107 protein-coding genes, 1 tRNA gene, 1 pseudogene and 2 riboswitches (1 of these 111 cut by a window edge) are annotated in these 110,482 nt (G+C 70.3%); of the genes and pseudogenes, 58 read left to right on the top strand and 51 right to left on the bottom strand.

The features are described from left to right. From rlmB to CFN78_RS22525, 6 genes are all read right to left on the bottom strand, one after another. Positions 1-208 carry the beginning of a 23S rRNA (guanosine(2251)-2'-O)-methyltransferase RlmB gene (gene rlmB, locus CFN78_RS22500; RefSeq protein ID WP_094864864.1) on the bottom strand. Its footprint begins 749 nt before the window's first position, so 208 of the gene's 957 nt are visible here — the first part of the coding sequence; the start codon lies at positions 206-208; the stop codon falls past the left edge of the window. Further along, positions 209-1,603, bottom strand: a complete 1,395-nt coding sequence (gene cysS / locus CFN78_RS22505) for a cysteine--tRNA ligase (RefSeq protein ID WP_094864865.1) — start codon at positions 1,601-1,603, stop codon at positions 209-211. Positions 1,604-1,710: 107 nt separating this feature from the next. Continuing rightward, entirely contained in the window at positions 1,711-2,397 is a 687-nt protein-coding gene (locus CFN78_RS22510) for an HAD family hydrolase (RefSeq protein ID WP_094864866.1), read from the bottom strand. A 52-nt stretch (positions 2,398-2,449) separates the two neighbouring features. Next, a complete protein-coding gene (ispF, locus tag CFN78_RS22515) occupies positions 2,450-2,953 on the bottom strand; it encodes a 2-C-methyl-D-erythritol 2,4-cyclodiphosphate synthase (protein ID WP_094864867.1) in 504 nt (167 codons plus the stop codon). After that, a complete protein-coding gene (locus CFN78_RS22520) occupies positions 2,950-3,639 on the bottom strand; it encodes an IspD/TarI family cytidylyltransferase (RefSeq protein WP_276307350.1) in 690 nt (229 codons plus the stop codon). The genes ispF and CFN78_RS22520 overlap by 4 nt, the downstream gene beginning before the upstream one ends. 26 nt (positions 3,640-3,665) lie before the next feature. Beyond that, positions 3,666-4,157: a CarD family transcriptional regulator gene (locus tag CFN78_RS22525; RefSeq protein ID WP_094864869.1), complete on the bottom strand. Its 492-nt coding sequence runs from the start codon at positions 4,155-4,157 to the stop codon at positions 3,666-3,668. 396 nt (positions 4,158-4,553) lie between these two features. On the opposite strand from CFN78_RS22525, the gene CFN78_RS22530 reads away from it, so the two are divergent. The 6 genes from CFN78_RS22530 (at position 4,554) to CFN78_RS22555 (ending at position 9,831) form a co-directional block, all read left to right on the top strand. Continuing rightward, a complete protein-coding gene (locus CFN78_RS22530) occupies positions 4,554-5,348 on the top strand; it encodes a copper chaperone PCu(A)C domain-containing protein (RefSeq protein ID WP_205660616.1) in 795 nt (264 codons plus the stop codon). Between the two features lie 35 nt (positions 5,349-5,383). Beyond that, on the top strand, positions 5,384-6,754 hold the full coding sequence (gene radA, locus CFN78_RS22535; protein ID WP_094864870.1) for a DNA repair protein RadA: 1,371 nt from the start codon (positions 5,384-5,386) through the stop codon (positions 6,752-6,754). A gap of 145 nt (positions 6,755-6,899) precedes the next feature. Then, positions 6,900-7,538 carry a C39 family peptidase gene (locus tag CFN78_RS22540; protein ID WP_094864966.1) on the top strand — a complete coding sequence of 213 codons (639 nt, stop codon included), beginning with the start codon at positions 6,900-6,902 and terminating at the stop codon, positions 7,536-7,538. 97 nt (positions 7,539-7,635) lie between these two features. After that, positions 7,636-8,718 (top strand): WD40/YVTN/BNR-like repeat-containing protein, encoded by a 1,083-nt coding sequence (locus tag CFN78_RS22545; protein WP_094864871.1) that lies wholly within the window; start codon positions 7,636-7,638, stop codon positions 8,716-8,718. Next, a complete protein-coding gene (locus CFN78_RS22550; protein ID WP_094864872.1) occupies positions 8,719-9,003 on the top strand; it encodes a ubiquitin-like small modifier protein 1 in 285 nt (94 codons plus the stop codon). Between the two features lie 393 nt (positions 9,004-9,396). Further along, positions 9,397-9,831 (top strand): hypothetical protein, encoded by a 435-nt coding sequence (locus CFN78_RS22555; RefSeq protein WP_133116424.1) that lies wholly within the window; start codon positions 9,397-9,399, stop codon positions 9,829-9,831. A 388-nt stretch (positions 9,832-10,219) separates the two neighbouring features. On the opposite strand, the gene otsB is transcribed toward CFN78_RS22555, so the two are convergent. The 3 genes from otsB to CFN78_RS22570 form a co-directional block, all read right to left on the bottom strand. Continuing rightward, positions 10,220-12,748: a trehalose-phosphatase gene (gene otsB / locus CFN78_RS22560; RefSeq protein ID WP_205660617.1), complete on the bottom strand. Its 2,529-nt coding sequence runs from the start codon at positions 12,746-12,748 to the stop codon at positions 10,220-10,222. 95 nt (positions 12,749-12,843) lie between these two features. Next, complete coding sequence (locus CFN78_RS22565) at positions 12,844-14,295, bottom strand: alpha,alpha-trehalose-phosphate synthase (UDP-forming) (protein WP_094864875.1); 1,452 nt, start codon at positions 14,293-14,295, stop codon at positions 12,844-12,846. A gap of 65 nt (positions 14,296-14,360) precedes the next feature. Further along, positions 14,361-15,887, bottom strand: a complete 1,527-nt coding sequence (locus CFN78_RS22570; protein ID WP_094864876.1) for a threonine/serine exporter family protein — start codon at positions 15,885-15,887, stop codon at positions 14,361-14,363. A gap of 173 nt (positions 15,888-16,060) precedes the next feature. Between CFN78_RS22570 and CFN78_RS22575 the strand changes: the two genes are divergently transcribed. Further along, a tRNA-Thr gene (locus tag CFN78_RS22575) sits at positions 16,061-16,133 on the top strand. A gap of 60 nt (positions 16,134-16,193) precedes the next feature. Here CFN78_RS22575 and CFN78_RS22580 read toward each other — a convergent pair. After that, positions 16,194-16,958, bottom strand: a complete 765-nt coding sequence (locus CFN78_RS22580) for a TetR/AcrR family transcriptional regulator (RefSeq protein WP_205660618.1) — start codon at positions 16,956-16,958, stop codon at positions 16,194-16,196. 124 nt (positions 16,959-17,082) lie between these two features. Here CFN78_RS22580 and CFN78_RS22585 point away from each other — a divergent pair, with 124 nt between their 5' ends. Continuing rightward, on the top strand, positions 17,083-18,306 hold the full coding sequence (locus CFN78_RS22585; protein ID WP_094864877.1) for a DUF418 domain-containing protein: 1,224 nt from the start codon (positions 17,083-17,085) through the stop codon (positions 18,304-18,306). Positions 18,307-18,410: 104 nt separating this feature from the next. On the opposite strand, the gene CFN78_RS22590 is transcribed toward CFN78_RS22585, so the two are convergent. Next, positions 18,411-19,184 carry an AAA family ATPase gene (locus CFN78_RS22590; protein WP_094864968.1) on the bottom strand — a complete coding sequence of 258 codons (774 nt, stop codon included), beginning with the start codon at positions 19,182-19,184 and terminating at the stop codon, positions 18,411-18,413. Positions 19,185-19,307: 123 nt separating this feature from the next. Between CFN78_RS22590 and CFN78_RS22595 the strand changes: the two genes are divergently transcribed. Then, the gene (locus CFN78_RS22595; protein ID WP_205660619.1) at positions 19,308-20,045 is read left to right on the top strand and encodes a M14 family zinc carboxypeptidase; all 738 of its coding nucleotides are present in this window, start codon (positions 19,308-19,310) and stop codon (positions 20,043-20,045) included. A gap of 54 nt (positions 20,046-20,099) precedes the next feature. Continuing rightward, positions 20,100-20,717, top strand: coding sequence for a hypothetical protein (locus CFN78_RS22600; protein ID WP_094864878.1), 618 nt, complete (start codon positions 20,100-20,102; stop codon positions 20,715-20,717). 214 nt (positions 20,718-20,931) lie between these two features. Here CFN78_RS22600 and CFN78_RS22605 read toward each other — a convergent pair whose 3' ends face one another. The 6 genes from CFN78_RS22605 to CFN78_RS22630 all read right to left on the bottom strand — a co-directional run bounded on the left by CFN78_RS22605 (position 20,932) and on the right by CFN78_RS22630 (position 24,781). Then, positions 20,932-21,462, bottom strand: a complete 531-nt coding sequence (locus CFN78_RS22605) for a hypothetical protein (protein ID WP_094864879.1) — start codon at positions 21,460-21,462, stop codon at positions 20,932-20,934. A gap of 164 nt (positions 21,463-21,626) precedes the next feature. After that, positions 21,627-22,538 (bottom strand): non-homologous end-joining DNA ligase, encoded by a 912-nt coding sequence (gene ligD / locus CFN78_RS22610; RefSeq protein ID WP_094864880.1) that lies wholly within the window; start codon positions 22,536-22,538, stop codon positions 21,627-21,629. A 16-nt stretch (positions 22,539-22,554) separates the two neighbouring features. Then, on the bottom strand, positions 22,555-22,758 hold the full coding sequence (locus tag CFN78_RS22615; protein WP_094864881.1) for a hypothetical protein: 204 nt from the start codon (positions 22,756-22,758) through the stop codon (positions 22,555-22,557). Between the two features lie 155 nt (positions 22,759-22,913). After that, positions 22,914-23,885 carry a non-homologous end joining protein Ku gene (gene ku, locus CFN78_RS22620; protein WP_094864882.1) on the bottom strand — a complete coding sequence of 324 codons (972 nt, stop codon included), beginning with the start codon at positions 23,883-23,885 and terminating at the stop codon, positions 22,914-22,916. 143 nt (positions 23,886-24,028) lie between these two features. Continuing rightward, the gene (locus CFN78_RS29300; RefSeq protein WP_165777673.1) at positions 24,029-24,175 is read right to left on the bottom strand and encodes a hypothetical protein; all 147 of its coding nucleotides are present in this window, start codon (positions 24,173-24,175) and stop codon (positions 24,029-24,031) included. 51 nt (positions 24,176-24,226) lie between these two features. Further along, complete coding sequence (locus CFN78_RS22630; RefSeq protein ID WP_094864884.1) at positions 24,227-24,781, bottom strand: hypothetical protein; 555 nt, start codon at positions 24,779-24,781, stop codon at positions 24,227-24,229. A gap of 251 nt (positions 24,782-25,032) precedes the next feature. Here CFN78_RS22630 and CFN78_RS22635 point away from each other — a divergent pair, with 251 nt between their 5' ends. The 4 genes from CFN78_RS22635 (at position 25,033) to CFN78_RS22650 (ending at position 28,749) form a co-directional block, all read left to right on the top strand. Further along, on the top strand, positions 25,033-25,914 hold the full coding sequence (locus CFN78_RS22635; RefSeq protein ID WP_094864885.1) for an SIS domain-containing protein: 882 nt from the start codon (positions 25,033-25,035) through the stop codon (positions 25,912-25,914). 63 nt (positions 25,915-25,977) lie between these two features. Continuing rightward, the gene (locus CFN78_RS22640) at positions 25,978-26,982 is read left to right on the top strand and encodes an ROK family protein (RefSeq protein WP_094864886.1); all 1,005 of its coding nucleotides are present in this window, start codon (positions 25,978-25,980) and stop codon (positions 26,980-26,982) included. Continuing rightward, on the top strand, positions 26,979-27,929 hold the full coding sequence (locus CFN78_RS22645) for a 1-phosphofructokinase family hexose kinase (protein ID WP_094864887.1): 951 nt from the start codon (positions 26,979-26,981) through the stop codon (positions 27,927-27,929). The genes CFN78_RS22640 and CFN78_RS22645 overlap by 4 nt, the downstream gene beginning before the upstream one ends. Then, positions 27,907-28,749 (top strand): class II fructose-bisphosphate aldolase, encoded by an 843-nt coding sequence (locus tag CFN78_RS22650; protein WP_094864888.1) that lies wholly within the window; start codon positions 27,907-27,909, stop codon positions 28,747-28,749. The genes CFN78_RS22645 and CFN78_RS22650 overlap by 23 nt, the downstream gene beginning before the upstream one ends. Positions 28,750-28,770: 21 nt before the next feature. Here CFN78_RS22650 and CFN78_RS22655 read toward each other — a convergent pair whose 3' ends face one another. Further along, complete coding sequence (locus CFN78_RS22655; protein WP_094864889.1) at positions 28,771-29,556, bottom strand: DeoR/GlpR family DNA-binding transcription regulator; 786 nt, start codon at positions 29,554-29,556, stop codon at positions 28,771-28,773. Between the two features lie 420 nt (positions 29,557-29,976). Between CFN78_RS22655 and CFN78_RS22660 the strand changes: the two genes are divergently transcribed. The 9 genes from CFN78_RS22660 (at position 29,977) to CFN78_RS22700 (ending at position 44,198) form a co-directional block, all read left to right on the top strand. After that, complete coding sequence (locus CFN78_RS22660; RefSeq protein ID WP_094864890.1) at positions 29,977-31,398, top strand: ABC transporter substrate-binding protein; 1,422 nt, start codon at positions 29,977-29,979, stop codon at positions 31,396-31,398. Continuing rightward, positions 31,398-32,360, top strand: a complete 963-nt coding sequence (locus CFN78_RS22665; protein ID WP_094864891.1) for a carbohydrate ABC transporter permease — start codon at positions 31,398-31,400, stop codon at positions 32,358-32,360. Before CFN78_RS22660 ends, CFN78_RS22665 begins: the two co-directional genes overlap by 1 nt. Before the next feature lie 176 nt (positions 32,361-32,536). Continuing rightward, positions 32,537-33,472, top strand: a complete 936-nt coding sequence (locus CFN78_RS22670) for a carbohydrate ABC transporter permease (RefSeq protein ID WP_094864892.1) — start codon at positions 32,537-32,539, stop codon at positions 33,470-33,472. 22 nt (positions 33,473-33,494) lie between these two features. Further along, positions 33,495-34,622 (top strand): ABC transporter ATP-binding protein, encoded by a 1,128-nt coding sequence (locus CFN78_RS22675; RefSeq protein ID WP_094864893.1) that lies wholly within the window; start codon positions 33,495-33,497, stop codon positions 34,620-34,622. Beyond that, positions 34,622-36,571: a DUF5107 domain-containing protein gene (locus tag CFN78_RS22680; RefSeq protein WP_094864894.1), complete on the top strand. Its 1,950-nt coding sequence runs from the start codon at positions 34,622-34,624 to the stop codon at positions 36,569-36,571. The genes CFN78_RS22675 and CFN78_RS22680 overlap by 1 nt, the downstream gene beginning before the upstream one ends. After that, a complete protein-coding gene (locus CFN78_RS22685) occupies positions 36,568-37,353 on the top strand; it encodes a DeoR/GlpR family DNA-binding transcription regulator (protein WP_094864895.1) in 786 nt (261 codons plus the stop codon). Before CFN78_RS22680 ends, CFN78_RS22685 begins: the two co-directional genes overlap by 4 nt. 401 nt (positions 37,354-37,754) lie before the next feature. Beyond that, on the top strand, positions 37,755-40,817 hold the full coding sequence (locus tag CFN78_RS22690; protein ID WP_094864896.1) for an endo-alpha-N-acetylgalactosaminidase family protein: 3,063 nt from the start codon (positions 37,755-37,757) through the stop codon (positions 40,815-40,817). Positions 40,818-40,844: 27 nt separating this feature from the next. Then, complete coding sequence (locus CFN78_RS22695) at positions 40,845-42,272, top strand: Gfo/Idh/MocA family protein (protein ID WP_094864897.1); 1,428 nt, start codon at positions 40,845-40,847, stop codon at positions 42,270-42,272. Positions 42,273-42,980: 708 nt separating this feature from the next. Further along, entirely contained in the window at positions 42,981-44,198 is a 1,218-nt protein-coding gene (locus CFN78_RS22700) for an HNH endonuclease signature motif containing protein (protein ID WP_240519629.1), read from the top strand. A gap of 632 nt (positions 44,199-44,830) precedes the next feature. Here the strand turns inward: CFN78_RS22700 and CFN78_RS22705 are convergent. From CFN78_RS22705 to CFN78_RS22720, 4 genes are all read right to left on the bottom strand, one after another. Beyond that, positions 44,831-45,433 (bottom strand): TetR/AcrR family transcriptional regulator, encoded by a 603-nt coding sequence (locus tag CFN78_RS22705; protein WP_094864899.1) that lies wholly within the window; start codon positions 45,431-45,433, stop codon positions 44,831-44,833. Continuing rightward, positions 45,430-46,713, bottom strand: coding sequence for a phenylacetate--CoA ligase PaaK (gene paaK / locus CFN78_RS22710; protein ID WP_420807917.1), 1,284 nt, complete (start codon positions 46,711-46,713; stop codon positions 45,430-45,432). The genes CFN78_RS22705 and paaK overlap by 4 nt, the downstream gene beginning before the upstream one ends. A 38-nt stretch (positions 46,714-46,751) precedes the next feature. Then, complete coding sequence (paaI, locus tag CFN78_RS22715) at positions 46,752-47,147, bottom strand: hydroxyphenylacetyl-CoA thioesterase PaaI (protein ID WP_094864900.1); 396 nt, start codon at positions 47,145-47,147, stop codon at positions 46,752-46,754. Between the two features lie 88 nt (positions 47,148-47,235). Beyond that, entirely contained in the window at positions 47,236-47,637 is a 402-nt protein-coding gene (locus CFN78_RS22720; protein WP_094864901.1) for a hypothetical protein, read from the bottom strand. Between the two features lie 162 nt (positions 47,638-47,799). Here CFN78_RS22720 and paaZ point away from each other — a divergent pair, with 162 nt between their 5' ends. From paaZ to CFN78_RS22755, 7 genes are all read left to right on the top strand, one after another. Further along, entirely contained in the window at positions 47,800-49,845 is a 2,046-nt protein-coding gene (gene paaZ / locus CFN78_RS22725) for a phenylacetic acid degradation bifunctional protein PaaZ (RefSeq protein ID WP_094864902.1), read from the top strand. Continuing rightward, the gene (gene paaA, locus CFN78_RS22730; protein ID WP_094864903.1) at positions 49,842-50,804 is read left to right on the top strand and encodes a 1,2-phenylacetyl-CoA epoxidase subunit PaaA; all 963 of its coding nucleotides are present in this window, start codon (positions 49,842-49,844) and stop codon (positions 50,802-50,804) included. The genes paaZ and paaA overlap by 4 nt, the downstream gene beginning before the upstream one ends. A gap of 80 nt (positions 50,805-50,884) precedes the next feature. Next, positions 50,885-51,172: a 1,2-phenylacetyl-CoA epoxidase subunit PaaB gene (gene paaB / locus CFN78_RS22735; RefSeq protein ID WP_165777675.1), complete on the top strand. Its 288-nt coding sequence runs from the start codon at positions 50,885-50,887 to the stop codon at positions 51,170-51,172. A gap of 14 nt (positions 51,173-51,186) precedes the next feature. Then, complete coding sequence (gene paaC, locus CFN78_RS22740) at positions 51,187-52,068, top strand: 1,2-phenylacetyl-CoA epoxidase subunit PaaC (RefSeq protein WP_094864971.1); 882 nt, start codon at positions 51,187-51,189, stop codon at positions 52,066-52,068. Between the two features lie 5 nt (positions 52,069-52,073). Then, positions 52,074-52,574, top strand: coding sequence for a 1,2-phenylacetyl-CoA epoxidase subunit PaaD (paaD, locus tag CFN78_RS22745; protein ID WP_276307351.1), 501 nt, complete (start codon positions 52,074-52,076; stop codon positions 52,572-52,574). Positions 52,575-52,578: 4 nt separating this feature from the next. Then, complete coding sequence (gene paaE / locus CFN78_RS22750; protein WP_094864906.1) at positions 52,579-53,658, top strand: 1,2-phenylacetyl-CoA epoxidase subunit PaaE; 1,080 nt, start codon at positions 52,579-52,581, stop codon at positions 53,656-53,658. Positions 53,659-53,844: 186 nt separating this feature from the next. Next, the gene (locus CFN78_RS22755; protein ID WP_240519630.1) at positions 53,845-54,330 is read left to right on the top strand and encodes a hypothetical protein; all 486 of its coding nucleotides are present in this window, start codon (positions 53,845-53,847) and stop codon (positions 54,328-54,330) included. Here the strand turns inward: CFN78_RS22755 and CFN78_RS22760 are convergent. After that, entirely contained in the window at positions 54,314-54,781 is a 468-nt protein-coding gene (locus CFN78_RS22760; protein ID WP_240519631.1) for a MarR family winged helix-turn-helix transcriptional regulator, read from the bottom strand. The two genes, CFN78_RS22755 and CFN78_RS22760, sit on opposite strands and share 17 nt — an antisense overlap. 94 nt (positions 54,782-54,875) lie before the next feature. Here CFN78_RS22760 and CFN78_RS22765 point away from each other — a divergent pair, with 94 nt between their 5' ends. Both CFN78_RS22765 and CFN78_RS22770 read left to right on the top strand, forming a co-directional pair. After that, positions 54,876-55,847 (top strand): ring-cleaving dioxygenase, encoded by a 972-nt coding sequence (locus CFN78_RS22765; RefSeq protein ID WP_094864908.1) that lies wholly within the window; start codon positions 54,876-54,878, stop codon positions 55,845-55,847. 33 nt (positions 55,848-55,880) lie between these two features. After that, the gene (locus CFN78_RS22770; protein ID WP_094864909.1) at positions 55,881-56,492 is read left to right on the top strand and encodes an alpha/beta hydrolase; all 612 of its coding nucleotides are present in this window, start codon (positions 55,881-55,883) and stop codon (positions 56,490-56,492) included. On the opposite strand, the gene CFN78_RS28810 is transcribed toward CFN78_RS22770, so the two are convergent. Both CFN78_RS28810 and CFN78_RS28815 read right to left on the bottom strand, forming a co-directional pair. Further along, on the bottom strand, positions 56,481-56,663 hold the full coding sequence (locus CFN78_RS28810; protein ID WP_133116425.1) for a hypothetical protein: 183 nt from the start codon (positions 56,661-56,663) through the stop codon (positions 56,481-56,483). The genes CFN78_RS22770 and CFN78_RS28810 overlap by 12 nt on opposite strands. Continuing rightward, on the bottom strand, positions 56,603-57,229 hold the full coding sequence (locus tag CFN78_RS28815) for a hypothetical protein (RefSeq protein WP_133116426.1): 627 nt from the start codon (positions 57,227-57,229) through the stop codon (positions 56,603-56,605). Before CFN78_RS28815 ends, CFN78_RS28810 begins: the two co-directional genes overlap by 61 nt. A gap of 91 nt (positions 57,230-57,320) precedes the next feature. Between CFN78_RS28815 and CFN78_RS22780 the strand changes: the two genes are divergently transcribed. After that, on the top strand, positions 57,321-57,926 hold the full coding sequence (locus CFN78_RS22780; protein WP_094864911.1) for a cysteine hydrolase family protein: 606 nt from the start codon (positions 57,321-57,323) through the stop codon (positions 57,924-57,926). Beyond that, positions 57,923-58,819 (top strand): GlxA family transcriptional regulator, encoded by an 897-nt coding sequence (locus tag CFN78_RS22785; RefSeq protein WP_094864912.1) that lies wholly within the window; start codon positions 57,923-57,925, stop codon positions 58,817-58,819. Before CFN78_RS22780 ends, CFN78_RS22785 begins: the two co-directional genes overlap by 4 nt. Before the next feature lie 9 nt (positions 58,820-58,828). Here the strand turns inward: CFN78_RS22785 and CFN78_RS22790 are convergent, their stop codons facing one another. Together CFN78_RS22790 and CFN78_RS22795 are read right to left on the bottom strand one after the other, a co-directional pair. Beyond that, positions 58,829-59,986 carry an amidohydrolase family protein gene (locus CFN78_RS22790; protein WP_165777674.1) on the bottom strand — a complete coding sequence of 386 codons (1,158 nt, stop codon included), beginning with the start codon at positions 59,984-59,986 and terminating at the stop codon, positions 58,829-58,831. Further along, positions 59,983-60,828 (bottom strand): maleylpyruvate isomerase family mycothiol-dependent enzyme, encoded by an 846-nt coding sequence (locus CFN78_RS22795; RefSeq protein ID WP_094864914.1) that lies wholly within the window; start codon positions 60,826-60,828, stop codon positions 59,983-59,985. The genes CFN78_RS22790 and CFN78_RS22795 overlap by 4 nt, the downstream gene beginning before the upstream one ends. A 179-nt stretch (positions 60,829-61,007) precedes the next feature. Here CFN78_RS22795 and CFN78_RS22800 point away from each other — a divergent pair, with 179 nt between their 5' ends. The 6 genes from CFN78_RS22800 (at position 61,008) to CFN78_RS22825 (ending at position 68,662) form a co-directional block, all read left to right on the top strand. Next, positions 61,008-61,760, top strand: a complete 753-nt coding sequence (locus tag CFN78_RS22800) for an Abi-alpha family protein (RefSeq protein WP_094864973.1) — start codon at positions 61,008-61,010, stop codon at positions 61,758-61,760. Between the two features lie 271 nt (positions 61,761-62,031). Then, positions 62,032-62,574: a diaminobutyrate acetyltransferase gene (gene ectA, locus CFN78_RS22805; protein ID WP_094864915.1), complete on the top strand. Its 543-nt coding sequence runs from the start codon at positions 62,032-62,034 to the stop codon at positions 62,572-62,574. A 112-nt stretch (positions 62,575-62,686) separates the two neighbouring features. Then, on the top strand, positions 62,687-63,940 hold the full coding sequence (ectB, locus tag CFN78_RS22810) for a diaminobutyrate--2-oxoglutarate transaminase (protein WP_094864916.1): 1,254 nt from the start codon (positions 62,687-62,689) through the stop codon (positions 63,938-63,940). Between the two features lie 84 nt (positions 63,941-64,024). Then, positions 64,025-64,417: an ectoine synthase gene (locus CFN78_RS22815; RefSeq protein WP_094864917.1), complete on the top strand. Its 393-nt coding sequence runs from the start codon at positions 64,025-64,027 to the stop codon at positions 64,415-64,417. Between the two features lie 159 nt (positions 64,418-64,576). Next, the gene (gene thpD, locus CFN78_RS22820) at positions 64,577-65,479 is read left to right on the top strand and encodes an ectoine hydroxylase (protein ID WP_094864918.1); all 903 of its coding nucleotides are present in this window, start codon (positions 64,577-64,579) and stop codon (positions 65,477-65,479) included. Between the two features lie 444 nt (positions 65,480-65,923). Further along, positions 65,924-68,662, top strand: coding sequence for an AfsR/SARP family transcriptional regulator (locus CFN78_RS22825; protein WP_240519632.1), 2,739 nt, complete (start codon positions 65,924-65,926; stop codon positions 68,660-68,662). Between the two features lie 255 nt (positions 68,663-68,917). On the opposite strand, the gene CFN78_RS22830 is transcribed toward CFN78_RS22825, so the two are convergent. The 4 genes from CFN78_RS22830 to CFN78_RS22845 form a co-directional block, all read right to left on the bottom strand. Further along, positions 68,918-69,682, bottom strand: coding sequence for a polysaccharide lyase family 7 protein (locus CFN78_RS22830; protein ID WP_094864920.1), 765 nt, complete (start codon positions 69,680-69,682; stop codon positions 68,918-68,920). Positions 69,683-69,807: 125 nt separating this feature from the next. Further along, the gene (locus CFN78_RS22835; RefSeq protein WP_094864921.1) at positions 69,808-70,686 is read right to left on the bottom strand and encodes a hypothetical protein; all 879 of its coding nucleotides are present in this window, start codon (positions 70,684-70,686) and stop codon (positions 69,808-69,810) included. Beyond that, on the bottom strand, positions 70,680-71,186 hold the full coding sequence (locus CFN78_RS22840; protein ID WP_094864922.1) for a DUF6932 family protein: 507 nt from the start codon (positions 71,184-71,186) through the stop codon (positions 70,680-70,682). The genes CFN78_RS22835 and CFN78_RS22840 overlap by 7 nt, the downstream gene beginning before the upstream one ends. A gap of 158 nt (positions 71,187-71,344) precedes the next feature. Then, the gene (locus CFN78_RS22845; protein WP_094864923.1) at positions 71,345-72,190 is read right to left on the bottom strand and encodes an SGNH/GDSL hydrolase family protein; all 846 of its coding nucleotides are present in this window, start codon (positions 72,188-72,190) and stop codon (positions 71,345-71,347) included. Between the two features lie 283 nt (positions 72,191-72,473). Here CFN78_RS22845 and CFN78_RS22850 point away from each other — a divergent pair, with 283 nt between their 5' ends. Next, positions 72,474-73,148 carry a DUF3159 domain-containing protein gene (locus CFN78_RS22850; RefSeq protein ID WP_094864924.1) on the top strand — a complete coding sequence of 225 codons (675 nt, stop codon included), beginning with the start codon at positions 72,474-72,476 and terminating at the stop codon, positions 73,146-73,148. 132 nt (positions 73,149-73,280) lie between these two features. On the opposite strand, the gene CFN78_RS22855 is transcribed toward CFN78_RS22850, so the two are convergent. Both CFN78_RS22855 and CFN78_RS22860 read right to left on the bottom strand, forming a co-directional pair. Beyond that, positions 73,281-74,249, bottom strand: a complete 969-nt coding sequence (locus CFN78_RS22855; RefSeq protein WP_240519633.1) for an N-acetylglucosamine kinase — start codon at positions 74,247-74,249, stop codon at positions 73,281-73,283. A gap of 20 nt (positions 74,250-74,269) precedes the next feature. After that, positions 74,270-75,313, bottom strand: a complete 1,044-nt coding sequence (locus CFN78_RS22860) for an SIS domain-containing protein (protein ID WP_240519634.1) — start codon at positions 75,311-75,313, stop codon at positions 74,270-74,272. Positions 75,314-75,481: 168 nt separating this feature from the next. Between CFN78_RS22860 and CFN78_RS22865 the strand changes: the two genes are divergently transcribed. The 3 genes and pseudogenes from CFN78_RS22865 to CFN78_RS30370 all read left to right on the top strand — a co-directional run. Further along, complete coding sequence (locus CFN78_RS22865) at positions 75,482-76,240, top strand: GntR family transcriptional regulator (protein ID WP_094864926.1); 759 nt, start codon at positions 75,482-75,484, stop codon at positions 76,238-76,240. Positions 76,241-76,242: 2 nt separating this feature from the next. Beyond that, the gene (locus CFN78_RS22870) at positions 76,243-77,754 is read left to right on the top strand and encodes an MFS transporter (RefSeq protein WP_276307352.1); all 1,512 of its coding nucleotides are present in this window, start codon (positions 76,243-76,245) and stop codon (positions 77,752-77,754) included. A 151-nt stretch (positions 77,755-77,905) separates the two neighbouring features. Continuing rightward, a pseudogene (locus tag CFN78_RS30370) lies at positions 77,906-78,136 on the top strand (hypothetical protein); the annotation flags it as partial. A gap of 890 nt (positions 78,137-79,026) precedes the next feature. On the opposite strand, the gene thiE reads toward CFN78_RS30370, so the two are convergent. Next, a complete protein-coding gene (gene thiE, locus CFN78_RS22880; RefSeq protein ID WP_094864976.1) occupies positions 79,027-79,695 on the bottom strand; it encodes a thiamine phosphate synthase in 669 nt (222 codons plus the stop codon). 32 nt (positions 79,696-79,727) lie between these two features. Then, a riboswitch (TPP riboswitch) is annotated at positions 79,728-79,833 on the top strand. On the opposite strand from thiE, the gene thiO reads away from it, so the two are divergent. The 5 genes from thiO to CFN78_RS22905 all read left to right on the top strand — a co-directional run bounded on the left by thiO (position 79,828) and on the right by CFN78_RS22905 (position 83,251). After that, positions 79,828-80,937 carry a glycine oxidase ThiO gene (gene thiO / locus CFN78_RS22885; protein WP_094864977.1) on the top strand — a complete coding sequence of 370 codons (1,110 nt, stop codon included), beginning with the start codon at positions 79,828-79,830 and terminating at the stop codon, positions 80,935-80,937. Its footprint overlaps the riboswitch before it by 6 nt. Next, a complete protein-coding gene (gene thiS / locus CFN78_RS22890) occupies positions 80,934-81,143 on the top strand; it encodes a sulfur carrier protein ThiS (protein WP_094864927.1) in 210 nt (69 codons plus the stop codon). The genes thiO and thiS overlap by 4 nt, the downstream gene beginning before the upstream one ends. Positions 81,144-81,210: 67 nt before the next feature. Then, positions 81,211-81,987: a thiazole synthase gene (gene thiG, locus CFN78_RS22895; RefSeq protein ID WP_094864928.1), complete on the top strand. Its 777-nt coding sequence runs from the start codon at positions 81,211-81,213 to the stop codon at positions 81,985-81,987. A 65-nt stretch (positions 81,988-82,052) separates the two neighbouring features. Then, positions 82,053-82,493, top strand: coding sequence for a MarR family winged helix-turn-helix transcriptional regulator (locus tag CFN78_RS29595; RefSeq protein WP_240519636.1), 441 nt, complete (start codon positions 82,053-82,055; stop codon positions 82,491-82,493). Positions 82,494-82,543: 50 nt separating this feature from the next. Further along, entirely contained in the window at positions 82,544-83,251 is a 708-nt protein-coding gene (locus CFN78_RS22905) for a hypothetical protein (RefSeq protein WP_094864930.1), read from the top strand. A 75-nt stretch (positions 83,252-83,326) separates the two neighbouring features. Here the strand turns inward: CFN78_RS22905 and thiD (CFN78_RS22910) are convergent, their stop codons facing one another. The 7 genes from thiD (CFN78_RS22910) to thiC form a co-directional block, all read right to left on the bottom strand. Then, positions 83,327-84,157, bottom strand: a complete 831-nt coding sequence (thiD, locus tag CFN78_RS22910; RefSeq protein WP_094864931.1) for a bifunctional hydroxymethylpyrimidine kinase/phosphomethylpyrimidine kinase — start codon at positions 84,155-84,157, stop codon at positions 83,327-83,329. Between the two features lie 53 nt (positions 84,158-84,210). Next, the gene (locus CFN78_RS22915; protein ID WP_094864978.1) at positions 84,211-85,140 is read right to left on the bottom strand and encodes an NADP-dependent oxidoreductase; all 930 of its coding nucleotides are present in this window, start codon (positions 85,138-85,140) and stop codon (positions 84,211-84,213) included. Between the two features lie 70 nt (positions 85,141-85,210). Continuing rightward, entirely contained in the window at positions 85,211-86,971 is a 1,761-nt protein-coding gene (locus CFN78_RS22920) for a thiamine pyrophosphate-binding protein (RefSeq protein ID WP_094864932.1), read from the bottom strand. Positions 86,972-87,346: 375 nt separating this feature from the next. Beyond that, complete coding sequence (locus CFN78_RS22925) at positions 87,347-88,366, bottom strand: 3-oxoacyl-ACP synthase III family protein (protein ID WP_094864933.1); 1,020 nt, start codon at positions 88,364-88,366, stop codon at positions 87,347-87,349. A 238-nt stretch (positions 88,367-88,604) separates the two neighbouring features. Next, positions 88,605-88,889: a putative quinol monooxygenase gene (locus CFN78_RS22930; RefSeq protein WP_094864934.1), complete on the bottom strand. Its 285-nt coding sequence runs from the start codon at positions 88,887-88,889 to the stop codon at positions 88,605-88,607. A gap of 45 nt (positions 88,890-88,934) precedes the next feature. Further along, positions 88,935-89,765: a bifunctional hydroxymethylpyrimidine kinase/phosphomethylpyrimidine kinase gene (thiD, locus tag CFN78_RS22935; RefSeq protein ID WP_094864935.1), complete on the bottom strand. Its 831-nt coding sequence runs from the start codon at positions 89,763-89,765 to the stop codon at positions 88,935-88,937. Then, a complete protein-coding gene (gene thiC / locus CFN78_RS22940; protein WP_276307353.1) occupies positions 89,762-91,426 on the bottom strand; it encodes a phosphomethylpyrimidine synthase ThiC in 1,665 nt (554 codons plus the stop codon). The genes thiD (CFN78_RS22935) and thiC overlap by 4 nt, the downstream gene beginning before the upstream one ends. Then, positions 91,419-91,542, bottom strand: a riboswitch (TPP riboswitch). (Overlaps the previous gene by 8 nt.) Before the next feature lie 165 nt (positions 91,543-91,707). On the opposite strand from thiC, the gene CFN78_RS22945 reads away from it, so the two are divergent. After that, a complete protein-coding gene (locus tag CFN78_RS22945; RefSeq protein ID WP_094864937.1) occupies positions 91,708-92,637 on the top strand; it encodes an extracellular catalytic domain type 1 short-chain-length polyhydroxyalkanoate depolymerase in 930 nt (309 codons plus the stop codon). Between the two features lie 209 nt (positions 92,638-92,846). On the opposite strand, the gene CFN78_RS22950 is transcribed toward CFN78_RS22945, so the two are convergent. Continuing rightward, the gene (locus CFN78_RS22950) at positions 92,847-93,413 is read right to left on the bottom strand and encodes a peptide deformylase (RefSeq protein WP_094864938.1); all 567 of its coding nucleotides are present in this window, start codon (positions 93,411-93,413) and stop codon (positions 92,847-92,849) included. 146 nt (positions 93,414-93,559) lie between these two features. On the opposite strand from CFN78_RS22950, the gene CFN78_RS22955 reads away from it, so the two are divergent. Both CFN78_RS22955 and CFN78_RS22960 read left to right on the top strand, forming a co-directional pair. Further along, the gene (locus CFN78_RS22955) at positions 93,560-93,892 is read left to right on the top strand and encodes a DUF3263 domain-containing protein (protein ID WP_094864939.1); all 333 of its coding nucleotides are present in this window, start codon (positions 93,560-93,562) and stop codon (positions 93,890-93,892) included. Further along, a complete protein-coding gene (locus CFN78_RS22960; protein ID WP_094864940.1) occupies positions 93,889-94,593 on the top strand; it encodes a LytR C-terminal domain-containing protein in 705 nt (234 codons plus the stop codon). The genes CFN78_RS22955 and CFN78_RS22960 overlap by 4 nt, the downstream gene beginning before the upstream one ends. A 63-nt stretch (positions 94,594-94,656) precedes the next feature. Here CFN78_RS22960 and CFN78_RS22965 read toward each other — a convergent pair whose 3' ends face one another. The 4 genes from CFN78_RS22965 to moeA form a co-directional block, all read right to left on the bottom strand. Beyond that, a complete protein-coding gene (locus tag CFN78_RS22965) occupies positions 94,657-96,927 on the bottom strand; it encodes an AAA family ATPase (protein WP_094864941.1) in 2,271 nt (756 codons plus the stop codon). 46 nt (positions 96,928-96,973) lie between these two features. Then, positions 96,974-97,969, bottom strand: coding sequence for a CDP-diacylglycerol--serine O-phosphatidyltransferase (gene pssA, locus CFN78_RS22970; protein ID WP_094864942.1), 996 nt, complete (start codon positions 97,967-97,969; stop codon positions 96,974-96,976). Between the two features lie 4 nt (positions 97,970-97,973). Beyond that, positions 97,974-98,738, bottom strand: a complete 765-nt coding sequence (locus CFN78_RS22975) for a phosphatidylserine decarboxylase (RefSeq protein WP_094864943.1) — start codon at positions 98,736-98,738, stop codon at positions 97,974-97,976. Between the two features lie 272 nt (positions 98,739-99,010). Beyond that, positions 99,011-100,231 carry a molybdopterin molybdotransferase MoeA gene (gene moeA, locus CFN78_RS22980; protein WP_094864944.1) on the bottom strand — a complete coding sequence of 407 codons (1,221 nt, stop codon included), beginning with the start codon at positions 100,229-100,231 and terminating at the stop codon, positions 99,011-99,013. Positions 100,232-100,325: 94 nt separating this feature from the next. Between moeA and CFN78_RS22985 the strand changes: the two genes are divergently transcribed. The 5 genes from CFN78_RS22985 (at position 100,326) to groL (ending at position 105,558) form a co-directional block, all read left to right on the top strand. Next, a complete protein-coding gene (locus CFN78_RS22985) occupies positions 100,326-101,003 on the top strand; it encodes a TIGR00266 family protein (protein ID WP_094864945.1) in 678 nt (225 codons plus the stop codon). A 71-nt stretch (positions 101,004-101,074) separates the two neighbouring features. Beyond that, a complete protein-coding gene (locus CFN78_RS22990) occupies positions 101,075-101,701 on the top strand; it encodes an AIM24 family protein (protein WP_094864946.1) in 627 nt (208 codons plus the stop codon). Positions 101,702-101,824: 123 nt separating this feature from the next. After that, positions 101,825-102,028: a cold-shock protein gene (locus CFN78_RS22995; RefSeq protein ID WP_094864947.1), complete on the top strand. Its 204-nt coding sequence runs from the start codon at positions 101,825-101,827 to the stop codon at positions 102,026-102,028. Positions 102,029-102,101: 73 nt separating this feature from the next. After that, the gene (locus CFN78_RS23000; protein WP_205660621.1) at positions 102,102-103,673 is read left to right on the top strand and encodes a serine/threonine-protein kinase; all 1,572 of its coding nucleotides are present in this window, start codon (positions 102,102-102,104) and stop codon (positions 103,671-103,673) included. Positions 103,674-103,926: 253 nt separating this feature from the next. Next, on the top strand, positions 103,927-105,558 hold the full coding sequence (gene groL / locus CFN78_RS23005) for a chaperonin GroEL (protein ID WP_094864949.1): 1,632 nt from the start codon (positions 103,927-103,929) through the stop codon (positions 105,556-105,558). Positions 105,559-105,767: 209 nt separating this feature from the next. On the opposite strand, the gene CFN78_RS23010 is transcribed toward groL, so the two are convergent. The 3 genes from CFN78_RS23010 to CFN78_RS23020 all read right to left on the bottom strand — a co-directional run bounded on the left by CFN78_RS23010 (position 105,768) and on the right by CFN78_RS23020 (position 107,627). Then, a complete protein-coding gene (locus CFN78_RS23010) occupies positions 105,768-105,989 on the bottom strand; it encodes a PspC domain-containing protein (protein WP_094864950.1) in 222 nt (73 codons plus the stop codon). Positions 105,990-106,104: 115 nt separating this feature from the next. After that, positions 106,105-107,046: an o-succinylbenzoate synthase gene (locus CFN78_RS23015; protein WP_094864951.1), complete on the bottom strand. Its 942-nt coding sequence runs from the start codon at positions 107,044-107,046 to the stop codon at positions 106,105-106,107. Next, positions 107,046-107,627, bottom strand: coding sequence for a suppressor of fused domain protein (locus CFN78_RS23020; RefSeq protein WP_094864952.1), 582 nt, complete (start codon positions 107,625-107,627; stop codon positions 107,046-107,048). Before CFN78_RS23020 ends, CFN78_RS23015 begins: the two co-directional genes overlap by 1 nt. A 114-nt stretch (positions 107,628-107,741) precedes the next feature. On the opposite strand from CFN78_RS23020, the gene CFN78_RS23025 reads away from it, so the two are divergent. After that, complete coding sequence (locus tag CFN78_RS23025) at positions 107,742-108,314, top strand: type 1 glutamine amidotransferase domain-containing protein (RefSeq protein WP_240519637.1); 573 nt, start codon at positions 107,742-107,744, stop codon at positions 108,312-108,314. 31 nt (positions 108,315-108,345) lie between these two features. Here the strand turns inward: CFN78_RS23025 and CFN78_RS23030 are convergent, their stop codons facing one another. Both CFN78_RS23030 and CFN78_RS23035 read right to left on the bottom strand, forming a co-directional pair. Further along, the gene (locus tag CFN78_RS23030; protein ID WP_240519638.1) at positions 108,346-109,227 is read right to left on the bottom strand and encodes a DUF72 domain-containing protein; all 882 of its coding nucleotides are present in this window, start codon (positions 109,225-109,227) and stop codon (positions 108,346-108,348) included. A 72-nt stretch (positions 109,228-109,299) separates the two neighbouring features. Beyond that, complete coding sequence (locus CFN78_RS23035) at positions 109,300-110,073, bottom strand: DUF4253 domain-containing protein (RefSeq protein ID WP_094864953.1); 774 nt, start codon at positions 110,071-110,073, stop codon at positions 109,300-109,302. Positions 110,074-110,482: the final 409 nt, after the last annotated feature.

Below are 110,482 nucleotides of genomic sequence, written 5' to 3' on the forward strand. Positions count from 1 at the left end.
GTCCCTCGGAACGCTTCTCCCGCGACTTCTGCGCACGGTCCCGTGCGGCCGCCGCCCGCTGCTTCGGGTGGCCGGGACGCTGGTCGGCGCGCGGCGTCGGCCCCTTGCCCTCAAGGCTCTTGCGACGCTCACCGCCGGAACCCTTGACCTGGCCCTTCTTCGTGCCGTCCTTGCGAACGGCGCCACGTCGCTGCGAATTGCCTGCCATCTAAGCGTCCTTGACTGTCCACTTGGGACCGTTGGGGGTGTCTTCGACCACGATTCCCGCGTGCAGCAAGCGATCGCGGACCGCGTCGGCCCGGGAGAAGTCCTTCTCTGCACGGGCGCGCTGGCGCTCGTCCAGCATGCCCGCGATGAGCTCGCCCAGCGCGTGGTGCTCGGGCTCGGCCGAGGAGCCCGCCGTGGACCAGCGCCCGTCGAGCGGGTCGATGCCGAGCACGCCCGTCATGGCGCGCACGGCGGAGGCGAGTTCCAGCGCCCTCGCGGTGTCGCCCTCGGCCAGCGCGCTGTTACCTGCGCGCACGGTGTCGTAGACCACGCCGAACGCCTGCGGGGTGCCCAGGTCGTCGTCCAGCGCGGCGGCGAAAGCGGGAACGACCGAGCCGACCGGCAGTTCGCCGCCGTCGGCCTCGGCCACCCTGGCCAGGAAGGTCTCGATGCGCTGATACCCCTGCGCGGACTCGGCCAGCGCCTCGGGGGAGTACTCGATCGTGGAGCGGTAGTGCGGCTGGATCAGGTACGCCCGCAGTTCCACCGCGCGGTAGGTACGCAGCATCTCCGGGATGGCCACCACGTTGCCCAGCGACTTCGACATCTTCTCGCCGGACATGGTGACCCAGCCGTTGTGCAGCCAGAACCGCGCGAACGGATCACCGGCGGCGTTCGACTGGGCCCGCTCGTTCTCGTGGTGCGGGAACACCAGGTCGACGCCGCCACCGTGGATGTCGAACTCGGGGCCGAGATAGGCGCTCGCCATCGCCGAGCATTCGAGGTGCCAGCCGGGGCGGCCGTCGCCCCACGGGGTCGGCCAGGACGGCTCGCCCGGCTTCGCCGTCTTCCACAGCGTGAAATCGCGCGGGTCCCGCTTGCCCTGACCCTGACTCTCGCCCTGTTGCACGTCGTCCGGCTTCTGCCCGGACAGCTCGCCGTAACCGGGGAACGAGGCGACGGAGAAGTACACGTCGCCGCCCTCGGCATAGGCGTGCCCGGACTCGATCAGCCGCTCCATCAGCCGCACCATCTGCGTCACGTGGCCGGTGGCCCGTGGCGCGATCGACGGCGGCAGGCAGCCCAGCGCGGTGTAGGCGTCCTCGAACTCGCGCTCGTGCGTCGCCGCCCACTCCCACCACGGCCTGTCCGCGTCGGCGGCCTTGGTGAGGATCTTGTCGTCGATGTCGGTGACGTTCCGCACGAAAAGCACGTCGAGTCCACTGTGGACCAGCCAGCGGCGGAGGACGTCGTAGTTCAGGACGCTGCGCACGTGCCCGATGTGCGGGGTGCCCTGCACGGTGGCCCCACACACGTACATGGACGCAGTTCCACTACGGGCGGGATGGAACTCCCGCACGCCCCTGGTCGCCGTGTCGTATAGGTGTAGTGCCACGCGGGAATGGTACGGGGCGCCGCACGGCCGCGTCGCGTCGCCGGGTACTTCGCCCGCCGTGGGCACCCGGCCGGGCCCCGCGGTGCTGACCAGCCGCTGGACGCGCCCTACAGTGCCCCGTGCTCCCGCAACGCCGCGAGCAGGCCGTCCGTGCGCTCGGCGGTGGGCAACGGCTCGACCAGTGCGAAGTCGCAGCCCAGCGCCCGGGCGCCGCCGTCGGCCTCCTCGGCGTCCCCGACCATCAACGCGTCCGGCCCGTCAACGCCGAGCGCCTCCAGCGCCACCCGGAAGATCCCCGGCTCCGGCTTGATGACGCCCTCCTCGAACGAGAGCACGAACTTCTCCACGTACGCGTCCAGGCCCCTCGCGCTGAAGGCCGGTCGGATGTCGAACGCGATGTTGCTGACCACGGCGACCCGGATTCCCTTGTCCGACAAGGCTTTCAATACCGGCTCGGCGTCCGGGTACGGCGTCCACCGCGCGGGGTCGACGAGCCGCGAGTACAACGCCTTCGCCTGCTCCACGCGCGGCACGCCGGACTGCCGCAGCACCTCCGCGTACACCTTCGCGTGCAGGGCGGGGTCGAGGTCCCGGTTCTCCCAGGCGTGCCGGTGCTCCTCGTCAAGCTCCACGACCTGGCCGACCGGTGCAGTCATCTTGCGCATCAGCTCCGCCTGCGCCTCGATGTCGAGCGGGTCGCCGCCGGTGTCGGTCAGCTCGGTCAGCCAGCTCTCGTCCTGCTCGAGCCGGAAAAGCGTCCCGGAGAAGTCGAACAACACTGCTTTCGGCGCCATGCCGCGGACACTACCGGCCCGCGACCCCCCGGCCCGGCGATGTTGACCGGGGTCACTCGACGCTCACCCGGCCGGACGCACCGGGTGTGTTCACCGGCAGCAGGAGCAGCGCGGTCGCGATCGCCGCGATGCCCTCGCCGCGGCCGGTCAGCCCGAGGCCGTCCGTGGTGGTCCCGGCGACCGACACCGGGCCGCCCGCGGCCTCACCCAGCACGCGCTGGGCCTCCCGGCGGCGGGTGCCGATGCGCGGCCGGTTGCCGATCACCTGCACGCTCGCGTTCCCGAGGCGGTAACCGGCCTGCTCGACACGTCCGCGCACCTCGGTGAGCAACTCGATGCCGTGCGCACCAGACCAGCGGGGGTCCCCGGTGCCGAAGACCGCGCCGAGATCGCCCAGCGCGGCGGCGGAGAGCATGGCATCGCACAGGGCGTGCGCGGCGACGTCGCCGTCCGAATGCCCGGAACAACCGTCGACGCCCTCCCAGAGGAGCCCGGCGATCCAGCACTCCCGTCCCGCCTCGACGGGATGGACGTCGACACCCTGGCCGATTCTCACGGACTTCCCTCCACAGTGGATCTTCCCGGCGACCTTTCCGGGGACTTCTCCGTGTCCGCGGCGAACGCCGCCGCGACCGTGACGTCGAACTCGGTCACCACCCGCATCCCGTGCGGATGCCCGTCGACGGTGTGCGTCCGTCCCCCCAGCCAGGCGAGCGGGTCAGCCGGCGCGTCGCCGGCGAGCAGCGTCGCGGCACGGAAACCCCGCGGCGACTGGACGCAGCGCAGTCCCGCGCGATCCCGGGTGCCGGTGACCACGCCGTCGGCGTCGATCACCTTGATGGTGTCGGTCACCGGCTCGACGGGCACCGCGGCCGGCGCCCCCGCGCGGATCGCCGCGACGACCTCACGCACCGGGCCGGGGGGTGTGAACGCCCGGGCCGGATCGTGCACCAGCACCACGTCGTCCTCTGCGAGGTCGCCCGAACGCAGAAAGAGCCGCACCGAGTCGGTGCGGCTCGTGCCACCGGCGATCACCCGGACACGGGTGCGCGCAGGAGGTTCCGCGTACTTCACGTCGTGCAGTGCCGCCACACAGGCGGCACGCGCATGAGCAGGGACGAGCACGAGGATCAGGTCTGGACAACCTGATTCGAGCAGGCCACGTACCGCATGCACCAGTAACGGCTCACCATGAACCGCGGACAGAACTCCTGGGACAGCACCGTCTTCCCGGCATTCCACCGGGACGAGTGCGATGACGCTCAGGGCTAGACCGTCGCGGTTTCCAGAACCTCGTCGAGAAGCAACTCCGCCTTGCCCTCGTCGGTACCCTCGGCGAGCGCGAGCTCACTGACCAGAATCTGCCGTGCCTTGGCCAGCATCCGCTTCTCGCCGGCTGACAGGCCACGGTCCTTCTCACGCCGCCAGAGGTCTCGCACCACTTCGGCCACCTTGTTCACATCGCCGGAGGCGAGCTTCTCGAGGTTGGCCTTGTACCGACGAGACCAGTTCGTGGGCTCTTCGGTGTGCGGAGCACGCAGTACATCGAAAACGCGGTTCAGTCCATCCTGGCCAACGACATCACGCACACCGACGATCTCGGCGTTGTCCGCTGGCACCCGAACAGTGAGATCCCCTTGCGCGACCTTGAGGACGAGGTACTTCTTTTCCTCGCCCTTGATCACACGGGTCTCGATTGCTTCGATGAGTGCGGCACCGTGGTGCGGGTAGACGACGGTCTCTCCGACCTTGAAAACCATGTGTCCTCTGCCCCTTTCGCTATTACCACTTTAGCACGCCTCGAGTGGGCTCACCTAGCGCCCCGTGTTCCGTCCTCGCAGGTCAGGGGCCATGTATGGGCCGGTCGTGGGGTTGACAAACGCCCATTTCCCGTGCTCATGCAGGTGGCGGCAACGCGGTTAACCGATGTGTAACCAATCCACTGTGGACGATTGATCTACGCATTCGCCTCCCGATCATGACGGCAGGGGGCACCGGCCTCTCGCGCGCGAGGCACGCCCGGCTACCCTTCGCGGTGAATGGACCGGCCCGCGATCGGCGGTGCCGGGGGCTCGTTGCCCGCGCGTCCGGCGTGCCGATCTGCCGGCCGCCGAGAGGCCCCGCGAGCCCGTCGCAGCGAGGAAGGATCTCGGACCGTGAGGCAGCAGAAACGTCGCGTGCTCGGCTCGGCCGCGCTCGGTCTCGGTGCAGCCCTGGCGATCGCCGGTTGCGGCGCGGGCCAGATCACCCAGACCGACACGCAGGAGCCCGCCGTCAACGGCGCGCTCGCCCAGGGCGGGACGCTGCTCATCCGCGACGCCTCGTTCAACTTCCCCGAGGGCGAGAGCAAGGCCTACGCCGCCGGTTCCGAGGTTCCGCTGACCCTGCGCGTGGTGAACACCGGCGGCGCTGACGACGAGCTGCTCGAGGTCAAGGCCGAGGGCGCCGCGAGCGCGACCGTGGAGGGCCAGAAGCGCGTCATCGCGGGCAGCGTGCTCGTCATCGGTGAGCCCACCCCGCCCGGTGGTCACGCCGAGAAGCCCTCCGTCACGGCCACCGCCCTGCCGACCTCGTCCGCCGAGCCGGGTGCCTCCGAGTCCGGCAGCCCCGAGTCCGGCAGTGCCGAGAGCGGAGCTTCCGAGACGGGCGCCTCGGCGACCTCCGAGCCTGGCGCCTCGCCCTCCTCCGACGCGGGCGAGCCGCCGGCCACCACCGGATCGCCCGCCCCGGGCGTCACCGGTGCGCCCGGTGCCGAGGACCCCAGGGTGGGCGAGGCGGAGGTGACCCTGCAGGGCCTGCAGCGTGAGCTGCGCCCCGGGCAGACCGTCAAGGTCACCTTCGTCTTCCGCGACGCGGGCCCGATCACGGTCGACATGCCGATCGGTTCCTCCGAGGTGCCGCGCTCCGACCACCACGGCGCGGAGGGCGAGCACGCCGAGGGCGGCCACTGATCATCGCTGTCGGACCCCGCGGCTAACGTCGGCGCGTGGTCAAGAAGGGCATCAGCTACCGCTGCGCGGAGTGTGGCAACGAGGTCGCCAAATGGGTCGGCCGCTGCCCGGAATGTCACGCCTGGGGCACCGTCGAGGAGCGTGGTTCGGCCCGCCCGGCCATCGCGCGGGTCGCCGCCGGGGCGCCCAGCGCGCCCGCCCGGCCGATCGGCCAGGTGGACATCGAGGCCGCCAGGGCGAAGCCCACCGGAGTGTCCGAGCTCGACCGGGTACTCGGTGGCGGCCTCGTTCCCGGGGCCGTCATCCTGCTCGCGGGGGAACCCGGCGTCGGCAAGTCGACCCTGTTGCTGGAGGTCGCGTACCAGTGGGCGGCCCGCGAGGGTGGCAGCGCCTCGCTGTACGTCACCGGCGAGGAGTCGGCCGGGCAGGTCCGGCTACGGGCCGAGCGCACCGGCAACGTGGACGACGGGATGTACCTGGCGGCGGAGAGCGACCTGTCCGCGATCCTCGGGCACGTCGACGCCGTGAACCCGGGTGTGCTGATCGTCGACTCGGTCCAGACCATGGCCTCGCCGCAGGTGGAGGGTTCGCCCGGCGGCGTCACCCAGGTCCGGGCGGTCACCTCCGGCCTGGTCGCGCTGGCCAAGGAGCGTGGCCTGCCCGTCGTGCTGGTCGGCCACGTCACCAAGGACGGTTCGGTGGCCGGGCCGCGGGTGCTGGAGCACCTGGTCGACGTCGTGCTGCACTTCGAGGGTGACCGGCACTCCACGCTGCGCATGGTCCGCGGGGTGAAGAACCGGTTCGGCGCCGCGGACGAGATCGGCTGCTTCGAACTCCGCGAGGACGGCATCGCCGGCGTTCCCGATCCGTCCGGACTGTTCATCAACCGCGACCAGCCGCAAGTACCGGGCACGGCGATAACCGTTGCCATGGAGGGAAAACGGCCATTGCTGGGCGAAGTGCAGGCACTGGTCGCCTCGTCCAGTCTGGCCCAGCCGAGACGAGCGGTCAGCGGTCTCGACTCGTCCCGCGTCAGCATGGTGCTGGCCGTGCTGGAGAAGCGTGGCGGCGTCCGGCTCGGCGACAAGGACGTCTACGTCGCGACGGTCGGCGGCATGAAGGTCACCGAACCGGCTGCGGATCTGGCGATGGTGCTTGCGCTGGCGTCCTCGGTGGAGGACGTGGCGCTGTCCTCGCGGCTCGTCGCCATCGGCGAGGTCGGCCTGGCGGGTGAGGTACGCCGGGTGGCGGGCGTCGGCAGGCGGATCGCCGAGGCCGCCCGGCTCGGCTTCACCCACGCGCTGGTGCCCCCGGACGCGGGCAAGTTGCCGGACGGCATTCGCGTACTGGAGGTCACCAACGTCGCCGACGCGCTGCAGGCCGCCCAGCACGTCCGCGTGGGGTAGCGGATCCCGTCCGTCCTTTGTGGTCGGTGCCTGCCATGCGGACGTACCGCCTTGGTGCTTACGGCCGCAGACGCGGTGTTCGATTTTCGACATGATGCTCCTGTTTGGTCAGAAAGTCACCGAAATCGACCCACGGGAGACGATCATGCGACGACTTCTCGTCCCGGCCGCGGCGGCAGCGATCGCCGGCGTGCTCGGACTCGCCGGCGCGGCCGCCGCCGAACCGCTGCGGCCCGCCGAAGCGGCGGCGGCTCCGGCCGCCGCACCGGCGGCCGCCAAGGAACTGGCCGTCGACTATCAGGTGCAGGAGACCGGTTACTGGTGCGGTCCGGCCGCCGCCCGGATCGCCATGTCGGCGCGTACCGGTCAGTTGCCGAGTCAGGCGGATCTGGCCGCGCAACTGGGCACCACCGAGAACGGCACCGACCACATCAGCCAGATCAGCAGCGCCCTCGCGGCGAACCTCGGTGCCTCGTACACCTTCCGCGAGATGCCTGCCGATCCGCCGAGCCAGGCGCAGAAGGACCAGCTCTGGACCGACATCGTCGCCGATATCGACGCCGGATTCGCCGTGGTGGCCAACATCGTCGCGCCGCCCGGCAACCAGCCACCCGGCTACCCCGCGGACCGGACGATCTACCACTACTTCACCGTCATCGGCTACGACAGCTCGAACATGACGGTGAAGATCGCCGATTCCGCCTCGTTCAGCGGAAACCAGATCTACTGGCTGACCTTCGACCAGCTCGCCACGCTGATCCCGCCGAAGGGTTACGCCTACTAGGCCCGTCCTGCGTCGCTCCCCTGCGCGGTGACCGCGTTCTATCGGACCCGCGGCGTAACGTGCGCTGTGACCGGAAACACTCAAGGGGAGCGGCGTGATGGGCGTATTACTGGGAATCGGCACGCGCAAGGGCCTGTGGCTGGCCACCAGTGAGGACAGGCGTGAATGGGATGTGCGGCCACCGCTGTTCCCGGTCGCCGACGTCAGGGCGTTCGCCATCGACACTCGTGGTAACGCCCCGCGTCTGCTCGCCGCCGCGTACAACGAGCACTTCGGCCTGAGCGTCTTCACCAGCGACGACCTGGGGGAGAACTGGTCCGAGCCGGAGCACGCCCCGGTCGCGTTCCCCGCCGACACCGAGGAGGCGCTGGAGGGCGTCTGGCAGCTCGTGCCGGGCAACGCCGACGAGCCGGGCGTCGTCTACGCCGGGGTGGAGCCGTCCGCGCTATTCCGCTCCGAGGACGGTGGCCGGAGTTTCGAGCTGGTCCGCGGGCTCTGGGATCACCCCCATCGCAAGGAATGGACTCCGGGCGGTGGCGGGAAGGCCATCCACACCGTCATCCCGCACCCGACCGATCACAGGCGGATGACAGTCGCCATGTCCACCGGCGGCGTCTACCGCACGGCGGACGGCGGAGCGAGCTGGCAGGCGCGCAACAAGGGCATCGGCGCCGGATTCCTGCCCGACGAGGAGCCGGAGTTCGGCCAGTGTGTGCACAAGGTCGCGATGAACCCGGCGCAGCCCGAGCGGTACTTCCTGCAGAACCACGGCGGCGTCTATCGCAGCGACGACGATGCGGACACCTGGACCTCGATCGCCGACGGGCTGCCCGCCGACTTCGGCTTCCCGGTGGTCGTCCATCCGCACAAGCCCGAGGTCGTCTACAACTTCCCGCTCCAAGCGGACGTCCACCGCTTCACCCCGGACGCCCGTTGCCGGGTGTACCGCAGCGAGGACGCGGGCAAGAGCTGGAACGCACTCGGCAGGGGGCTACCCGAGGACGGCTTCTACTCCGTCGTCCTGCGCGACGCCATGTGTACCGACGACGCCGAGACGGCCGGGGTCTACTTCGGTACCCGCTCGGGCGAGGTGTGGGCCAGCGCCGACGAGGGGGAGAACTGGGCGAGCGTCGCGCGGAACCTGCCGGACGTGCTGTGTGTGCGGGCGGCGGTGGTGTAGATGCGCGTCGACGTCCGGCTGCCCAGCATGCTGCGTCCCATCGTCGGCGGGGAGTCCAGCCTGCCCGTTGACCTCGACGGTCCGGCGACCCTCGGTGGAGTGCTCGACCGGCTTCGCGAGCGGTACCCGGCCCTGGAACGACGGCTACGCGACGAGCGGGGAACGCTCCGCCGGTACGTGAACTTCTACGTCGACGGGGAGGAGTGCCGCCGCCTGGACGGCGCCGGGACCGCCCTGCGCGACGGTGCCGAGGTCGTCGTCATCCCCTCCGTAGCCGGCGGCTGACCCCACCCCCACCGTGTCGCGCGCTTCGGCACTCCGTGTCGTGCGTTCAGGCATGCCGTGTCGCGCGCCTGGGCACTCCGTGTCGTGCGTTCTGGCACCGAGCCATCTGCGGTGAAGTCGAGTCGGCGGCAAGGGTGAAATCCCTGGAAGATCGCCGTATCCGGCACCGAATCTTCGGCGGCTGGTTTCGGAACGGTCGGCGCTTTGCCGGAGCGTTCGCGGAAGGTCGCGATATCGGTCGACCAGGTCGTGGTCGTCGCACCGGAAAGCGGGGCGCGGATATAAGGAAAAAGTAAGCACATGGCTGGCGGTCATCAAACATCGTTTCCGGCACGCTGAGCACACCTCGGGAAAACCACCCGGGCCCGGAAACACTTACTTTTGGAGACCGCGATGAAGAAGACTCGATCTGCTAAGTCAGTTGCCGCGAAGGCCGCCAAGCGTGTTGCCGCGACCGTGACGGCCACTGCCGCCATCGCCTCGGGCGCCGCACTGGCATTCGCTGGAACGGCCTCTGCCACAACGGAAGGCCCGCAGGAGCCGCTCACGATCTGCGCGAAGGGTGACTACGACACCTTTGCCGTGTTCCCCGACCGTGGCGGCCTCGCGACTGCCAACGTCGAGGCCGGCACCTGCCTGCCCTTCGAGTTCGGTGACAGTGGCGCGGTAGAGGAGATCGAGGTCTACGGTTACGTCGAGCCGAAGGGCTCCGCGGGCGCTCCCACGACCTTCCACGTCGCGACGGGGCACTGGCGGGCAAGCAAGGGTGGAACGGTCAACGCTTTCGGTACGATCGAGCAGAATGACGCAACCTTCCCGCTCCTCTGATTGTTTTGGCGGCGGCACTGCGTAATGGTGTCGAGCGAATTCACCGATCCCGGTTGGATTCTGTCGTGCCGTGCCCGGCTCTGACACCATTTACCCCCGTGGGCGTACGTCCACGGGGGTAAATGGCGTGGCGCGGTGCCTCGGGGCAAACGGCCAGGAGGCACCGTTCGGCAATTTCGCACGCGACTCCCCACAACTCACGACGTAGTGCGCAACGAGCGCCCGACACGGGGTGCCCAGGCGCGCGACACGGGATGCTGCAGCGCCCGACACGAGGTGCCCAGGCGCGCGACACGGGGTGCCGTAGCGCCCGACACGGGGTGCCGGGGCGACCGACACGGCGGTGCCCCCTGCGTGGGGGCAGGGGGCACCGATGTCCGGGGGTGGGTTACCGGGAGAGCAGGGTCGCGCAGCGGATCAACCCGATGTGCGAGTACGCCTGCGGGTGGTTGCCCAGAGAACGTTCCGCCACCGGGTCGTACTGCTCGGGAAGCAGGCCGGTCGGCCCGGCGGCCGCAACCATCTGCTCGAACAGTTCCTGTGCCTCGGTGCGGCGGCCGGTGAGCAGGTACGCCTCGATCATCCACGCCGCGCAGAGATGGAAACCCCCCTCGTCGCCGGGCAGACCGTCGTCGCGGCGGTACCGGTACACGGTCGAGCCGCTGCGCAGTTCCGCCTCGATGGCAGTGACCGTCGACTGGAACCGCTCGTCCTGCGGATCGAGCAGGCCGGACAGGCCGACGAACAGCGAGGCCGCGTCCAGATCCGTGCCGTCGTAGGCGGTCGTGTACGCCTGCGCCTCGGCGTTCCAGCCGTGCTCCAGGACGTCGCTGGCGATCGCGTCGCGCAGCTCGTGCCAGCCCGCCGGGATCTCCCGCTCGTAGAGGTCGCCGAGCTTGATCGCCCGGTCGATCGTCACCCAGCACATGACCCGCGAGTAGACGCGGTGCCGCGGAACGTGCCGTTCCTCCCAGATCCCGTGGTCGGGCTCCGACCAGCGGCGGGTGACGGCCTCGGCCATCGCGCGCACGAGCTGCCAGTCGTCGTCGCGCAGTTCGCTCCGGGCTGCGGCCAGGTCCACGACCAGCTCGACCACCGGGCCGAACACGTCGAGCTGCACCTGGTGGTTCGCCAGGTTGCCGACCCGGACCGGACGCGACCCCGCGTACCCGGGCAGCGAGTCGATGACCGCCTCGGCACCGATCTGACCACCGGCGAGCGTGTAGAGCGGGTGCAGGCGTTCCGGCCCGGCGAGTGTCGCCAGTACGCCGTGCAGCCAGCGCAGGTAACCCTCCGCCTCGTCCAGTGAGCCGAGCGCGACGAGCTCGCGCACCGTCATGGCGGCATCGCGGATCCAGCAGTAGCGGTAGTCCCAGTTGCGCACGCCGCCGATGTCCTCGGGCAGCGAGGTGGTGGCCGCGGCCATCACGCCACCGCTGTCGGTGTGCACCAGTCCGCGCAGGGTCAGCGCCGAGCGGGAGACCAGGTCCGGCTCGACGGCGGGCAGCTTCAGCGTGGTCGCCCAGTCGCTCCAGTAACGGCCCGCCCGCGAGCGGCGGTCGATCTCGGTCAGATCGTGCACGCCGAGATCCGTTGTGCCGCAACGAAGTTCGAGTACCACCGGCTGCTCGGCCGTGGGGTGGACGAGCGCGCGGGCGGTGTCGTGCATGCCGTCTGTGTGGATCTCCCACCGCACGCCCGGCGCGCGCAGCACGATCGGCTCGGAGGTGCCGAGCACGCGCAGGCCGTTCTCCTCGGGCAGCAGCCGGACAGGGACGCCGCCGAACTCCGGCCTCGGCGCGAACACGATCTGCGCCTCGGTCTCGCCGGAGATGACCCGCACCAGGTCGGTGCGGTGCGAGGGGCTCTCCTGCTCGAGGTAGTCCGTGACGAGTAGCCGTGACCAGCGCGTCTCCACGGTCATGGTGCCCGGCAGGTAGCGCTGGCCGAGGGGCAGGCCGTTGCGGTGCGGCTTGATGGAGAAGTGGCCGGCCCCGGTGCCGCCGAGCAGGTCGGCGAACACGGCGGGGGCGTCCGGGCCGGGGTGGCAGAGCCAGGTGAGTCGCGCGTCCGGGGTGACCAGTGCGACGGAACGTTCGTTGGCCAGCATGGACAGCCGCTCGATCGGCGTCGCCTGCTCGCCGTAGAGCCAGTTGCGCCGCTCCTCGTACATCAGCGCGAGGACGGTCGCGACCTCGGCGGTGTCCGGAATGCTGTACTGCGCAAGGCTTTCCTCGCCGCCGACCTTCACGCCGAGGTCGGGACCGGACAGCCTGGCGAACGCCTTCTCGTCGGTGACGTCGTCGCCGAGGAAGATCGCCGCGCTGGCGCCGACCTGGTGGCGCAGCGTGTCGAGCGCGCGCCCCTTGTCGGTCTGCACCACGGCGAGTTCCACGACCTCCTTGCCGTCGGTGGTGGAGATGCCGTCCCAAGTAGACGGTCCACTGTGGACGGATTCGAGGACGCGGCGGCCCGCCTCGTGTTCGGCGAGCCGGACGTGCACGGCGATGCTGGCGGGCTTGACCTCCAGTGCCGCGCCCGGGACGTCCGCGATGATCTGCTCGAGTTCCTTCTCGACGTTGCGCAGCAGCATGCGTGCCGCGTCGTCCAGTGCGTGGACGAAGCCGATGTCGAACTCGGAACCGTGACTGCCGACGAGGTGCACCTCCGCGGGCAGCCTGGAGAGCGTCGCGAGGTCGCGCAGCGCGCGGCCGGAGATCACCGCGGTGGTGGTCTCGTGCAGGCCGGCGAGCGAACGCAGCGCGCCGACCGCCTCGGGTCTGGGGAGCGCCTGCTCGGGTGTTGCGGTGATGGGCGCAAGCGTCCCGTCATAGTCACAGGCGACCAGCAAGCGCGGCGTGCGGGCGATCTGGACGATCGCGCGCCGCAGCTCAACGGGTAGGGCCTCGGCGGTCAACACTCCTCCTCAGGAGCCGTGCGTGAAGTTCCGGCTTGACGTCCCGGCACGGTCCTGCCGGGCTGCATCGATGCAGCCCGAGTTGCCGAGACGCCTCAGGCGGTCGGCTCGGTTCCGAGTGCTTCGAGGAACGAGCGTGCCCACCTGTCCACGTCGTGCGTGAGGACCTGACGACGCAAGGCGCGCATCCTACGTCGGCCCTCAGCGGGGTCGAGCGTAATGGCCGCGTGCAGAGCGTTCTTCACCCCGTCGAGATCGTGCGGGTTGACGAGGAACGCGCTACTCAGTTCGGCGGCCGCGCCGGCGAACTCGGAGAGCACGAGCGCACCGCCGAGATCGTGCCTGCACGCGACGTATTCCTTGCACACCAGGTTCATTCCGTCGCGCAGCGGGGTCACCACCATGACGTCGGCCGCGGAGAAGAAGGCCGCCAGCTCCGCCCTGTTCACCGACTGGTGGAGGTAGTGGACGACCGGGTGGCCGACGCGGGCGAACTCGCCGTTGATCCGGCCGACCATCTGCTCGATGTCGCCGCGCATCCGCTGGTAGTGCTCGACGCGCTCCCGGCTCGGCGTGGCGAGCTGGACGAAGGTGACGTCCTCCGGTTTGACCCGGCCCTCCCGCAACATCTCGTGGAACGCTTCGAGCCGCAGATCGATGCCCTTGGTGTAGTCGAGGCGGTCGACGCCCAGCAGCACGGTCTTCGGGTTGCCGAGGTCGGCGCGGACCTGCGCCGTCCGCTTCAGCGTCTCCTCGCTGCGGGACAGCTCGTCCAGCCCGCTCGCGTCGATCGAGATCGGGAACGCCCCGACCCGCACCGTCCGATCGCCGACCTGCACGACGCCGGGCCGGGAACGGACGCCGACCGCGCCCCGGCTGGGTTCCAGTCCGATGAGCTGGCGGGCCAGCCAGAGGAAGTTCTGCGCGCCGCCCGGCCGGTGGAAGCCGACCAGATCGGCACCGATCAGCCCGCGGACGATCTCCGCGCGCCACGGCATCTGCATGAACAGCTCGACCGGCGGGAACGGGATGTGCAGGAAGAAGCCGATCCGCAGGTCGGGACGCAGCTCGCGGAGCATGCTCGGTACGAGCTGGAGCTGGTAGTCCTGCACCCACACGGTCGCGCCCTTGCCCGCCACCTTGGCGCTCGCCTCGGCGAAGCGCCGGTTGACCGTGACGTAGCTGTCGTACCAGCCGCGGTCGAAGACGGGGCGGGCGACGACGTCGTGGTACAGCGGCCACAGGGTGGCGTTGGAGAAGCCCTCGTAGTAGTCGCGCACCTCGTCCGAGCTGAGCGTGACGGGGTGCAGCACCAGGCCCTCGTCGGTGAACTCGTCGACCTCGACGTCCGGCACCCCGGGCCAGCCGACCCAGGCGCCCTTGCGGGAACGGAGGAACGGCTCCAGCGCGGACACCAGCCCGCCGGGACTCTGGGTCCAGCGCTGGCTGCCGTCGGCGGAACGTTCGAGGTCGACCGGCAGTCGGTTGGCGACGACGACGAACTCCGCGCCTGAGCCCTTCCCGGTCGAATCGGTGGCACTCGGCATGCTTGGCAGACTATCGCGGAACGCGATCCTGAGCCGGTCACGCGGCACGGGTCACCCCGCGCCGGTCACTCCAGCCTGCGCTCCTGCGTCATCGGGCCTGCCATCCGCGGGCCCGCCATCCGGCGCTCCAGCCTGCCCAGCCCGGTACGCACCGGCTGCGCCAGGTACTCGCCCAGCACCACGCCCGCGGCCAGGGCCAGACCGACCGCGACGGCCGTGATCAGGGTGCCGATCTCGCCGCCGGGGTCCACGGCGAGCTGGTACAGGCCGCGGTAGGTGGAAAGGCCCGGCAGCAGCGGCGTGATGCCGGAGACCGCGACGACCAGTGGCGTCACCTTCAGCCTGCGGGCCAGCACGCCTCCCGCGAAGCCGACCAGCGTCGCCGCGGCCGCGGAGGCCGGGATCTGCTGGATGTCGGCCAGTGTCAGCGCGCCGTACGCGACGGCGCCCAGCCCGCCCGCGGCCGCCGAGACCAGCAGCGCACGTGTCCGCGAGTACGAGGCCAGCGCGAAGGCACCGGCCGCGGCGGCACCGGCCGCGGTGACGACGAGCAGGCTGAGCGGACTCTGTTGCGGCACCTCGGGCAACGGCGTGGTCTCCGCGTCGAACAGCACCGACACCTTCAGCGCGAGGACGACGCCGGTGATCAGCCCGGCACTCATCATCGCGACCTCCGTGGTGCGGCCGGCGGCGGTCACGTTGTAGCCGGTGATCGCGTCCTGCACCGCCGAGACGGTGGAGAGCCCGGACAACAGCACGGTGATGGCGGCGGCGACGACGAGCGTGGGTCTCTCCACCGCGAACCAGTCGACGTTCACCGTCCACTGGGCGAGACCGGTGGCGATGAAGCCGCCGACGACCTGCTGGAAGAAGAACGGCAGCGCGTACTTGTTCAGGATCCTGCCGACCCGGTCCACGATCGCACTGATCACGAACGCGATCACCGGCGTCCAGCCGGTGCCGCCGATGATCAGGGTGATGAAACCGGCCATGGCGCCCCAGGCGAGCGTGGAGACGTAGCGCGGGTAGGGGTGCTTGGCGGTGGTGATCACCTGCAGCTCGGAGTAGGCCTCCTCGGCGCTGACCCGGCCGCGGACGATCTTGCGGACCAGCAGCTCGGTGTCGGAGAGCCGGGTGTAGTCCAGACTGCGGGAACGGACCACACGCAGGGCCGTCACCGGCGCCATCTCGGTGCCGCGGTGGCAGCTCACGGTGATGGACGTGAAGATCACGTCCACCTCGCAGTAGGGCAGCCCGAGCGCGGAGGTGAGGGCGAGGATGGTGGCCGTGACGTCCGCGGCACCGGCACCGCTGGACATCTGCACCTCGCCGATGCGCAGGGCGAGGTCCAGGGCGAAGTGGACCGAGGTGTCGTCCGGCAGCGCCGGCCCCATCGCGGTGTCGCTCTCCACCGCGGGGAGATCACCGGTCGTCGGTGCTTCGAGGATCTGCCACGCGCGCCTGCGCGGCTCGTTGCCGCGCGGCTTCCTCTTGTGCGTCCGGTCGACGCTCTGGTCCTCGGGGGGTGCCTCCAGGATCCGCCACGCCGCTCTGCGGTTGGCCGGACCCTTTCCCCGCTGGCCGATCTTCATTGAAACGTCCACTTCCTCACTCGACTCCCTGTGGACAATCGACACACGCGCTTCGACCGTTGCACGTTGCCGACAGTGGCGTCCACCACGTCCGCCAAGATCAACGCCGAGGGGGATATGCGCCGCTCCCGCACCCCCGCCTACCATGTACGACGAGCCGTCCGGCGGCTCGCGCCGGTATAGCTCAGTTGGTAGAGCACTTGCCTTGTAAGCATGAGGTCAGGGGTTCGAGCCCCCTTGCCGGCTCCGTGCCCGAAAGCCCGGTCGTGGGCGTTTCGGGTTGTGACGGTCCTGCGGGACCGTGGCCTAGGCCGGGTCCGCGTCCCGGGTGGCGGCGATGGCGACCGCGAGGCCGTCGAGGATCAGTTCGAGACCGAACGCGAACTCGCGGTCGGCCGGGTCCTCCCCGGCGGGGCCGGGTTTCTCGAACAGGCCGGACGCGAAGAGGTCCGCCGCGTCGGGGAAGCGGGCGGGGTCGACGAGTTCGGTCAGTGATCGTCCGTAGTCGCGCTCGATCTGGGCCTGGTCCAGTTCGGAGTCGGCGCGGCCGTGGGCCAGTTGCTGGGTCAGCGCGGTCGACTGACGGACGTAGCCGCTGACGAGGTTCAGGACGCCGACCTTCGTGTCCCAGTCGAGGCCGCTGTCACGGAGTACGTGCAGCAGCGCGTCCATCCAGGCGATCGCGCCGGGGCCGCCGGGCGGTCCGGAGACGGGCAGGTGCACCATCCAGGGCCGCCGCTGGTAGAGCCCGCGGTGGGCGTGCGCCCACTGGCGGGTGCCCTCGCGCCAATCCCCGGCGCTGATCTCCGGGGGCGTGCCGCTGGCGAAGTCGGCCATCAGGCCGAACAGTTCGTGCTTCGAGCCGACGTGGCGGTACAGCGACATCTTGGTGACGTCGAGTTCCTGGGCCACCTTCAGCAGCGTGACCCCGGCGAGGCCGTCCCGGTCGGCGAGGTTCACCGCGGCGTGCACGACCCGTTCGACGTCGAGCTCCGCCGGGCGTCCGAGCCGCGGCCCCGTCGGCAGCCGCCACAGGCGGGCCAGTTCGGCGGGCACCTTCTCTGCGTCCATCCCGGTCCGCTTCCTTCGCATGATCGACGACGTGTTCCGCCATCATCGCGCACGAGTTAGTATCCTATGGATAGTATCTGTAGTACATTAAAGTTCCGAGCTTCTCGACCACTGGGGGACGACGATGACGACAGACGCTCATGCCGAGGTGTCGCAGGCCAGAAGGGGCCCGGTACGCAGCGGTGAACGGGCCCTCGCGCCCGACCTTGCCCGCGGCGCGATGTTGCTGATCATCGCGCTGGCGAACAGCGCATCGGTCTTCTTCGCGACCGCGCCGGGGCTGGACCGGACACCGCACGGAGCGGAGCGCGTCTACAACGTGTTCCTGTTCCTGTTCGTGCACGCGCGGGGTATCCCGCTGTTCGCGATCATGTTCGGCTACGGCCTCGTCCAGCTCGCGCGCAGGCAGCAGGCGGCCGGGAGCGCGCCCGCCGCCGTGCGCCGCGTGCTCGTCCGGCGCAACGCGTGGCTGCTCGTCTTCGGCCTCGTGCACGGCATCCTGCTGTTCGCCGGGGACATCCTCGGTGCCTACGGGCTCGTCGGGATCGTCTTCACGCTGGTCCTGCTGGGACGCGGGGAGCGCGTCTACCGCGTCCCGATCTTCTATCTCGGCTTCGCCGCCCTCACCGTCCTCACCCTGATCGTCGTCGTGGCGATCGGCCTGGCCACCGGCTCGCACGACCTGACCATGGTTCCGACCGACGACTCCGCGTCCATGGCGGCCGACACCTTCGGCGCCGCGCTGACCGCCAGGCTGACCGAGTGGCCGATGACCGTGCTCAGCATGCTGCCGTTCATCCTGTTCGTCTGGGTCGGTGCCTGGGCCGCGCGCAGGCGGGTGCTCGAGGAGCCGGCGAACCACCTGCGGATGCTCCGCCGCGGAGCGGTACTCGGCCTCGGTGCCGCCATCCTGGGCGGCCTGCCGATGGGCCTGCTCGGCGGCGGATTCCTGACCGCCGACACCGGCGACGGTGCGACGATCAAGTTCCTCTACGAGGCCTCCGGCTTCTTCGGCGGCATCGGGTACCTCTGCCTGTTCGGCCTGCTGGCCCACGCCCTGTCGAAGGCCATGGCGCGGCCAAGGGAGAACCTGCTCGTCGGCGCCGTCGCGGCGCTCGGCCAGCGATCGCTGAGCGGCTACCTCGTGCAGACGATCGCCTGGCTGGTGCTTGCCTCGCCGTTCATGCTCGCGCTCGGCGGTGGGACGGGCAGCACCACCTTCCTCGCGGCCGGGGTGGCGGTCGGCGTGTGGCTGGTCAGCGTTCTCGGCGCGTACCTGATGCAGCGCCGCTCCTACCGGGGCCCTGCCGAAACCCTGCTGCGCAGGCTCACCTACGGCCCGCGCTGACCCGCACGGCCGCCGGTCGGCGAGACGGGCCGGTGCAGGTGGGGCTCGGCACGACGGTTACCGGAACGGTGGTCGCCTAACGGGCGGCTTCCTCCGGCACAAGGTCAGGCCTCGTCGAGCAGGTGGCGCAGATACCGTTCCGGCGCGGCGAGGAAATCGCGGGTCAGCCGCACCGGAAGCGCTCCGTCGTAATCGGTGCGCTCGATCGCGCCCTCGTCGCTGATCCCGTAGATGGTGGCGCCGGGCAGCGCGAGCAGGATCGGGGAATGGGTGGCGACCACGATCTGACTGCCCTGCCCGGCGAGTTCGGCCAGGCGCGCCAGCACGGCCATGCACCCGCGTACCGACAGCGCGGCCTCGGGTTCGTCGAGCAGGTAGAGACCGTGCGGACCGAACCGATGGGTCACCAGGTCGATGAAGGACTCGCCATGTGAGCGTTCGTGCGGGGAGACGCCGCCGTAGGAGGGCAGCAGCGGACGGCCGCCCTCCTTGTCGAGGCGCTCGATCTCGGTGGCCACGTTGTAGTACGACTCGGCGCGCAGGAAGAAGCCGGTTCGCGGCTTGCGCTCGGACCAGGTAAGCAGCAACGAGTCGCCCAGCGAGGACTCGCTGGCACGGGTGGCGAAGCGGAAGTTCTGGCTGCCGCCCTCCGCATTGAAACCACAGGCCACCGCGAGTGCCTCGACGAGCGTGGACTTCCCGGTGCCGTTGTCTCCGACCAGGAACGTGACTCCCGCGTCGAGGGCGAGCCCCTCGGACCGGGCGAGGGCACGGACCACCGGCAGGGTGTACGGGTAGCGGCCGGTGGAGGCCTCCGGATTCAGCCGTACCTCTCGCAGGAAACCGCCGCCCTCACCGGCTCGTCGTGCTCGGCGCATGCCGGCCACGGTAACCCGGACGGCGGCGCTCCCGGCCGCCATCGCCGGACCCCGCGCTGACGGTCGTGCCGACCGTCGGGTGGACTGTGGACGTCGCGACGCTCCCGTTCGGTGAGGAAACCCGTGATCGAACGCATCACCGAGCTGGTCGGCCGGGTTCCCGACTTCCCCGCCTTCGCCGGGGTCGACGAACTGCTCGCCCGGATGAAGGAGATCACCGAGGCCCACCCGGATCGTGCGACGGTGCGCAGGATCGGCCGGTCCCGCCTCGGCGAGCCGCTCTGGTCGCTGACCGTCCACGGTGGACCGCGCCAGGTGCTCGTCGTCGGCGCCGTGCACCCGAACGAAGCGATCGGCGGGCTGACCGCGCTACACCTTGCCCGCACCCTCGTCGACGAGGATTCGCTGCGCGAGGACCTGGACCGCACCTGGCACATCATCCCGTGCATCGACCCGGACGGCACCCGGCTGAACGAGCCCTCGTTCGACGGTCCGCTCACGATGGACTCCTATGGCCGCTCGTTCTACCGCCCGGCCGTCGACGAGCAGGTGGAGTGGACGTTTCCCTTCGCCTACAAGGAAGCCTTCTTCGACCGGGTGCTGCCGGAGACGGTCGCGCTGATGCGGATCATCGACGAGACGAAGCCGCTGTTGCTGTGCTCGCTGCACAACGGGGAGTACGGCGGCGTCTTCTACTACCTCAGTCGGGGCAGCGACACACTCAACGCCCGGCTCGCCGAACTTCCCGGCCTGCTGACCGAAGCCGAGGCGGAGGTACCGGCACAGACGATCCCGATCCGGAAGCTGGTGGGCGTGCAGTTCGGTGCGATTTTCGCCACCACGGCGGATCTCACCGGATGACCGGGTCCTGACGGCCCGCTTCGCGGACGGTGGCCTTGCTGGCACAGTGGCCGGATGGAACAGGACGACGGGCGACGCTGGCGGTATTTCGACCGGGACGGGCGGACGGTCGTCGAGGCGGAGGTAGACGCCGGTGCCGATGTCGCCGCGTTCAGAGCGTTCACGGCAGCGCGGGCCGCGAACGTGGCGGCGGCCGTGCTGGGCCTGCTGTTCGCGTTCGGTCTCATCATCGTGCGCAACCAGGCTCAGCCGCCCATGTGGCTGCCGGTCTTCCTGTTCGCGGCGATGGTCGCCTGCGTGCTGGGGGCGTATGTGGGCAGACGCCGGTGGCGCGCGCTGCGTGCGCGGATCGGCTTCCCCCTGCCCACGACGGTGGCGAAACTCGTGAAAGCAGGCGCGCACCGGGGCTATCGCATCTCGGTCGACATCGCCGCCGACGCGAGCAAGGGACCGTGGCTGCGTCGCCGGAAACTCAAGCAGGGCGCGGAAAACCACCACACGCAGATGCTGGGCTCACTGGAGCGCGCCGAGCGGGCGGCCCGGCGGGGCGACGCGACCGGACGAAGCACCCATCTCGAGCGGGCTGCCAAGCACGCCAGGGAACTGGAAGAGGGTGCCCGGATCCTGGCGGGTGTCGCGGGGGACGTGAAACGGCACCCCGGGCGGGGCTGATCGTCGGTCGCGCCGATTCGAGCGGGTGCGTCAGAAAATGTTGACGTCGCCGATGGAAATGATCAGGTTGATGATCGACTGCATGTAGTTCACGGTGTTTCCTCACTGTCGTGCGATTGACTCGTGCCGGTGATTCGGCGCCGGAGCGCGGAACGATTGGTGTTCCGGCCCGGTGTGTCCCGCCGTACGCCGGTCGGCGGCCTGCCCGGGCGAGCTACTCGGGAAGGGTGAACAGCGCGCCCTGATCGACGTCGACGGTCTTTCGGGCGCGCCGGGGTGCGTGCGGTTTCGGCGACGGCGGCGTTGGCCGCTCGTTCGCGGCCGGCTCGGTAGCCGGTGCCGAATCGCACCAGAACTGCAGGGCCTCGACGGTCGCCATCGCCGCCGACCGCTGCTCGGCGTGCTCGTGCGGGATGCCCGCGGCCTCCGCGTGCGCGTCCAGCAGCAACTGGCCGCGGTCCGCCGGAGCCAGCCAGCCGCTGTCCTGCCAGGTCCTGACCCGCCGCTCGGCGCCGGCCACCAGCTCCGCGAGCAGCTCCAGTTCCTCTTCGGTGAACTCGTCGAGTTCCAACTCGCTGTCGCTGGCCCCGGCCGCGTAACTCGCTGCCGCCGTGCTGCCGCCGCTGTACGTCGCCGCCGCGTGGTCCTGCCGCCGGGCGGCCAGCTCCCGTTCGCACCACGCCCCGATCGCGGCGTGGACCCGTACCCGCAGATCGTCGGTCAGGGTGGGCGCGGAGCCGGTCACGATGGGTCTCCCTCGCGGTCGGCGGTGGACTGCTGTGCGGCGTGCCCAGATCGTGTATCGCGAACGGTGCCGATGTCCAGCGACACCGGCGGCGCGCCGCCCATCGGGTAACGGCTCCGGATCGTCGCACGGCCGTACCGCGCGGACGGCTCGGCCGCGCGGCGTCAGCCCGGGAGGGGGCGGTGATTCCGGCGGACGTCGAACAGATCCCCGTCCCGGTCGAGCCGATCCCGGACGTCGTCGCTGGTGAACCGGAGGTCCCCGGCCTCCTCGCAGGCGCGGACCTCCGGCCAGCGCAGCGGGGCCGAGACGGTGGGCAGCGGGCGTGCCCGCAGCGAGTAGGGCGCGACAGTGGTCTTCTTCGGATTGTTCTGGCTCCAGTCCACGAAGACCTTGCCCTTGCGCGCGGCCTTGGCCATCACCGACAGCGCCAGGTCCGGGTACTCGTGTGCCAGGCGCTGCGCGATGTCCTTGGCGTAGGCGGACGTACGGTCCGCCGAACCGACCCGCACCGGAACGTAGAGCTGCATCCCCTTGGAACCACTCGTTTTCGGATATGCGGTCAGCCCGTCGGCCTCGACCAGTTCCCGGATCAGCTCGGCCACCCGGCAGCACTCGACGATGTCCGCGGGCTCGCCCGGATCGAGGTCGAAGACGAGCAGGTCCGGTTCGCGCTTGCCGCCGCGCGGTCCTACCGTCCACTGTGGAATGTGCAGTTCCAGCGCGGCCAGGTTCGCCGCCCACACCAGGGTCGGCAGGTCGTCGATCATCACGTAGTCGGCGTGTGGGGCCCCGGTGGAGCTGCCTGGAGTGGCGATACGGACCGTACGCACCCAGTCGGGGCTGTGCCGGGACACGTTCTTCTCGTAGAACGACTGGCCCGTGACACCGTCCGGGTACCGCCGCAGGGTGACCGGGCGGTCCCGTAGATGCGGCAGGATGGTCTCGGCGACCGCCACGTAGTAGTCGATAACGTCCCGTTTGCCGAAATCCGCTTCCGGGTACAGCACTTTGTCCAGATTGGACAGACGTAGCTGCCTGCCCTCCACCCGGACCAGTGGCGACTCGACGCTCATCGCCCGCCGCCCCGGGTCAGGACGCGCGCCGCAGCGCTTCCAGTGGGGCGAGCGCGCAGACGCAGCCGCCGGTCATCGCCTCGCAGTCGATCACCAGCGTGTGCCGTGGCCGGTCGGTGTCGGTGCACCCGGCCTCGGTGCATTCCGCCAGGCCGTCCGAGTGGGTCACCAGGGTGCCGTGGCAGTGGTCGAGGCCGGTCGCGCAGTTCGTGCAGTCCATGGTTCTGCTCGCCCTCCTGGTGCTCGGGTCGGGTACGGGCGGCCGGGCCAGGGCCCTGGCCGACACCGACCCTGCCTTGGTACCACCGGGGGCCGACAGGACGCGGCACGAGCGCGGCGTGTCGGGCCCGCTGGGCCCGGACGCCGGACGCGCGGCTACTCGTCGTCACTGCCCGCGTCGGCCTTCGCGCGCTTCGGCCGGGCTTTGGTCGCCCCCTTGGCCTCACTCCTGGCCTCGTCCTTCGCCTTCGGCCCGCTCGCCGCCTTGGCCGGCTTTCCCCCGGCCTTGGCGGACTTCCCGGACTTCGAGGTGCTCTTCCCGGTCTCCGCCCCGTCCTCGCCGGACCGGGTCTTCTTCGCCGCGCTGACGCTGGCACGCAGGGCGTCCATCAGGTCGACGGCCTCGGCCTTGCCGTCCTTCACCGGGGCGGGGGCGGTCGTCTCCGAGCCGGCGACCTTGCTGTCGATCAGCGATTCGAGCGCCTGGCGGTAGGTGTCGTGGTACTTCTCCGGCTCGTACACGGTGTCCGAGAGCGAGTCGATCAGCGAGCCCGCCATCGTCAGCTCCTGCGGCCGTACCTGCGGGATCTCCTCCTGGAGGAAGGGGAAGTCGGGGGTGCGCACCTCGTCCGGCCAGAGCACCGTGGTCATCACCAGCACGTCTCCGCGAACCCGCAGCAGTGCCATCGTCTCGCGTTGCCGCAGGGCCACCTTCGCGACGGCCACGTGACTCGACTTGTGCAGGGCGTCGCGCAGTAGTACGTACGGCTTCGCGGCGGACTTCTGCGGCTCCAGGTAGTAGGTGCGGTCGAAGTAGATCGGATCGATCGATTCGAGCGGCACGAACTCCAGCACGTCGATCACGTGCGAACTGGACAGCGGCAGGTCGGCGAAGTCGTCGTTGGTGAGCACCACCATCTCGCCGGACTCGGTCTCGTACCCCTTGGCGACGTCGGCGTAGGCCACTTCCTCACCGTCGATGGAGCAGATCCGCTTGTACTGGATACGTCCGCCGTCCTCGGCGTGCACCTGGCGGAGCGTCACGTTCTTGTTCTCGGTGGCGGCGTAGAGATGGATCGGGATGGTGACCAGCCCGAAGGAGACCGCGCCCTTCCACATCGCCCGCATACCGTTCGACCCCCAGTCGCCGAGGAGGGAATTCACCGTTGCGCTCACCGTACGCGGGAAAGAGCCCCGTGGAAATCACGCGCACACCCCCCTGACCACCACGTTCGTCCACGAGTGCGGTCCGAGCGCGCTGTGCTTCGTCCTCAGCGTCCGTCCCGTGGCAGGCGGTCCCGGTCCCGTTTCGCCCGGGTCGACTCGCCCGCCGGCACACCGGTGATCAGGTTGGCGAGACCGAGCACTCCCCGTGCGGCGCGGTGCAGGGCTCGGCCGGTCGCTCGCAGTATCCGCATGCCGCCAGTGTGCTCCTCGCAGGAGCGATCGGTCATCCCTCGTCCGGCGGATCAGCCCTTCCGGAACGAACAGCCGGAGATCTGCACGTACTCGCCCTTCTTCGCGGTGAACCGGCTCGCCCCTTCGGTGAGGTCGTTGGCGATGATGTCGATGCCGGAGTCGTCGGCCAGCCGCGCCCAGTAGCACATGCCGGCGCCGCCCGGCGTCGGTCCGTCGCTTCGGTAGCTGCCCGCGTCGATGTCCTCGCCGACCCGGTACGTGCCGTCGGAGAACTCGGAACGTGAGCCGTTCGCGGCCGGTGCCCGCGCTGCTTCCGCGGTCGCTCTCGGTTGTGCCGTAACGGTTTCGGTCACCGTCCGCGGCGGTGCGGCCGGCGCGGTGACGGTCTGGTTCGGCAGCGTCACCGTCGAGTTCGGCAGCGTGCGGGTGACGGTCGAGGGGGCGGCGGGCGCCGCCTGCGCGACGGTGGCGGGCGGGTTCGCCCTCCCGGCGGCGACGCCTCCGGCGAACGCCGCGACGGCGGCGCCGGCGACGAGGCCCGCTATCGCGATCCGGCGGAGCAGGGAGTGTTTCCGGGCAGCGTTCATCGCGGACTGGTCCGTCATGTGACCCCCTGGGAGAAGGCGCCGTGGCGCGTGTGCCGGTAACTCGCGTCGATCACCCTCCGTGTTACTGCCGCGAGTCGCGGCTTCACTCGTCCGAGGAGATCGAGAGGTTGAACCACTGCGAACGCACATCCGCCAGGCTCCAGGAGAGTGATTGAAAGTGATTGAAACGATGATTGACCACGCATAAACGTGCATCTAGGCTGTAGTGCAGAAGAGTCCGGCGCTGCGCCTGTACGGATGGGAAGTTCATGTCTCGGTCATTGATGGATGCGGAGATCGCGAGTCAGCCGGAGCACTGGCGCAAGGCAGTCGATCTCGCGGACACCGCCGCGCACCTGTTGCCGCCGCACGGGCGCAGGCTGGCCGTCGTCGGCTGCGGCACCTCGTGGTTCGTCGCGCAGGCGTACGCCTGGTTGCGCGAATCCGCCGGGCTGGGCCACACCGACGCCTTCGCCGCGTCCGAGTTCCCGATCGGCCGCGAGTACGACGAGGTCCTGGCGATCACCCGCTCCGGTACCACCACCGAGGTGCACCGGCTGCTCGCCGCGTTGCCCGAGGGCACGCACACCCGGGTGCTCACCGGCGTGCCGAGCGAGATCGCGGCGGCCGCGGGCACCACGATCGACCTCTCGTTCAGCGACGAGAAGTCCGTCGTGCAGACCAGGTTCGCCACCTCGGCCCTGGTGCTGCTGCGAGCGCACCTCGGCCACGACCTCAGCAGGGCGATCGCCGATGCCGAGACGGTGCTGCGCACCCCCGTCGACCCGGACGTGCGCGCGGCCGGTCAGTTCACCTTCCTCGGCACCGGCTGGACGGTCGGCCTGGCCGCCGAGGCCGCGCTGAAGCTGCGCGAGGCCTCGGTGAGCTGGACCGAGTCGTACCCGGCGCTCGAATACCGGCACGGCCCGATCAGCATCGCCCAGGAAGGGCGCGTCACCTGGATGTTCGGCACCGCCCCCGAGGGGCTCGCCGAGGACGTCGCCCGGACCGGAGCACTGTTCGTGGACAACGACCTCGACCCGCTGGCCGATCTGGTGGGGGCCCAGCTCCTGGCCGGAGCGCTGGCCGCGGACCGCGACCTCGACCCGGACAGCCCGCGTAACCTGACCCGCTCGGTCGTACTCGGTTGACCCGCGTCCGGCGCCCGTACCGGCGCCGGGCACGGGCGGCCACGTAGAGCGGAGAATTCCGGTATGGGCACGAATCTGGTGGCGGCGCTGGACGTCGGGGGCACCTCGATCAAGGCCGCGATGCTCGACGAACGGCTCCGGGTGGTGACCGCGCTGCGGGCGCCGACCGCGCGGGCGGAGCCCGGCGCGGCGGCACGCACCGTGGCCGACCAGATCGCCGGACTGGTGCGGGAACTGGAGGCCGGGGCCGGTGCGCCGGCGCGCGCGACCGGCGTCGCCGTCCCCGGCATCGTCGACGACGACGCCGGCATCGCACGCTTCTCGGCGAACCTGGGCTGGTGGGACGCGCCGATGCGGGACATGCTCGCCGAACGGCTCGGCACCCCGGTCGCGTTCGCGCACGACGTCCGCGCGGGCGGGCTCGCCGAGGCGCGCCTCGGCGCCGCACGTGGTTTCGACGACGTGGCGTTCATCGCCGTCGGCACCGGGATCGCCTGTGGCCTGCTGATCGGCGGCCGGTCGCACCACGGCGGCGGTTACGCGGGCGAGATCGGCCACATGGACATCGGCCACGGGCTGCCGTGTACCTGCGGCGGAACCGGTTGCCTGGAGGCGATCGCGTCCGCGGGGGCGGTCGCCCGCCGGTACGCCGAGCGCACCGGCGCGAAAGCGGACGGGGCACTCGGCGTGGTCACCGCCGCGCAGGCGGGCGACGCGGACGCCGTGGCGGTGCTGACCGAGGCGACCGACGGCATCGGCAGGGCGGTGCTCGCGCTCGGCCGGATCGTCGCGCCGCAGGTCGTGGTGCTCGGTGGCGGACTGTTCGCGGCGGGCGAGTTCGTGCTGGATCCGGTGCGGCGCTGGCTGTCCGCGCATCTCGTTTTCCAGCCCGCGCCGGAACTGCGGATCGCCGAGCTCGGCGACGAGGCTGGTTGTCTCGGCGCGGGTCTGCTCGCCATCGACGCCGCGGCATCGGGATCTCCGGCGTCACCGGGTGCCACGTCGACGGAGACTGTGGACAGCACCGCCAGTACGAACGCCGTCGCACCCCAGGACGTCACGTCATGATCCTCACCGTCACGCCGAATCCGGCCCTCGACGTCACCTACACGCTCGGTCAGCTCGTGCCGAACTCCGTGCTGCGGCCCAGTGCCGTGCACCGCAGGGCGGGCGGCAAGGGGGTCAATGTCGCCCGCGTGCTGCACGCCGTCGGCCAGGACACGGTCGCACTGCTGCCCGTGGGCACCGGCGACGGTGAACTGCTGCGCGCCGAGCTCGTCGATTCGGGCGTACCGCACGAGTTCGTCGGTACCGGAGGTGCCACCCGCCGCACGACCACTCTACTGTCCACAGTGGATGATACGGTGACCCTGCTGAACGAACCGGGTTCGCGACTGTCCGAAATGGAATGGCAGGAGCTCGCCGACGCCGTACACCGGTTGCTGCCCTCGGCCTCGGTGCTGGTCTGTTCCGGCAGTCTGCCACCGGAATCGCGGACCGACGCCTACGCGCAGCTCATCCGGATGGCGACGCGGGCAGGAGTGCCGTCGGTGCTCGACACCTCGGGCGCGGCCCTGCTCGAGGGGGTCGCCGCCGGACCCGCCGTGGTCAAGCCGAACGCCTCGGAACTGCGTGAGTGCACCGGATTGGACGATCCGCTCGCGGCCGCACGCGCGCTGCGTGCCCGTGGCGCGGACGCGGTCCTGGTCTCCCTCGGCCCGGACGGCCTGCTCGCGTGCACCGGTGAGGGGGTGTGGCGGGCGCGACCTTCGCGGCCGCTGCGCGGCAACACCACCGGTGCGGGCGACGCCGCGGTCGCCGGGATCGCGCTGGAACTCGCGGCGCGCTCGTCCTGGCCGCGGGTGCTGCGCCAGGCCGTCGCCCTCTCCTCGGCCGCGGTGCTCGGCCCGCTCGCCGGGGACGTCGATCTCGAATACCACCGGCGGGAACTGCGCGCGGTGGCCGTGGAGGAAGTGGACTTGGAGGACGGTCATGCCGCTGGTGTCAACAGGTGACCTTGTCGGCCCGGCCGCGAAGAACGGCGCGGGCTGCGGTGCCTTCAACGCGATCCAGCTCGAACACGTCACCGCCATCGTCGCCGGGGCGGAGGCGGCCGGTTCGCCGGTCGTCCTGCAACTGAGCCAGAACGCCGTCAGGTACCACGGTGGGCTGGCCCCCATCGGCGGCGCGGCGCTCGCCGCGGCCAGGGCGGCATCGGTTCCGGTCGCCGTGCACCTCGACCACGCCGAGTCCCCCGACCTGGTGCGCGAGGCCGTCGACCTCGGTTTCGGTTCGGTGATGTTCGACGCGTCCACATTGGACTACGCGGACAACGTGCGGGAGACCCGGCGGATGGTGGAGCACTGCCACGCGGCGGGGGTGTGGGTGGAGGCAGAGCTGGGCGAGGTCGGTGGCAAGGACGGGGTACACGCGCCCGGTGCGCGGACCGATCCCGGCGAGGGCCGGGAGTTCGCCGCCGCGACCGGGGTGGACGCGCTCGCCGTGGCGGTCGGCAGCTCGCACGCCATGGTCACCCGCGACGCCGAACTCGACTTCGAACTGATCGCCGCGCTGCGTGCCGAGGTCGGTGTGCCCCTGGTGCTGCACGGTTCGTCCGGGGTCGCCGACGAGCATCTCGGCACGGCCGTCCGCCGGGGCATGACGAAGATCAACATCGCCACCCAGCTCAACAAGGTCTTCACCGCGGGGGTGCGTGAGTTCATGGCGGACCGGCCGGAGGTGGTCGACCCCCGCAAGTACCTGGGTGCCGGCCGGGACCGGGTGGCCGCCGAGGTCACCCGCCTGCTCGGTGTGGTGCTCGCCGTCCGTGCGTAGACCGGCCCGGCGGGTCGCGGCTCAGGCGGTGACGACCTGCACGCCCTCGGCCTCGAACGCGCGCAGGATCTCCGGGTCGGCGGCCGTGTCGGTGACCAGCATGTGCACGTCGGTGGTGGCGCAGATGCGGGCGAAGGCGTGCCCGCCGAGTTTGGAGCTGTCGCCGACCACCACCACGCGGCGGGCCCTGGAGGCCATCAGCCGGTTGATGCTGGCCTCGCCCTCGTGGTGGGCGTAGGCGCCGCGCGCGGGGTCCACCGCGTCGATGCCGAGCAGCACCAGGTCGAGGGTGATCTCCTCGAGGATGCGGGTCGCCAGCGGGCCGGTGAGTTCGAAGGACTGCGGCCGCGCGACACCGCCGGTGACGACGATCTTGATGTTCGGCCGGACGGCCAGTTCGTTGGCGATGTTGAGCGCGTTGGTCACCACGGTCAGCGAGGGCGAGTCGGCGCGCTCGGCGAGGTCCGCGCGGGTGGCGATGGCCCGCCCCACTTCGCTGATCGTGGTGCCGCCGTTGAGGCCCACCACCATTCCGCGTTCGACCAGTTTCGCGGCGGCCGCGCTGATCCGCTGCTTCTCCGGGGCGTTGCGGGCGGCCTTGTGCCGCAGCGGCAGGTCGTAGGCGACGTTGCTGGCCACCGCCCCGCCACGGGTGCGGGTGAGCAACTGCCGTCCGGCGAGGTGGTCGAGGTCGCGGCGGATGGTGGCGGGGGAGACGTCGAGTTCGCCCGCCGTGCGGTCCACGTCGATCTTGTCCCGTTGGCCGATCATGTCCAGGAGCAGGTTCAGTCGCTCGTGCCGATCCACTTGTTCTGCCCTTCCACGCCTCAGTGCCCGCGCCGCGTCGTTCGTCGAAACGTACTACGCACGCTGATTCCGGCCAGGTGAACCGCCGGGAGCGCGCGAAGGCGTGACCACTTCGGACACTCGGGCGGCAACGAACCTTCTTTCGTACGGTAGTTCTTCGCGTGCACACGGTAATGCGGCTTGGGCCTTGCCAGGTGGGCGGCTGGGGTGGACGATAGGTCTAAACCACTTGGCCGTCGCGAGGTGGGTCGCCGCCGTCCGGAAGATTCGGGCGGAGGAAGGTGAGCGTCGGCGGCCGAGCGGAGGTTGTCGCAGTTTTGTTGCACGGTGACTGTTGACACATGCATGAAGTAGTACAAAACTGCGCATTAACGTGCAGAGGGTTGTGCGAAAGTTGACCAATTCGACCAGGTGGTGGCGATGAGAGCAGCGCGTGGCAGGTCCGGCAGGATCGCCGCAGTGACGGTGGGCGTCGTAACGACGTTCACCGCGGCGGCGTGCGGTACCCCGACGGGGCCCGAGGGCGGCACACCCGGCGGGCAGAACGCACTGCCCGGCGTCGAGGAGTACCTGAACGCGCCCTGTCCGGAGGTGGGCACCAAGCCTGCCACGGACAAGGAGTTCTCCTACTGGTCGATGTGGACCGAGGACGAGCCGCAGGGCAAGGTCATGTCCAAGGCGATCAAGTGCTTCACGGAGAAGACCGGCGTCAAGATCAACGTGCAGTGGCAGGGCCGCAAGGGCTACACGCAGAACCTGGTGCCCGCGCTGAACACCGACAACGTCCCCGACCTCTTCGACCAGGACGTCAGCAAGGTCAGCGCCGCCGTTATGCAGCCCGGTGGAACGCAGAGCATGGACGACGTCTTCGACATGAAGGTCGGCGAGGGCGAGAAGACCGTCAAGGACGTGCTCGACCCGACGTCGTACGACTTCCCGCAGAACAAGGACACCTCCGGCGCCAACTTCATGGTTCCCTACGAGCTGCAGAGCAGCGCGTGGTGGTACAACAAGGACAAGATCCCCGACTTCCAGCCGCCGAAGACGATGCCCGAGCTGATCGCGGCCTTCGACAAGGCAAAGGCGGCGGGCGGCGGTCCGGTCGCACAGGACGGCGACATCCCGTTCTACAACATGTACTTCTTCACCCAGATCGCCGAGCGCTTCGTCGGCTCCGGTGGTCTGTACCAGGCCGCGACCGACAAGACCGGCCAGGCGTGGAAGTCCGAGCCCGGTTACCTGAAGGCGGCCGAGGAGACGGCGAAGATCCCGCCGTACTTCATCGAGGGCTGGGACGCGGCCAAGTTCCCGCAGGTGCAACAGCGCTGGGCGGACGGCGAGGCCAGCTTCCTCTACGTCGGCAGCTGGGTGCCCAGTGAGACCCGTGAGTACCTGGGCAAGCAGGGTGGCGGCGCGGCCATCAACTACGGCTCGTTCCAGTTCCCGATGCCCGAAGGCGCCACCAAGGACACCATCGAGCAGATGTCCATCGGCTTCTCGGTGACCAAGAAGGCCAAGCACCCCGAGGCCGCGAAGGCGTTCTCGGCGTACATGCTGAACAAGGACATCCTGATCGGCATGACCTCCGTCGCGGACAACCTGGTCCCGCGCACGGACCTGCCGGTGCCGGACGACCTGAAGGACCTCAAGACCGCCTTCGACGACCCGAAGAAGGAGAAGGTCCTGCAGTACGACGGGCTGGACGGCATCGCGGGTGGCAAGTGGGCCACCGAGGTCTTCGATCCGCTGAACCTCGAACTGCTCAAGGGCAGCATCAACGCGCAGCAGTTCGTCGACGGCCTGTCCGCCAAGTCCGCCGAGTTCTGGAAGTCGCAGGGCTGATGTCGGTACTGACGCCACCGTCCGTGCGGGGGGCTTCGGCTCCCCGCCCGGGCGGGACCCAGGGCGAACACCTCAAGCGCAAGCGCAGGCTGTTCTGGCCCTTCATGATTCCGACGGTCGCGCTGTACGTGATCTTCCTGGTGCTGCCGACCATCGCCACCGTGTACTACAGCCTCACCACCTGGGCGGGTGCCGGTGACGACCCGAACTTCGTCGGCCTCGACCAGTACGCGGCGCTCTGGGGCAACGACTCGTTCCAGTACTCCTTCCGCAACACGCTGATCTACGTCTTCGTCGGCGGCATCGGCACCTTCGTGCTGGCGTTCCTGTTCACGATGGTGCTGCGGGACATGAAGGGCGGCAAGCTCGTCCGGGCGATCCTGTTCTTCCCGAACATCGTCGCCCCGGTCGCGCTCGGCATGTTCCTCGGCTTCGTCTTCAAGTACCAGCCCGGAAAACAGGGGCTGGCGAACTTCTTCCTGGAGAGTCTGGGCGCCACCTCGGCCAAGTTCCTCGACCCGGCCAACGTCACCTGGGTCGTCACGGCCTCGATCATGTGGGCCAGTTCGGGCTTCTACATCACGATCCTGATGGCCGCGGTCGACCGGATCCCGCCGTACCTCTACGAGGACGCCGAGATCGCGGGCGCTTCGCCGTGGCAGAAGTTTCGCAACGTCACGCTTCCGCTCACCTGGGACGTCGTCGGCGTCGCCGGTGTGCTGTGGACGATCAACGCACTGAAGATCTTCGAACTCGTGTTCGTGCTGGCCGGTCCGGGTACCTACTCGCCGCCGAACAGCGCGTGGACGCTCGGCATCTTCGTGTTCGACCGTTCCTTCGGATCCAATGGCACGCCCGACTTCGGTGCGGCTTCCGCCTGTGCCGTCGCGATGATCGTGCTGGTGTCCGTGCTCGTCGTGATGCTGCGCAGGCTGATGCGCCGTGACGCCATCCAGTTCTGATGCCCGGCGATGAAGAGACAGGTCTGATTCCAGGTGAGTGTGGGACAACGTGGCCGGGCAGGCTCCGCGTACGCGGCGGCCGGGCGCCGGATTTTCGGTGACAGGAGAGATGTGACCATGGCAAATCCTGGCGACAGGATCGCGGTCTCGCGTTCTCGGACGGGCGGGTAGGGCCGATGTCCGCTTCCGCACTGACCGCGCCACCAGAGCGCGCCGAGGAACGCCCGCGACGCAAGGCACCGCGCAAACCCAAGCCACCGCCCGGATCGAAGCGGCTCAGCCCGTTGAAGATCATCGGCGGCGTCGTGGTGTGGGCGTTCACCGCGTTCAACGTCTTCGTGCTCTACTGGCTGCTCGCGTCCTCGTTCAAGACTCCGGTGGAGATCTTCACCCAGCCGTTCCAGCTCCCGCGGCAGTGGTTCGTCGCGGGCGAGCCGTTCCGCAACTTCGTCTACGCCTGGAACCAGGCCGGGCTGGGCGGGGCGTTCGTCAACACCGTGCTGCTCGTCGGCGCCTCCGCGATCGTCACCGTGGCGATCTCGGCTCCCGCGGCGTACGCGCTGACCCGGCTCGGGGTGCGCGGCTCGAACGCGATGACCGGCGTGATCGCGATCGGAATGGGTGTGCCGTTCCAGACGGTGATCATTCCGCTGTTCGTCAACATGTCGAAGATCGGCCTCGCCAACAACCTGTTCGGCATGTTCCTGATCTACGTCGCGTTGTCCCTGCCCTTCACGGTGTTCCTGCTGACCGGTTTCTTCCGGTCGCTGCCGGACGAGATGGAGGAGGCCGCGGCGATCGACGGGGCCTCTCCGTCCCGCACCTTCTTCTCGATCATGCTGCCGCTGGCGAAGGGCGGACTGATCACCTCGCTGCTGATCAACATGATCAGTCTGTGGAACGAGACGCTGCTGGCGATCGTGTTCCTGCAGGAGAACGCGAACTTCACGCTCTCCCGGGCGTTGTTCACCTTCTACGGTGCGGCCAGTTACCAGTCCGAGTACGGCGGCCTGATCGCCGGCGTGGCGATCGTCGTGCTGCCGATGCTGGTGCTCTACATCCTGCTGGCCCGTCGCATCATCACCGGTTTGACCCTCGGCGCCGGAAAGTAACGCGGAAACAAGGAGACAAGACATGGCAGGCGTTTCGTTCCGCGGAGCGACCCGGTACTACGCGGGCGTCGAGCGGCCCGCGGTGGACGGACTCGACCTCGAGGTCGCCGACGGCGAGTTCCTCGTCCTGGTCGGGCCCTCCGGCTGCGGGAAGTCCACCACGCTGCGGATGCTGGCCGGGCTCGAAGGTGTCGACGACGGGCAGATCCACATCGGCGACCGCGACGTCACCGACATGGCGCCGAAGAACCGGGACATCGCGATGGTGTTCCAGAACTACGCGCTCTACCCGCACATGACCGTCGCGGAGAACATCGGCTTCCACCTCAAGATCAAGAAGGTGCCGAAGGCGGAGCGGGAGAAGGCCGTCGCCGACGCGGCGAAGGTGCTCGACCTCGAGCAGTACCTCGACCGCAAGCCGGCGAAGCTCTCCGGCGGGCAGCGGCAGCGGGTGGCCATGGGCCGGGCGATCGTACGCAGGCCGCAGGTGTTCTGCATGGACGAGCCACTGTCCAATCTGGACGCGAAGCTGCGCGTGCAGACCCGTACCCAGATCGCCTCGCTGCAGCGCAAGCTGGGGGTCACCACGATCTACGTGACGCACGACCAGGTCGAGGCGATGACCATGGGCGACCGCGTCGCGGTGCTCAAGGACGGGATCCTCCAGCAGTGCGACACCCCGGTGGGCCTGTTCGCCAGGCCGGTCAACCTCTTCGTGGCGGGCTTCATCGGCTCACCGGCGATGAACCTGATCAAGACGACCGTCAGCGGGGAGGGCGCCGAGGTCGGTGGCACCTACCTGCCGCTGACGCCGGAGCAGCGTTCCGCGCTGACCAGTGACCGGGTCGTCGTCGGGGTCCGCCCCGAGGGCTGGACGGTCGGCTCGCCCGGCGAGGGCATCAACGTGCTGGTGGAGGTCGTCGAGGAACTGGGCAGCGACCAGTACCTTTACTGCTCGGTGCAGGACGCGGACGAGCAGATCGTCTCCGCCGCACCGGAGTCGGCCGAACAGCGGGAGGCGCCGCACGCGGTCACCGTGCGCACCGAGGGCATGGCGGCCTGGCAGCGCGGGGAGAAGCTCGGCCTGACACCGCGTCCCGGCGCGGTGCACCTGTTCGACGAGGCGACCGGCGACCGGTTGCCCGGCTGATGGTTACCCGTCTGCACGTCGAGAAGCTCACGCTGCCCGTCGCGCCGCTCGGTGCGGAGAACCCGCTGCCGCCGCTGACGGCGCTGCGGGCGGCCCAGCAGGTGGCGAACGCCGACGAGCTGCCCGCCGAGATGCGGACCGGGGTGCGGTACGGGCAACTCGACAGCGTGCTCCCGTGCATGCTGCAGGACGGGTACGGCCGGGACCGCGCGGAGGAGTCCGTACCGGCGCTGGTGCTGGAAAACGAACACCTGCGCGCCACCGTGCTTCCCTCGCTGGGCGGCAGGCTGTTCTCCTTGTGGGACAAGGATTCGCAGCGCGAGCTGCTGTTCCGCAACCCGGTGCTGCAGCCGGCGAACCTTGCCCTGCGCGGAGCCTGGTTCGCCGGTGGCGTCGAGTGGAACCTGGGCAGCACCGGGCACACCACCCAGACCTGCGCGCCGATGCACGCCGGCCTCGTCGAGGGGCCGGACGGCGCGCCGGTACTGCGGCTGTGGGAATGGGAACGCACCCGCAACCTGCCGTACCAGCTCGACTTCTGGCTGCCGGAGGACTCGACGCTGCTGCACGTCGGCGTCCGCGTGCGCAACCCGCACGAGGAGGACGTGCCGCTGTACTGGTGGTCGAACATCGCCGTGGAGCAGACCGATGCCACCCGGGTGCTCGCTCCCGCCGGCCAGGCCTGGCACTACGGCTACAGCGGCAGGCTGGACCTGGTTCCCGTTCCGGGTGCGGGATCCGACCTCACCTACCCGATGCGGCACGAGCACGCGGCGGACTTCTTCTTCGACGTTCCGGAGGGCACCACGCCGTGGATCGCGGCGCTCGACGGTGACGGCCGTGGACTCGTGCAGGCGTCCACCGCTCGGCTGCGCGGCCGGAAATTGTTCGTCTGGGGCGAGTCCGAGGGCGGACGTCGCTGGCAGGACTGGCTGGCGCCCGGCGCGCGCACCGGTTACCTGGAGATCCAGGCGGGACTGGCGCGGACCCAGCTCGAACACCTCCGGCTCCCGGCGGGCGGTTCGCTGGACTGGGTCGAGGCGTACGGGCCGCTCTCGGCCACCCAGAACGTCCACAGTGGAGACTGGACGGCCGCGACGTCCGAAGTGGACACCGAGCTGCGCGGTCTCCTCCCGTCGGATGGGCTGGACGGGGCACTGACCCGGTGGCGCGGGATCGCCGACGACGAACCGCGCGAGATCCTGCACGCCGGCTCCGGCTGGGGTGCGCTGGAGGCGGAGCGGCTGCGCCGCGACGGGGCGGCCCCGGTACTGGCGGGCACCCCGTTCGCCCTGGACGGCCTCGACCAGCAACAGCGTCCCTGGCTCGCACTGCTCGACGGCGCGGACGCCGCGCTCGACGCCGACCCGATCCAGCCGCCGCCCGGCACGCTCGTCGCGCCGTGGTGGCGGGACGCACTGGAGGCCGCGGAACCCAACTGGGCCGTCTGGTACCACCGGGGTGTGGCCCGCTGGTACGGCGGTGACCGGCACGGTGCGGTCGCGGCATGGAAGGCCTCGGCGTGGAAGGCGGCCAACCCGTGGGCCTTCCGCAACCTGGCGGTGTTCGCCTCGATGGAGGGCCAGCCGGAGGAGGCGGCCGCACTGCTGGCCGACGCCGTCCGGCTCGCCCCCGAGGTACGCCAGCTCGCCGTCGAGGCGGTGACGGCGACACTCGCCGCCGGAGCGCCCGCCGAGGCACTGGCGCTGCTGGACGGCCTGCCCGCCGAGTTCCGTACGGGCGGCCGGTTCCGGCTGCTGACCGCGCGGGCGTTGCTCGCCTCCGGCGAGGCGGCCGCCGCGCTGGCCGTCTACGAGGAGGGCTTCGAGGTGCCGGACGTCCGGGAGGGCGAGACCTCCCTGTCCGACACCTGGGCGGAGATCCAGGCGGCGCTGGGCGGTTCCGCACCGCTGCCCGCCCGGTACGACTTCCGGATGGCGGAGCAATGAGCAGGCACGACCGCCTCAGCGGAATGCTGCAGGTGGTCGGCGAACGGGGGAAGGTCGCCGTCGAGGAACTGTCCGACGAACTCGGCGTCTCCACCGCCACCGTGCGCCGCGACCTCGACCACCTCGCCGAACAGCAACTGCTCACCCGCACCCGTGGCGGTGCGGTCGCCAACCAGATCTCCTACGACCTGCCGCTGCGCTACAAGAGCGCGCGCAACGCCCCGGAGAAGTCGCGGATCAGCCGGGCCGTGGCGATGCTCGCCGAGCAGGGATCGGTGATCGGGCTCAACGGCGGCACCACCACCACCGAGATCGCCAGGGCGCTGGCCACCCGCACCGACCTGGAACACCGGCCGGGCGGGCCCGCGCTCACCGTGGTCACCAACGCGCTGAACATCGCCAACGAACTCGCGGTGCGCCAGCACATCAAGCTCGTGGTCACCGGCGGCGTCGCCCGGCCGAGGTCGTTCGAGTTGACCGGCCCGCTGGCCACCGCGGTGCTCGGGGACATCTCGATGGACCTGCTGGTGCTCGGTGTCGACGCGATCGACCCGGCCGGTGGCGCTTTCGCGCACAACGAGGGCGAAGCGAACATCAACCGGCTGATGGTCGAGCGGTCCGGTCGTGTGGTGGTCGCCGCGGACAGTTCGAAGCTGGGCAGGCGAGCGTTCGCCCGGATCTGCTCGATCGGCACGATCGACGTGGTGGCCACCGATGCCGAGGCCCCGGCCGCCCTGCGCTCCGCCTTCGAGTCGGCGGGCGTCGAAGTCCTCGCCGTATAGGCAACCCCTCGCTCCACCGGCCCATCCCACCGGCCACTCCACCTCGCCCTGCCTGCTTTCCGCACGGGCCCCGCGCAGCCCTGCCTGCCCCCTGCTCTCGGTACGCACCCGCCCCGCCAGCCCCTGGACCGTCGACGTACCGCGGCGTCCCACCCGTCCCAGCAGCGTCTCAGATCGCAATACGTCGACATATTGCGCGCCCGGCGTGGACCGCCGCTGACCGTCTGTGCCGTTCGTGGGCCCCTGGGCCGCAATATGTCGACGTATTGCGGTGGGCCGGCGCCGGGGGTGGCTGCTCGAAACAGGGCCGAACTGCTCGAATCTGCGTGAAAATGTTGACTTCTGACAATAATGCGCATAGAAAAATCACAAAAGAACGCACGGTTGCAGAAGGGTCAGTCATGCCCAACCGGTCCCCACGTTCAGGTCCCGCCCGGACCGCCACCGCCCTCACCGCCGCTACGCTTCTGGCCGGCGCGCTGGCGCTGGTGCCGTCGACGGCGGTAGCCGCGCCGCCCGGGCTGACCATCGCCTCCGCCGAACTGGAGGTCGCCGTCGGTGCGGACTTCCCGTACGTCAGCCGCTACACCGATCGGGCCAGCGGGGCGAGCATGGACGGCCGGATCGCCGAACTCGGCGAGATCACCCTCAACGGTGTCGCCCACCCGGTGACCGGCAGTGGCCAGATCGGCCCGGACGGGGTCGCCCGCTACCGGCTCGACGTGACCGATCTGCCCGGCGTCAGCATCGCCGCCTCACTGCGTGTCGAGGGCCGGGCGACGACGTTCGGCATCGACGAGGTCACCGACACCGAGGCGTTCCGCGTCGGCACCATCGACATCCCCGGTCACGACCTCGTGTCGGTGGGCAGCGGGCAGGACGGCGCCGCGACGGCGTTCACCACGCTGGACCCCGACAAGACGCGCACCGCCGACGTGATCGGCCCGGTCACCCCCGACACCGCGGCCGACCCGGCGCCCGTCGGGGCGAGCTACGGCATCGTCAGCACGGCAGGCCTCGCCGCGGCGGTGGAGACGAACTCCGTCTACGACAAGCCGGAGGGCGCCACCAACGGCGACGACGCCCGGCTGTGGCACCGGGCCCGTAAGGAGTCCGACGGTTCCACCCGCGTCGGCCTGTGGAGTGGACAGTGGACACACCGCGCCGAGGGGGCTTCGGAGACCGAGGAACTGCCGTGGGCGAAGGTGGTCGTCACCCCGGAGGCCAACGGAGACGGCGTGGTTGACTGGCAGGACGGTGCGATCGCCTTCCGCGACATCGCGATCAACGCGCAGGGTTCCGACGAGGTCGCCGACCGCGTGATCACGCACATCCCGTTCAACTTCGCCAGCCAGGCCACGCACCCGTTCCTGCGCACCCTCGACGACGTCAAGCGCATCGCGCTGTCGACCGACGGACTCGGCCAGATGGCCGTACTGAAGGGTTACGGTAGTGAGGGACACGATTCCGCGCACCCCGACTACGGCGGCAACTACAACGAGCGGGCGGGCGGACTGTCCGACCTGAACACCCTGCTGGCCGAGGGCGAGCAGTGGAACGCCGACTTCGGTGTGCACGTCAACGCCACTGAGTCGTACCCGGAAGCCAAGGCGTTCAACGAGAATCTGGTCGACTTCGAGGTCGACGGCTGGAACTGGCTGGACCAGTCGTGGGAGATCGACCAGCGCCGGGACAACATCTCGGGTGACCTGGCGGAACGGTTCCGGCAGTTGCGCGAGGAGACGCACCCGAACCTGGACTTTCTCTACATCGACGTGTACCGCAACCACGGCTACGTCGCCGACCACATGCTCGGTGAACTGCGCGAGCAGGGATGGCAGGTCGGCACCGAATGGTCGGACAAGCTGGAACGCGCCAACCTGTGGTCGCACTGGGCGAACGACGTCGACTACGGCGGCGAGACGAACAAGGGCCTGAACTCGCAGATCGTCCGTTTCATCCGCAACGACCAGCGGGACACCTGGAACGACCACCCGATCCTGGGCAGCAGCCGGATCGAGGAGTTCGAGGGCTGGACCGGCGAGACCGACTGGAACGTCTTCTACGACAACATCTGGGCGAACAACCTCCCGGCGAAGTTCTTGCAACAGCACAAGATCCAGCGCTGGGGCGAGCACGAGATCACCTTCGCCGGCGGGGTGCGCGGTACCGACGCCGACGGGCGGCGGGAACTGTTCGCCGGGGACGCCAAGGTGCTCGACGGCGACAGGTACCTGCTGCCGTGGAACGACGGCAAGCTCTACCACTACAACCCGGCGGGTGGTGCGAGTGAGTGGACCGTGCCCGCCGAGTTCGCCGGAGCCGCGAACCTGACGGCATACCGTCTCACCGACAACGGAAAGCAGAAGGTCGGTGACCTACCGGTGCGCGAGGGCAAGATCGTCGTGGACGCCGAGCCCGGCGTGCCGTACGTGCTCTACGCCGAAGGTGCCTCGCCGCGTCAGGAGAACGAACCGCAGTGGGGTAGGGGAACGTCCATTGTGGATCCCGGCTTCAACGCGGGTGGTCTGTCGGCCTGGCAGCCCGAGGGGGACGCGAGTATCGAACGCACCGACCGCGGCCAGCAGGTGGCGAAGTTCGGCGCGGGGCCGGCGTCGATCGAGCAGCGACTGGGCGAACTGAAGGCCGGTACGTACAGCGCGTCGGCGTGGGTCGAGGTGGAGCAGGGGAAGCAGCGGCGCACCGAACTTTCCGTGCGGGACGGCAAGAACCCGGCCGCGCTGAACCACGTCTACACGTCCACGGCGAAGAACTGGGTAGCCGCGGACGACAAGCACAGCACGAACTTCCAGCGTGTCCGGGTGTTGTTCGACGTGACCGCCGACGGTGCCCGGCCCACCCTGCGAATCTCCGCCGGGGACGGTGACGCCGCCGTTCGCCTGGACGACGTTCGCGTCGTGCCGACGAAACGTCCCGCGACACAGGGGATCGTCTTCGAGGACTTCGAGAACGTCGACCAGGGCTGGGGGCCGTTCGTGAAGGGGGACGCCGGGGAGGTCACCGATCCGCGCACGCACCTCGCGGAGGCGAACGGCGAGTACACCCAGCGCGGCTTCCGTGGAAAGCTCGTCGACGACACCCTTGCCGGCGACTGGTCACTGAAGTCGCACGAGGAGAACAACGGCCTCGTGTACCGCACGGTCCCGCAGACCGTCCGCTTCGAACCCGGCCACAGGTATCGCGTCGAGTTCGATCACCAGAACGGGATCGCCGGGCAGTACGCCTGGATCACCGGGAACGACAAGGGAACCGCGTCCACCGAACTGCGTGCGACACCGCTTCCCGAACAGCGCGGCACCGCCCGCTTCACCGAGGAGTTCACCGCGGCCGCGGACGGTGAGTCGTGGGTGGGGCTGCGCAAGCTCGACGCGGGCGAGATCCCGCTGCAGTCCGATCTGATCATGGACAACTTCACCGTCGTCGACCTCGGGCCGGCGTCGTAGTCACCGTAGAGATATGTGGAGGAAAGTATGACTGAGCAAGAAAAGGGCGGCCTGTCCCGTCGCTCGTTGCTGCGCAACACGGCGATCGCGGGAATGGGTGCGGGACTCGTCACGCTCGGCACCGGTGGCACCGCCCACGCACAGGGCAACGCCACCGGGATCCCGGCGGTGGGGGAGGACGCACGGTCCTGGCCGAAGCGCCGCGGTTCGTCGATGATGGGCGTGCCGTTCGAGAAGACCCCGAACCCGCGGTTCGGCATCATCGGCCTCGGCAACCGGGGTGGCAGCATGGCCGAGATCCTGCTTGCCGTGCCGGGAGCGAAGATCACCGCGTTGTGCGACAACCGGCCGGAGTTCGCGGCGAAGGCGGCGAAGCTCGTCACGGATGCCGGGCAGCCCGAGCCCGCCGTCTACACCACCGGTGACCACGCCTACGAACAGTTGATCGCCCGCGACGACGTGGACTTCGTCTACATCGCGACGCCGTGGGAGTGGCACACCCCGATGGCGCTGGCCGCGATGCGCGCGGGCAAGCATGTCGGCGTCGAGTGTCCGATCGGGATCACCGTGCAGGACCTGTGGGAGCTCGTCGACACGTCCGAGCAGACCGGCAAGCACTGTATTCAGCTCGAGAACTGCTCGTACGGCCAGAACGAACTGCGCGCGCTGCGGATGGTGCACGAGGGCAAGTTCGGTCAGTTGCTGCACGGTTCCGGGGCGTATCTGCACGACCTGCGCGCCCTGCTGTTCTCGGACACCTACTACGCAGGCGAGTGGCGTCGCGAATGGCACACGAAGCTCAACGCCGACCTGTATCCGACGCACGGGCTCGGGCCGGTGTCGGCGTACATGGACATCCACCGTGGCGACAAGCTGGAGCGCATCACGGCGATGAGCACCCCGGCGCTGGGGCTGGCGGAGTACCGCGCTGCGAACGTGCCGCAGAGCGATTCCGAGGCGTGGAAGGAAACCTACGTCAAGGGCGATGTCACCATGAGCCTGATCCAGACGGCGAACGGGCGCGTCATTCACCTGGTGCACGGTGTGTCCAGTCCGCATCCGTACAGCAGGCTCAACTACATCGCCGGCACGAAGGGCGCGTTCGAGGACTACCCGCCGCGGATCTACCTTGAGCCGGACCACAGCGACGACGAGTGGAAGAACTTCGACGACTACAAGTCGTACGACCACTGGCTGTGGACCGACATCGGCCCGGGCGCGGGCGGTCACGGCGGCATGGACTACATCATGCTGTTCCGTCTCGCGCAGTGCCTGAGCCTCGGACTGCCGCCGGACATCGACGTCTACGACTCGGCGGCGTGGAGCGCGCCGTTGCCGCTCGGGGTCATGTCGACGGAGAACAAGGGTGCGTCGATTCCGTTCCCGGACTTCACCCGCAACGACTGGAAGACGCCGCACGCCGGGTTGGATTCGCAGAACCCCGACCCTGCCTGACTCTTGGTTGGCACACGCCGGCGCATTCGCCAACATTGGCTCGTGCGTCGGCGTGTGCCGGTCGTCTGTCGATGCGCTTCGGGTGGGGGGCTTGGGTTCAGGGCACGCCTTCGGCGCGCCGAGTGGAACTGTCGCTCCGGTGGTCTGGTGGGTGGGTGGTCGGCGGCGGCAGTTCCCCTCGGAACGGTTTTGGTGGTCACCTCGGGTGCGGGGCCGGGTTTGGTTGCTGGGTCTGGTCTGTTGGTGTCTGCGGGGGCGCGGCTCGGGTTGGGCTGTGTGGTTCTCGTACTGGGCGGGAGATCCGGGTGTGCCGGGTTCTGGTCGCGCTGCTCGGATACCGGCATGTCGGGAGGTTTGGTCAGACGGGTGGGGGAGTGGGTCGCGGTGGCATCGTTGGGCTGTTGCGGTTCTTGGGCGAAGCCGGTTCGGGGTGTGGCGGTTCCGTTGGCACGGCCCGGTTCCTGAGGCTCGGATGGTTTCGGGGGTACGGTCTGGTTCCATGGGCACGGCCGGGATCGGGTGACTGGTTCTGCTCGGGGGTGTCGAGGGGCGCTGGGAGAATGCGATTGTTGCACGTTGACGATGGATTGTATTGTATTTGTTTGTTCACTTTCTGTTTCTTTGATTAGGCCAATGGGGTTAGATTGTCGGGTATTTGTGCCTGAAAGTGGAATGGTTGTGCGCGAATCCTCCCGGTAGAATTGCGATGTGAGTACTGGGGAATTCGTTGTCGAAGATGTTCTTGGCGTTGAGGACACCGCTCCTGTTGTCGGCGCCATGGAATCGCTGTCGCCGCGTGAGCTGCTGCGGGTGATCCGTGATGCCGGTATCGCTCGGGCCCGCGCAGAGGCCACGCAGTTGCGGACGATGGCTCGATTTGCCGAGCTGTCAGGCGATGCGCGTGGAGTCGATGCCGAACTGGCGCTGCTGCTCTCGACCACGGAACATCAGGCGCAACGGCAGGTGGCGATGGCGTCCGCACTGACCACTCGGTTGCCGCGCACCCTGTCTGCAATGGAGGCCGGCGTGATCGATGCGTACAAGGCATCGAAGATCGTGGACGCCACCAATCCGCTCTCGGACTGCCAGGCTCACGAGGTCGACAGCATGATGGCCGGTCGTCTGGCGGGTAAGAATCCGACCGGGATACGTCGCGCGGTCGTCCGGCTGGTCGCCCTGATCGACCCGGATGGGCACGCTGCCCGCGCGGCGAAGCGTCGCGCCGAACGCAATGTGCAGTTGGTGCACCAGGACGACGGGATAGCGACCCTCGCCGCAGACCTGCCCGTCGAGGTCGCCTCGGCGATCTACAGCCGGGTGGACCGCATCGCCCGCACTTTGCGCGGCAAGGACGAGGCGCGCACATTGGAGCAACTCCGAGCTGACGTCCTCGCCGAACTGTGCCTCGGCCTCCGCGATGCCGAGCCGCGCGCGGAGGTGTTCGTCCACGTCGCCGCGACCACGCTTGCCGGAGTCGACGACGACCCCGCCGAACTCGCCGGCCACGGCCCGGTACCCGCCTGGCTGGCCCGCCACCTCGCCGCCCACCCCGATTCGGTACTACGCAAGGTCGTCACCGATCCGGTCAACGGCACCGTCCGAGACGTAGGCCGCACCCGCTACCGGCCACCGGCCGCACTCGATGAACTGGTTCGAGTCCGCGACAGGGAATGCCGCGCCCCGGGATGCCACCGTCCCGCCCACCAGGCTGACCTCGACCACGTCGAGGAATGGTCCGCCGGAGGAGCGACGGCGGCACGGAACCTCACCGCACTCTGCCGCAAACACCATCGACTCAAAGACCAACCCGGCTGGCGCTACGACGCCGACGCGGTAGGAACCCTGACCGTCACCACACCCACCGGGATCCGGTGTATCACCAGGCCCGAGCCGCTCCGCGAAGCGTCCCTGCCCGCACCCTTCTGAGCCTGGCGCGCCATCGGCTGCACACATGCCATCGGCCCAAGGCAACGAACCGCCCCAGAACAGCCCCGCAAAGAACAGTCCGCACAACAAGCCGGCGGCACTCTGGCACCAGCCCGCGTAGGAAGGGGCCGTTGCGCTACGGAACCGCTAACACCCCGGAACCGACTGCGCCCGGAACCGACCGTACCAAGAACCGCAACACTCCTGCGATTCCAAGACGGCCCGAAGGCTCCAACCGAACCAGCCGACCCTCTCGACGTGCCATGCCCATGAGCGCGACCAGAACCCGGCACACCCGGATTCCCCGCCCGGTACGAGAACCTCACAGCTCAACCCGAGCCACGCCCCGCAGGCATCAACAGACCAGACCCAGCAACCAAACCCGGCCCCGCACCCGAGGTGACCACCAAAACCGTTCCGAGGGGAACTGTCGCCGCCGACCACCCACCCATCAGACCACCGGAGCGACAGTTCCACTCGGCGCCGAAGGCGTGCCCTGAACCCAAGCCCCCCACCCGAAGCGCACCAAACCCGAGGCCGCACCGAGCGGGAACGCGCCAACAGGTGCGCACCAAGCCGAGTACGCGCCAGTGCCGAGAGGTGCCCAAAACCGAAAGCGCGTCAAGCCACAGCTACTGCGGGGAAAGACGCAGACCGTCGAACGCGATCTTGCATACAGCGTCGGCGAGCTCGGTACCAGTCGAACCACGGCCCGGTCGGTACCATTCGATCAGCGAGTTGACCAACCCGAACAGCAGCCTGCTGGTGACAGCCGGATCGACATCCGCGCGTACGTCGCCCTCCGCCTCCGCCTTGGCTACCAGCTCCGTCACGATGCGGTCGAACTCGCGCCTGCGTGCCAGCGCGGCCCGTTCGACCTTCGTGTTGCCGCGCACGCGCAGCAGCAGAGTCACGAACGGGAGTTGCGCGACAAGCACGGACACACTGCCGCGCACCAGGCTCTCCAGCCGGTCGATCGCCCGCCCGTCCTGCGCCTCGACCTCGGCGACGACACCGAACAACCCGTCCAGCGCCCGGTCCACGGCCAGTCGCAACAGCTCCTGCTTGCTCGGTACGTGGTGATAGATGGCGGACTTGGTGATACCGAGCTTGCGGGACAGGTCCTCCATGCTCGTACCGTCGTAACCGCGCTCGTTGAACAGTTTCACCGCCACCAGCAGCAGTGACTCCAGGTCGTATCCCGGCCTGCCGCGCCGGGCGGGCGCCGCGGTCACGGCCGGCCGCGCTCGTCGATGACACGCCGCATCTTGCCCACGGACCGCTCCAGAGTGTCCGGATCGGACACGTCCACGGCGACCGAAACCCCGACCGAGTCCTTGATCCCGGCGACCAGCTCGGCGGCAGCGTCGATCCGCCGATCCGTGGCGGTCTCGGCCCTGGCCTCGACGAGCACCGTCAGCGCGTCCATCCGGTCCTGTGTGGACAAGCGGATCTGGAAGTGTGGAGCGAGCCCCTCCGTGCGGAGCACGATCTCCTCGATCTGGGTCGGGAAGACGTTGACCCCCCGCAGAATGATCATGTCGTCGCTACGTCCGGTGACCTTCTCCATACGCCGGAACGCGGGCCGTGCAGTACCGGGCAGCAGCCTGGTCAGATCCCGGGTGCGGTACCGGATGATCGGCAGCGCCTGCTTGGTCAGCGAGGTGAACAGCAACTCGCCGGTCTCGCCCTCGGCGAGCACGCACTCGTCGACCGGATCGACGATCTCCGGATAGAAGTGGTCCTCCCACACGTGCAGGCCGTCCTTGGTCTCCACGCACTCCTGCGCGACCCCCGGCCCCATCACCTCGGACAGGCCGTAGATGTCGACGGCGTCGAGGTCCGCCCTCTCTTCGATCTCGGCGCGCATCTGCTCGGTCCACGGCTCCGCGCCGAAGATGCCGACCCGCAGCGAGGACTGCCGAGGATCGAGGCCCTGCCGCTCGAACTCGTCGAGCAGAGTCAGCATGTACGAGGGCGTCACCATGATGATCTCGGGACGGAAGTCGTTGATGATCTGGACCTGCCGCGCCGTCATGCCACCGGACGCGGGAATGACCGTACAGCCCAGTTTCTCCGCGCCGTAGTGCGCGCCGAGGCCACCGGTGAACAGCCCGTACCCGTAGGCGACGTGCACCTTGTGCCCCGGCCGTCCACCGGCCGCGCGAATCGAGCGCGCCATGACGCCCGCCCAGGTGTCGATGTCGCGTTCGGTGTAGCCGACCACGGTCGGCTTCCCGGTGGTACCGCTGGAGGCGTGGATCCGCCGGACGTCCGACTGCGGCACCGCGAACATGCCGAACGGATACTCGTCGCGGAGGTCGTGTTTGGTGGTGAAAGGGAACTTCGCCAGGTCCGCCAGCGAGCGGCAGTCGTCGGGATGCACTCCTGCCGCGTCGAACTTCCTGGTGTAGAGCGGAACGTTCGCGTAGGCGTGCGCGAGTGTCCACTGCAGACGCTTCAACTGGAGGTCCTGCAGCTCGTCGGCGCCGAGCCGCTCCGCGTCGTCCAGCAGATCCGCCGGTGGTGCCTCACCGCGCCGGGTCGTTGCCGTCACGTGCTTTCCCGCCTTTCGCCGATGGTGCGGCTGCGCCCGCGGAACTCCGCGAGAACGCTGCTGCCGTCGGCCTCGACCCGCGAGACCGTGACGTCGTAGATGCCGTTGCGCCCATACCGGGTGCGCTCCGTCGCCGTCGCGACCAGCTCGTCACCGAGCCTGCCGGACGCGATGAAGGAGATCTCCGCGCCGGCGGCGACCGTCACCGGCCCGTGACTGTTGCAGGCACAGGCGAACGCGGTGTCGGCGAGCAGGAATATGTATCCGCCGTGTGCGATCGAATGGCCGTTGACCATCGACGCGGTGATCCGCATTCGCGCCACCGCGCGGCCTTCGCCCGCCTCGACGAGCTCGATTCCGAGCGCGCGAGACGCCTCGTCGGTGTCGAACATGGTGTGTGCGGCATTGCGCGCCACGGCTGGACCGCCTCGCTAACTGACCGAATGGACGGTTAATAGTGATTCGCCGCCGCCGAGGGTGTCAAGGTCCGCTCCGGCAGCCGCCCCGTCGGGTTCGGATCGCAGGGACAGGCCCGGCCGGGACCGGCACGCTTTCGAGGACGTTTCGCACCGGGTGCGCGAGCATTCCGCGGTCGAAGGCCACGCCCGCGACCACCGACAGCAAGGTCTTGCTGACACTGAACGCCATCTCGGCCACCGCCGGGTCGCCCCAGGTCGCGATCGTCCTGCCGGAGCAGGTCACCGTTCCGGATGCTCCGGTGCCGGGCAGTAGTGGTCCGATCACCTCGCGGTGTGCGCGGTCGGTGACGGCTCGGTCGAGGTAGCCCGCGATGTCGCGGATGCCCGCGGTCTCGCGTCCGGCTTGGCGCCTGGCGGCCGCGCGCACCTCGGCGAGATCCACGTTGCCTCGACGCGCGGTCATCGCATCAGGTTACGGCGGGCGAGCGGGCAGGAGGGTGCATGACCTTCCGTCAGGCGGGTGCAGGCGCTACCATGACTTACTGAACGTACGGTTGGTAATTCGGTTCGCCGCCGATCGCTCCACGCGCCCGCTCGTCGTCTCGACCCGAGGAGGTCGGCCTTCATGGCCCAGTCAGGCTCCGTTCTGTCCAGCTACGTATCCGGTTCCTGGCAGGCGCCTGCCGGCGAGGGCGTGCCCCTGCGTGACGCGGTCACCGGCGAGGTGGTCACCCGGATCTCCTCGAACGGCGTGGACATGGGTGGTGCGCTGGCCTACGGCCGCACGGTCGGCGGCCCGGCGCTGCGCGAACTGACGTTCCACCAGCGGGCCTCGCTGCTCAAAGCGCTCGCCTCGCACCTGCGGGAGCACCGCGAGGAGCTCTACGCCCTCTCGGCGCGCACCGGCGCGACGCTCGGCGACTCGAAGTTCGACATCGACGGCGGCATCAGCGTGCTGTTCGCCTACAGCAGCAAGGGCCGCCGCGAGCTGCCCAACGACACCGTCTACGTCGACGGTGCCGTGGAGCCGCTGAGCAAGGGCGGCACCTTCCTGGCCCAGCACATCGCCACCCCGCTGCGGGGTGTCGCCGTCCAGATCAACGCCTTCAACTTCCCCGTCTGGGGCCCGCTGGAGAAGTTCGCCCCCGCGTTCCTCGCCGGCGTGCCGAGCCTGATCAAGCCGGCCAGTCAGACCGCGTACCTGACCGCCCGGCTGGTGGAGCTGATCGTCGAGTCCGGGTTGCTGCCCGAGGGCTCCGTGCAGCTCGTCGCGGGCAGCGCCGGCGACCTGCTCGACCACGTCACCCCGCAGGACCTGGTGTCGTTCACCGGATCCGCCGATACCGCCCAGCGGCTGCGCGCGCACCCAGCGATCATCCGCAACTCGGTGCGCTTCAACGCCGAGGCCGACTCGCTGAACCTGTCGATCCTCGGCCCGGACGCCGAGCCGGGCACGCCCGAGTTCGACCTGTTCGTCAAGCAGCTCACCACCGAGATGACGGTCAAGGCCGGACAGAAGTGCACCGCGATCCGTCGCGCCTTCGTCCCCGTCGGTCTGCTGGACGCCGTCGCCGAGGCGGCGAGCGCCCGCCTCGCCAAGGTCACCGTCGGCAACCCCGCCAGCGGAGGTGTGCGGATGGGCGCACTGGCGAGCCTGGAGCAGCGCGAGGAGGTGCGCCGCTCGCTCAAGGCGCTGCTGGACGCGTCCAGTGTGGTCTTCGGCGACGCGGAGAAGGTCGACGTGGTCGACGCCGACGCCGAGCGTGGCGCGTTCATCTCGCCGGTCCTGTTGCGCGCCGGCGACTCCGATCGCGCGGAGCCGCACGAGGTGGAGGCCTTCGGTCCGGTGTCGACGCTGCTGCCGTACAGCTCCACCGAACAGGTCGTCGAACTCGCGGCACGCGGGCAGGGCAGCCTCGCCGGGTCGGTCGTCACCGCCGACACAGAGTTCGCCCGCGACGTGGTGCTGGGCGTCGCCCCGTGGCACGGCCGCCTGCTGGTGCTCGACTCCACGAACGCGAAGGAGTCGACCGGGCATGGTTCCCCGATGCCCGCACTGGTGCACGGTGGGCCCGGCCGCGCCGGTGGTGGCGAGGAGATGGGCGGCATCCGCGGCGTGCTGCACCACATGCAGCGCACCGCCGTGCAGGGCAGCCCTTCGGTGCTCACCGCCGTCACCAACCGCTGGGTCGCGGGCACCGAGCGTTCGGTGACCGAGGTACACCCGTTCCGGAAGTCTTTGGCGGAGTTGAAGATCGGTGACGCGGTGGTGGCCGGTCCGCGCACCGTCACCCAGGCCGACGTCGACCACTTCGCCGAGTTCACCGGTGACACCTTCTACGCCCACACCGACCCCGAGGCCGCCGCGAAGAACGAACTGTTCGGCGGGATCGTGGCACACGGCTACCTGGTGGTGTCGTTCGCGGCGGGGCTGTTCGTCTCGCCGGAGCCGGGCCCGGTGCTGGCGAACTACGGCCTGGAGAACCTGCGCTTCCTCACTCCGGTGAAGCCGGGCGACGCGCTCACGGTCACGCTGACCTGCAAGCAGATCACGCCCCGCGAGAACGCCGACTATGGCGAGGTGCGCTGGGACGCCGACGTCACCAACGGCGCCGACGAGTCGGTGGCCAAGTACGACGTGCTGACCCTGGTTTCGAAGGAGCTCGAATGACCACCGTCGAAGAGTCCACAATGGACGAAAGTGCGCTGGAACGGCACTTCGAGGCGACCATCGCGGCGGACAACCGGCTGGAGCCGCGCGACTGGCTGCCCGAGGGTTACCGCAAGACGATGATCCGACAGATCGCGCAGCACGCGCACTCGGAGATCATCGGCATGCAGCCGGAGGGCAACTGGATCACCAGGGCACCCTCGTTGCGGCGCAAGGCGGTGCTGCTGGCGAAGGTGCAGGACGAGGCGGGGCACGGCCTGTACCTGTACTCCGCCGCCGAGACGCTGGGCGCCGACCGCGCCGATCTCACCGACCGGCTGATCAACGGCAGGCAGAAGTACTCCTCGATCTTCAACTACCCGACGCTGACGTTCGCCGATGTCGGCGTGGTCGGCTGGCTGGTCGACGGCGCGGCGATCTGCAACCAGGTTCCGTTGTGCCGCAGCAGTTACGGGCCGTACGCGCGGGCGATGGTGCGGATCTGCAAGGAGGAATCCTTCCATCAGCGGCAGGGTTACGAGCTGCTGATGACGATGATGCGCGGAACTGACGCGCAGCGGGACATGGTGCAGGACGCGGTGAACCGGTGGTGGTGGCCGTCGCTGATGATGTTCGGCCCGCCGGACGCGGATTCGCCGAACACCGCGCAGTCGATGGCGTGGAAGGTCAAGCGGCACACCAACGACGAGTTGCGGCAGCGTTTCGTCGACATGTCGGTTCCGCAGGCCGAGGCCCTCGGTGTCACCTTCCCGGACCCGGACCTGCGCTGGAACGCCGAACGCGGCCACCACGACTTCGGTGAGATCGACTGGGCCGAGTTCAAGCAGGTACTCAAGGGCAACGGGCCGTGCAACGCCGAGCGCGTCGCCCACCGGCGCGCGGCCCAGGACGATGGTGCGTGGGTGCGCGAGGCGGCCTCGGCGCACGCCGCCAAGAACGCCGGAAGGATCGGGGCATGAGCGAGGGCAAGGATCTCAGCGCGGAGGGCGGCCACGGGGCCGTACCACTGGACGGCGTTCCGGTGGAACCGCGGCCCGAAGTGGTCAAGCACGACTGGCCGCTATACGAGGTCTTCGTCCGCGGCAAGCGCGGCCTGAACCACGTGCACGTCGGTTCGCTGCACGCCGCCGACGACGAGATGGCCGTGCGACACGCCCGTGACCTGTATACCCGGCGCAACGAGGGTGTGAGCATCTGGGTGGTCAGGGCCGCCGACATCACCGCGTCGAGCCCGGACGAGAAGGACCCGTTCTTCGCGCCGAGCGGGGACAAGGTGTACCGGCACCCGACGTTCTACGACATTCCCGAGAACGTTCCACACATGTGAGCGGTGAGCTGAAGATGTTTTTCGACAATGCGTACGAGGCGATGACCGAGGAGAACGACTCCCGCTGGGCGTTCGGCACCGGGTTCGATGACCCGTTGTCCGGTGTGGACACCTCCGTGCCGTCCGGTGTGGACGGTGCCGATCTGGCCGCCTACTGCCTGATGCTGGGTGACGACGCGCTGGTCATGTCGCACCGGCTGCAGGAGTGGTGCACGAACGCACCCGAGCTCGAGGACGAGGTGGCGATCGCCAACATCGGCCTCGACCTGCTCGGCCAGGCCCGTCTTCTCCTTGCCAGGGCGGGGAAGGCGGACGGTTCCGGGCACACCGAGGACCACTACGCGTACTTCCGTGCCGAGCACGAGTTCCGCAACGTCCGGCTGGTCGAGATGCCGCGTGGTGACTTCGGTGAGCTGATCGCCCGGCTGCTCGTCTTCTCGGCCTGGCGACTCGCGCTGCTGACCCGGCTTGCCGACTCACGTGACCCGGTGCTTGCGGCGATCGCGGACAAGGGCGTCAAGGAGGTCACGTACCACCGTGACTACGCGGCGCAGTGGGCGGTCCGGCTCGGCGACGGTACGGCGTACTCGCACGAGCGGATGCGGGCCGGGCTCGCGGCGGTGTGGCCGCTGGTCGGCGAACTGTTCACCGTGCACGAGGTCGAGGCCAGGGTCGCCGAGGCCGGTGTCGGGGTGGAACCCTCGGCCGCGCGGGAGGAGTTCGACGGTGTGCTGGGCCAGGTTCTGCACGCGGCGACGATGACCGTGCCCGAGGTCGCCGCCCGTGCCGGGGTTTCCGGCCGGATGGGCAGGCACGGCCTGCACACCGAGGCGATGGGCTTCCTGCTGGCCGAGTTGCAGAGCGTCGCCAGGGCACACCCGGACGCGACGTGGTGACCGGCGTGTCCACCCGGCCGGACGCCCAGGCGGTTGCCGAGACGGTGACCGACCCCGAGCTGCCGATGGTGACGCTCGCCGACCTCGGTGTCCTGCGCGAGGTGTCCGAAGTGGACGGACGGGTGACGGTGACGATCACGCCGACCTACACCGGCTGCCCGGCGATGGACACCATGCGCGACGATCTGGTGCACGCTCTCACCGGCGCGGGCTTCCGCGAGGTGGAGGTGCGTACCGTACTGCGGCCCGCGTGGAGCACCGACTGGATCAGCGCGGCGGGCAGGCGCAAGCTCGCCGAGGCCGGGATCGCCCCGCCGGGGGCCGCGCAGCGCCGCGCGACCGGGCCCATCCCACTGACCCTGAACGCCCCGGTGACCCGGGTGCGGTGCCCACTGTGCGACTCGGCCGACACGGTCGAGGTCTCACGTTTCAGCGGCACCGCCTGCAAGGCCCTGCGCCGATGCCGCTCCTGCGCCGAACCGTTCGAACACGTCAAGGAGATCTGAGCCGATGACCGCAGCGAGCACCAGGCGCCGCACCGGTTTTCACACCCTCACCGTGGCCGGGGTCCGCAGGCTCTGCGACGACGCCGTCGCGGTGACCTTCGACGTTCCCGCGGAACTCGCGCCGGCGTACGAATTCCGGGCGGGCCAGTCGCTGACCCTGCGGCGCACGATCGACGGCCGGGAGGAGCGGCGTTCGTACTCGATCTGCGCCCCGGCGGGCGCGAAGCCGCGGATCGGTGTGCGCGAGGTGCCGGGCGGGCTGTTCTCCTCCTGGCTGGTGCGCGAGGTCCGCGCGGGAGACGAGATCGACGTCGCCGCGCCGAGCGGTACCTTCTGCCCGGACGCCGACGAGGCCGGGCATCACGTGCTCATCGCCGCCGGTTCGGGAATCACGCCGGTGCTCTCGATCGCCGCGACGGTACTGGGCAATCCGAACGCCACGGCGACCGTGTTCTACGGCAATCGCCGCACCGACACGGTGATGTTCGCCGACGAACTCGCCGACCTGAAGGACCGCTACCCGGAACGGCTGGAACTCGTGCACGTGCTCTCCCGCGAGCCGCGCGAGGCGGAACTGTTCACCGGCAGGCTCGACCGGGACAAGCTGGAGGCGTTGCGCCGGTTGCTGCCCGAGGCCGAGCGGGTGGACCACTGGTGGCTGTGCGGCCCGTTCGGCATGGTCACCGACGCCCAGGACGTGTTGCGCGGCTGGGGTGTGGCGGAGAAGCGTGTCCACCAGGAACTGTTCTATGTGGACGATGTGCCGCCGGAGCCCGTGCGGCACGTCGACCCCGGCGTCGAGGGCCCGTCGAGTGCGCTGACGGTGGTGCTGGACGGCCGCTCCACCTCCGTCGAGATCGGCTACGACACCACCGTGCTCGACGGCGCGCAGAAGGTCCGTCCGGATCTGCCGTTCGCCTGCAAGGGCGGGGTGTGCGGTACCTGCCGGGCGAAGGTCGTCACCGGAAAGGCGGACCTGCGGCGCAACTTCGCGCTGGAACAGTCCGAACTGGACGCCGGGTTCGTTCTGACCTGCCAGTCGTTCCCGGCCTCGGACGAGCTGACCGTCGACTACGACTCCTGAAACGCTGGGGCATCGCGCCCCACGCGCGTGAACGCAGTCGATGTGCCGCCCTGGCAGCGGTGACGAATCCTGCCCGTGCCGGTCGGACTGACCGGAGACGGCCCACGTGTCGTTCCTTGCCCTCGCGGAAGCGGCAGCCTATTCTCTGACTAGAGCGATCTATCTAGCGAGTCCAGGGGTGACTGCATGACCGCGAAAATCGACGAAGCGCAGGCCACGCTCCCGGCACGAGGGGCCGCGCATCGGCGTGGGCTGGTGATGCTCCGGGTCGTGCTCGGATTCAGCCTGCTGACGACGACACTGCACTACGCGCACAACGTGGCCGCCGTCGACCAGTACCCGCAGATGGAGGGGCTGAGCCTGGGGCTGACGCAGGTGCTGGTGGCGATCGGCTGGATCCTGTCGACGACCGCGGGGATCGCGGGTTACCGCGCGTACGTCCGTGCTCGGTACTGGCCGGCTCGCGGCCTGCTGATGGCCCACTCGCTGGCCGGTCTCGCCTCCCTCGGGCACTTCCTGGTCGGCGTGCCGCAGATTCCGGCGTTCTGGTTCGCGACGATCTACACCGACACGCTCGCGGCCGTCGCCATGTGGGTGTTCGTGGTGTGGTCGGCGGTGATGCTGGGCGATGGATCGCGAGCCGGAGGCGCCGGGATCAGCCCCGCTCGTTGACGCCGCGCAGCGTTCGCATCGATTCGGCGAGCGCCCCGGAAGCATTGGGCCCCAACGGTTCCAGCACCGTGCGCCGGAGGATTTCCGCACATGCGGCGCGCGCCTTGGAGGCGATGTCGTGCCCGTGGTCGGTCAGTACCGCGAAGGTGACCCGGCGATCGTCCGGACTGGGCACACGGCAGATCAGGTTCGCGGCGACCATCCGGTCCGCGACCTTGGTGAAACCGCCGCTGGACAGTGCCGCCTCGCCGGCCAGTCGCGTCATCGGCATCCGGTGGCCGGGGGAGCGGATCAGCCGGATCAGGATGTCGAACGACGCGGGCGCCAGTCCGAAACGTTCGGCGATCTCGCCCATCAACCGGTCCTGGGTCGCCAGGTAGCCCTCGATCACCAGGCCCCACCAGGTGACGATCTCGTCGTCGTCGGTCTGCGGGTCGGGTCCGTCCGTCACGCCGCGAGCATAGCGCATACCTCTCGCTGGAATAAATCTTGCGAGCAAGAGGTTATCGGGTTAGCTTTGATCCAGGCGCGACGAAGGAGACCTGATGTCGATCAAGACCAGCGGCCTGCACCACGTCACCGCGATCGGTGGCGACCCGCAGCGCAACGCCGACTTCTACCTGCGCACCCTCGGGCTCCGGCTCGTCAAGACGACGGTGAACTTCGACGATCCGGGCACCTATCACCTCTACTACGGCGATCAGTCCGGCCGGCCGGGCACACTGATGACGTTCTTCCCGTGGAAGGACGCGCCCAGCGGACGTCTCGGCACCGGGCAGGCGACGACCACCTCGTTCTCCGTCCCGGAATCCTCGATCGGCTGGTGGAAGCAGCACCTCGGGCAGGCGGGCGTCGAGGCGAGCCAGGTGACCAACCGCGACGACGAGGACGTGCTCACCTTCCGCGACCCGGACGGCCTGCAGCTCGCGCTGGTCGCGCATCCGCAGGGTGACCCGCGGGACCCGTGGGACACGGCGCTGGTCCCCGCCGAGCACGCCGTGCGTGGGCTGCACTCGGTGACCCTGTCGGTGTCCCGCGAGGACGCGACCGCGGGCATGCTCGGCGACCTCGGACTCGACTTCGCCGCCCAGGACGGCAACCGGTTCCGGTTCACCGCGGGCGACGGCGGCCCGGGGGCGCTGGTCGACGTCCTCGTCACGCCGGACGCGCCACAGGGCCTGGTCGCCAGGGGCACCGTGCACCACGTCGCGTGGCGGGCGCCGGACGAGCCCACCCAGGCGAGCTGGCGTGCGGAACTGGTGGACCGCGGCGTCAACGTCACCTCGATCCTGGACCGGCAGTACTTCCGTTCGATCTACTTCCGCGAGCCGGGCGGCACGCTGCTGGAGGTGGCGACCGACGAACCGGGATTCGCGATCGACGAACCGCTGCTCGAGCTGGGTCGCGCGCTGAAGCTGCCGCCGTGGCTGGAGCCGGACCGCGAGCAGATCCAGGCCGTACTGCCGAGGCTGGACCTGCCGAGCGAGAACGACATGGCCGGAACGGACCGCGCGTGAACCCGGCAACGGGCCCGCGAGAGGGAGCACGGCATGAGTGAGCTCGGGCTGGTCCACCGCTTCGACGAGGGCGACGCCGACGCGCCGGTGCTGCTGTTGCTGCACGGTACCGGCGGCTCGCCCGGTGACCTGCTGGGACTGGGCCGGGAGCTGGCGCCGGGTGCGGCACTGCTGGCCCCGGCGGGCCCGGTGTCGGAACAGGGCATGGCGCGCTGGTTCCGGCGTCTGCGCGAGGGCGTGTTCGACACCGAGGACGTGATCGCGCGGGCCGATCAGCTCGCGGAGTTCGTGCTGGCCGCACGTGAACGGTACGGGCTCGCGGATCGGCGGCTGGTGGCTGCCGGATTCTCGAACGGGGCCAACATCGCGGCGGCGCTGACCCTGCTCCGGCCGGACGTGCTGACCGAGGCGGCCCTGTTCGCGGCGATGCTGCCGGTGCCGGAACCACCCGTGCACGATCTGAACGGCAGCAGGGTGTTCATGTCGAACGGGCAGCAGGATCCGATGGCGCCGGTGGACTCGGCGGACCTGCTGGCCGAGAACCTGCGCTCGCGTTCGGCGGAGGTGACCACGCACCGGCATCCGGGCGGGCACCAGGTGACGGTGGACGCGGTGCGCCAGGCGCGGACCTGGCTACTCGGCTGACCGGCCGGTGCGCCCGGCCAGCCTGCCTGCGGCCACCTCCGCCACCCCGTCCACGTCCAGTTCCGCGGTGAGCGGCCTGAGCAGGACGGCGAGCGCGCGGGCGGCGCCGGTCAACGCCGCGGGATCGGCCGAGGCGGGAAGGGTGTCCTCCAGTCCGCTCGGTGCGGGCATTCCGGCGTTCTCCACGCTGACCGCGGGGTAGGCGAGACCGTGCCGGGCGGCGTGCAGGCGCCAGAGCTGTTCGCGGGCCTCGTGGAGCTGTGCGTGTGCCCGCCATGGCGATCCACGCGTCGCGTGTTTGGCGACATCGCCGAGGCGAACCAGGCGAGGAACGCCCACTCCCGGCGCTGGTCGCCGGTGGCCGAGGCCGAGGCCGGGTACCACGGCGTCGCCAGCCTGCCCGCGCGATCGAGCAGGGCGCGGGCTTCGGGCGGCAGTCCGGTGCGAGCCTCGGCGGGCAGGACGACGAGGTGGTCGGCGGGCGACTCGGTGCTTCCCAGGTGCTGGACGAGGGTGTCCGCGACCGGGGCGAAACCGACGGCGGCGGTGAGTGCGGCGGCACGGGCCGAGGCGTAAGGCTCGCCGGTGGTGACGCCGATCCCGGCGTCCACATCGGACAGTTCGTCACCGGCCCCGCGGCCGAGTGAACCGCCGAGTTCGAGCCATTCGCACCACGACTGGCCGTGCGCCCACTCAGTCAGCGCCTCTACCAGCTCCCACGGGGTCCCCTCAGCCATCCGCCGACCGTAGCGGTTCGTGACCGGATCGGTCCGCAGTCTGCCCGGAAGGTGTCTTATGCGGACCCGTCCTCTCCGGCACACTCGGGGTATGAACAGAGCTCTCATCGTTCTCGACGTCCAGGAATCGTTCCGGCAACGCGACGACTGGCAGGACGTGTCGGCGCCCGACATCGCCGACCGGGTGGCCCGGTTGGTGCGGCTCGCCCGTGCCGCCGGGGACCGGGTGTTCTGGGTGCTGCACACCGAACCCGGTAGCGGAACCGTGTTCGATCCGGCGTCGGGACACGTCCGGCTGCTGCCCGGCCTCGACCCGGCCACCGACGAGCCGGTGCTTCGCAAGACCGCGCACAACGCTTTCACCACAACGAATATCGCCCAGACGTTGACCGCGGAAGGGGTCGGCGAACTGCTGGTGTGCGGGATCCGGACGGAGCAGTGCTGCGAGACGACGGCGCGGCTGGCCGCGGACCTCGGCTACCGCGTCACCTTCGTGATCGACGCGACCGCCACCACGCCGAGAGAGCACCGCGACGCGCCGGCGGGACGGAGGCGGGCGGAGATCCTGGCCGACCCGCGCACACTGCGGGTGGAGCACATCATCGAACGCACCGAGTACGCGCTGGACGGCAGGTTCGCCACCATCCGCACGATCGCGGAGCTGGAGAACCTCGCACCGGCGCTGACCGGATCGTGAGCAGGGTCGTCTTCCTGCTGGTGCCGAGACTGCACCTGCTCGACCTCGCGGGTCCCGCGCAGGTCTTCTCCACGGCGGCCGATCTCGGCCACGACTACCGGCTGAGCTATGTCGCGGAGGAAGCGGAAGTGCCTACCGCGCAGGGACTTCCACTGCGCGCCCAGACCCGCTGGCCGGAGTTGGGACCGGAGGACCTGGTGGTGGTGCCCGGATGGCGCTCCACCGTCCGGGTCCGGGTGGGTGCGGGGAGCCTGGCGCGACTGCGCGCCCATCACGCTCTCGGCGGCACGGTCGCCAGCGTCTGCGCGGGGGCGGACGCGCTGGGGCAGGCCGGTCTGCTCGACGGCAGGCGCTGCACCACCCACCACGTGCTCCAGGACGAACTGGCCCGTCGCTATCCGGCGGCGACCGTCGTACGCGACGTGCTGTACGTGATCGACGGCCGGATCGTCACCGCGGCCGGGATCGCCAGCGGAATCGATCTCGCCCTGCATCTGGTGGCCGGGCGGGAGGGGCCGGGAGTGGCGGCTCGCATCGCCCGCTCGATGGTCGTCTACGCGCGCCGTAACGGCGACGACCAGCAGTCCAGCGCCATGTTGCGGCACCGTTCGCATCTGCGGGACGAGGTGCACCGCGTCCAGGACCTGATCGACGCGCGGTTCACCGGTCGGCTGCCGCTGCCGGAACTCGCGCGTGCGACGGGGTGCAGCGAGCGCACACTGACCCGCTCGTTCGTGGACGCGACCGGGACAACCCCGCTGCGATACCAGCAGACCTTGCGGCTCGAACGGGCCGAGCATCTGATCGGTGCCGGCGCGACCGTCGAATCCGCGGCGCGTTCGGTCGGGTTCGCCGACGCCCGGATGCTCCGCCGCCTGCGCGAACGCTGCTGACCCCTGCCGCTACGGCGAGTCGCACCGGAGACGCTGCCGGCACACGGGACGTCCGTTGTGCCAGACGGTGTGCACGCGATCGGCGAGGTCGTGCACGTCCGGTCGCCCATCGTGCAACAGCAGCAGGTCCGCGCGCAGGCCCGCAACGACGCGGCCACGGTCGTGTTCGAGGCGCAGCAGCCGTGCGCCTTCGACGGTCGCGGCCCGGAGCGCGCCGAGGTCACCGAGCCCGGCGTCTGCCAGCAGGCGAAGCTCGGTGAGCAGGTCGACGTGCGGACGGACGGCGAGGTCCGATCCGGCGGCGACCGGGATCCCGGCCGCTACGGCGAGCCGCACCGACCGCTCGTGTACGGCGACGACCTCGGCGTCGGAGTTGCCGCGGATCGGCGCGAGCGTCGGGACGAACCAGCAGCCGTGTTCCCGCATCGCGGCGATGGATTCCTCGTCGAGGAACACCCCGTGTTCGACGCTGCGCACCCCGGCGCGGGCCGCCGCGGTCACCGACCGGGCCCCGTGTGCGTGGGCGAGGACGTCTCGGCCGCACCGGCGCGCTTCGTCCACGATGGCGTGCAGTTCGGCCTCGGTCGCGGTCACTTCCCGGCCCAGCATCACGTCCCGCATCCCGCCCCCGGCGCCGACCTTGATCCAGTCGGCCCCCGCGCGCACCATCCGGCGGACGGCGGCACGGGCGGCATCGGCACCGTCGAAGATCGGATCGGGCAGGGAGGGGTCACCGATCCGGTCGGCTCGCCCGGTGTCCGGGGACCAGGCGTCGCCGAGCCCGCCGGTGGGGGAGAGTTGCCGCAGGCTGATCAGCAGGTCCGGTCCGGTGATCCAGCCCTCTCGCAGAGCGTGGGTGAGCCCGGCGTCGGCTCCCCAGGCGTCGCGGACCGTGGTGACGCCGCGTTCCAGCAGGCTCCGCAGAACCGGCACGGATTCCAGGATCCGGGCACTGCGCGGAAGTTCGCCGCCACGCGGGAAGGCAACGTGCGCGTGGCAGTCGATCAGCCCGGGAACGAGCAGTCCGTCCGCGCAGTCGACGGCTTCGTCGCCGGCGAGTCCGTTGCCGACCGCGAGGATGCGGTCCCCGTCCAGCAGGACATCGGCACGAGTGATGTCGCCCGTATCCGGGTCGAGCACCAGGCCCCCGGTGAGCAGCGTCGTCACGCGGTCCCGCTCACGATGATCGAGACCATGCCGAGCATCGCCGTGCACAAATCCGGATCACCCTCGACGTCCACCTTGTCCCGCAACGAATCCACGGTCGCGTTCCGGGTCGCCAGCCGCCAGAACGTGTCCGGGTCGGTACACACGACGGCGGCCAGGCCGACGGCGTCACCGTGCTCGGCGAAGCGCCAGCCCGCGTCCTCACGGACGACCGTCCACTCGCGATCCAGCCCGGTGATCCGGTAACCCGCCATCGTGCCCTCCGGTGCGCCGATCCCTTCCAGCGCAACGGGAAGGGCGCGCATGAACGTGTCGACGACCGGATCGCGCAGGGACGGCTCGTCGAGCGGACGCGCCCCGGTGGCAGCCCGGATCTGCTGCTGGTGCACCCAGTACTCGGTGTACTCGCGGGCGGCGTCCAGCCAGCGCGGGGCCGGTTCCCGGCCGGCCCAGGTCACCGGTTCGCCCTCGGCGTGGGGCCGCACGCTCCGCCAGTAGTCGCCGACCTCCCGCGAGGTGTCCGCCAGCAGGGTGGCCAGGACGCGAGGGGAGACCCTGCGGACGGCGCCCACCCACTCCGCGTTGATGCGGTCGATGAACGCGGGCAGCGTCTCACCGGCGGCCGGCGAGTCCGGCCGGTGGCCGTCGCGGTGCCGGGAGAGCGTGCTGAGCTGCACGCCGAGCAGGTGCGTGACGAGGTCGTGCACGGTCCAGCCGGTGCATGCGGTCGGCGCGGACCACTGCGCCGCCGTCAGCGATCCGAGCAGGTCCAACAGGGCCCGCTGCTCGGCCTCCCTGGCCTCGTGGACCTCGATCGGCGTTCCCCATCGCGAGGTGATCATGGTTCGATTACAACACCGGCGGACGGACGCGCGCGTGCCGTTTTCCGTCCACCCCGGCGTCCGGCGGGCGAGCCGAGCGGACTACCGGCCGGTAGCATCGGCTGGGCCGTGTGAGGGAGGACGACGTGACCACCGACGACAGACTGCTCGAATCGGGTGCCCGGACCTCGGGTGAGGGCATGGTGACCCAGGCCGGACGACTGGCGGGGTGGGCCGCGCGCACCGGTTTCTCCGTCGCGCGCAGGCTTCCCGGTGTGGGCGTCGCCGAACGTGGAGCACGGGAGCTCGAACGCCGCGCTCTCGTCGAGTTGCGCAAGCGGCTGGAGAACGTCAACGACTCACGGATCGTCACCATGGGCAGGCCCGCCGTGTCCGCGAACACCGCCGCCGCGCCGTTCTCCGCCCGGCAGGCCGTCGCCGTCGTGCCCACGGCGGACGGCGAGGTGGAGCCGCTGCGCGGCGCGATGGCCGAGCTGCTCAACCGGTCGATCGGTTTCGGCCGGGAACGCTCCCGGGAGTACCTGTACGCCGTGATCCTGCGGCAGCTCACTCCGGACGAGGCACGCATCCTGGCCACCCTGGCGGAGGGCTCGCCGTTTCCCGTTGTCGACATCGTCGAGCGCGGCGGCATCGGCGGGACCGGCAGGGTGCTGCTCGCCAACGCCTCGACGGTCGGCAAGTCGGCGGGTGTGTCGCTGCTCGACCACGTCGCCGACTACGTGAGCAGACTGGCGGAGTTCGGCTTGGTGGACATCGGTCCCGAGGTCTCGGCGCTCGATACCCAGTACGAGATCCTGATGACCGACGACGAGGTGGCGGCGGCCGAGAAGACCGCGAAGCGGCCGAAGGCGATCCGGCGCAGCGTGCGGATTTCCAGGCTGGGCGCCGAGTTCTGGCGGGCCTGCGATCCCACGGGCGGTCTCTCGCGCTGAGCGCGCTGGTCGCGCATGGGCGCGAGATTCGCCCGTGTTCGTACTCGCGTTTCGAGTGGGTGCGGGTTAGCGTGTGGGCGCGAAGCGTGGCATGACGCGGACGGGAGCGATCGGCCCCGCTGCAAACGCTGTGCGTCTAGCATATTCCGCCGCGCTCCCGGTACAATGCTGTCGCTATTGTCACACGTGATTCGGTGTCTTCGCAGGTAGTTCGATTTCGTGCTGTCACATGGTCTGACCTGCGCAAAACGTTCTGTTAGGTTGCATTGATATGTCCGGAAAGCACTCGGAGCGTGCCAACGGCCACAGTCAAGCAGCCGGCGATGTGGTGATCGATTCCCCGACGAAGGCTGATGGTTCAGCCCTTTGGCGGATCGCGCGGGATTCACAGAAGTTGGATCTCAACTCGTCGTACGCTTATTTGATGTGGTGCCACGATTTCTCCGACACCTCAGTCGTAGCCAGGGCCGACGGCGAACCCGTCGGATTCATCATCGGGTACCGGCGTCCGAGCGCCCCCGAATCGGCTGTCGTCTGGCAGGTGGCGGTGGACTCCTCGCAGCGGGGGCGCGGGCTCGCCGGCTCGTTGCTGGACGCCATGTTCAGCCGCCTGGTCACGGAGGGCGTGCGTTATCTGGAAACCACCATCACCCCGGACAACGAGGCGTCCATCGCGTTGTTCGCCTCCTTCGCGAAGCGCTGGAACGCCGAACTCACCCGCGAGGACCTTTTCGCGGCCGCCGACTTCCCCGACGGAGCCGGGCACGAACCGGAGAACCTGTACCGCATCGGCCCGCTGGCCGCGCCGAACTGAGCAACCGGTCGCCGACCGGAACCCGAGAGCCGAGAACAGCGGCAACCCCACCCGCCGGGCGCGGGGTCGCACAACGTCCACCACGACCCGGCACTGCAGGAGACGGAGCACAGTGAGCATCTTCGAAAAGCTCGAATCGGAAGTGCGCAGTTACAGCCGCGGCTGGCCGGTCGTTTTCGACCGGGCGCAGGGAAGCTGGATGCATACCGAGGACGGCAAGGCATATCTCGACTTCTTCGCCGGTGCCGGTGCGCTCAACTACGGGCACAACAACCCGGTGCTGAAGCAGGCACTGCTGGACTACATCGCCCGCGACGGCGTCACGCACGCGCTGGACATGTTCACGGTCGCCAAGCGCGACTTCCTGGAGACCTTCGACCAGACGATTCTGCAGCCGCGCGCGCTGGACTACAAGGTCATCTTCCCCGGGCCCGGTGGCGCCAACGCCGTCGAGGCCGCGCTGAAGCTGGCCAGGAAGGTCACCGGCCGCGAGTCGGTCATCAACTTCACCAACGCCTTCCACGGCATGACGCTCGGCGCGCTGTCGGTCACCGGTAACTCGATGAAGCGCGGCGGCGCGGGCGTCCCGCTCGTGCACGCCACGCCGATGCCCTACGACCGGTACTTCGACGGCGCGTACCCCGACTTCCTGTACTTCGAGCGTCTGCTCCAGGACTCAGGCAGCGGGCTGAACGAGCCGGCCGCCGTGATCGTCGAGACCGTGCAGGGCGAGGGCGGCATCAACGCCGCCCGGATCGACTGGCTGCGCAGCCTCGCGGACCTGTGCAAGCGGCACGACATCCTGCTGATCGTCGACGACGTGCAGATGGGCTGCGGGCGCACCGGACCGTTCTTCAGCTTCGAGGAAGCCGGGATCACTCCGGACATCGTCTGCCTGTCGAAGTCCATCAGCGGTTACGGCATCCCGATGGCGCTGACGCTGATCCGCCCGGACCTCGACGTCTGGGAACCCGGCGAGCACAACGGCACGTTCCGCGGCATCAGCCCCGGCTTCGTCACCGCGACCGAGGCACTGCGCACCTACTGGAGCGACGACGAGCTGGAGAAGTCCGTCAAGGCCAAGGGCGAGCGGATCGGTGGTGCGTTCGAGGAGATCGCGCAGCGCTACCCGGACGCGAACCTCGTCGCCAAGGGGCGCGGACTCGCCCGCGGGCTGGAATTCGCGAGCGGCGAGCTGGCGGGCAAGGTGTGCGCGGAGGCCTTCGAACGTGGTCTCCTGATGGAGACCTCCGGGCCCGACGGTGAGGTCATGAAGCTGCTGCCGGCACTGACGACGTCCGATGCCGAGTTCGCGCAGGGGCTGGAGATCATCTCCGGCTCCATCGACGCGGTGCTCACGAGCTGAGTCGAGTCCGGCCGCGGTGGCGGATTCGTGTCAGGGTGACCACCAGGGCACACGCACAAACCGAAGACATGAATGGAGAGAGCCTTGATCGTTCGTACCCTCGACGAGATCACGGACACCGACGCGGACATCAAGACCGAGAACTGGCGCAGCAAGCGGATCGTGCTGGCCAAGGAGAAGGTCGGTTTCTCGGTGCACGAGACCACGCTCTACGCCGGCACCCTGAACGACTTCTGGTACGCGAACCACATCGAAGCGGTGTTTGTCTTCGAGGGTGAGGGGGAAATCGAGGACAAGGCGACTGGTGAGGTGCACCAGTTGAAGCCCGGTTCGCTCTACCTGCTGAACAACCACGACAAGCACCAGGTGCGGCCGAAGACCGACATGAAGACCGTGTGCGTCTTCAACCCGCCGGTCACCGGACGCGAGGTGCACGACGAGAACGGCGTGTATCCGCTGGTGCGCGAAGAGGACTGACGCCGCCGAGGCGTCGACCGGCACGACCACCGTGGGTGGTGTCCCTGTACTGGGGCACCTCCCACGATGCATTCACGACCGGGGTGACGCAGACGGCACCCGAACCACCACGAGCGAACGGGGAACGAGAGAAAGCGAGATCGCGAGGAGGCGAGCACGTTGACGATCACGGACATCCGTGTCGAGGACAGCTACCCGACCAGGATCCCCGATGACGCACGGTCCATCCCGAGGCAGGACCCGACGGTGTGGGGACGCGAGGACGACGGCCCGATGGACGCGGCCACCCTCGCCGCACACGACGAACGTGGATTCTCGACGGTGGAGGGGCTGCTGTCCCCCGCCGAGGTCCAGCACTACTGGCAGGAACTCGTCCGGCTGTCCTCCGATGAGGAGTTGAAGGCCGACGAGCGAGTGATCACCGAGAAGAAGCACGGTGAGGTCCGCTCCATCTTCGAGGTGCACACGATCAGCGAGTTGATCGGTGTGCTGACCACCGACCCGCGGATCCTGGACCGGGCGCGGCAGATTCTCGGCTCGGACGTCTACATCCACCAGAGCCGGGTCAACTACATGCCCGGCTTCACCGGCTCCGGCTTCTACTGGCATTCCGATTTCGAGACCTGGCACGCCGAGGACGGCATGCCGAGGCCGCGTGCGGTGAGCTGCTCCATCGCGCTCAGCGACAACTACCCGTTCAACGGCGGGCTGATGGTGATGCCCGGCTCGCAGCGGACGTTCGTGCAGTGCGTCGGCGAGACACCGGACAACCACTACCGGGCTTCGCTCAAGGAGCAGCGGTTCGGCGTGCCGTCCGAGGACGACGTCTCGTCACTGGCCGCGGAGTGCGGGATCGACCAGTTCACCGGTTCGGCGGGCTCGGCGCTGTTCTTCGACTCGAACGTCATGCACGGATCGGGCAACAACATCACGCCGTACCCGAGGTCGAACATCTTCCTGGTGTTCAACAGCGTCGAGAACACTCTCGAGGAACCGTTCGCGGCCGGACGGCCACGCCCCGGGTTCATCGGAAGCCGTGAGTTCGCGCCGCTATCACGCTGACGGCGGTTTCTGTCACCCGGGTGGGTCGGCTGTAATGAATCACTCGCGCCCTGTTAGGTTATCGCCGTCACGTCGGCGTCCCCAGGACACTGGCAGGGTGCGGACGGGACAGTCGTTGCCGGCAGCAGCACGGGTTCCTCGCTCGGGGTGAGCCCCGCGCCGCTGTCGGCAACGGCATTGACGGACCGCTTCGGCGGTGCGTCGCCCGGAACACCGAGTAGGGCCCCGCGCCATCAGATCGGGACTGATGGCACGGGGCCCTACTCGTCTTCGTGCCCGCCGTGTTCGCCCGTGGCGTCGGCTTCGCTGTGCCTGCCGTCATCGTCGCAGGCAGGGCCCACACGGTAGGTTCGAGCAAGCGGTTTGTGGGGATGATCCCGGGAGACGGACGTGAGCACTCGCGCGGTCGGAGCGCCTGCGGTGCGTGTGCTTCTTCTCGGTCGAGTGCAATTGCTGATGCACGAGCACGAGGTGGCGATCGGTGGCCCCGGCGTCCGCGGACTGCTCGCCCTGCTGGCGATGCGCGCCAATTCCGTGGTGACCGTCGACGACATCATCGACGCGCTCTGGGGTGACGATCCGCCCGCCACGGCCCGCACGATCGTCCAGGGGAACGTCTCCCACCTGCGGCGCGTCCTCCGCGCGGTACCGCAGGACGAGGTCGCCATCCACACCGCCGCGCCCGGCTACGAACTCGTCATCCCGCCCCGCTGGGTGGACGCCGTCGAGGCCCGGCTGCTGCTCGAACAGGCCGCGTCCGCGGCCCTCGACCGGCGGGCTGCGCTGCTGGCCCAGGCGTTCGCGCTCTGGCGCGGGCCCGAACTCGCCGGCGTTCCGGCCACCGTCACCGCACCGGAACTGGAGGAACTGCGGCTGGCCGTGCACGGGGCGAGAGTGGACGCCGACCTCGAACTCGGCAGGCACGCCGCGCTGATCGCCGAGCTGGCCCCGATCGTCCGGGAGAACCCGCTCTCCGAGCGCACGGTCGGCCAGCTCATGACCGCGCTCTGCAGGGCGGGGCGCCGCGCGGACGCGCTGGAGATCTACCGCCGGGTGTCCCGGCACTCCGCCGACGTCCTGGGTATCGGCCCCGGACCGGAACTGCAGTCGCTGCACGAACGGGTGCTGCGCGACGACCCTTCGGTCACCGGCAGCCCCGAGGCTCCCGACCTCGTCCGTCTCCGCCCCGCGCAGCTCCCGCCGAGCGTGCCGAACCTGGCCGGGCGGCAGGCGGATCTGGCGTGGCTGAGCGATCTGCGCGAGGTCGCCGAGCGGGGCGCGAACGCGGTCGGCGTGGTCACCGGGCCCGCCGGGGTCGGCAAGAGCACCCTGGTCGTGTCCTGGGCGCACGGCGCCGCCTCCGGTTTCGGCGACGGGGTGCTTTTCGCCTGGCTGCGCGGTTTCGACCCCGGCCAGCCCGCGCTGGCGGCCGGCGAGGTGCTGGCGCAGTTCCTGCTCGGCCTGCGGGTGCACGCCTCCGAGATGCCGGAGGGTTTCGACGACAGGCTGGCTCTGTACCGCTCGCTGCTGGCCGACCGCCGGGTGCTGGTGCTGCTCGACGACGCCGTGTCCGCCGAGCAGGTGCGCCCACTGCTGCCGCCGGGCAACGGTTCGATGGCCCTGGTGACCAGCCGTTACCGGCTGGAGGGGCTGGCGGTGTCCAACGCGGCGCGCCTGCTCCCGCTGGACACGTTGCCGCCCGGTGACGCCGTCCGGCTGGTCGAGGAACTGGCCGGCACGGGCGAAGCGGGACGCAACGAGCGGGTGGCGCGGCTGTGCGGCTACCTGCCACTCGCGTTGCGCATCGCCGCTGCCCGGCTGGCCGCCAGTCCACAGTGGATGGTCGACGACGTGGTGGACGAGCTCGCCGACGAACGCACCCGCCTGGCGGCGCTGGATGTCGGCGGCGGGGACGTGAGCGTCCGGGCGGCACTGGACGTCTCGTTCCGCGGCCTGCGACCGGAACAGGCGGACACCTTCGCCCGGCTCGGAGTGCTCACCGGTACCTCGGTCCGGCCGCATCTGGTGGCCGCGATCAGCGGCACCACGGTCCCGGTGGCCAGGGAACGGCTCCGGGAACTGGCCACGCAGCATCTGCTGACCGAGTCCACCCGGAACACCTTCGAGCCGCACGACCTGGTCCGTCTCTACCTTCGTGAGCTTGCGGGCAGGCTGCCCGAGGCCGAGCGCACCGAGATCATGCACCGAGCGGTGAACTACTTCCTGGCGGCGAGCGACACCGCCCGGCGGGTGATCGGCCCGGTGTCCGACGATCTCGACTTCCGGGACCTGGTCGACGCCGAGGTCCTGCCCGTGCTGGAGGAGCAGGACCGCGCCCTCGCCTGGTTCTCCAGCGAGTGGCAGAACCTGCGGGCCCTGCTGGACAACGCGTTCGACACGGGCATGGACATCCCGGTGTGGCAGCTCGTCCGGCTCGCGCACTCGTACCGGCGGGTGCGGCCGTCCTGGGACGAGTGGCTCGCGGTCACCGAAACCGGCCTTTTCGCCGCGGAACGCGGCGGCGACCGGCTGGCCCTGTTCTGGATGCTCATCTCCCGCTGCGGGGTGCGGATCGCGTTCGGCGTCACGGACGGGGCCGTCGCCGACGCCCGCCGGGCCTATGACCTGGTGTCCGAGGCGGACGGCGAGCTGGTGCTGCGGACCAGGGAGAACCAGCTCGGTTGCGCGCTGGCGCGGGAGGGACGGGTCGAGGAGGCGAGCACGCACCTGCGGGTGGCGCTGGAACTGGCCGACCGGCTCGGTGACGACGGTCTGCGCTCGCAGGTACTGGGCAACTGCGCGTGGACGGAGAACAAGGCGGGCAGGTACGCCGAGGCGATCGAGTACCAGCGGGCGGCGCTGGAGATCGACCGGGGGCGCGGCGACCGGGGCAACGTGGTCAGCGCGCTGGGCAGCCTCGCCGACATCTGCTTCAACTCCGGCGACCTCGACGCGGCCGAGGAATGGGCACGGGAAGCGATCGCCCTGTGCGACGGCCGGGACATCACCATGGAGGAGGCCGACGTCCGGCTCTGCCTCGGACGTATCCTGCGGGCCAAAGGCGACCACGAGGCCGCGCGAACCGAGCTCACCGCCTCCCTGCGGCTGCACGAGAAAGTGCGGTCCGCCCGTCGCGGCGAGATCCTCGCCGAGCTCACCGCGCTGGACGGTGCGGACGCTTAGCGGATTCTTAGTGGCCGCCCGCGGTCCGCGCGTACTCTCTGCCATGGATGCGGGTCTCGGCCGGGCCTGGGGAGGGATCGGCCGGACTCGCGTCAATGCCGCGGGGGGTGGCAGTTCTCGACGACTCCTCAGGCACCGGCGGCCCCTGGGGGACCGCCCGCGCAGTCGGCCGGCGTCGGTGGGGGTAACGCCGGCCGACTGCGCTGTAAAAACTGTTCCCGGCGGATTCTCCTCGTACTGCGAGGAATCCCGGTGCTACTCGTGTGTCACCGATACGCTGGAGATCTGGACCTCACCGTAGTTGCCGTCCTCGCACGGGTCGGACCTCTCGCAGTTCGCCTGCGTGTACGCGCCCGCCTTGAAGTACGCCGTCGAGGAGTCCACCTCGATCGTCGTCTGCAGCTCGCCGTTGAAGTAGGCCTTGATCTTTCCGTCGCCCGCCACGAACTTCGCCTCGAACGGGGTACCCAGCTCGTAGTCGTCGATGACGAGTTTGTGGTGCGCTTCGTCGCCGTCGGTCACGTAGAGCTTGCTGCCCTCCAAACGGAACACGGTGAGGTCGTCGTCGCCACCGTGGATCTGGCCGGCCACCACGTGCGGCTTATCCGCGGGCAGATGCGTGATGGCCTCGTTGATCACCATCGTGTGCGTGCCCTCGGAGGTCGACCACTCGGCCTTGTCCTCGCCGTCCATCTCCCGCAGCTCGGAACGCGGATAGTCGGATCCGCTGGTCGTCACCCCGTTGACCGCGGCGCGGAACTGGACACCGTCGCAGGCCTCGTTGCCGGTGAACCAGGGATCGACGGAGAACTCGTCGAGTTCCGGCTGCTCGACCTCGTCCGGCTTCTCGTCCTCGCCGGTCGGCAACTGCACCTTCCACTGGGACAGGTCCATTGCCTCGGACGGCGTGCATGCCGGGCGTGCGGCCTCGGTGCCGGCGACCGCGCTCGGTACGCCGAGCGTCGCCGCGACCACCGCCGCGGACAGCACAATGGAAAGCCTGGTAATCGGTGTGCGCATGGGCATCGGTACCCCCGTCGGGTCGGTGTCAGTACCGCTGCGACGGTACGCAGCGCTCGGGTCCTGACCCGCGACTTGCAGGTTCTTGCCAGGTGACTCTTCGGCCGGGGGCTCCGGTGCCGTGGTCAGTCGAACAGTCGGGTCTCCGCCTGGATCTCCAGCAGCTCGTAGACGGGGCGCCCGCGCCTGCCGTCGATGGTGGTCGTGCGGACCACCCGCAGGCGGGCCGTCACCGGCTGGTCGAGACTGAGCTTGATCTCGTCGAGCAGGTCCGGGGAGACCGCGCCCTGGATGGTGCTGCCGTTGTCGCGTTCCAGATAGAAGATCCGCCGCCGCGTACGGACCCCGTCCAGCCGGCCGGCGACCGTCTCGTAGCCGACGTCCTCGCGCGTCGCCCGCAGATTGCCGTGCAGCACGCGCGCCTGTTCGGTGGTCATGCTCCGGGACAGCTCGTCACCGGTGGTCGGGGTGAAGCGCAGCCCGACGCCCGCGTTGCGGGTCACGGCGTTGACCACATCGCTCACCGCGTTGCGCACGGTGTCCCGCTGCAGCAGCACGGCATCCAGTGCACCGTCGTCGGAACCGTTGGCGGGCAGGAAATCGCAGAGTTCGCGCACGGCACGTTCGGACAGGGTCTCGATGCCGTCGTGGATCAGCGCGCCCTCCGAATCCGGCTCCGGGAAGCCGAAGAACAGGGTGTTGCCCGCCTGTCCGCGCTGGATCAGCGGCGCCTTCTCCCGGTCGGTCGGCTGCACGTAGGTGATCTCGTTGCGCGGATTCCGGACTATATGGCCGATTTTCGCGGTGGCGTCCTGCAGGGCCTTACCGATGTCGGAGAAGGTGTAGGCGTCGAGCTGGCTGGAGCCGAGTACCGAGACGCGCAGCAGCGGCGAGCGCGTGGTGCGCTCCAGCTTCGCGTGCGCCGCCATCGCCGAGGCGCGCGCCAGGTCGTCAAGCCAGGTGCCGCCGGGTACGTTCTCCGCGATCCGCACGAAGCTCACCACATCACCTCCGGGTAGCCCTTCGAGACGCCCTGCGCGACCCCGCCGGGACCGCGCACCGAGGACCAGGCGTTCGCCCAGGTCTGCTCGTCACCGGGATAGCAGAGGTATCCGTCCAGCAGGCCGCCGACCGGCTGCACCTGCTCCAGGTACATCACCGGCCGCTCGACGATCACTCCGCGCAGCGTCAGCAGTCCGTACAGTCCGGCCTGCGCCCGGTCGTTGAGACGCTTGAGGCTGCCCCAGTCGTCCGGGATCAGCACGACGTCGACGCCGCCGCCCAGATCCTCGGTGCGCATCGTCCAGTTGCCGCCGATCCAGGCGCGACCGCTCGGCATCACCTGGCTCACCGCGGCGAGATAGCTGCTGAGCGCGCTGAACAGCACTTCGCGCTGGTGCGGCTGCGGTGCGTCGTAGACGAGCCGCTCGTAGATGTCGGCGAGATCCGCCGGATGCCTGCCCTGCGGCAGCAGGTGGGCGGCGGTCCAGTGGGGGAGCGGCATCCATCCTCCTTGTCGCCGGGATTCCGGTGCCTGCGAGACGCCCACCCGCTCACGTGGAGTAGCAAAAGTACCAGTAGGGCTCGGGTGCTCCGCGTTCGGCCGGAGGCCGTCACCGGAGGTCCGCGGGGCGTCGCGGACGAGCGCAGGGTGGGTGCGGGTCAGCGGGTTTCGCCGGTGCGGCGCACGGCCGAGGCGTCCACCAGCCGCCCGCCGCGGACCTGCCGAGGCGTCTCGGGAGCGTCCACCAACGGGGCCAGCGCGGGCCGTTTGGGGGTGAGGCCGTCACCCATCGACTCGCCGCGGAGCTGCCTGCGGATCCACGGCAGCAGGTGCACGCGGGTCCAGGCCAGATCGGAACGGCGCAACTCGATCCAGTTGTGCTGTTCGTTCATCTCCGGCCACGGTTCCTGCCAGTCGCCCTCGGTGGGCACGCCGAGCACGTCGGCGGTGCGCAGTGCGATGCGGCGGTGCCCCTCGGCGGTGAAGTGCAGCCGGTCGTCGCTCCACGCGCGCACGTCGTGCAGCGCGTCCATCGCCCAGAGGTCGACGACGTGCGCGCCGTGCCTCGCGGCGATGGCCCACAGGTGCGCGTTGTAGATGCCGACCTTGCCGCGCAGGATGTTCATCACCGACATCTGTTTGGTGTCCGGGCCGGTGAAGATCACCACCGTGATGCCGGCGGCACGCAGCGCGGCCACCGCCTTCTCGAAGCTCCCGGCGACCGCGTCCACATCGGCGCCGGGGACGATGATGTCGTTGCCGCCCGCGCACAGGGTCACCAGGTCGGGCCGGGTCTCCAGGGCGATGGGGAGCTGTTCGTCGATGATCTCGGCCAGCATCTTCCCGCGTACCGCGAGGTTGGCGTACTTGAACTCTGGCCGTCCGGCCGCGAGAACGCCGGCCAGCCGGTCGGCCCAGCCGCGGAACGTGCCGTCGGGCAGCGCATCGTTCAGTCCCTCGGTGAAGCTGTCGCCGACGGCGACGAAGCTGTCAATGCCGTGCACTTTCGACTCCCTCCGCCGGCGCCGGTGCGGCTGACACGCGCCCCCATGTGTAACACCCCAGGATGCTCGCCCGATTCCCCGCCTGCGCCGACGCGGTCGCGGTCGGGCCGGGAGCGGCGATCCGCCCAGTGTGGATGTAGTCGGTTTCCGCCGCATCCTCATTACCCAGATTGGTACCGGGCCCGTCCGGTTCCGTCCTCAACGTTCGAGTTCGGTAGCCAGGGTGTGGCGAACGTCTCCGCACGGGGCTGACCGGAACGGGTTCTTCGGGCAGGCTGTAGGGGTGACCGAACAGGCGGAGACCGCACCCCGGCGGGAGTCGCTGGCCGAGGTCCTCGGCGGCAGGCGGGGCGCTCTCGACGCGAGCCTGCCCCCGATCGCGTTCGTGGCGGGCTGGCTCGCGGTCGACCGCTCGATCGCGTGGGGTGCGGGCGCGGCCATCGTCGTCAGCGCTCTCGTCGGGATCTTCCGGCTGTCCCGGGGGGAGCGGGCTCGTGCCGTCGTGGTCAGCCTGGCCGCGGTGATCGCGGCCGCGCTGGTCGCCCTGCACACCGGCCGAGCGGAGGATTTCTTCCTCATCCAGCTCCTGTCCAATGTGGCCAGTGCGCTGCTGTGGGCGGCCAGCATCGTCCTCCGGTGGCCGTTGCTCGGTGTGGTCGTCGGCTTGCTGCTCGGCCAGAAGACCCGCTGGCGCGCCGATCCCGCGCTGCTGCGGGCGTACTCACTGGCGAGCTGGGTGTGGGTGTTCGGCCAGTACACGGTGCGCGTGCTCGTGTTCGGCCTGCTCTGGTGGAGCGGGCAGGTGGTGGCGCTCGGCGTGGCCAGAACGGTGCTGACCTGGCCACTGGTGGCGCTGACGGTCGCGGTGAGCGGCTGGGTGCTGCATCGCGCGCTGCCCGCGGAGCATCCGGGAATCCGGCATCCGCGTTCCGGGGCGGCCGAGCCACCCGGCGCATGAGGTGGCCCCCGGCGAGGGGGGAGGGTCCGGGGGCCGAGGTCAACGGTACCCGCCCGATCGTGTTTCGGGCAGTCTTGCGCGAGGTCGAAGATCCGGAGATCTCCGCCGTCTCGCCCGTCCGGCCGGTTCCGTTCAGCCGGACAGCGGACGGGGGGCTTGCTCGCCGAAGGCCTCCACCGCGGCGAGCCAGTTCGCGCCCGCCACCCCGTCGGAACTGGCCAGAACGTCCACCCCGGCCAGTTGTTCGCGTACCCGGGCGCCGACCGGGCTGCCCTCGCCCAGCACGCTGCCGACCAGCACGACGGGAGTCCGCTCGCCGGCGTCCCTGCTGGCCAGCGCGATCCGCACCAGGTGCGCCGCGGCCTCGCCGACGATCGTGCCTGCCGCCTCGTCGGTGTCGGCGAGCGCGCTGACCAGTGGCGCGAACCGGGCGAGCCGCACGGGGGGCTGGCCGTTGACCGTGGTGATCAGCCGGTGCGCGGTGCGCAGGCCGGTGCCGTGCGCCTCGTGCGCGCCGAGTGCCTCGGTGAGCACCGCGCGCGCGAGCGGGCCGGGTTCCTCGCGGTCGGCGGTGAGTGTCGCCAGCGCCGACCGGACGGCCTCGCGGCCGATCCAGAAGCCGGAGCCCTCGTCGCCGAGCAGCCAGCCGTAGCCACCCGCGGTGGCGATCCGGCGGCGCTGCCGGATCCGTCCGGCGATGGACCCGGTTCCGGCGACCAGCACGGTTCCGTCCGCGGCCGAGGTGGCCGAGGCGAACGCCGCCTCCGCGTCGGAGACGACCCGGACCTCGCAGCCGAGCCCGAGACCGGCCCAGGCCTTGCCGAACAGTTCCGCCACGGCCGGATCGGTGAGCTTGCTGGCGCCGGCCAGCCCGACGACACAGGCGCGTACCCGTCCGGGGTTGTGCGCGTCCAGCGCGGCCGCCAGTGCCTCGACGATGTGCGCGGCCGCCTCGGCCGGTGGGTGCGAGTTCGGGTTGGCGCCCCCGGAGCGGCCGGTGCCCAGCACCGTCCCGTCCGCTGCGGTCAGCAGCGCCCTGCTGGACGTACCGCCCGCGTCGACGCCGAGCACGTAACCCCGGCCGGGCTCCTGGTGGATCACGCCGCCTCCTGCCGTGCCGGTCACCGGGTGCGGGTGACCTTGAGCAGGCCCCTCGGGTTGTCCGGGTCGCCGCCACGGGCCAGTGCCAGGCCCAGTGCGAGCCGCTGGATCGGCAGGATCTCCAGGATCGGCGCCAGTTCCTCGACGGTGCGCGGAACGTCGATGCGGACGGCGGCGGGCGCCTTCGCCGCCGCCGAACCGACGGCCAGGATGTCGGCACCGCGACCGCCGACGGCGGCCAGCACCTCGTGCATCGCCGCCCCGCCCCGGCCCTCGCTGGTCACCGCCAGCACCGCGGTCTCCGAGTCGACGGCGGCGACCGGGCCGTGCAGCAGATCCGCGCCGCTGTACGCGCGCGCCGCGAGATAGCTCGTCTCGGCCAGCTTCAGCGCGGCCTCCAGCGCGGTGGCGTAGGAGTAGCCGCGGCCGGTGGTGAGTACGCGGTCGACGAAGCGGTAGCGGTCGACGGCACGTTCCACCCCGGGGCTGTCCAGGGCCGCGCGGGCCAGTTCGCCGATGCCGGCAGCGTGCTCGCCGTGACCGCCGCGGACGGCGTCGACCAGCAGGTACAGCGCCATCAGGGTGGCACCGTAGGTCTTGGTCGCGGCCACGGCGTGCTCGGTTCCGGCGCCGATGTCCACGGCCAGTTCGGACGCGGCGGCCAGTGGGGACCCGGGGGTGTTGCTCACCGAGACGGTCAGCGCGCCCTGTGCTCGCGCCGTCTCGGTGACCTCGACCAGGTCCGGCGAGCCGCCGCTCTGGCTGACGGTGATCAGCAGGACGTCGCGGAGGTCGGGGCGTGCGCCGTAGAGCGTGGCGGTGGACGGTGACACCAGTCCGGCCGGCAGGCCCAGCACGACCTCGACCAGGTACTTGGCGTAGAGCGCGGCGTGGTCGCTCGAACCGCGGGCGGCGAGCAGCACGAAGCGGGGCGGTCGCCGGGCGATCGCGGCGGCCACCTCGGCGAATTCGGAACGGCGGCCGACGAGCGCGTCCAGGATCGCGGGCTGCTCGTCGATCTCGGCCGTCATGTGGGCGCCGGGGCGGCGTTCGGGGCTGCTCATCGTGGTCCTCTCCGGGTCCGGGGCGCCGGACCGTGCGGGCAACGCTCACCCTTTAAGGTCTAGACCAATCGTACCCGTGTTCCCGGCTGATCGCGAAGAGTACGTTCCTGGTGGGAGGATTCGCAGGGGGAAGCCCATTCTGTGTGTCACGAGCCGTAGGAGTCCGTCATGTTGGAAACGTCCGCCGGGCAGGCGGGTGCCGCGGCTCCGGCCGGCCGGGGGCAGCGTGAACCCAAGTACTGGGCGCTCAAGCAGCACCTGCTCGACCTGCTGGAGGCGATGCCCGCCGGCTCGCCGATCCCGACCGAGCGCACGCTGGCCGGCGAGTTCACCGTCTCCCGCACGACCGTCCGGCAGGCACTGGCCGATCTGACCGTCGAAGGCAGGCTGCACCGCGTACAGGGCAAGGGCACCTTCGTCGCGGAGCCCAAACTGGCGCAGCGGCTGCAACTGTCGTCGTACACCGAGGACATGCGCGCCCAGGGCCGGGAGCCGTCCTCGCGGCTGGTCGACATGGAGGAACTGCCCGCCGAGGCCGAGCTCGCCAAGCTGCTCGGCATCCGGCTCGGCGCCAAGGTGCTGCGGCTGCGCAGGCTCCGGCTCGCCGACGCCGAGCCGATGGCGCTGGAGACCACGCACCTGCCGCTCGGCCGATTCCGCGGGCTGCGCAAGCACATCACCGTCGGCGGCTCGCTCTACGCCGTGCTGCGCGAGCACTACGACGTCGAGATGGAACGTGCCGAGGAGACCATCGAGACGGCACTGGCGGGCCCGAGTGAGGCCGAACTGCTCGGCGCGGACGTCGGTATGCCGATGCTGCTGCTGTCCCGGCACTCGTTCGCCGCCGGTGGCAAGCCCGTCGAGTTCGTCCGCTCCATCTATCGCGGTGACCGGTACAAGTTCGTCACCACGCTGAACCGCCCGTAGCGGTGACCGCCACGACGCCCGGTGCGACCTGGGGCACGCCCAGAGCGCGCGGCATCCTGGCGACCACCATCCTGGGGTCCGGGATGGCGATGCTCGACGGCACGATCGTCAACGTCGCGCTGCCGCGCATCGGGGCGGAACTGGGGGCGTCCGTCGCGGGCCTGCAGTGGATCCTCGACGGCTACCTGCTCGCCCTCGCCGCGCTGATCCTGATCGCGGGCTCGCTGAGCGACCGCTACGGCAGGCGGCGGGTCTTCGTCATCGGCGTCGTCTGGTTCGGCGTGGCCTCGGCGCTGTGCGGGGCAGCCGTCTCCACGGAGATGCTGGTGCTCACCCGGGTGCTGCAGGGCGTCGGCGGGGCGCTGCTGACGCCCGGCTCGCTGGCGATCCTGCAGGCGTCCTTCGCCCGGCGGGACCGGGCCAGGGCGATCGGCGCGTGGTCCGGGCTGGGCGGGATCGCCACCGCCATCGGCCCGCTGCTCGGTGGTCTGCTGGTGGAGGTGTGGTCCTGGCGGCTGGCGTTCCTGATCAACGTCCCGCTGGCGGTGCTGTGCGTGTGGATGGCCGGCCGGTTCGTGCCGGAGTCGCGTGACCCGGAACAGCACGGCCGGCCGGACATCGCCGGTTCGCTGCTCGGCGCCGCCGGTCTGGCCGGGCTCACCGCGGCACTGGTCGAGGCGCCGGTGCGCGGCGCGGGGGATCCGCTGGTCCTCGTCGCGGCGGTGGCCGGGGTCGTGGGACTCGGCCTGTTCGTCCGTTTGCAGCGCCGGTCGTCCTCGCCGCTCGTCCCACCGGAGTTGTTCCGCGACCGGACGTTCGTGCTGGCCAACGGGCTGACCTTCGTCGTCTACGCCGCCCTCGGCGGTGTGCTCATGCTGATGGTGCTCCAGCTCCAGGTCTCGCTCGGTTACGGGCCGACGGCCGCCGGGCTCGCCGGACTGCCGATCACGGTGCTCATGCTGCTGCTGTCCGGGCGCTCCGGGAAGCTGGCGCAGCGCATCGGCCCCCGGCTGCAGCTCACCGTCGGGCCGCTGCTGCTGGCGGCGGGCGTGCTGCTGCTGACCAGGGTCACCCCCGGCGCCTCGTACCTCGGCGCGGTGCTGCCCGCCGTGGTGGTGTTCGGGCTGGGGCTGGCGGCGGTCGTCGCCCCGGTGACGGCCACCGTGCTGGCCGCGGCCCCGGACAGCCACGCGGGGGCGGCATCCGGGGTGAACAACGCCGTCGCCCGCTCCGGTGGACTGCTGGCGATCGCGCTGCTGCCCGCCGTGGCCGGGCTCACCGGAGCGGCCTACGCCGACCCCGCGGCGCTCACCGACGGGTGGCGGAGGGCGTTGTGGGTGTGCGCCGGGCTGGCCGTGGTCGGCGGAACGCTCGGGGCGGCCACGCGCAACCGGGTGCTCGCCGCGGAGGACGACTTCGGCGGGCCGTCGGAGGCGCCACGTCCTGGCGAATGCCTGCACTGCGACGTTGAGGGGACGCCCACGCATCTGCGTGCGCACTCGCGTCGAGATTAGCTTGGCGGGGAAAGAAAGTGTCAAGTAAATACCGTCCATTGTGGACGATCGGAGTGGCGCGGGTCACTATCAGGCAACGCCGGGAGCATCTCGTTCGACTTACACGTTGATAAAGATGTCGAAACATCCGGGCGAAGTGGCGAGCGGGAGCATGGTCGAGGAGAAGGACGAGAAGGACGAGAAGTCGGGTATCAAGGTGGTCCAGGTGGCCGCGGCGGCGCTGGCGGCGGTGACGGCCGCGCTGCTCGGCTCCACGCTCGGCGTGGCGGGCACCGTGCTCGGTGCGGGGATGGCGAGCATCGTCACGACCGTCGGCAGCGAGCTGTACCTGCGTTCGCTCAAGCGCACCCGGGAGGCCGCGCAGCGGACGAAGGAGGTCGCGCTCGCGATCGCCGACCCGCGCGTCAAGCAGACCAGGGCGATGCCGATCGCCAGGCAGGTACCGGGTCAGCACACGGCCGCGTACCGGCAGCAGACCCGTACCCAGCGCACTTACGCCTACGACCGGGCCGGTGGCCAGGGGACCGAGGGCGTGCCCGGCGACACCGTGCCCGGTGGCTCCGCGCCCGCTTCCGACGGGGACCTCACGCAGCGGATGCCGATCGCCGGCCACGGGCAGTCGGCTGCCGGGGAACGCACCGTGTTCATTCCCCGGCCGGGTAGCGAGGTCGATCCGGGTCCCGCCGAGGACGGGATGGAGTCCCCGGAGACCGAGCCCGGAAAGCTCCGCAAGCTGCGCTGGCCGTTGATCATCGGTACCAGCGTCGGTGCGTTCGTCATCGGGATGCTGGCGCTGACCGGTATCGAGACCGCCACCGGCGGGGCCGTCTCCGGTGGCAACGGCACGACCTTCTCGCAGGTCGTCGGCGGTGGCAACGGCAACGGCGGGCAGCCCCAGGAGCAGCCCGAGCAGCCGCAGGCCCCGGCCCCGCAGGACGGCGAGGCGACCTCGACCACGAAGGCGCCCGGCACCTCCGAGCAGAACGAGGGTGACGAGCCGACGGAGGAGAGCTCGGCGCCGTCGAGCAGCGAGAAGCCGACCTCGCAGCCTCCGTCGTCGAGCGTCAAGCCGACGCAGCAGACACCGCAGCCGACGGCGGGCGGTGGCCGTGGACCGGCCGGGCAGGAGCGCCCCGAAGGCTGACCCGCCATCGCGGTGACCACCGAAGCGCCACCCGTACGTCAGTCGTACGGGTGGCGCTTCGCGTCAGCGAAAGGGTGGCCCGAATCGCAGTACGTCGACGTATCGCGGTCTCGGGCGAGAGGTGGCCGTCAGGCGGGGAGGCGGGAGCGGATCGCCCTGGCGGCGGACGCGGGGTCCTCCGCCTCGGTGATGGCCCGGACGACGACGACCCGGGACGCCCCGGCGTCGAACACCTCGGGTAACCGGCCGAGGTCGATGCCACCGATCGCGAACCACGGCCGCGCGGTCCCGGACGCGGCCGTCTCGCGGACCAGCTCCAGGCCCGGTGCGTGCCTGCCGGGCTTCGTCGGGGTCGGCCAGCACGGACCCGTGCAGAAGTAGTCGACACCCGGCTCCGACGCCCCGGCCCGCGCCTGCTCGGCCGAATGGGTGGACCGGCCGATCGCCGGCCCCTCGCCGAGGATCCGGCGGGCGAGCGGCACCGGGATGTCGTCCTGGCCGAGGTGCAGCACGTCGGCGTCCACCGCGACGGCGAGGTCGGCCCGGTCGTTCACGGCCAGCAGCGCGCCGTGCCGGGCGCAGGCCTTCGCCAGAATCTCCAGCGCCTCGATCTCCTGTTTCGCCTCGATCGGCACCCCCGCCGCCTTGTCCCGCAACTGGATCACGTCGACGCCGCCGGACAGCGCGGCCTCGGCGAACTCCGCGAGATCGCCGCGATCGGCGCGGGCGCCGGTGCATAGGTACAGCCGCGACGCGGCCAGCCGTTGCCTGATCTGTTCCCCGGTCATCCCTGGCATGGCGCGAGCGTAGCCCGGCGCGTTACGGTGGATGGCGTCCGCACGGGAGCCCGGGGCACGGGCTGAGAGGGAGCTGCCGCTCCGACCGTGGAACCTGATCCGGATCATGCCGGCGCAGGGAGCGTGATTTCCATGAGCAGCAAGGCGAACACGATCGTCGTCGGTGGCGGCGTCATCGGCCTCTCGGTCGCCTGGCGTGCCGCGGCGGCCGGCCACGAGGTGACGCTGGTCGATCCGGAACCGGCCAGGGGCGCCTCCTGGCTGGCGGGCGGGATGCTCGCCCCCGTCACCGAAGCCTGGCCCGGCGAGGAGGACGCGCTGCGGCTCGGCGAGGAGTCCCTGCGCCGCTGGCCGGATTTCGCCGCCGAACTGGCCGCCGAGGGCGCCGACCCCGGCCTTTCGTCCGAGGGCACGATCGTCGTGGCGCTGGACCGCACCGAGGCCGAGCGGCTCGACGCGCTCGCCGGGTACCTGCGTTCGCTCGGCCGGACGGCGGAGGTGCTGCCGGGGACCCGGGTGCGGCGTGCCGAACCCGGTCTCGTGTCCGTCCTCAGTGGACTGCTGGTGCCGGGCGATCTCGCCGTGGACAACCGGAAACTGCTCACCGCCCTGCATCGCACGGCCGGGCGGCGCGGGGTGCGGTTCCTGCCGGAGCGGGCCCTCGCCGTCGAAGCCGGAGCGGTGAGGACGGAGGCGGGGACGGTGCGCGGCGACGCAGTGGTGCTCGCCGCCGGGGCGTGCAGCGCGGGCCTGCACCCCGCGCTGGACGGGCGGGTGCGGCCGGTGAAGGGCGAGATACTGCGCCTGCGTGCCAGGCGGAGCACCCTGCCCCCGCCACGCCGGACGGTCCGGGCGACGGTCGAGGGCAGGCCGGTGTACCTGGTGCCCAGGGCGGACGGCGAGCTGGTGCTCGGCGCGACCCAGTACGAGGCCGGGTTCGACCGCGCGGTGACCGCGCGCGGAGTACGTGAGCTGCTCGACGGTGCGGAGCGGGTGTTTCCGGCGCTGGCCGAGTACGAGCTGGTCGAGTGCGCCGCCGGATCGCGGGCGACCAGCGTGGACAACCTGCCCTATCTCGGACCGCTGCCGGACGGGGTGCTGGCGGCGACCGGCCACTCCCGCAACGGCCTGCTGCTGGCCCCGGTCACCGCCGACGCAGTGCTGGACCTGCTTGCCGGGAAACCACCACCGGACGTCGCGGTACCCGCCCATCCCGGACGGAATCCAGAGGGGATGCGATGACCGGGAAAACCTTGCGCGTCAACGGAAACGACCGGGATTTCGCCGTGAGGTCGACTCTCGCCGAGGTCCTCGGCGAACTCGGCGCCGCGCAGCGGGGGGTGGCCGTCGCCCTCGACGGCGAGGTGGTCGGCCGGAGCCGGTGGGCCGAGATCGTGCCCGCCGACGGGTCGCGCCTCGACGTGCTCACCGCGGTCCAGGGCGGCTGAGGCACATCCCTGTGACACCTGTCCTCGCGTGCCCCGCACGCCCCGGGAACCCGAAGGAGAACCGGCGATGAACGACGACCCACTGCGGATCGGCGCGTACGAACTGACGTCCAGGCTCGTCGTCGGCACCGGCGGGGCCGCGAACCTCGCGGTGCTGGAGCGCACGCTGGTGGCCTCCGGCACCGAACTCACCACCGTCGCGATGCGGCGGGCCGACACCGAGGGCGGCACCGGCGTGCTGGAGTTGTTGCGGCGCTTGAACATCCGGCTGCTACCGAACACGGCGGGCTGCCGCAGTGCCGCCGAGGCGCTGCTCACCGCCCAGCTCGCCCGTGAGGCGCTGGAGACCGACCTGATCAAACTCGAGGTGCACGCCGACGACCGCACGCTGCTGCCGGACCCGGTCGAGACGCTGGACGCCGCCGAACGCCTCGCCGCCGACGGTTTCACCGTGCTCGCCTACACCAACGACGATCCGGTGCTGGCCTCGCGGCTGGAGGAGGCCGGGTGCGCGGCGGTGATGCCGCTTGGCGCCCCGATCGGCACCGGGCTGGGCATCCGCAACCCGCACAACATCGAACTGATCGTCTCCCGGGCGGGCGTGCCGGTGATACTCGACGCCGGAATCGGCACCGCCTCCGACGCCGCGCTGGCGATGGAACTCGGCTGCGCCGCCGTGCTGCTCTCCACCGCCGTCACCAGGGCCCAGGACCCGGAGCGGATGGCCACCGCGATGCGATGCGCCGTGCGGGCGGGCAGGCTGGCCAGGGATGCCGGGCGGATCCCGAAACGTTTCTGGGCACACGCGTCGAGTCCGCCGCGCGCCGCGGTGGGGGACACGTAAGGTTGACGGCACTTCGCGGCCGGTACACGTGTTCCGGCCGGTGCCGAACACTGAGGGAGCCAGTCGTGGTCACGTCGCCGTCCGAGGAGAACGCAGACGTACCCGGCCGGCTTTTCCTGGTGGTGGGCCGCCTTTCCCGGGCACTGCGCCAGGCGGGAGCCCCGGGGCCCGGGCACGGTGCGATCTCCGCGCTGGCGACGCTGGTGCGGCACGGTCAGCTCCGCCTCGGTGACCTCGCGGCGAAGGAGGGGGTGGCCGCGGCGACGATGTCCCGCATCGTGGCCGCGCTCGTCGAGTCCGGTTACGTACGTCGCGAATCCGACCCGGTCGACCGCCGCGCCTGGCTCGCCATCGCCACCGAGGAGGGGGAGCGGCTGGTGTCCGGCGTCCGCTCGAACCGGGTGCAGGAGCTGAACCGGCGGATCGACCGGCTGCCGCCGGAGACGCGGGCCTCCCTGGTCGCCGCCCTGCCCGCGCTGGAGGAGCTGCTGCGCGAGGACGACTAGAACGTGTTTGCCGAGCATTGTGCTCGGCCCTTCGTGACATCCTGTGGCGCATGGACGGCCACGTAGTTCGTGAACGGGAGACGGATCGGATCAGCCGCTCGGGTTGGACCACGCTCGCTCCGCTGCGGGAGACAGTGCGGGACCCTCGCGAGATCCTGGACCGCCAGTCCGGTTCCTGGTGGAACGAAGTGGCGTCCGTCGTCGACGAAATGAGCGGACGCTTTCGAGAGTATCGATTCGCCGACGACGCCGAAATCGGAATCCTCTACGTCCCGGCCGCCAATGAGTTCGACACGCACGAACCGCGCGATGCGGGTTTCCGTACGCTTCAACATGAATCTCTGACCGACGACTTCGTCGACGACCGCCTGACAAGGCCGACGCTCTCGCCGGGCAGGGAAGGTGGGGCTCGGTTCTACGTGACCACCGTCGGCAGGTACGGCGTCCCCATGGGCAGCTACGAGGACATCGTCTCCATGCCCGCGGACGCCCTCACCGTGGCGGGCCAGGACACCCGCGCCGGGATGACCAGGCAACTGTGGAGTGCGAGACTGGCTCAGGCCGGCAGCGAGTCCTTGCCGGACTGGGAGGGAAACCCTCGCTGGACCTTCACCCTGTTCGTGGGAGACGGCCTCTGTGATGACCAGGCCGCGTCCGGAACCGTGCTCAAATCCAGGGTGAGATTCCGGCTCGGCAAGCCTGACCGCGGTATCGCGTCCGCCCGGGTAGCTCCGGCCGTCGAAATCCAATACACGTAGGCGTTTCCCGGATCGGGGCACCACACTTCGGCACTCGAAACCGATTCCGCATCGACGGCGGGGTCGTACCGGGGCTCAGGGCAGCGGCGGTTCGGGCGCGAGACGCCAGAACGCCGACACCGGGCCGACCTTCGCCCCCATCGGATAGGAATGCTCGACGGCGTTGGTGACGAACCATTTGCCGAACCGCACCGCCCGGTCCACCGGCATCCCCCTGGCCAGCCCCGCGGTCAGTGCGGAGGCCATCGCGTCACCCGCCCCGTGCGTGTGCGGCGTCCGGTAACGGGGCCCGGGCAGCTCGGTGAACGTCTCGCCGTCGAAGAGCAGGTCGACGCACTCGGGATCGTCCGCCAGGTGGCCGCTCTTCACCAGCACGTACCGCGGCCCGAGCCGGTGCAGTGCGACGGCGGCCTCGCGCATCCGGGGGCGGTCCTGCGCGGTGATGCCGGTGAGCAGCCGCACCTCGTCCAGGTTGGGGGTGAGGACGGTGGCCCGCGGCAACAGCAGTTCGCGCAGCGCGGCCAGGCCGTCGGTGTCGAACAGGGGCTGGCCGTGCATGGACGCGGCGACCGGATCCACGACGAACGGGGTGGCCGCGTCCCGGCCGATGCCCGCGCGGTCGCAGGCCCCGGCCACCGCCTCGATGATCTCGGCGGAGGCGAGCATGCCGGTCTTCGCCGCGCCGACGCCCATGTCCGCGGCCACGGCCTCGATCTGCCCGGCCACGATGTGCGGCGGGAGATCGGAACGGTCGTGCACGCCGAGGGTGTTCTGCACGGTCACCGCCGTCACCGCGACGAGCCCGTGCACGCCGCAGGTGAGAAAGGTGCGCAGGTCGGCCTGCAGTCCCGCCGCGCCGCCCGAGTCGGAACCGGCGATGGTCAGTGCGGACGGTGGAGCGCTCATCGTCCCAGTGTCGCCGCCCGCCTCTGCCGGGGCGAGACCGGGCGGGCTTGCGGCTATGGAACGAGGACGATCTTGCCGATCGTGCGGCCGGACTCGCCGAGTTCGTGTGCCCGGCTCGCCTCGGCCAGTGGGAACGTCCGCGACACGTGCACGCGAAGGCCTCCCGCCGCGGCGAGGCCGGCGAGTTCGCGCAGGCCGAGCTGGTCGGGCTCCACCAGCAGATCCCGGGTGAGCACACCGAGCCGGTCCGCCGCCTCGGCCACCGGTTCCGCGACGCCGCCGGGGATCGCGATCAGCAGCCCGCCCTCACGCAGGGTCCGCAGCAGGCGCAGGTCGTTGTCCGGACCGACCAGGCCGAGGGCCACGTCGACGTCCCGCACGCTCTCCCCCACGTCGACGGCCGTGTAGTCGACGGTCTCGTCCGCCCCGAGCGAGGTCAGGAACTCGTGTTTCGCCGCTCGTGCCGTGCCGATCACGTGTGCGCCGCGGGACTTGGCGATCTGCACGGCGAGGTGGCCGACCCCGCCCGCGGCCGCGTCGATCAGCACCCGCTGCCCCTGCCGTACCTGCGCGACGTCGACGAGGGCCTGCCACGCCGTCAGTCCGGCCAGCGGCAGCCCGGCCGCCTCCTCGTGCGAGAGTTCCGCGGGCTTGCGGGCGAAGTGGCGGGACGGTGCCGTGACGTACTCGCCGTAGGCCCTCGCCTCACGCGGGAACCACGGCATGCCGAACACCTCGTCGCCCGCCCGCAGTGAACTGGCGCCGAAGCCGGTCGACTCGACCACACCGGAGACGTCCCAGCCCACCGTGTAGGGCGGACCGTCCATGAACACCTGCTGGGCACGGGATTTCCAGTCGACCGGGTTGACCCCGGCGGCGTGTACCCGGACCAGTACTTCGGTGGGGCCGGGCTCGGGACGTTCGACCTCGACCAGTTCGAGTACCTCGGGGCCGCCGTGATCCCGCTGGGTCACCATGCGCATCGTCCGCGCCTCCTCGTCCACTCCGGGTTTTCGCCCGCTCAGGGCCTCTCGCCCGCGAAGCTACCGCCGATCAGCGGCACGCGCCGTGGACGGCGACCCGCTCCACCACCGCCGTCGGCTCGTCGGCGGGCAGCAGCGTGGTGAACGGCGGCACCTCCTCGATCGCCAGGCGCAGTTCGAGCACACCCGGTCCCGCGAGGTGCCGCTGGTGGTAGTCGGCGAGCCGTTCGCGCAGTTCGGTCAGGGTGCCCGCGCCGCCGACCCACAGCCGGTCCGGCGTACCGAGCCCGCGCGCGACCCCGGTGACGTCCACCGGCGCGTACTTCACCGCTTCGAGCCGGGAGTCGAACAGCACCTGCTGCCTGGTTACGCACATTCCGTGCATCGCGTTGTTGAACACCACGAACAGCACAGGAAGCCCGAGTTCGACGGCGGTGTGCAGTTCGAGGCCGTTCATCAGGAACGCCCCGTCCCCGCAGAGCACGACGGTGCGGGTGCCGGGGTCGGAGCCGAGCTGGGCGCCGACGGCGGCGGGCAGGCTGTAACCCATGCCGCCCATGCCCAGCGCGATCGTCGACGAGGCGCCGGGCGGCACGTCGGAGAGGTGGATCGCGGCGGAGGCGCAGTTGCCCGCGTCGAGCACGAGATGCCCGCCGGCGGGCAGGTAGTCGCGCAGCACCTCGACCGCCTCGCTCTGCCGCAGGTCGTCGCCGTCGTTCCCGGGGTTTTCGCGCCCCGGCACCGGCTCGGCGAGGCGCGGGACGAAGCGGCGGCGCGGGCGGGCGGCGTTCTCCGGCACGGCGAACGGCTCGGCCCGGGTCATCTCCAGCAGGCGTTCGAACACCGCGCCCGCGTCGGCACGGACGACCAGCCGGGGCGCGACCGACCGCTGTGCCTCGCCGGGGTCGATGTTCACCACGGCCACCTGGCCGCCGGGCAGTTCGCCGAGCGGGCCCCTGGTCATGGCGTTCAGTCCGGCACCGGCCACGACGACCAAGTCGGCGTCCCGGATCGCCTCGTGCGCCGAGGGGTGCCCTGGCAGACCCGCCACGCCGAGGAACAGCGGGTCCTCGTTGGGGAACTCCGCGCGGGCGGACATCGTGGTCGCAGTGGGCACGCCGGCCGCTTGAGCGAACCGGGTGACCGCACCCGGGTCGCCGCCGCGGCGCACGCCGTGGCCGACCAGCAGCACCGGCCTGCGCGCGGAACGGACCACGTCGAACAGGGCACGGACCTCGTCCTCGGGAACGGCGGGCCGGTCGAGGAAATCGGTGAGCGAGGAGGGAAAACCGTCCGGGGCCGGGCCGATGTCGCTGTCCTGCACGTCGCGGGGCAGCAGCAGGGCGACCGGGCCGGGGCGTCCGGTGAGCGCCGCGTGCACGGCAGCACGCAGGTCGTCCCAGAACGTCGCGACACCGGGACGGGCCACGTACTTGGTGAACGCCGCGAGCATCCCGGCCGCGTCCACCGTCCGGCCGATGCCCGAGGAGTCCTGGAAAGCGCCCCGTCCGTCCATTGAGGACGGTGGCTGGCCGATGAGGGCGAGTACCGGAACGGATTCCGCGTAGGACTCGGCCAGCCCGACGGCGAGGTTCATCATGCCGCCGCCGGAGGTCGAGCAGCAGACGCCGAGCGTGCGGTGTACCCGGGCGCGGGCGTCGGCCATGAACGCCGCGCCGTCCTCGCGCCGGGCCAGCACCGATTCCAGCCGTCCCGCACCGAGCCGGTGTATCGCATCGTGTACGTGCTCGATGTTGGCGCCGCTGACGCCGAACACGTATCGGGTGTCCCAGTCGCGCAGAGTCGCCACCAGGGCGTCGGCCAGTCGCATGATTCCCTCACCTGCGTTCTTCCGGGCACGGCGCTCGCCACGGCATCGGTGCCGTGCGCGTGACCGGTGGTGGAAAGCGCCCGGTGGGACGCCGCTCGCTGGCTGCGGACGGCCCGAGGCGCGGTTGGGTAATTCGGTGGAGAGCCGGCCGGAACGGTGGTCGAGAATGTCGAGACTCGACCTTTGGCGGTCAGCCATTTTCGATCGGGGACCGGTGGGAAGTCAAGGGTTCCCAAATGGAACGACTGGGGTCGGCCGCCCGCTACCGTGGAATTCCGTGGCTGTCGATACACGTCGACGTTAACTCTCGGACACATTTCCGTTGTCCTGGAAACTTCCGAAGAGCGCCCTGGAATCGTCCGGCTCGGGCGACGCTCAGGTGGCGCCGTTCCAGCGCATCGTCATCGCGCTCACCATGTCGCCCGCGTTCGAGAAGCACCCCAGCGCCACGATGTCGCCGGTACTGAGCATGCCGTGTTCGAGAGCGTCGGCGAGCGTCACCGGTAGTGAGCTGTGGAAGAGGTTGCCGTACTTGGCGAGCGTGTCGTGGCAGCGCTCGGGTTCGATCCCGCAGCTTTCCCGCCAGGCCTTGATCATTCCCCGGTTGGGCTGGTGAGTCAGCAGCAGCGACACGTCGTCAGGTGTCAGTCCGGCCTTCTCCAGGCTGGCCAGGATGGCGTTGGGAACGAGCGACAAAGCGATGCCCCGCAACGAATCCAGCTGCTCCTTACTGAACTTCACCGCGATGGGGCCACTGCCGTCCTGCCAGAAACTCCGCTGCTCGCCGTCGACGGGCTCCGGCTCGAACTCCAGCAGCCCCGCGTGCTCCCCGTGTGACCGTTCGTAGGCGGCGAGCACCGTGGGCTCGCCCTCGGTGAGCAAGGTGGCCGTGGCGCCGTCACCCAGTACCCGCGAGGCGTGAACATGTTGGAAGGCAGGCAACCGGGAAACGAAGTTGGTGACCGAGAGGACCGCGACCGTTCGGTGCTGCCCGGACTCGATGTACGCCTGCGCCGCCCGGATGCCGGACAACCAGGACGTCGTGCCGGTGTCCACCTGGGCCACGGTCGCGTTGGTCGCGCCCACCAGGTGCTGGACGTCGGGGCCGATACCCGGCAGGTACTTGTCGTTGAACTGGCTGAAGTAGACGATCATGTCCAGATCGGCCGCCGGCGTGGAGGTTCGCTCGAGCACCTTGCGGAGGGCGTTGACGCCCAGCTCCGTCGAGGTGTAGTCGGGAGAGGCGAACCGGCGTTCGGCGATCCCCTCGAAGAACTCGTGTCCGGCCAACTGGTCCGAGGTGGCGGTACCCGTGCCGTCCGGGCTCTCTGCCACGTTCGACACTATCCGCTCGGGCATGAAACTGACGACGTCGATGATCCGGGCGCCTGGCATGTGACGACATCTCCCGCTTCTCGTGCCGCGGACGGAATGGTTGGCCCGTACCGTCCGCAGGTCGGTTCCGCGTGTCCGGCACGCTGATTCCCGTAGCCGCGACCGGATTCACGAGCGGCGCTGTCAGTGCCGCGAGCGGTCAGTGTCGTCAACAAGATCCGGTAACGCAATACCGCCTCGTCGATACAGTCGGACAGTCACCACTTTTTCTCACAATGGCAGAAAAAACGGCGAAGGGTTACGGTTCCTCGACCGACGAGATACGGTACTTGGCCACCGACGCGTCGAGAATCTGCCCGTGCTGGGCGGAATCCGGGCCGTCGCCCCGGAAGCGCATCAGCTCCTCGTTCGACTCCCAGCGCTCGTACACATTGATCCGGCCCGGTTCCACCGGGTCGGCCGTCAGTGAGTAGTCCAGGCAGCCCGCCGACACCCTGGCCTGCTCGATGGCGTCCCGGCAGGACCTCAGGTATCCGTCCCGTTCGCCCGGCGCGACGTACAGCCTGCCCGCGATGATGATCATGTCGTGCTCCTCGGCTCGGACGGCGTCCGGCGAAACGATACGCGCTCAGAAGCCTCCTGGAACGAGTCGCCAGAACGGGGACACCGGGCCGGTTCCCGCGCCCAGCGGATACGACTCGGCCACCGCGCGTTCGATGAAGCGTTTGCCCGCGGCCACCGCGTCCGGCAGGTCCAGCCCGTGGGCCAGCGAGGCCGTGACGGCCGATGCCAGGGTGTCACCGCCGCCGTGCGTGTGCGGCGACTCGTGTCGTTTCCCGGACAGTTCCACGACATCCCGGCCGTCGGAGAGTAGATCCACGCACTCAGGCGAGTCGTACATGTGCCCGCCCTTGACCAGAACCCAGCGCGGTCCCAGGTCCAGCAAGGCTTTCGCGGCTTCGCGCTGCCCGGCTCGATCCACCACCTGAACGCCGGTCAGCAACCGGACCTCGTCCAGGTTCGGCGTGACGAGCGTGGCGCGCGGGAACAGCTCCGCCCGCACGGCCTCCAATGCCTCCGCTCGCAGCAGGGTGTCCCCGTGCATCGAGGCCGCGACCGGGTCCACGACCAGTGGTACCGCCGCGTTCTGTCCGATGTGGACTTCGTCGAGGGTGGCGGCCACCGCCTCGATGATCTCCGCGGTGGCGAGCATCCCGGTCTTCGCGGCGGCGACTCCCATGTCGCCGGCAACCGCGGCGATCTGCGCCGTCACCACCTCCGGCGGGATCTCGGTGAAACCTTGTACCCCGAGGGAGTTCTGCACCGTGACCGCGGTGACCGCCGTCATCCCGTGCACCCCGCAGGCGAAGAACGCCCGCAGGTCGGCCTGGATTCCGGCACCGCCACCGGAGTCCGATCCCGCGATGGTCAGCGCCGTCGGCGGTGTCCGGGCCGTCACCGGTCCTGCTCCACCACCGGCAGGTACACCTTGCCACCCTGTTCGGTGAACTCGGCGGACTTCTCCTCCATCCCCGCCTCGATCGCCTCCACAGTGGACAGTCCATGCCGGTCGGCGTAGTCCCGGATGTCCTGGGTGATCCGCATCGAACAGAACTTCGGCCCGCACATGGAACAGAAGTGCGCCGTCTTGGCCGGTTCGGCGGGAAGCGTCTCGTCGTGGAACGAGCGCGCGGTGTCCGGGTCGAGCGAGAGGTTGAACTGGTCGTGCCAGCGGAACTCGAAGCGCGCCTTGGAGAGTTCGTCGTCCCAGTCCTGTGCGTAACGGTGTCCCTTCGCCAGATCGGCGGCGTGCGCGGCGATCTTGTAGGTGATGACGCCCGTCTTCACGTCGTCCCGGTCCGGCAGGCCGAGGTGCTCCTTCGGCGTGACGTAACAGAGCATCGCCGTGCCGTACCAGCCGATCTGCGCGGCGCCGATCGCCGAGGTGATGTGGTCGTAGGCGGGCGCGATGTCCGTCGCGAGTGGACCGAGCGTGTAGAACGGGGCCTCGCCGCAGAGCTTCTCCTCCAGCTCCACGTTCTCCTTGATCTTGTGCATCGGCACGTGGCCGGGCCCCTCGATCATCACCTGGACCTCGTGCGCGCGGGCGATGTGCGTCAGCTCGCCGAGGGTCTCCAGTTCGGCGAACTGGGCGCGGTCGTTCGCGTCCGCGATGGAACCGGGACGCAGGCCGTCACCGAGGGAGAACGTCACGTCGTAGGAGCGCAGGATCTCGCACAGCTCCGCGAAGTTCTCGTAGAGGAAGGACTCGCGGTGATGCGCCAGGCACCAGGCCGCCATGATCGAACCCCCGCGGGAGACGATCCCGGTGACCCGCTTCGCCGTCAGCGGCACGTAACGCAGCCGCACCCCTGCGTGCACCGTCATGTAGTCCACGCCCTGCTCGCACTGCTCGACGATGGTGTCGCGGTACAGCTCCCATGACAACTTCTCCGGCTCGCCGCCGACCTTCTCCAGCGCCTGGTAGATCGGCACGGTGCCGACCGGAACGGGGGAGTTGCGCATGATCCACTCGCGGGTCTCGTGAATTCGCTTGCCGGTGGACAGGTCCATGATCGTGTCGGCACCCCAGCGGGTGGCCCACACCATCTTGTCCACCTCCTCCTCCACCGAGGACCAGACGGCCGAGTTGCCCATGTTCGCGTTGACCTTCACCAGGAAGTTCTTGCCGATGATCATCGGCTCGCATTCGGGATGCCTGCGGTTGACCGGGATCACCGCACGTCCCAGCGCCACCTCCTCGCGGACGAACTCCGCTGTCACGCGTTCGCGGGCGGCGACGTACTCCATCTCCCTGGTGATCACCCCCTGCCGCGCCCAGCCGAGCTGGGTGTTCCGGTCGCGGCCGTCCACCCAGCCGGAACGCAGCGGCTCCAGTCCTTTGTGGACATCGATTGCCGCGTCCGGGTCGGTGTAGGGGCCGGAGGTGTCGTAGACGTCGAAATGCTCGCCGTTGGTCAGATCGATGCGCCGCACCGGAACACGCAGGCCCGACTCGGTCGGCCGGTACACCTTGCGCGAGCCGGTGATCGGCCCGGTGGTAACGCTCGGCCGCACCGAGGAACGGTCCTTGGGCATGGAAAAGGCTTGAGACGTCATGGAAAGCACTCCCTACGCCGGCATTACCCGGTCAGGTTCATGCGGTCGGCGGCGCCGGAAACGAAGTCCAGCCGCCCTCTCAGCCCGCCAAGGCGCGAGCTCCCGCGTTGTGAGGTTGTGCCCCGACCATGCCACGCGAGGACGCAGACCTCAAGGGGCCGGACGGGCGGCGTGCGCCCACACTGCCACCGTCGCGGGTGTGTGGGCGGTGGACCTTTCCGCCGGACAACGGTGTTCGTAATCTCCGATCCGGAGTACGAACCGATCGGGAGGTGTGTGGGATGCGACGGCTTCTGGCACTGGTGGCGGCGATCGCGGCCGCGGCGGTGATGAGCCCCGCCGCGCAGGCGAACGCCGCGGCGGGCGAGATCGTGGAGGTCACCGGATTCGGCAGCGACCCCGGCGACCTCCGGATGCTGCGCGCCGTCCCGGAGGGCCTGCCCGCCGGTGCGCCCATCGTGGTGGCACTGCACGGCTGCACCCAGAACGGCACCGACTACGGCACCGACACCGGCTGGCTGTCCCTGGCGAACGAGCGTGGATTCGCGCTCGTGCTCCCGGAGCAGCGTGCGGGCAACAACCTCAACGGCTGCTTCAACTGGTTCGAGAGTGGTGACACCGGCAACGGCGGCGGAGAGGCCGAGTCGATCGCGCAGATGGTGGCGCGCACCGTCGCCGACACCGGTGCCGACCCGGCGCGGGTCTACGTGACCGGCCTGTCGGCGGGCGGCGCGATGACCGCGGCGATGCTCGCGGCCTACCCGGACGTCTTCGCCGGTGGTGCCGTCGTCGCGGGCCTGCCCTTCGGTTGCGCCACTTCGGCCGTGCAGGCCTTCACCTGCATGAACCCCGGCACCGACAAGACGCCGGCGCAGTGGGGCGACCTGGTCCGGGCCGCCGGGTCCGGTACCGGCGCCTCGGTCGCCGTCTGGCACGGCGACGCGGACTACACCGTCGCCGTCGCGAATCAGCGCGAGCTGGCCGACCAGTGGACGGACGTGCGCGGCGTCGCGCCCGAGCCGACCGGCAGCGACACCGTGGCCGGCTTCCCGCACGAGGTCTACGGCGAGGCCGTCGAGACGTACCGGATCACCGGGATGGGTCACGGTCAGCCGGTCGACCCGGCGGGCGGCTGCGGCACGGCGGCGGCCTTCGTCCTGGACGTCGGGCTGTGCGCGGCCGGCCGGATGGCCGACACCTGGGCCCTCTGACGGGTCCCCGCCGCGGCCCGGCCGCCCGAAGTGCGGGCGACCTGGCCGCGGTTGCCGCGAGCGCGCACCCCTGACCGTCCGCGAGCGCAATTCGTCGACATATTGCGGCCGCCCCGACCGCAATATGTCGACGTATTGCGGTTTCCGGGCGTGCGGGGTGGGCGGGGGCGCCTGCCGAGTACGCGGTCGTGCCGGGTACCCCCGGCGGGTCAGCCCTCGGCGGGGGCGGGCTCCGGCTGCCAGCTCAGGCCCGGAGCGCCCCAGCCGTTGCGCTTGAGCATCCGCTTCGCCTCACGGGCGTGCCTGCCGACCAGCCGGTCGAGGTAGATGTAACCGTCGAGGTGGTCGGTCTCGTGCTGCAGGCAGCGGGCGAAGTAGCCGGTGCCCTCCACCTCGACCGGGTTGCCGTCGAGATCCGTGCCGGTCACCGCCGCCCTGGCCGCCCTGCCGGTCGGGTACGACTCGCCGGGCGCCGAAAGGCAGCCCTCCCAGTCGTCGTCCGGGTCCGGCATCGTCTCCGGGATCTCCGAAGTGGACAGACGCGGGTTCACGACGAGGCCGCGGTGCCGGTTGCCCTCGTCGTCGGGGCAGTCGTAGACGAACAGCCGCAGGTCGACGCCGATCTGGTTGGCCGCGAGGCCGACCCCCTCGGCGGCGTACATCGTCTCGAACATGTCGTCGGCGAGAGTGCGCAGCGCGTCGTCGAACACCTCCACCTCACGGGTGGGGTTGTGCAGCACTGGGTCGCCTGCGATGCGGATGGCGTGGACGGTCACGCGGGCGAATATTACCCGCGCGCGCGACCGTGACGCGCCGGGCCGTGATAGCCGACGACTGTCGGTGGTGCGTGATCTAATGGCGCCGTGGAATGACACGCTTGTCATTCCTCCGCACGGCACCGGAGACGATTGCGAGGAGCCAGATGGACGCCGCGGAGTCGACGGCCCGGCACGACCAGCCGTCCCCGCCCGCCCAGCAGGCCCCGGACACCACCCAGGCCGACGGCCTGACGGCCCGGGAGCAGGAAGTTCTCGCTTTCGAGCGTCAGTGGTGGAAGTACGCGGGCGCGAAGGAACAGGCGATCCGGGAACTGTTCGCCATGTCCTCCACGCGCTACTACCAGGTGCTCAACCGGTTGATCGACAAGCCGGAGGCGCTGCGGGCGGATCCGATGCTCGTGAAGCGACTGCGCAAGACCAGGGCCGCCAGACAACGTACGCGGGCCGCCCGCCGGCTGGGGATCGAGTTGCCATGAACGCCTTCGAAGGAGTCTCGCGCCCGGCAAGGGCCGCGGGCATCGCACTGCTGGGTATCGCCGCCGTCGCGGCCGTCGTCGGCGGGGTCACGCTGGTCACCACCGGTGACTCCGAGGACACCGCCGCGCCGCCGTCCAGTTCCGCTCCCGACGGTCCTGGCGGAGTCCCGGTGCCTCCCGGCGAGCCGACCCCCGGTCCCGGCGGCACCGCCACGCCGAGCCCGACCGGCCAGCCGACCACCCCTCCCTCACCGGGCCCCGGCGAGCCCGGCGGCCCGACCAGCGCAGCGCCCACCCCGGCGCCCGGCGAACCCGGTGGTCCCCCCGGCACCCAGCCCGGGGGCGAGCCCGGCGGGGACCAGGGCGGAGTGGCAGGCGACCAGCAGGCCTCGGCCAAGTGGGTCACCGTGCGCGTCTACAACAACAGCAACATCAAGGGACTCGCCGAACGCGCCGGACAGGATCTGCGCGGGCAGGGCTGGAACGTGGCGGAGTTCAGCAACTACTCCTCCGGCATCATCCCCACCACCACCGCCTACTACCGCCCGGGGACGGACGAGGAGACGGCGGCCAAAGCGCTCGCCGCATCCTTCGGCATGCGCGTCGAGGCCCGATTCGACGGCATCCGCGACTCCAGCGAGGGCGTGATCGTCATCGTCACCAACGACTACCAGGCGGGCGGCGGCAAGACCGGGAGCTGAGACACGCTCGGCGCCGGACCAGCAGGCCCGGCGCCGAGAACACGTCGGCGGTCCTGCTTCCGGTCAGGCCCGCTTGGCCGCGTAGGCCTCCAGATCGGCGAGCTGCGCCGGATCCAGCGACGGGCGCACGGCCTCGCGCGCCGTGGCGAGATGCGCGGCCGTCACCTCGGCCGCCTCCAGCGACTCACGCATCGCCGTCAGCGCGGCCTCGCGGATCAGTGCCGCACAGTCCGCCGCCGAGTACCGGTCCAGCTCTGCCGCCGTCGCGTCCAGGTCCACATCGGACGCGAGCGGGGTGTTCTTCGAGGTGGCGCGCAGGATCGCGGCGCGAGCCTCGGCGTCCGGCGGCGGGACGTAGACCAGCCGCTCCAGCCTGCCCGGCCGCAACAGCGCCGGATCCACCAGGTCGGGACGGTTTGTCGCACCGAGCACCACGACCTCGCGCATCGGCTCGACCCCGTCGAGCTCGGTGAGCAGCGAGGCCACCACCCGGTCGGACACCCCGGAGTCGCTTGACTGCCCGCGACGAGGGGCCAGCGCGTCGATCTCGTCCAGGAACACCAGCGACGGCGCCGCCTCGGCGGCGCGGCGGAACAGCTCCCGCACCGCGCGCTCCGACTCGCCGACCCACTTGTCCATCAGCTCCGCACCCTTGACCGCGAAGACGTTCAGCGCCCCGGTGCCCGCCAGCGCACGGACCAGGAAGGTCTTCCCGCCACCCGGCGGACCGTAGAGCAGCACGCCGCGGGGCGGGGCGACGCCGAGCCGGGCGAAGGAATCGGGGTAGCGCAGCGGCCAGAGCACCGCTTCGGTCAGCGACTGCTTCACCTCGGTCATGTCGCCGACGTCGTCGAGGCTCAGTCCGCCCGTCGCCAGGGTGTCCGAAGTGGACATCGAGATCGGGCGCACGCTGGCGAGCGCGTCGAGCAGATCCTGTTCGGCGATCCGCGGTTCGTCGGAGTCCCGCTGGCGCAGGGCGGCGCGGAGTGCGGCGTCGCGGCGCAGCGCGATCAGGTCGGCGGCGACGAAGCCCGGCGTCCGCTCGGCGATGTTCGCGAAGTCCACGCCGGACTCCAAGGGCACGTCGCGCAGCAGAATGCGCAGAAGTTCCTTACGCACAGCCGAATCCGGCAGGGACAGCGTCAGCTCGCGGTCGAGCAGCTCCACCGCGCGCAGCCGGGGGTCCACCCCTTCGGGGTGCGCCGTGGTGGCGACCACCGCGAGTCCCGGCCGGGCCAGCGCCGTGCGCAGTTCCTCCAGCACGACGGTCGCCACCGGCGGCGGTTCGCTGCCCGGCAGCAGCGCGTCGATGTCGGTGATCAGCAGGACCCCGGGGCCCTCGCCCGCGGCCGTCCGGTCGACCGCGTCGCGCACCCGCGCGGCGGCCGAGCCCGGTTCCAGTACCGCCACGTTCGGTGCGGACAGTGTGGCCACCCGTACCTTCTCCGCCTGCGCCACGGAACGCACCAGTGTGGCCTTGCCCGCGCCCTCCGGCCCGGCCACCAGGACGCCGAGCTGACCGGAGGTGCCCAGCTTGGCGAGCAGTTCCGGCCGGTGGAACGCGAGATCGAACCACTCGGCCAGCTTGCGGGCCGCGGGCCCCGCGCCGGCGAGGTCGGCCACCGGCGGTGCCGGGTCCTCGGCAGGGTCCTCCTCGACGAGTTCGGCGTCCAGCACGTCGTCCACAGTGGACGGCGTGCCGCCGGTCGCGGTGAGCGTGGTGGTGCCCGAGCCGCCGGACGACCCGGCAGGAACCGCGGCGGCCGCCGCTCCGTCCCGCCAGCCGACCACTGTGGACGGTCCGATCGCCACGGTGCCCGCGGGCTCGGTGGCCGTCACGGTCAGCAGTTCGGTGGTCCAGGTGGCGCCGATCGCGCCGGAAAGACGGCTGCGCGCGGTGGAGACGTCCGCGCCGGGCGGCGGTGCCAGGTCCTGTGGCAGCAGCGAGACGGCGTCGCCGACGGTGAGCACCTTGCCGATCAGTGCCAGCCGCAGCGTGTGCGGCGGCAGCGAGACGCTGGCCAGCCGGGACCCGGCCACGGTGACCGTGCGGGCCGCGGAGACCTTGACGGGCGACACGACGACCTCGGCGCCCTCGGTGAGCCCGAGGTTGGACATGGTGACGTCGTCGACCAGGACGGCGCCCGGCGTGGCGTCCGCCGAGGCGGGCGCGGCCAGCGCGGCACTGGACCGGGCGCCGGTGAGCCGGACCGCGTCCCAGTCGCGCAGGCCCAGCGCGTCGAGTACCTCGGGGTGCAGCCGGACGACGCCGCGACGGGCGTCGAGTGCGGAGGGGGTGTGCCGGACGGTAAGTGTGATCTGTGCGGACGTCACCGCGTCAGCCTAGTGCGGGTCCTGCCCGGCCGGGGCAGGCGGCGGCTCACTTGCCGTCGGAGTCCTCGTCGCGCTGCCGCAGTCGCAGGCCGGTCCGCCGCCAGCTCCGCGTCCGGTCCGTCTCCGCGGCCCGGCCCCGGGGGACCGGGGGCGTACCCGTCCGCGGCGGCTCGTCGTGGTTGCCGAACGGGCGGCCCACCGCACGCCGTGCCGCGCCCGCCACCCGGCGGAGCCGGGGACGGCGCAGGCCCAGCCTGCGGTGACTGCGTGCCCGCCGGATCGCCCTGCGCTCCTTGGGCTGCGCGTCCCAGGCCTCCGGATGCCTGGCCAGCCAGCGGTGGCGGTGCACCGCGTACGGCAGGTGCAGCAGGTAGAGCACCAGCACCAGCGCGAGCGCGATCAGCGGGTACTGGATGATCGCCGCCGCCAGCAGCGCGACGCCCAGCAGCAGCGGGGCGGCGAACTTCGCCGGTACCCGCGCCGACTTCAGCGACAACGTCGGCAGACGGCTGATCAGCAGCGCCGCGATCGCGACCGTCCAGACGGCGACGACCACGCGGGAGGACCACCAGCCCTCGCCGAACTCCAGCGTCAGGGTCAGCGGGAGCAGCGCGAGCAGGCCACCCGCCGGAGCCGGGACGCCGACGAAGAACTCGCTCTCGTACGGCGGCTGCTCGGTGTCGTCGAGCAGCGTGTTGAACCTGGCCAGCCGCAGGATCATGCAGACGGCGAACACCAGCGCCACGATCCAGCCGAACCGGTCGCCGTTGTCCTGCCAGATGTAGATGACCAGGGCGGGGGCGACGCCGAAGGAGATGGCGTCCGAGAGCGAGTCGAGTTCGGCACCCATCTTGGACGTCGCGTCCAGCAGGCGTGCGATCCGGCCGTCCAGGCTGTCCAGAATGGCCGCGACGCCGATCGCGCCGATCGCGAGCAGGTAGTTGCCCGTCAGCGTGAACTGCACCGCGGACAGGCCGGAGCACAGGGCGAGGACGGTGATGGCGTTCGGCAGCAGGCGGACGCCGGGCGTGCTCCGGGCCATCGGGTCAGCCCTCCGGGCTCGGGGCGGGACCGTCCGAAGTGGACGGGAGTTCCGCGATCGGGGTCTCGCCGCCGATGGTGCGCTGGCCCTTGGCGACCAGCACCCGGCTGCCCTCCGGCAGGTAAAGGTCGACCCGGGAACCGAAGCGGATCAGGCCGTAGGTGTCGGCGGTGGCGACCGTGTCGCCCTCGGCGACCTGGCAGACGATCCGGCGGGCGACCAGGCCGGCGATCTGCACGACGACGAGTTCGTGCCCGTCGTCGGTGTGCAGCAGCACGGAGTTGCGCTCGTTGTCCTCGCTGGCCTTGTCCAGGTCGGCGGAGAGGAACTTGCCCGGCCGGTAGGCCACCTTGGCGATCCGGCCGTCCGCGGGCACCCGCTGCACGTGTACGTCGAACACGGAGAGGAAGACGCTGACGCGCATCCGCGGGGTCGCGGGCAGGCCCAGTTCGGGCGGCGGCACGGCGCGTTCGATCAGCGAGACCAGGCCGTCGGCCGAGGCGACGGCGATGCCGGTGCGCGGCGGGGCAACCCGCTTCGGCTCGCGGAAGAACGCGGCGGTGGCGACCGTGCCGAGACCGGCCAGCAGGCCGAGCCGCTTGGACACCTTGCGCAGCAGGAACGTCGCGACGGCGCCGCCGAGGACGAAGGGCCTGCCACCGGGGTGCATCGGCGGGACCGTCTCACGCACGAGCTGCAGCGCGTGGCCGACGGAGTTGCTGTTCGTGGGCGTGTCGTTCGAGGACCCAGGCGTCGGAGCGGCGCGCATCGTGTCGGAGTGTCCCGTTGTCTCGTAGGCCGGCGGGGGAACGGCCCAGCAGATCGGCCGTGGTGGGAACACGCTACGCCAGCCGGGTAAATCGGACGGGCCGGGTGCGTGCGCCCCCCGACGGTGCACGCACCCGGCTGCGCTCCCGCGCGCCGAAGGTGGGCAACCATAGCGCGCTCACCAGCGCATATGACCGTTCGTGCGGCAATCGTTACGTGACGTGCACGTGCATCCGCGCACGCCGTTCGCGAGACGATCGGCGAGCCCGCGCGTCAGTCGAGCATCAGTACGTCGACCTCGGCGCCCTGCTCCAGTTCGGTCGCCGGCTCGTCCAGCACGATCAGGCAGTTCGCCTGCGTGAACGACGCGAGCAGGTGCGAACCGGGCCCGCCGCGGGGGCCGACCTCGCCGGTCACCGCTCCGCGCGCCTCGTCCCCCGGCGGGGTGTAGAAGCCGCGGCGGAACTGCCTGCGGCCGGCGGGAGAGCGCAGCGGCTCGGTGAGCCTGGCCCGCAGCTGCCTGCGGTCCACCACCGGATGCCCCATCGCCGTCAGCAGTGCCGGGCGCAGGAAGGCCTCGAAGGAGACGAGCACGCTGACCGGATTTCCCGGCAGCGTCACCACCGGCACGCCGTTCCAGCGTCCGCTTCCCTGCGGGCCGCCCGGCTGCATCGCGACCTTCACGAACTCCACGCCCGCCCCGGTCAGCGCGTCCTTGACGACCTCGTACGCCCCCGCGCTGACCCCGCCCGAGGTGACCATCAGATCGGCATCGGCGAGCTTCGGTTCGACGGCCGCGCGGAACCGCTCGACGTCGTCCGCGACGCTGGAGACCGTCTCCACATGGCAGCCGATCTCCCGCATGGCAGCGGCCAGCATGATGCTGTTCGACTCGTAGATCTGCCCGTACCGCAAGGGTTCCGGTGGCAGCACCAGCTCCGAACCGGTGGACACGACCAGCACCCTCGGCGGCGCGTGCACGGTGAGCGCGTCCAGTCCCACGGCCGCGGCGAGACCGAGCTGCGAGTGCCCGAGCACCATGCCCGCCGGCATCGCCAGCGAGCCCTTCGCGACGTCCTCACCGGTCCGCCGCAGATGGGTGCCGGGCGAGGACGGCGCTTCGATCCGCACGGTCACCGTGCCGCCGTCGGTCTTCTCCACCATGACGACGGCGTCGGCCCCCGGCGGCATCGGCGCCCCGGTCATGATCCGGTGCGCGGTACCCGGCTGCAGGGCGGGCACGTCCGTGCGCCCGGCCGGGATGTCGGCTTCCACCGGCAGTTCGACCGGACGCTCCGGGGTGGCGCCGACGACGTCCACCGAACGGACCGCGTATCCGTCCATCGCCGAGTTGTCGAACGGGGGCAGGGCGACGTCGGCGCGGACCTCCTCGGCGAGGACGAGGCCCGAGCATTCCGCCAGCGGACGCCGTACCGGCTTGCCGGTCCCGAGCAGGGCGGTGACGGTGGCGCGATGCGCTTCGACTGAGATCACCGGACCATCCTCTCCCGCTTTCCGCGTCGTGCAACACTTCTCCCCGCCCGGCGGCACGGCGGGCGGCAGGGGTGAGTCCGGAGGGGCGTGTCGAATGCAGGTCAACATCCGTCAGCAGCCGTCGTTCGCGGTGGCCAGGCTGACGCTGGCGCCGGGCGAGCCCGCGCAGGTCGAGGCGGGCGCGATGCTCGCCACGAGCTACGGCGTCGCCGTCCAGTCCAACGCCCAGGGTGGCGTGATGAAGGGGCTGGGCCGGGCGTTCCTCTCCGGCGAGTCGTTCTTCATCTCCACCTACACCGCTCCGCAGAACGGCGGCTGGGTGGACGTGGCGCCGAACCTGCCAGGTGACATCCAGGTGCTCAACCTCGACGGCAGGCAGGGCTGGTGTGTCACCCGCGGTTCCTGGCTGGCGTCCTCGCACGGCGTGCACACCGAGACCAGGTGGGGCGGCTTCGGCAAGCTGTTCGGCGGCGAGGGCGGTTTCCTCACCCACGCCACCGGGCAGGGCCAGCTCGTCATCGCCTGTTATGGCGCACTGGAGGCGGTGACGCTGCAGCCGGGCGAGATGATCACGATCGACTCGGGCCACGTCGTCGCCTACGCGGACACGGTCCAGTCCCAGACGCGGAAGGTCGCCTCGGGCATCATCCAGTCCGTGAAGAGCGGCGAGGGCCTGGTGTTCGACTTCGCGGGCCCCGGCCAGGTGCTCACCCAGACCCGCAACCCCTCGGGGCTGGCGGCCTGGGTGATCGCGCGGATCCCGCCGCGCTGAAGCACCACCCGCGCGAGCGGTCACCGCGGCACGGCGGTGACGAAAACCCGGCGACGTCAGGAAGGGCGACGGTGGAGGTCACGACACGGCACACGCCGACATGCGGCGTCGCCCGGATCTCGCTCGCGTCCGGGGAGGCCGTGCAGGCCGCCTCGGACGCGATGGTGGCCAGCAGTTACGGCGTCACCGAGACACGGCCCGTCCGGGGCGGTTCCCGCGCGCAGGCGCGGACCGGGCCGTCGATCTTCACCGCCCCGGCCGAGGGCGGCTGGATCGACCTGGCACCGCGCCGGATCGGTGACGTCTACCCGCTCGAGTTCGACGGGCACACCGGCTGGTGCGTGGCCAAGGACGCCATCCTCGCCAGGCCGTCCACCGTGCGGGTCGACCGCGAATGGCCGGCGCTGCACGCGCTTTTCGGTGGCGACGCCGGATTCCTCGACCACCACGGCGGCGTCGGCCCGCTGGTGCTCGCCTGCGCGGGCCCGGTCGACGCGTTCACCCTCTCCCGGGGCGAGGTGATCACCGTCAGCCCGGGCTTCCTGCTCGCGTATCCGGACACCGTCCAGTGCAGGCTGCGCGCGATGGACCCGTCCGGGCCGCAGTCGGTCCGGACCGGCGAAGGGCTCGCGCTCGACTTCGCCGGTCCCGGAACGGTACTCGTGCAGGCGCGGAATCCACGGCTTCCGGTCGGCTGAAGTGCACTGATCGCCGATTGCCGGGGGCCGGGATTGCGGTAGCGTGGCTTCCGGTCCGGGTGGTGCCGGGGCGTAGCCGGCACCCGTCTCTCCGGCTCGGTTCTCAGGCACGAGGAGGACGCCGTGGCTGTTGGCACGGTCAAGTGGTTCAACTCCGAAAAGGGCTACGGGTTCATCGAGAGTCCGGGCGGGGCGGACGTTTTCGTCCACTACTCCGCCATCCAGTCCGAGGGATTCCGCACCTTGGACGAGGGCGATCGCGTCGAGTTCGAGGTCAAGTCCGGCCAGGACGGCCGGAACCAGGCGGCGGACGTCCGAAAAGTCTGATGCCCTCGGTGCCCGCGCGGGGTTCGGGCGAACCCCCCACAGGCTCCGATCCCAGGACGTTAGGCTTCCCCGCGTGACAGGCGATGTGTCGGGGGACCTCACCGGTCGTCGGCTGGGCAACTACCGCATCGACGGTGTGCTCGGCAAGGGCGGCATGAGCGTGATGTACCGGGCCACCGACGTGCGGCTCGGTCGCAAGGTGGCGCTCAAGGTGATCGGCGATCACCTCGGCGCGGACGCCGAGTTCCGTGAACGCTTCGTCGACGAGGCCCGCAACACCTCGGCGATCGACCACGCCAACGTCGTGCCCGTGTACGACTTCGGCGAGCTCGACGGGATGCTCTACATCGCCATGCGCCTCGTCGACGGCGCCGATCTGGCCAGCCTCATCGGCGGCTCGCCGATGGAACGCGAGCGCGCCCTCGCGCTGCTCGACCAGGTCGCCGACGCGCTCGACTCGCTGCACGAACGTGGTCTGGTCCACCTCGACGTCAAGCCGGCCAACGTGCTGGTGACCAGTCGGGAGTCCTCGCGCGAACACGTCTACGTCGCCGACTTCGGCCTGACCCGAAGGGGCGCCACCGGACACCGCACCCGCGGCGGGGACTTCCTCGGCTCGCCCACCTACGCCGCGCCCGAGCACCTGCGCGGCGAACCGCTGGACGGCCGCACCGACCAGTACGCGCTCGCCTGCGTCGTCTACGCCTGCCTCACCGGCAGCCCGCCGTACAAGGGCGATGTGCCGACCGTGATCAAGGGGCACCTCGGCGCGGATCCACCGTCGGTGGCCAGGGTGGTGAACCTGCCTGCCGGAATCGACGACGTCATCCGCAAGGGCATGGCGAAGAACCCGAACGACAGGTATCCCTCCTGCGTCGAACTGATCGCCGCGGCGCGCCGCGCCCTGGTCACCACGGGGGAGAGTGCCGTCGTGGGGGCGGCGGGTGCCCAGGGGACCGGCCACCAGGCGCACCCGGGCGGTCCGCACCAGAACAACGGGCAGCAAGGCCCGCCGCATCAGGGTCAGGGGGACATGATGCACGGTCAGCAGCCACCGCCGGGACCGCACCAGGGCGGTCCGCCGCAGGGGCCGCCGCCGGGGTACGGACAGGGCAGGCCGGGTGGTCAGCAACCGTGGACCGGTGGCCCGCAGCAGGGGCCACCGCCCGGTCAGTCGCCCCAGGGCCCGCCACCTGGTTACGGACAGCAGCCCGGTCCCGGTTACGGCAGGCCGTCCGGACCGGGCACGCCTCCGCAGGGGCTCGGCGCACCGCCGCAGGGCGGCATGCAGGGCGGTATGCAGGGACCGCCGCCGGGTTACGGCAGGCAGCCCGAGCCGGTCCGGTTGCGCCCGCCCGCTCCCGCGGGCAGCTCGGCCTTCGCGCAGAACGGACCGGGAAAGTCGAACGGGAAGCGCTGGATCGCTCCGCTGATCGTCGGCATCCTGCTGATCGCGGCCATCGTCACGACGATCGTGCTGGTGACCGGCGAGGATTCCGAGGAGCCGAGCTCGCCGACCGGAACCAACGCGCCCGCGCCCGAGATCCCGGTCGACCCGGGTGGCTCGGCCACCAGAGAACCGGGCGAGTCGTCGAGCCGGAAGCCGATTCCCACGTCTATCCCGATCCAGCCGCCCGCGGGCTGAGAGCCTTCCCACGCCGCCCGGGCGGGCCGTTTCTTGCACTCCCACCCGGAGAGTGCTAAAACCGGAGTTAGCACTCAACGCCGTTGAGTGCCAGGTGGGCGGTCGCCGATCGCTCATCTGAAGGTCGGGACGGTGAGACCGTTCGGTTTTCCGAGCTGGTCGTCCGTCGCGGGCACCGAGCCTGGCCGAGGACGTGTCCTGCTGCCGCTATCCACTACGGCGGCGGCATCCAATACCGGAGGACCACACCGTAATGGCCAAACTGATCGCGTTCGACGAGGACGCCCGCCGCGGTCTTGAGCGCGGCCTCAATACCCTCGCCGAAGCCGTCAAGGTGACGCTTGGCCCTCGTGGCCGCAACGTCGTGCTCGAGAAGAAGTGGGGCGCGCCGACCATCACCAATGACGGTGTCTCCATCGCCAAGGAGATCGAGCTCGAGGACCCGTGGGAGAAGATCGGGGCCGAGCTCGTCAAGGAAGTTGCGAAGAAGACGGACGACGTCGCGGGTGACGGCACCACCACCGCCACCGTGCTCGCCCAGGCTCTCGTCCGCGAGGGCCTGCGCAACGTCGCCGCCGGCGCCGACCCCATCGCCCTCAAGCGTGGGATCGAGCAGGCCGTCGAGGCCGTCATCGAGCAGCTCCACAAGGCCGCCAAGGAGGTCGAGACCAAGGAGCAGATCGCTGCTACCGCCTCGATTTCCGCCGCAGACCGCACCATCGGTGAGCTCATCGCCGAGGCGCTGGACAAGGTCGGCAAGGAAGGCGTCGTCACCGTCGAGGAGAGCAACACCTTCGGCCTCGAGCTCGAGCTCACCGAGGGTATGCGCTTCGACAAGGGCTACGTCTCGGGTTACTTCGTGACCGACCCGGAGCGTCAGGAAGCCGAGCTGGAGGACCCCTACGTCCTGCTGTTCGGTTCCAAGATCTCCAACGTCAAGGACGTCCTGCCGCTGCTGGAGAAGGTCATCCAGTCCGGCAAGCCGCTGCTGATCATCGCCGAGGACATCGAGGGCGAAGCCCTTGCCACCCTGGTGGTCAACAAGATCCGTGGCACCTTCAAGTCCGTGGCCGTCAAGGCCCCGGGCTTCGGTGACCGCCGCAAGGCCATCCTGCAGGACATCGCGATCCTGACCGGTGGCCAGGTCATCAGCGAGGACGTCGGTCTCAAGCTCGAGAACGCCGACATCACGCTGCTGGGCAAGGCCCGCAAGGCCGTCATCACCAAGGACGAGACGACCATCGTCGAGGGTGCGGGCGACGCGGACCAGATCCAGGGCCGGGTCAACCAGATCCGCGCGGAGATCGAGAACTCGGACTCCGACTACGACCGCGAGAAGCTCCAGGAACGTCTGGCGAAGCTGGCCGGCGGCGTTGCCGTCATCAAGGCCGGCGCCGCCACCGAGGTCGAGCTCAAGGAGCGCAAGCACCGCATCGAGGACGCGGTGCGCAACGCCAAGGCCGCCGTCGAGGAGGGCATCGTCGCCGGTGGTGGCGTGGCTCTGCTGCAGGCTGCCGAGGTCGCGTTCGCGGGCCTGAAGCTGACGGGTGACGAGGCCACCGGTGCGAACATCGTTCGCGTCGCGGTCGAGGCTCCGCTGAAGCAGATCGCTGTCAACGCCGGCCTCGAAGGCGGCGTCGTGGTGGAGAAGGTGCGCAACCTCCCCGCCGGTCACGGCCTCAACGCCGCCACCGGTGAGTACGAGGACCTGCTCGCCGCCGGCGTGCCGGACCCCACCAAGGTGACCCGCTCCGCGCTGCAGAACGCCGCCTCCATCGCGGCTCTGTTCCTGACCACCGAAGCCGTGGTCGCGGACAAGCCCGAGAAGGCGGGCGCTGCCCCGGCCGGTGACCCCACCGGCGGCATGGGCGGCATGGACTTCTGATCTAGAGGCCCAGCCTGTACGAACGAGGAGGCCCGGACACGCTCAGCGTGTCCGGGCCTCCTCGCGTTCCCACCCCCACCCCGGTTCCCCGCCCCGCCGTGTCGGGCGGTACGGCAGGTCGTGTCGTGCGGTGCGGCACCCTGTGTCGGGCGGTGCGGCAGGTCGTGTCGTGCGGTGCGGCACCCTGTGTCGGGCGGTGCGGCAGACGGTCAGTCCTGCTGTTCCTCCGGCATCAGGATCCAGCAGACGGCGTAGATCAGCACCGGTGTGCCGATCCCGAGAATCGTCGCGGCGACGAAGAGGATCCGCATCAGGGCGGCGTCGATGCCGAGCAGCTTGGCCCAGCCGCCGCACACACCCGCGACCATGCGGTCGTTCGCGCTTCGGCGGAGTTTCGCGGTGGTCGATTTCGTGTGCATCTCCTGTGTCATGTCTCCATCCTCGGCCGGCGGGCCGACGCGCACATCGGGGAACGGCCCCGGTTCGACCCGGATCCGCCGCCCCCGGGAAACCCTGATGCCGTCGGGGTGACGCCCTCGCGAATCCTCAGCCGGCCAGGGTGCGCACGCGATCCAGCCGGGCCAGCCAGCGGTCACGTGTCGCTTCGCCGGCGAGGTGCGCCTCGGCCAGATCCGGGACGGGAGCGGTCGGCGGCACCGGAAGGTGACCATCCACAGGGGACAGTGTCGCCGAGGTGACATCGTTGCGCAGCAGGGATATGGTGCCGAGTCCGCAGGCGAAATCGAGCCGCGGCAACGCTCCTGCGAGCGCCAGCCCGGCGGCCAGGCCCACGCTGCTCTCCAGCGCGGACGAGACGACGCATGGCAGGCCGCACGCCTCGGCAACCTCCAGCGCCCGCCGGACGCCGCCGAGCGGGGCGACCTTCAGTACGGCGACGTCGGCTGCCCCGGCAACGGCCACCCGCAGCGGATCCTCCGCGCGCCGGATCGACTCGTCCGCGGCGATCCGGACGTCGACCCGGCGCCGTACCCTGGCCAGTTCCGCCACCGAAGCGCACGGCTGCTCGACGTACTCCAGCCCGCCGGCGGCCCGGTCCAGTTCCCGGATCGCGGAGACGGCGTCGTCTACCTCCCAGGCGGCGTTGGCGTCCACCCGGATCGCCCCGTCCGGTCCGAGCGCCTCGCGGACCGCGGCCAGACGTTCGCAATCCTCCACAGTGGACGATCTGGGATCGGCGACCTTCACTTTCGCCGTGCGGCAACCGGAGGCAGCCACGAGCTCGTGCGCCCGCTCCGGCGTCACCACCGGCACCGTGGTGTTCACCGGGACCTGGTCGCGGACCGGTGCGGGCCAGCCGTGCTCGCTCGCTTCGACGGCGGAGGTCAGCCACGGCACGGCCTCGGTGTCGGAGTACTCGTCGAAAGGGCAGAACTCTCCCCAGCCGGCTCGCCCGCGCAGCAATACGCCCTCGCGCACGGTGATCCCGCGAAACCGGTCACGGAGGCCGATCGCGTAGACCTGAGGCATCAGACGGCCGAGTCGCGTTCGATGTCGAGCACGTCGGTGCCGTGTTCGGTCCACAGTTCGCGCAGCCGCGTGACGCCCTGCTCCGTGGCCAGCGCCAGCTCGGGCGCGGTCGCCGGCACCAGCGTCATCACCTGGAGCGTCGCCGTCCCGGTGTCATCGTGGAAAGTGTCGAACTCCTCGGGGAAGTACGGGTGCGGTCCGCTGATCGCACCGTGCACAGCCGTTCCGGTGAACAGTGGCCGCCCGTTGTCGAGAATCGTGTCGTCCTCGACGCCGGTCTCCCGCTCCATGGCGAGCCCGCAAACGGTGTCGACCAGGTGCCGGGCGGCCTCCGCCTGCCCGGCGCGCAGCGTGCAGGCCAGTTCCTGTTCGAGAGAGACGCGCAGGGCCTGGAAGCGCAGGCCGTTGCTGACCACGGTCACCGGGCCGTCTCCGGGCAGAGCGTAGAAGGCGAGCGCGTAACCACGGTTGCCGCCGCGCACCGTGGGCGGTTCCGCACCCGTGCACGTTCCGGCGTGGCTTTCGAGATGCTCGATCAGTCCGGTGAAGCGCTCCGGATGCCGGGCCGCGTCGGTGTCCATGGCGTCATCATCGCAAGTCATCCTCGCGGTCCCGGTCCGCGGTCACGTTTGCCGGTGCCCTGCCGGTGGTAGTCCCGGGTTGCACAACAACGACTACTTGAAGGAGTGACAACTGTGGCGGACACACTGAAGGGCCTACGCGTGGCATTCCTGGTCGCTCCCGAAGGGATCGAACAGGTTGAACTGACGGAGCCGTGGAAGGCGGTCGAGGAAGCGGGCGGGCAGCCCGAACTCGTCTCGACGGCGCCCGGCAGCGTGCAGGCCTTCAACCACCTCGACAAGGCTGACACGTTCACCGTGGACAAGGTGGTCACCGAGGTCTCGCCCGACGACTACGACGCCCTGGTGCTGCCGGGTGGTGTGGCGAACCCCGACTACCTGCGCACCATCCCGAACGCCGTGCGATTCGCCGGAGAGTTCTTCTCCCAGCAGAAGCCGGTCGCGGCGATCTGCCACGCGCCGTGGACGTTGATCGAGGCCGACGTGCTGCGCGGCCGCCGGATGACCTCGTGGCCGAGCCTGCAGACCGACCTGCGCAACGCGGGGGCCGAGTGGGTGGACGAGGAAGTCGTCGTGGATTCCGGTTTCGTCACCTCCCGTAACCCCGACGACCTTCCGGCTTTCACCGCGAAGCTGGTCGAGGAGATCGCCGAGGGCAAGCACCGGGCGCAGGCGCGCAGCGCCTGATCCACTGCGCAGCGATGGCGTCGACGTCCGATCAGGACGTCGGCGCTTTTCGCGTTCCCAACCGTTCGGCGAGTGCGATCGCATCCTCCGGGGCGTGCACCTTGACGTCGTTGTCGAAGTAGGCGAACACGTCCCGGCGGGCCCGCACGGGGGCAGGGGCGAGGAGGCAACCAGATCGCGGACGGCGACCGTCTCGCCAGGCGCGGATCCGCCTCTCCCAGTCGTCGAGTGCGGTTCGGGAGTAGCCGCTCGCGTACAGCTCCTTGTCGCCGTGCAGACGCAGGTAGACGAAGTCGGCCGTGACGTCCTCCAGGTACGGCCAGGTGCCCGCACTGTCCGCCACCACGAGGCCGATATCGTTGTACCGCAACAGTTTCACGCACTCACTTGTCGCGAAACTCGGATGCCGAACCTCGAGGGCGTGCCGCAGCGGCCGGTGCGCACCGGGCTTCGTGTACGGCTCGGCCTTGAGCTTCCCGTCGTACCCTCTCGCTAGTCGTCCCGCCGCTGTGCTGGTGCGGGGGAGTTCGTCGAAGAAGGCGGACAACCGGTCAGCGTCGAAGGCCATTCGCGGGGGCAGTTGCCACAGGAAGGGCCCCAGCTTGTGGCCGAGGGCGAGCACGCCCGAGGCGAAGAAGTTGGCCAGCGGGGTGCCGACATCGCGCAACTGCTTCAGGTGCGTGATGAACCGCCCGCCCTTGACGGCGAACACGAAGTCGTCCGGTGTGTCCTCGAACCACTGCCGGAAACGTTCCGGTCGTTGAAGCGAGTAGAAAGTGCCGTTGATCTCCGCGGTGGACAGTCGGTGTGACAGGTATTCCAGTTCCCGCCGATGCGGCAGGCCCTTCGGGTAGAACTCGCCGCGCCACGGCGGATACACCCACCCCGACGTACCGATCCGAACCTGGCTCACCGCGCACCTCCACGGGCGGATGCGCGATGGGTAACCGTGCCCTCGCCGGGGCAAACCTCGCCCGCGCGGACGTCAGTTCCACCGGAACCGCCACCTGCGGCGCTGGAGCAGATCCTGCGCCAGGTGCTGGAGCCCGGTGTGTTCGCCGACGTGGACGTCCGGGCAGAAGGCTCGGTGCTCGGCCGCGAGGGCGAGAGCATGTGCGCCCGCTCGTGGTGGCGCGGCGACGGCCACCTCCAGAACGTCGAACCCGAGAACGGTGACCACCGCGGAGAAGCGTTCCTCCCAGCTCCGCAGGACCGCGGAGAGCGCGGCGACATCGCCGGTCATACCGGCCGCCCCGGCCCACCCGAATGCCGCCGGGATGTCCGCGGGCCGGTCCACCCGGACCAGGCCGAGGCGGTACTTCCCTCTGGTGGCAAGGAGAACGCCGGTGTTGCCCGCGTTCGCCAGGCGGTCGGTGCGGCTGCGTACCGGGGTCGCGAGGCCGGGGAACTCCGGCCCGTACGGCCGCAGGCACGCGCCTTCGCAGCAGCCGCCCGGCCACCAGTCACGCAGCACCCGCACGGCGGAGAGGCCGTCCACCCGGTCGAGCGCGGGCCGGAGCCTGGCCCGGTCGTCGATCCAGTCCTCACCGGAGGCCGCGAACCGCTCGTCGTACGGGACGAGTACCGGCCACAGGCCCGTACGCTCGTACTCGGCGACGCAGTGCCCGTATCGGTCCGGCCGGTCGAGTGCCCGGTCGGTCACCCACATCCCGCCCCGTCGGCTCCCCGGAGCCAGGGACAACCCCGCGGGTGCGCACTCGGACAGTCCCTGTGCCGGCCAATCCCGTACCACCGTCATCCGGTCCTCCTCTGCTTCTGCGCCGCGTCGATTCGAACACTAGTTCGAACGTCCGACAGTTTTCGACGGGTCGCCGGCGAAGATTCGGGAAGTCACACGAATGGGCTAGAGAGGGCAGCTCGGGCTCCTGCCCGAGCGCCCGACACGGTGTGCCCGAGCGCCCGACACGGTGTGCCCGAGCGCCCGACACGGTGTGCCCGAGCGCCCGACACGGTGTGCCCGAGCGCCCGACACGGTGTGCCCGAGCGCCCGACACGGTGTGCCCGAGCGCCCGACACGGTGTGCCCGAGCGCCCGACACGGTGTGCCCGAGCGCCCGACACGGTGTGCCCGAGCGCCCGACACGGTGTGCCCGAGCGCCCGACACGGTGTGCCCGAGCGCCCGACACGGTGTGCCCGAGCGCCCGACA

The sequence above is a fragment of the Amycolatopsis antarctica genome (assembly GCF_002262875.1).
GTDB lineage: Bacteria > Actinomycetota > Actinomycetes > Mycobacteriales > Pseudonocardiaceae > Amycolatopsis > Amycolatopsis antarctica.

Coding starts and splice junctions, on each gene's coding strand:
- pssA (WP_094864942.1), bottom strand. CDS start 97,969: ATGGCCCGGAGCACGCCCGGCGTCCGCCTGCTGCCGAACGCCATCACC.
- CFN78_RS22645 (WP_094864887.1), top strand. CDS start 26,979: ATGATCCTCACCGTCACGCCGAATCCGGCCCTCGACGTCACCTACACG.
- CFN78_RS22590 (WP_094864968.1), bottom strand. CDS start 19,184: ATGCGCCGAGCACGACGAGCCGGTGAGGGCGGCGGTTTCCTGCGAGAG.
- CFN78_RS22840 (WP_094864922.1), bottom strand. CDS start 71,186: ATGCCGCTCCCCCACTGGACCGCCGCCCACCTGCTGCCGCAGGGCAGG.
- CFN78_RS23010 (WP_094864950.1), bottom strand. CDS start 105,989: ATGACACAGGAGATGCACACGAAATCGACCACCGCGAAACTCCGCCGA.
- CFN78_RS22755 (WP_240519630.1), top strand. CDS start 53,845: ATGACCGCGAAAATCGACGAAGCGCAGGCCACGCTCCCGGCACGAGGG.
- CFN78_RS22960 (WP_094864940.1), top strand. CDS start 93,889: ATGAACGCCTTCGAAGGAGTCTCGCGCCCGGCAAGGGCCGCGGGCATC.
- ku (WP_094864882.1), bottom strand. CDS start 23,885: ATGCGGGCGATGTGGAAGGGCGCGGTCTCCTTCGGGCTGGTCACCATC.
- CFN78_RS28810 (WP_133116425.1), bottom strand. CDS start 56,663: ATGCCCGCACCGAGCGGACTGGAGGACACCCTTCCCGCCTCGGCCGAT.
- paaI (WP_094864900.1), bottom strand. CDS start 47,147: ATGTTCGACACCGACGAGGCGTCTCGCGCGCTCGGAATCGAGCTCGTC.
- ectA (WP_094864915.1), top strand. CDS start 62,032: ATGTCCGGAAAGCACTCGGAGCGTGCCAACGGCCACAGTCAAGCAGCC.
- paaZ (WP_094864902.1), top strand. CDS start 47,800: ATGGCCCAGTCAGGCTCCGTTCTGTCCAGCTACGTATCCGGTTCCTGG.
- CFN78_RS22720 (WP_094864901.1), bottom strand. CDS start 47,637: ATGACCGCGCGTCGAGGCAACGTGGATCTCGCCGAGGTGCGCGCGGCC.
- paaE (WP_094864906.1), top strand. CDS start 52,579: ATGACCGCAGCGAGCACCAGGCGCCGCACCGGTTTTCACACCCTCACC.
- thiS (WP_094864927.1), top strand. CDS start 80,934: ATGACCGGGAAAACCTTGCGCGTCAACGGAAACGACCGGGATTTCGCC.
- CFN78_RS22615 (WP_094864881.1), bottom strand. CDS start 22,758: ATGGACTGCACGAACTGCGCGACCGGCCTCGACCACTGCCACGGCACC.
- CFN78_RS22630 (WP_094864884.1), bottom strand. CDS start 24,781: ATGACGGACCAGTCCGCGATGAACGCTGCCCGGAAACACTCCCTGCTC.
- CFN78_RS22675 (WP_094864893.1), top strand. CDS start 33,495: ATGGCAGGCGTTTCGTTCCGCGGAGCGACCCGGTACTACGCGGGCGTC.
- CFN78_RS22565 (WP_094864875.1), bottom strand. CDS start 14,295: ATGCCGAGTGCCACCGATTCGACCGGGAAGGGCTCAGGCGCGGAGTTC.
- CFN78_RS22540 (WP_094864966.1), top strand. CDS start 6,900: ATGCGACGACTTCTCGTCCCGGCCGCGGCGGCAGCGATCGCCGGCGTG.
- CFN78_RS22765 (WP_094864908.1), top strand. CDS start 54,876: ATGTCGATCAAGACCAGCGGCCTGCACCACGTCACCGCGATCGGTGGC.
- CFN78_RS22945 (WP_094864937.1), top strand. CDS start 91,708: ATGCGACGGCTTCTGGCACTGGTGGCGGCGATCGCGGCCGCGGCGGTG.
- CFN78_RS22795 (WP_094864914.1), bottom strand. CDS start 60,828: ATGATCACCTCGCGATGGGGAACGCCGATCGAGGTCCACGAGGCCAGG.
- CFN78_RS22830 (WP_094864920.1), bottom strand. CDS start 69,682: ATGCGCACACCGATTACCAGGCTTTCCATTGTGCTGTCCGCGGCGGTG.
- CFN78_RS22955 (WP_094864939.1), top strand. CDS start 93,560: ATGGACGCCGCGGAGTCGACGGCCCGGCACGACCAGCCGTCCCCGCCC.
- CFN78_RS22770 (WP_094864909.1), top strand. CDS start 55,881: ATGAGTGAGCTCGGGCTGGTCCACCGCTTCGACGAGGGCGACGCCGAC.
- CFN78_RS23035 (WP_094864953.1), bottom strand. CDS start 110,073: ATGACGGTGGTACGGGATTGGCCGGCACAGGGACTGTCCGAGTGCGCA.
- groL (WP_094864949.1), top strand. CDS start 103,927: ATGGCCAAACTGATCGCGTTCGACGAGGACGCCCGCCGCGGTCTTGAG.
- CFN78_RS22555 (WP_133116424.1), top strand. CDS start 9,397: ATGAAGAAGACTCGATCTGCTAAGTCAGTTGCCGCGAAGGCCGCCAAG.
- thiG (WP_094864928.1), top strand. CDS start 81,211: ATGAACGACGACCCACTGCGGATCGGCGCGTACGAACTGACGTCCAGG.
- CFN78_RS22695 (WP_094864897.1), top strand. CDS start 40,845: ATGACTGAGCAAGAAAAGGGCGGCCTGTCCCGTCGCTCGTTGCTGCGC.
- CFN78_RS22650 (WP_094864888.1), top strand. CDS start 27,907: ATGCCGCTGGTGTCAACAGGTGACCTTGTCGGCCCGGCCGCGAAGAAC.
- CFN78_RS22865 (WP_094864926.1), top strand. CDS start 75,482: ATGTTGGAAACGTCCGCCGGGCAGGCGGGTGCCGCGGCTCCGGCCGGC.
- CFN78_RS22800 (WP_094864973.1), top strand. CDS start 61,008: ATGGTGACCCAGGCCGGACGACTGGCGGGGTGGGCCGCGCGCACCGGT.
- thiO (WP_094864977.1), top strand. CDS start 79,828: ATGAGCAGCAAGGCGAACACGATCGTCGTCGGTGGCGGCGTCATCGGC.
- CFN78_RS23015 (WP_094864951.1), bottom strand. CDS start 107,046: ATGCCTCAGGTCTACGCGATCGGCCTCCGTGACCGGTTTCGCGGGATC.
- CFN78_RS29300 (WP_165777673.1), bottom strand. CDS start 24,175: ATGCGGATACTGCGAGCGACCGGCCGAGCCCTGCACCGCGCCGCACGG.
- CFN78_RS22690 (WP_094864896.1), top strand. CDS start 37,755: ATGCCCAACCGGTCCCCACGTTCAGGTCCCGCCCGGACCGCCACCGCC.
- CFN78_RS22510 (WP_094864866.1), bottom strand. CDS start 2,397: ATGGCGCCGAAAGCAGTGTTGTTCGACTTCTCCGGGACGCTTTTCCGG.
- CFN78_RS22585 (WP_094864877.1), top strand. CDS start 17,083: ATGACGACAGACGCTCATGCCGAGGTGTCGCAGGCCAGAAGGGGCCCG.
- CFN78_RS22550 (WP_094864872.1), top strand. CDS start 8,719: ATGCGCGTCGACGTCCGGCTGCCCAGCATGCTGCGTCCCATCGTCGGC.
- CFN78_RS22580 (WP_205660618.1), bottom strand. CDS start 16,958: ATGGACGCAGAGAAGGTGCCCGCCGAACTGGCCCGCCTGTGGCGGCTG.
- paaA (WP_094864903.1), top strand. CDS start 49,842: ATGACCACCGTCGAAGAGTCCACAATGGACGAAAGTGCGCTGGAACGG.
- CFN78_RS22525 (WP_094864869.1), bottom strand. CDS start 4,157: ATGGTTTTCAAGGTCGGAGAGACCGTCGTCTACCCGCACCACGGTGCC.
- CFN78_RS22915 (WP_094864978.1), bottom strand. CDS start 85,140: ATGCGCATGGTGACCCAGCGGGATCACGGCGGCCCCGAGGTACTCGAA.
- thiC (WP_276307353.1), bottom strand. CDS start 91,426: ATGACGTCTCAAGCCTTTTCCATGCCCAAGGACCGTTCCTCGGTGCGG.
- CFN78_RS22545 (WP_094864871.1), top strand. CDS start 7,636: ATGGGCGTATTACTGGGAATCGGCACGCGCAAGGGCCTGTGGCTGGCC.
- paaC (WP_094864971.1), top strand. CDS start 51,187: ATGTTTTTCGACAATGCGTACGAGGCGATGACCGAGGAGAACGACTCC.
- CFN78_RS22685 (WP_094864895.1), top strand. CDS start 36,568: ATGAGCAGGCACGACCGCCTCAGCGGAATGCTGCAGGTGGTCGGCGAA.
- CFN78_RS22570 (WP_094864876.1), bottom strand. CDS start 15,887: ATGAAGATCGGCCAGCGGGGAAAGGGTCCGGCCAACCGCAGAGCGGCG.
- CFN78_RS22860 (WP_240519634.1), bottom strand. CDS start 75,313: ATGAGCAGCCCCGAACGCCGCCCCGGCGCCCACATGACGGCCGAGATC.
- thiD (WP_094864931.1), bottom strand. CDS start 84,157: ATGAGCGCTCCACCGTCCGCACTGACCATCGCCGGTTCCGACTCGGGC.
- thiE (WP_094864976.1), bottom strand. CDS start 79,695: ATGCCAGGGATGACCGGGGAACAGATCAGGCAACGGCTGGCCGCGTCG.
- CFN78_RS22930 (WP_094864934.1), bottom strand. CDS start 88,889: ATGATCATCATCGCGGGCAGGCTGTACGTCGCGCCGGGCGAACGGGAC.
- CFN78_RS22670 (WP_094864892.1), top strand. CDS start 32,537: ATGTCCGCTTCCGCACTGACCGCGCCACCAGAGCGCGCCGAGGAACGC.
- CFN78_RS22640 (WP_094864886.1), top strand. CDS start 25,978: ATGGGCACGAATCTGGTGGCGGCGCTGGACGTCGGGGGCACCTCGATC.
- ligD (WP_094864880.1), bottom strand. CDS start 22,538: ATGAGCGTCGAGTCGCCACTGGTCCGGGTGGAGGGCAGGCAGCTACGT.
- CFN78_RS22680 (WP_094864894.1), top strand. CDS start 34,622: ATGGTTACCCGTCTGCACGTCGAGAAGCTCACGCTGCCCGTCGCGCCG.
- CFN78_RS22975 (WP_094864943.1), bottom strand. CDS start 98,738: ATGCGCGCCGCTCCGACGCCTGGGTCCTCGAACGACACGCCCACGAAC.
- CFN78_RS22780 (WP_094864911.1), top strand. CDS start 57,321: ATGAACAGAGCTCTCATCGTTCTCGACGTCCAGGAATCGTTCCGGCAA.
- CFN78_RS23020 (WP_094864952.1), bottom strand. CDS start 107,627: ATGGACACCGACGCGGCCCGGCATCCGGAGCGCTTCACCGGACTGATC.
- CFN78_RS22660 (WP_094864890.1), top strand. CDS start 29,977: ATGAGAGCAGCGCGTGGCAGGTCCGGCAGGATCGCCGCAGTGACGGTG.
- CFN78_RS28815 (WP_133116426.1), bottom strand. CDS start 57,229: ATGGCTGAGGGGACCCCGTGGGAGCTGGTAGAGGCGCTGACTGAGTGG.
- CFN78_RS22985 (WP_094864945.1), top strand. CDS start 100,326: ATGCAGGTCAACATCCGTCAGCAGCCGTCGTTCGCGGTGGCCAGGCTG.
- CFN78_RS22925 (WP_094864933.1), bottom strand. CDS start 88,366: ATGCCAGGCGCCCGGATCATCGACGTCGTCAGTTTCATGCCCGAGCGG.
- CFN78_RS22635 (WP_094864885.1), top strand. CDS start 25,033: ATGTCTCGGTCATTGATGGATGCGGAGATCGCGAGTCAGCCGGAGCAC.
- CFN78_RS22905 (WP_094864930.1), top strand. CDS start 82,544: ATGGACGGCCACGTAGTTCGTGAACGGGAGACGGATCGGATCAGCCGC.
- CFN78_RS22665 (WP_094864891.1), top strand. CDS start 31,398: ATGTCGGTACTGACGCCACCGTCCGTGCGGGGGGCTTCGGCTCCCCGC.
- CFN78_RS22920 (WP_094864932.1), bottom strand. CDS start 86,971: ATGCGACTGGCCGACGCCCTGGTGGCGACTCTGCGCGACTGGGACACC.
- CFN78_RS22600 (WP_094864878.1), top strand. CDS start 20,100: ATGGAACAGGACGACGGGCGACGCTGGCGGTATTTCGACCGGGACGGG.